The sequence below is a fragment of the Blautia sp. AM42-2 genome, assembly GCF_003480245.1.
GTDB lineage: Bacteria > Bacillota > Clostridia > Lachnospirales > Lachnospiraceae > Fusicatenibacter > Fusicatenibacter saccharivorans.
Genome location: NZ_QUIM01000011.1, coordinates 1 through 111989 on the forward strand (window position 1 = coordinate 1; position 111989 = coordinate 111989).

The 111989-nt window shown below is 46.1% G+C and carries 107 protein-coding genes, 2 tRNA genes, 3 pseudogenes and 1 riboswitch; of the genes and pseudogenes, 51 read left to right on the plus strand and 61 right to left on the minus strand.

From position 1 onward, the window contains the following. Positions 1-197 precede the first annotated feature (197 nt). From DW915_RS11830 to DW915_RS11875, 11 genes are all read right to left on the minus strand, one after another. Positions 198-887 (minus strand): TMEM165/GDT1 family protein, encoded by a 690-nt coding sequence (locus tag DW915_RS11830; RefSeq protein ID WP_118742181.1) that lies wholly within the window; start codon positions 885-887, stop codon positions 198-200. A 12-nt stretch (positions 888-899) separates the two neighbouring features. Then, entirely contained in the window at positions 900-1901 is a 1002-nt protein-coding gene (locus DW915_RS11835) for a calcium/sodium antiporter (RefSeq protein WP_118742182.1), read from the minus strand. 449 nt (positions 1902-2350) lie between these two features. Further along, positions 2351-4315, minus strand: coding sequence for an ABC-F family ATP-binding cassette domain-containing protein (locus tag DW915_RS11840; protein ID WP_118742183.1), 1965 nt, complete (start codon positions 4313-4315; stop codon positions 2351-2353). 513 nt (positions 4316-4828) lie between these two features. Next, entirely contained in the window at positions 4829-5353 is a 525-nt protein-coding gene (locus DW915_RS11845) for a GNAT family N-acetyltransferase (protein WP_055225836.1), read from the minus strand. A gap of 25 nt (positions 5354-5378) precedes the next feature. Further along, a complete protein-coding gene (locus tag DW915_RS11850) occupies positions 5379-5819 on the minus strand; it encodes a GNAT family N-acetyltransferase (RefSeq protein ID WP_118742184.1) in 441 nt (146 codons plus the stop codon). 27 nt (positions 5820-5846) lie between these two features. Next, a complete protein-coding gene (locus DW915_RS11855; RefSeq protein ID WP_118742185.1) occupies positions 5847-6341 on the minus strand; it encodes an AAA family ATPase in 495 nt (164 codons plus the stop codon). Further along, positions 6338-6916 carry a histidine phosphatase family protein gene (locus DW915_RS11860; RefSeq protein ID WP_118742186.1) on the minus strand — a complete coding sequence of 193 codons (579 nt, stop codon included), beginning with the start codon at positions 6914-6916 and terminating at the stop codon, positions 6338-6340. Before DW915_RS11860 ends, DW915_RS11855 begins: the two co-directional genes overlap by 4 nt. Positions 6917-7008: 92 nt before the next feature. Next, complete coding sequence (locus DW915_RS11865; RefSeq protein ID WP_243033832.1) at positions 7009-7251, minus strand: DUF4177 domain-containing protein; 243 nt, start codon at positions 7249-7251, stop codon at positions 7009-7011. Next, a complete protein-coding gene (locus DW915_RS11870; protein ID WP_118742187.1) occupies positions 7244-7849 on the minus strand; it encodes a thymidine kinase in 606 nt (201 codons plus the stop codon). Before DW915_RS11870 ends, DW915_RS11865 begins: the two co-directional genes overlap by 8 nt. 32 nt (positions 7850-7881) lie before the next feature. After that, on the minus strand, positions 7882-8025 hold the full coding sequence (locus DW915_RS15780) for a hypothetical protein (RefSeq protein WP_022462767.1): 144 nt from the start codon (positions 8023-8025) through the stop codon (positions 7882-7884). A gap of 165 nt (positions 8026-8190) precedes the next feature. Further along, a complete protein-coding gene (locus DW915_RS11875) occupies positions 8191-9141 on the minus strand; it encodes a 3'-5' exonuclease (RefSeq protein ID WP_055225843.1) in 951 nt (316 codons plus the stop codon). A 283-nt stretch (positions 9142-9424) separates the two neighbouring features. Between DW915_RS11875 and DW915_RS11880 the strand changes: the two genes are divergently transcribed. Next, positions 9425-11482 (plus strand): ATP-binding protein, encoded by a 2058-nt coding sequence (locus tag DW915_RS11880; protein ID WP_118742188.1) that lies wholly within the window; start codon positions 9425-9427, stop codon positions 11480-11482. Positions 11483-11693: 211 nt separating this feature from the next. Here the strand turns inward: DW915_RS11880 and DW915_RS11885 are convergent, their stop codons facing one another. The 18 genes from DW915_RS11885 to DW915_RS11960 all read right to left on the minus strand — a co-directional run bounded on the left by DW915_RS11885 (position 11694) and on the right by DW915_RS11960 (position 30012). Continuing rightward, positions 11694-12869: a glycoside hydrolase family 130 protein gene (locus tag DW915_RS11885; RefSeq protein ID WP_022461807.1), complete on the minus strand. Its 1176-nt coding sequence runs from the start codon at positions 12867-12869 to the stop codon at positions 11694-11696. A gap of 145 nt (positions 12870-13014) precedes the next feature. Further along, positions 13015-14193: an AGE family epimerase/isomerase gene (locus DW915_RS11890; protein WP_118742189.1), complete on the minus strand. Its 1179-nt coding sequence runs from the start codon at positions 14191-14193 to the stop codon at positions 13015-13017. 18 nt (positions 14194-14211) lie between these two features. Next, a complete protein-coding gene (locus tag DW915_RS11895) occupies positions 14212-15234 on the minus strand; it encodes a glycoside hydrolase family 130 protein (protein WP_022461809.1) in 1023 nt (340 codons plus the stop codon). Positions 15235-15534: 300 nt separating this feature from the next. Further along, positions 15535-16536 carry a substrate-binding domain-containing protein gene (locus DW915_RS11900; protein ID WP_055266843.1) on the minus strand — a complete coding sequence of 334 codons (1002 nt, stop codon included), beginning with the start codon at positions 16534-16536 and terminating at the stop codon, positions 15535-15537. Positions 16537-16548: 12 nt separating this feature from the next. Continuing rightward, on the minus strand, positions 16549-18738 hold the full coding sequence (locus tag DW915_RS11905; protein WP_118742190.1) for an alpha-galactosidase: 2190 nt from the start codon (positions 18736-18738) through the stop codon (positions 16549-16551). Positions 18739-18847: 109 nt separating this feature from the next. After that, positions 18848-20566, minus strand: a complete 1719-nt coding sequence (locus DW915_RS11910; RefSeq protein ID WP_118742191.1) for a phospho-sugar mutase — start codon at positions 20564-20566, stop codon at positions 18848-18850. Positions 20567-20734: 168 nt separating this feature from the next. Next, positions 20735-21085 carry a winged helix-turn-helix domain-containing protein gene (locus DW915_RS11915; RefSeq protein ID WP_055221146.1) on the minus strand — a complete coding sequence of 117 codons (351 nt, stop codon included), beginning with the start codon at positions 21083-21085 and terminating at the stop codon, positions 20735-20737. Continuing rightward, positions 21082-22341, minus strand: a complete 1260-nt coding sequence (locus tag DW915_RS11920; protein WP_055221144.1) for an AfsR/SARP family transcriptional regulator — start codon at positions 22339-22341, stop codon at positions 21082-21084. Before DW915_RS11920 ends, DW915_RS11915 begins: the two co-directional genes overlap by 4 nt. Before the next feature lie 255 nt (positions 22342-22596). Continuing rightward, positions 22597-23235: a metal-dependent hydrolase gene (locus DW915_RS11925; protein WP_158581058.1), complete on the minus strand. Its 639-nt coding sequence runs from the start codon at positions 23233-23235 to the stop codon at positions 22597-22599. A 260-nt stretch (positions 23236-23495) separates the two neighbouring features. After that, positions 23496-25112, minus strand: a complete 1617-nt coding sequence (locus DW915_RS11930) for an amidohydrolase (protein WP_055266833.1) — start codon at positions 25110-25112, stop codon at positions 23496-23498. 117 nt (positions 25113-25229) lie between these two features. Then, positions 25230-26708: an alanine/glycine:cation symporter family protein gene (locus DW915_RS11935; RefSeq protein ID WP_055221222.1), complete on the minus strand. Its 1479-nt coding sequence runs from the start codon at positions 26706-26708 to the stop codon at positions 25230-25232. A gap of 41 nt (positions 26709-26749) precedes the next feature. After that, complete coding sequence (locus DW915_RS15785; protein ID WP_158581059.1) at positions 26750-26893, minus strand: hypothetical protein; 144 nt, start codon at positions 26891-26893, stop codon at positions 26750-26752. Beyond that, positions 26893-27067, minus strand: a riboswitch (Lysine riboswitch). Its footprint overlaps the gene before it by 1 nt. A 104-nt stretch (positions 27068-27171) precedes the next feature. After that, on the minus strand, positions 27172-27318 hold the full coding sequence (locus tag DW915_RS15790) for a hypothetical protein (protein ID WP_022461820.1): 147 nt from the start codon (positions 27316-27318) through the stop codon (positions 27172-27174). 43 nt (positions 27319-27361) lie between these two features. Further along, positions 27362-27772 carry a peptide deformylase gene (locus DW915_RS11940; RefSeq protein ID WP_022461821.1) on the minus strand — a complete coding sequence of 137 codons (411 nt, stop codon included), beginning with the start codon at positions 27770-27772 and terminating at the stop codon, positions 27362-27364. Between the two features lie 41 nt (positions 27773-27813). Beyond that, entirely contained in the window at positions 27814-28230 is a 417-nt protein-coding gene (locus DW915_RS15915) for a hypothetical protein (protein WP_022461822.1), read from the minus strand. 72 nt (positions 28231-28302) lie between these two features. Beyond that, positions 28303-28908, minus strand: a complete 606-nt coding sequence (locus DW915_RS11950; RefSeq protein WP_118742193.1) for a class I SAM-dependent methyltransferase — start codon at positions 28906-28908, stop codon at positions 28303-28305. Further along, complete coding sequence (locus tag DW915_RS11955; protein WP_118742194.1) at positions 28895-29446, minus strand: hypothetical protein; 552 nt, start codon at positions 29444-29446, stop codon at positions 28895-28897. The genes DW915_RS11950 and DW915_RS11955 overlap by 14 nt, the downstream gene beginning before the upstream one ends. Next, positions 29443-30012, minus strand: a complete 570-nt coding sequence (locus DW915_RS11960; RefSeq protein WP_055221134.1) for a GNAT family N-acetyltransferase — start codon at positions 30010-30012, stop codon at positions 29443-29445. Before DW915_RS11960 ends, DW915_RS11955 begins: the two co-directional genes overlap by 4 nt. A gap of 195 nt (positions 30013-30207) precedes the next feature. Here DW915_RS11960 and DW915_RS11965 point away from each other — a divergent pair, with 195 nt between their 5' ends. After that, positions 30208-31044 carry an AIM24 family protein gene (locus DW915_RS11965; protein ID WP_118742195.1) on the plus strand — a complete coding sequence of 279 codons (837 nt, stop codon included), beginning with the start codon at positions 30208-30210 and terminating at the stop codon, positions 31042-31044. 164 nt (positions 31045-31208) lie between these two features. Further along, on the plus strand, positions 31209-32534 hold the full coding sequence (locus tag DW915_RS11970; RefSeq protein ID WP_243033833.1) for an MATE family efflux transporter: 1326 nt from the start codon (positions 31209-31211) through the stop codon (positions 32532-32534). A gap of 64 nt (positions 32535-32598) precedes the next feature. Here DW915_RS11970 and DW915_RS11975 read toward each other — a convergent pair whose 3' ends face one another. From DW915_RS11975 to DW915_RS11990, 4 genes are all read right to left on the minus strand, one after another. Beyond that, positions 32599-33273 carry an FUSC family protein gene (locus DW915_RS11975; protein ID WP_022461591.1) on the minus strand — a complete coding sequence of 225 codons (675 nt, stop codon included), beginning with the start codon at positions 33271-33273 and terminating at the stop codon, positions 32599-32601. Positions 33274-33310: 37 nt separating this feature from the next. Continuing rightward, entirely contained in the window at positions 33311-33943 is a 633-nt protein-coding gene (ttdB, locus tag DW915_RS11980) for a L(+)-tartrate dehydratase subunit beta (protein ID WP_118742197.1), read from the minus strand. Between the two features lie 15 nt (positions 33944-33958). Next, on the minus strand, positions 33959-34864 hold the full coding sequence (gene ttdA / locus DW915_RS11985; protein ID WP_022461434.1) for a L(+)-tartrate dehydratase subunit alpha: 906 nt from the start codon (positions 34862-34864) through the stop codon (positions 33959-33961). 105 nt (positions 34865-34969) lie between these two features. Next, positions 34970-36235 carry an SLC13 family permease gene (locus tag DW915_RS11990; RefSeq protein ID WP_118742225.1) on the minus strand — a complete coding sequence of 422 codons (1266 nt, stop codon included), beginning with the start codon at positions 36233-36235 and terminating at the stop codon, positions 34970-34972. Positions 36236-36518: 283 nt separating this feature from the next. On the opposite strand from DW915_RS11990, the gene DW915_RS11995 reads away from it, so the two are divergent. Next, on the plus strand, positions 36519-37433 hold the full coding sequence (locus tag DW915_RS11995; RefSeq protein WP_117761374.1) for a LysR family transcriptional regulator: 915 nt from the start codon (positions 36519-36521) through the stop codon (positions 37431-37433). Between the two features lie 31 nt (positions 37434-37464). On the opposite strand, the gene DW915_RS12000 is transcribed toward DW915_RS11995, so the two are convergent. The 5 genes from DW915_RS12000 to DW915_RS12020 form a co-directional block, all read right to left on the minus strand. Further along, a complete protein-coding gene (locus DW915_RS12000) occupies positions 37465-38013 on the minus strand; it encodes a histidine phosphatase family protein (protein WP_118742198.1) in 549 nt (182 codons plus the stop codon). 154 nt (positions 38014-38167) lie between these two features. Beyond that, positions 38168-39148 carry a DUF3878 family protein gene (locus tag DW915_RS12005; RefSeq protein WP_117761375.1) on the minus strand — a complete coding sequence of 327 codons (981 nt, stop codon included), beginning with the start codon at positions 39146-39148 and terminating at the stop codon, positions 38168-38170. A 174-nt stretch (positions 39149-39322) separates the two neighbouring features. Further along, the gene (locus DW915_RS12010; RefSeq protein WP_082424717.1) at positions 39323-39631 is read right to left on the minus strand and encodes a response regulator; all 309 of its coding nucleotides are present in this window, start codon (positions 39629-39631) and stop codon (positions 39323-39325) included. Further along, on the minus strand, positions 39607-40029 hold the full coding sequence (locus DW915_RS12015) for a hypothetical protein (RefSeq protein WP_117761376.1): 423 nt from the start codon (positions 40027-40029) through the stop codon (positions 39607-39609). Before DW915_RS12015 ends, DW915_RS12010 begins: the two co-directional genes overlap by 25 nt. Next, on the minus strand, positions 40001-40720 hold the full coding sequence (locus DW915_RS12020; RefSeq protein ID WP_117761377.1) for a transporter substrate-binding domain-containing protein: 720 nt from the start codon (positions 40718-40720) through the stop codon (positions 40001-40003). The genes DW915_RS12015 and DW915_RS12020 overlap by 29 nt, the downstream gene beginning before the upstream one ends. Before the next feature lie 718 nt (positions 40721-41438). Here DW915_RS12020 and DW915_RS12025 point away from each other — a divergent pair. The 14 genes and pseudogenes from DW915_RS12025 (at position 41439) to DW915_RS12100 (ending at position 51671) form a co-directional block, all read left to right on the plus strand. Continuing rightward, a tRNA-Arg gene (locus tag DW915_RS12025) sits at positions 41439-41512 on the plus strand. Between the two features lie 326 nt (positions 41513-41838). Then, positions 41839-42804 (plus strand): ParB/RepB/Spo0J family partition protein, encoded by a 966-nt coding sequence (locus DW915_RS12035; RefSeq protein ID WP_055194962.1) that lies wholly within the window; start codon positions 41839-41841, stop codon positions 42802-42804. A gap of 14 nt (positions 42805-42818) precedes the next feature. Beyond that, positions 42819-43604 (plus strand): ParA family protein, encoded by a 786-nt coding sequence (locus DW915_RS12040; protein ID WP_055160152.1) that lies wholly within the window; start codon positions 42819-42821, stop codon positions 43602-43604. Next, positions 43594-44505, plus strand: a complete 912-nt coding sequence (locus DW915_RS12045; RefSeq protein ID WP_118742199.1) for a ParB/RepB/Spo0J family partition protein — start codon at positions 43594-43596, stop codon at positions 44503-44505. Before DW915_RS12040 ends, DW915_RS12045 begins: the two co-directional genes overlap by 11 nt. A gap of 78 nt (positions 44506-44583) precedes the next feature. Next, positions 44584-45582, plus strand: coding sequence for a DUF6017 domain-containing protein (locus DW915_RS12050; RefSeq protein ID WP_118742200.1), 999 nt, complete (start codon positions 44584-44586; stop codon positions 45580-45582). Between the two features lie 9 nt (positions 45583-45591). Beyond that, a complete protein-coding gene (locus tag DW915_RS12055; RefSeq protein WP_008708038.1) occupies positions 45592-45888 on the plus strand; it encodes a hypothetical protein in 297 nt (98 codons plus the stop codon). Positions 45889-45895: 7 nt separating this feature from the next. Beyond that, positions 45896-46300 (plus strand): hypothetical protein, encoded by a 405-nt coding sequence (locus tag DW915_RS12060; protein WP_118742201.1) that lies wholly within the window; start codon positions 45896-45898, stop codon positions 46298-46300. 69 nt (positions 46301-46369) lie between these two features. Continuing rightward, entirely contained in the window at positions 46370-46705 is a 336-nt protein-coding gene (locus tag DW915_RS12065) for a DUF3784 domain-containing protein (RefSeq protein WP_021982867.1), read from the plus strand. A gap of 150 nt (positions 46706-46855) precedes the next feature. Beyond that, positions 46856-46963: pseudogene (locus DW915_RS12075) on the plus strand (TnpV protein); the annotation flags it as partial. Between the two features lie 176 nt (positions 46964-47139). Beyond that, positions 47140-47814, plus strand: coding sequence for a response regulator transcription factor (locus DW915_RS12080; protein ID WP_118742202.1), 675 nt, complete (start codon positions 47140-47142; stop codon positions 47812-47814). Continuing rightward, positions 47802-48983 carry a HAMP domain-containing sensor histidine kinase gene (locus tag DW915_RS12085; RefSeq protein WP_077325132.1) on the plus strand — a complete coding sequence of 394 codons (1182 nt, stop codon included), beginning with the start codon at positions 47802-47804 and terminating at the stop codon, positions 48981-48983. Before DW915_RS12080 ends, DW915_RS12085 begins: the two co-directional genes overlap by 13 nt. An 83-nt stretch (positions 48984-49066) precedes the next feature. After that, complete coding sequence (locus DW915_RS12090; RefSeq protein WP_022037030.1) at positions 49067-50131, plus strand: ABC transporter permease; 1065 nt, start codon at positions 49067-49069, stop codon at positions 50129-50131. Further along, a complete protein-coding gene (locus DW915_RS12095; RefSeq protein WP_015521696.1) occupies positions 50132-50791 on the plus strand; it encodes a hypothetical protein in 660 nt (219 codons plus the stop codon). It abuts the gene before it with no gap. Positions 50792-50795: 4 nt separating this feature from the next. Beyond that, the gene (locus DW915_RS12100) at positions 50796-51671 is read left to right on the plus strand and encodes an ABC transporter ATP-binding protein (RefSeq protein WP_015521697.1); all 876 of its coding nucleotides are present in this window, start codon (positions 50796-50798) and stop codon (positions 51669-51671) included. 73 nt (positions 51672-51744) lie between these two features. Here the strand turns inward: DW915_RS12100 and DW915_RS16475 are convergent. The 4 genes and pseudogenes from DW915_RS16475 to DW915_RS16580 all read right to left on the minus strand — a co-directional run. After that, positions 51745-51801, minus strand: a pseudogene (locus DW915_RS16475) (hypothetical protein); the annotation flags it as partial. 438 nt (positions 51802-52239) lie between these two features. Continuing rightward, positions 52240-52692: an Hsp20/alpha crystallin family protein gene (locus DW915_RS12110; protein WP_118584015.1), complete on the minus strand. Its 453-nt coding sequence runs from the start codon at positions 52690-52692 to the stop codon at positions 52240-52242. A gap of 136 nt (positions 52693-52828) precedes the next feature. Further along, positions 52829-53284, minus strand: coding sequence for an Hsp20/alpha crystallin family protein (locus DW915_RS12115; RefSeq protein ID WP_118254521.1), 456 nt, complete (start codon positions 53282-53284; stop codon positions 52829-52831). A 291-nt stretch (positions 53285-53575) separates the two neighbouring features. After that, positions 53576-53797 carry a S24 family peptidase gene (locus DW915_RS16580; protein WP_081019717.1) on the minus strand — a complete coding sequence of 74 codons (222 nt, stop codon included), beginning with the start codon at positions 53795-53797 and terminating at the stop codon, positions 53576-53578. A gap of 6 nt (positions 53798-53803) precedes the next feature. On the opposite strand from DW915_RS16580, the pseudogene DW915_RS12125 reads away from it, so the two are divergent. From DW915_RS12125 to DW915_RS12185, 13 genes and pseudogenes are all read left to right on the plus strand, one after another. Further along, a pseudogene (locus DW915_RS12125) lies at positions 53804-54028 on the plus strand (hypothetical protein); the annotation flags it as partial. Between the two features lie 134 nt (positions 54029-54162). Continuing rightward, positions 54163-55140, plus strand: a complete 978-nt coding sequence (gene bsh / locus DW915_RS12130; protein WP_005347230.1) for a choloylglycine hydrolase — start codon at positions 54163-54165, stop codon at positions 55138-55140. A 38-nt stretch (positions 55141-55178) separates the two neighbouring features. Further along, complete coding sequence (locus DW915_RS12135; protein WP_055221206.1) at positions 55179-55859, plus strand: GTP pyrophosphokinase; 681 nt, start codon at positions 55179-55181, stop codon at positions 55857-55859. Positions 55860-55894: 35 nt separating this feature from the next. Then, entirely contained in the window at positions 55895-57454 is a 1560-nt protein-coding gene (gene cls / locus DW915_RS12140) for a cardiolipin synthase (RefSeq protein WP_118742203.1), read from the plus strand. 198 nt (positions 57455-57652) lie between these two features. Further along, positions 57653-59086, plus strand: a complete 1434-nt coding sequence (locus DW915_RS12145; RefSeq protein ID WP_055221208.1) for a phospholipase D family protein — start codon at positions 57653-57655, stop codon at positions 59084-59086. Continuing rightward, entirely contained in the window at positions 59065-59775 is a 711-nt protein-coding gene (locus DW915_RS12150; RefSeq protein ID WP_005421560.1) for a response regulator transcription factor, read from the plus strand. Before DW915_RS12145 ends, DW915_RS12150 begins: the two co-directional genes overlap by 22 nt. Continuing rightward, positions 59775-60818, plus strand: a complete 1044-nt coding sequence (locus DW915_RS12155; RefSeq protein WP_118742204.1) for a HAMP domain-containing sensor histidine kinase — start codon at positions 59775-59777, stop codon at positions 60816-60818. Before DW915_RS12150 ends, DW915_RS12155 begins: the two co-directional genes overlap by 1 nt. Before the next feature lie 33 nt (positions 60819-60851). Beyond that, positions 60852-61907 carry an FUSC family protein gene (locus tag DW915_RS12160; RefSeq protein ID WP_118742205.1) on the plus strand — a complete coding sequence of 352 codons (1056 nt, stop codon included), beginning with the start codon at positions 60852-60854 and terminating at the stop codon, positions 61905-61907. A 355-nt stretch (positions 61908-62262) separates the two neighbouring features. Continuing rightward, entirely contained in the window at positions 62263-62703 is a 441-nt protein-coding gene (locus tag DW915_RS15975; RefSeq protein ID WP_118742206.1) for a hypothetical protein, read from the plus strand. Positions 62704-62933: 230 nt separating this feature from the next. After that, on the plus strand, positions 62934-63113 hold the full coding sequence (locus DW915_RS12170) for a chorismate--pyruvate lyase (protein ID WP_118742207.1): 180 nt from the start codon (positions 62934-62936) through the stop codon (positions 63111-63113). Next, the gene (locus DW915_RS12175; RefSeq protein ID WP_118742208.1) at positions 63097-63780 is read left to right on the plus strand and encodes a Crp/Fnr family transcriptional regulator; all 684 of its coding nucleotides are present in this window, start codon (positions 63097-63099) and stop codon (positions 63778-63780) included. Before DW915_RS12170 ends, DW915_RS12175 begins: the two co-directional genes overlap by 17 nt. A 194-nt stretch (positions 63781-63974) precedes the next feature. Continuing rightward, a complete protein-coding gene (hcp, locus tag DW915_RS12180) occupies positions 63975-65609 on the plus strand; it encodes a hydroxylamine reductase (RefSeq protein WP_118742209.1) in 1635 nt (544 codons plus the stop codon). A gap of 215 nt (positions 65610-65824) precedes the next feature. Further along, positions 65825-66154 (plus strand): cupin domain-containing protein, encoded by a 330-nt coding sequence (locus DW915_RS12185; RefSeq protein WP_022462474.1) that lies wholly within the window; start codon positions 65825-65827, stop codon positions 66152-66154. A 95-nt stretch (positions 66155-66249) separates the two neighbouring features. Here the strand turns inward: DW915_RS12185 and DW915_RS12190 are convergent, their stop codons facing one another. Beyond that, positions 66250-67830 carry an AAA family ATPase gene (locus tag DW915_RS12190; RefSeq protein ID WP_118742210.1) on the minus strand — a complete coding sequence of 527 codons (1581 nt, stop codon included), beginning with the start codon at positions 67828-67830 and terminating at the stop codon, positions 66250-66252. Between the two features lie 461 nt (positions 67831-68291). Here DW915_RS12190 and DW915_RS12195 point away from each other — a divergent pair, with 461 nt between their 5' ends. The 10 genes from DW915_RS12195 (at position 68292) to udk (ending at position 79219) form a co-directional block, all read left to right on the plus strand. Next, on the plus strand, positions 68292-69155 hold the full coding sequence (locus tag DW915_RS12195; RefSeq protein WP_118742211.1) for a hypothetical protein: 864 nt from the start codon (positions 68292-68294) through the stop codon (positions 69153-69155). Between the two features lie 447 nt (positions 69156-69602). Continuing rightward, positions 69603-70256, plus strand: coding sequence for a YczE/YyaS/YitT family protein (locus DW915_RS12200; protein WP_022461580.1), 654 nt, complete (start codon positions 69603-69605; stop codon positions 70254-70256). A gap of 174 nt (positions 70257-70430) precedes the next feature. Further along, positions 70431-71276: a purine-nucleoside phosphorylase gene (locus DW915_RS12205; protein WP_118742212.1), complete on the plus strand. Its 846-nt coding sequence runs from the start codon at positions 70431-70433 to the stop codon at positions 71274-71276. 30 nt (positions 71277-71306) lie between these two features. Beyond that, positions 71307-72617 (plus strand): amidohydrolase family protein, encoded by a 1311-nt coding sequence (locus tag DW915_RS12210; protein WP_118742213.1) that lies wholly within the window; start codon positions 71307-71309, stop codon positions 72615-72617. 105 nt (positions 72618-72722) lie between these two features. Further along, positions 72723-73895, plus strand: a complete 1173-nt coding sequence (locus tag DW915_RS12215) for a BMP family lipoprotein (RefSeq protein ID WP_118742214.1) — start codon at positions 72723-72725, stop codon at positions 73893-73895. A 168-nt stretch (positions 73896-74063) separates the two neighbouring features. After that, the gene (locus DW915_RS12220; RefSeq protein ID WP_442857845.1) at positions 74064-75611 is read left to right on the plus strand and encodes an ABC transporter ATP-binding protein; all 1548 of its coding nucleotides are present in this window, start codon (positions 74064-74066) and stop codon (positions 75609-75611) included. 18 nt (positions 75612-75629) lie between these two features. Then, positions 75630-76751: an ABC transporter permease gene (locus tag DW915_RS12225; protein WP_022461586.1), complete on the plus strand. Its 1122-nt coding sequence runs from the start codon at positions 75630-75632 to the stop codon at positions 76749-76751. After that, entirely contained in the window at positions 76751-77686 is a 936-nt protein-coding gene (locus DW915_RS12230; RefSeq protein WP_022461587.1) for an ABC transporter permease, read from the plus strand. The genes DW915_RS12225 and DW915_RS12230 overlap by 1 nt, the downstream gene beginning before the upstream one ends. A gap of 248 nt (positions 77687-77934) precedes the next feature. Then, positions 77935-78576 (plus strand): deoxyribose-phosphate aldolase, encoded by a 642-nt coding sequence (gene deoC / locus DW915_RS12235; RefSeq protein ID WP_118742216.1) that lies wholly within the window; start codon positions 77935-77937, stop codon positions 78574-78576. Between the two features lie 13 nt (positions 78577-78589). Beyond that, a complete protein-coding gene (gene udk / locus DW915_RS12240) occupies positions 78590-79219 on the plus strand; it encodes a uridine kinase (protein WP_022461751.1) in 630 nt (209 codons plus the stop codon). A gap of 87 nt (positions 79220-79306) precedes the next feature. Here the strand turns inward: udk and DW915_RS12245 are convergent, their stop codons facing one another. The 6 genes from DW915_RS12245 to DW915_RS12270 all read right to left on the minus strand — a co-directional run bounded on the left by DW915_RS12245 (position 79307) and on the right by DW915_RS12270 (position 84069). Continuing rightward, positions 79307-80185, minus strand: a complete 879-nt coding sequence (locus DW915_RS12245) for a DUF3881 family protein (RefSeq protein WP_117510628.1) — start codon at positions 80183-80185, stop codon at positions 79307-79309. 39 nt (positions 80186-80224) lie between these two features. Beyond that, a complete protein-coding gene (gene serS, locus DW915_RS12250) occupies positions 80225-81514 on the minus strand; it encodes a serine--tRNA ligase (protein WP_022461753.1) in 1290 nt (429 codons plus the stop codon). Continuing rightward, complete coding sequence (locus DW915_RS12255; protein WP_147398438.1) at positions 81508-81750, minus strand: hypothetical protein; 243 nt, start codon at positions 81748-81750, stop codon at positions 81508-81510. The genes serS and DW915_RS12255 overlap by 7 nt, the downstream gene beginning before the upstream one ends. Positions 81751-81839: 89 nt before the next feature. Next, positions 81840-82355: a DUF4446 family protein gene (locus DW915_RS12260; protein ID WP_022461754.1), complete on the minus strand. Its 516-nt coding sequence runs from the start codon at positions 82353-82355 to the stop codon at positions 81840-81842. Positions 82356-82366: 11 nt separating this feature from the next. After that, positions 82367-83299: a ParB/RepB/Spo0J family partition protein gene (locus tag DW915_RS12265; protein ID WP_022461755.1), complete on the minus strand. Its 933-nt coding sequence runs from the start codon at positions 83297-83299 to the stop codon at positions 82367-82369. Next, a complete protein-coding gene (locus DW915_RS12270; protein ID WP_022461756.1) occupies positions 83299-84069 on the minus strand; it encodes a ParA family protein in 771 nt (256 codons plus the stop codon). The genes DW915_RS12265 and DW915_RS12270 overlap by 1 nt, the downstream gene beginning before the upstream one ends. A gap of 2006 nt (positions 84070-86075) precedes the next feature. On the opposite strand from DW915_RS12270, the gene DW915_RS12280 reads away from it, so the two are divergent. Then, a complete protein-coding gene (locus tag DW915_RS12280) occupies positions 86076-87038 on the plus strand; it encodes an alpha/beta fold hydrolase (RefSeq protein WP_118595963.1) in 963 nt (320 codons plus the stop codon). A gap of 119 nt (positions 87039-87157) precedes the next feature. Here DW915_RS12280 and DW915_RS12285 read toward each other — a convergent pair whose 3' ends face one another. From DW915_RS12285 to DW915_RS12300, 4 genes are read right to left on the minus strand one after another with little or no spacing between them, the layout of a single operon-like run. Continuing rightward, entirely contained in the window at positions 87158-88732 is a 1575-nt protein-coding gene (locus DW915_RS12285; protein ID WP_118742218.1) for a DUF4340 domain-containing protein, read from the minus strand. Further along, positions 88732-90249 carry a GldG family protein gene (locus DW915_RS12290; RefSeq protein WP_243033834.1) on the minus strand — a complete coding sequence of 506 codons (1518 nt, stop codon included), beginning with the start codon at positions 90247-90249 and terminating at the stop codon, positions 88732-88734. Before DW915_RS12290 ends, DW915_RS12285 begins: the two co-directional genes overlap by 1 nt. A 12-nt stretch (positions 90250-90261) precedes the next feature. Beyond that, entirely contained in the window at positions 90262-91125 is an 864-nt protein-coding gene (locus tag DW915_RS12295; RefSeq protein WP_118742219.1) for an ABC transporter permease subunit, read from the minus strand. Then, on the minus strand, positions 91122-92231 hold the full coding sequence (locus DW915_RS12300; protein ID WP_022462026.1) for an ABC transporter ATP-binding protein: 1110 nt from the start codon (positions 92229-92231) through the stop codon (positions 91122-91124). The genes DW915_RS12295 and DW915_RS12300 overlap by 4 nt, the downstream gene beginning before the upstream one ends. Before the next feature lie 310 nt (positions 92232-92541). Between DW915_RS12300 and DW915_RS12305 the strand changes: the two genes are divergently transcribed. Beyond that, positions 92542-93888 (plus strand): glycosyltransferase family 39 protein, encoded by a 1347-nt coding sequence (locus DW915_RS12305; protein ID WP_158581060.1) that lies wholly within the window; start codon positions 92542-92544, stop codon positions 93886-93888. A gap of 83 nt (positions 93889-93971) precedes the next feature. Here the strand turns inward: DW915_RS12305 and rsmG are convergent, their stop codons facing one another. The 8 genes from rsmG to rpmH all read right to left on the minus strand — a co-directional run bounded on the left by rsmG (position 93972) and on the right by rpmH (position 101133). Then, a complete protein-coding gene (gene rsmG, locus DW915_RS12310; protein WP_118742221.1) occupies positions 93972-94697 on the minus strand; it encodes a 16S rRNA (guanine(527)-N(7))-methyltransferase RsmG in 726 nt (241 codons plus the stop codon). Between the two features lie 15 nt (positions 94698-94712). Next, positions 94713-96584, minus strand: coding sequence for a tRNA uridine-5-carboxymethylaminomethyl(34) synthesis enzyme MnmG (mnmG, locus tag DW915_RS12315; protein ID WP_118595955.1), 1872 nt, complete (start codon positions 96582-96584; stop codon positions 94713-94715). A 44-nt stretch (positions 96585-96628) separates the two neighbouring features. Then, a complete protein-coding gene (gene mnmE, locus DW915_RS12320; protein WP_055225963.1) occupies positions 96629-98017 on the minus strand; it encodes a tRNA uridine-5-carboxymethylaminomethyl(34) synthesis GTPase MnmE in 1389 nt (462 codons plus the stop codon). Between the two features lie 172 nt (positions 98018-98189). After that, positions 98190-99014 carry an RNA-binding cell elongation regulator Jag/EloR gene (gene jag / locus DW915_RS12325; protein ID WP_022462269.1) on the minus strand — a complete coding sequence of 275 codons (825 nt, stop codon included), beginning with the start codon at positions 99012-99014 and terminating at the stop codon, positions 98190-98192. A gap of 13 nt (positions 99015-99027) precedes the next feature. Next, the gene (gene yidC / locus DW915_RS12330; RefSeq protein WP_022462270.1) at positions 99028-100323 is read right to left on the minus strand and encodes a YidC/Oxa1 family membrane protein insertase; all 1296 of its coding nucleotides are present in this window, start codon (positions 100321-100323) and stop codon (positions 99028-99030) included. A 23-nt stretch (positions 100324-100346) separates the two neighbouring features. Next, complete coding sequence (yidD, locus tag DW915_RS12335) at positions 100347-100556, minus strand: membrane protein insertion efficiency factor YidD (protein WP_022462271.1); 210 nt, start codon at positions 100554-100556, stop codon at positions 100347-100349. Continuing rightward, entirely contained in the window at positions 100553-100900 is a 348-nt protein-coding gene (rnpA, locus tag DW915_RS12340) for a ribonuclease P protein component (RefSeq protein ID WP_118742222.1), read from the minus strand. The genes yidD and rnpA overlap by 4 nt, the downstream gene beginning before the upstream one ends. A 98-nt stretch (positions 100901-100998) precedes the next feature. Continuing rightward, positions 100999-101133 (minus strand): 50S ribosomal protein L34, encoded by a 135-nt coding sequence (rpmH, locus tag DW915_RS12345; protein WP_005952426.1) that lies wholly within the window; start codon positions 101131-101133, stop codon positions 100999-101001. 708 nt (positions 101134-101841) lie between these two features. On the opposite strand from rpmH, the gene dnaA reads away from it, so the two are divergent. From dnaA to DW915_RS12385, 8 genes are all read left to right on the plus strand, one after another. Continuing rightward, positions 101842-103182 carry a chromosomal replication initiator protein DnaA gene (gene dnaA / locus DW915_RS12350; protein WP_022462273.1) on the plus strand — a complete coding sequence of 447 codons (1341 nt, stop codon included), beginning with the start codon at positions 101842-101844 and terminating at the stop codon, positions 103180-103182. A 342-nt stretch (positions 103183-103524) separates the two neighbouring features. Then, the gene (gene dnaN / locus DW915_RS12355; RefSeq protein ID WP_022462274.1) at positions 103525-104634 is read left to right on the plus strand and encodes a DNA polymerase III subunit beta; all 1110 of its coding nucleotides are present in this window, start codon (positions 103525-103527) and stop codon (positions 104632-104634) included. Between the two features lie 122 nt (positions 104635-104756). After that, positions 104757-104966: an RNA-binding S4 domain-containing protein gene (locus DW915_RS12360; RefSeq protein ID WP_055225968.1), complete on the plus strand. Its 210-nt coding sequence runs from the start codon at positions 104757-104759 to the stop codon at positions 104964-104966. 40 nt (positions 104967-105006) lie between these two features. Next, positions 105007-106104 (plus strand): DNA replication/repair protein RecF, encoded by a 1098-nt coding sequence (gene recF / locus DW915_RS12365; RefSeq protein WP_022462276.1) that lies wholly within the window; start codon positions 105007-105009, stop codon positions 106102-106104. Further along, positions 106105-108036, plus strand: a complete 1932-nt coding sequence (gyrB, locus tag DW915_RS12370; RefSeq protein ID WP_022462277.1) for a DNA topoisomerase (ATP-hydrolyzing) subunit B — start codon at positions 106105-106107, stop codon at positions 108034-108036. It abuts the gene before it with no gap. Positions 108037-108066: 30 nt separating this feature from the next. After that, positions 108067-110574: a DNA gyrase subunit A gene (gene gyrA, locus DW915_RS12375; RefSeq protein ID WP_118742223.1), complete on the plus strand. Its 2508-nt coding sequence runs from the start codon at positions 108067-108069 to the stop codon at positions 110572-110574. A gap of 74 nt (positions 110575-110648) precedes the next feature. Further along, positions 110649-111353, plus strand: coding sequence for a lysophospholipid acyltransferase family protein (locus DW915_RS12380; protein ID WP_022461024.1), 705 nt, complete (start codon positions 110649-110651; stop codon positions 111351-111353). 202 nt (positions 111354-111555) lie between these two features. Beyond that, positions 111556-111643 (plus strand) — tRNA-Ser (locus DW915_RS12385). Positions 111644-111989 lie beyond the last annotated feature (346 nt).

The following is a 111989-nucleotide window of genomic DNA, read 5'->3' on the forward strand; positions in this document are numbered from 1 at the left end:
CCATAAAAGTATTTTACCATATCCATAATAATATATCAAACATTTGTTCTGTTTTATATAAAAAAATTGCGCGTCTAACTCATCACTAAAGTAACGAGAATGCGACCCGCAGTTTTCAATGATAAACTTTCATTTCGCCGCATAAAAAATACGCGCCGCATTTCTCATCCAAATCATGAGTATGCGGTGCGCAGTTTTTATTTTGCTTTTTTCTTCTCTCTTTTCACAAAAAGACAGACACATACAGCAACAAAAACAGCCGTTGCAGCGATCAGTACCGGCCATACCGGCAGTGGACAGACGCTTGCGCTGATCAGTTTCAGTCCCTGGTAAAGTGTGTATACACCGAAAATTGAAAAGATGACAAACGCCAGTGTATTCAGCAGCCCATCCGGTGTCTTGCTCTTTAAGAGGTAGCCGACCAGCATTCCGAGAATATCCGCTGCGAACAGTCCGAGAGAACATCCGATCCATACAACGAATGCGGATCCCATACCTTCATTTGCACCAAAGGTGATTGCGGTAAGCTGTGTTTTGTCTCCGAGCTCTGCTACGAAGAACGTACAGAAAACGGCGAGCGGTGCGAACCGAATTTTGGATTTGCCGCCTTCTTCCTCTTCCTCGTCATCATCACCGGAAATGGTGGATGCTGCGAAGTAAAGAAATGCGAGTGCTGCAATCGTCTTAATCAACCAGTCCGGAATGAATTCGCTGACGAGGCCGCCTGCGAGAACCGCCATTCCATTCAATACCAGAATCGCGGCTGCGGTTCCCAGGATAATGTCTTTCAGCTTGTACTTCGAAGTAAGCGCAATCAGCATGAGCTGCGTCTTATCACCCATCTCTGCAATAAACTCGGTAAGAAACACCTTTAGAAATAACACCATTTTCTATTCCCCTTATCTTACAATGATATAAATGGCATATACAGCATAAAATGCGACCATACAGAAACCTTCGACTCTTCCGATTTTCTTTTTGGTTCCTGCAAAAATCCATACACATACCGTGAATACGATCAATACACACAAATCAATTATATTTTCCGTAATGATGGCCATCGGGCTGATTGCGGATGCAATGCCAAGTACCATAAGAATGTTGAAGATATTAGAACCGATCGCGTTGCCAAGTGCCATATCAACTTCATTCTTTCTGGCAGCAACGATAGAAGTTACGAGTTCCGGAAGGGAAGTTCCGATGGAAACAATGGTCAATCCGATCAGAGTCTGGCTCATTCCGAGATCGCCTGCGATTCTCGCTGCGGCATCTACGGTCACATCTCCGCCGACTGCAATGGCGACTGCTCCGCCGACGATGAACACGATACTCTTCGGAACGGAAAGCAGTTTGATATCCTCATCGGAACCGCCTTCAATTTCGACTTTTTTTCCTTCCCTGTTTGCCTTTAACGCAATCTGAACCATGTAGACAATATAGCCTGCGAAAAAACCAATTAAGATCACGCCGTCCAGGTGACCGAGCATCATACCGGATTTATCGCCGAGTCCGCTAATCCCCAAAACCATTAAAAGTCCGGCGCAGATCAGGGACAGCGGGATGTCTCTTTTGATGGTTTCCTTTGCAACTTCTACAGTAGTCAGTACGGCACAGACACCGATGACAACCATCAGGTTAAAGATATTGGAACCAATGACATTACTGACGGCAAGCTCGTTGTTGCCGGTAAGTGAAGCTGATACACTGACCGCGGTCTCCGGAAGTGATGTTCCCATGGCAACAATGGTCAGTCCGATGATGATCGACGGAACATGCAGTCTCTTTGCCGCGCTTGAGCTTCCTTCTACGAAAAAGTCCGCACCTTTGATCAGCAGGACAAAACCGATGACGAGACAGACAAGCACAAGAGCAAACGGGGCGTTGTTGATGAAATTTTCCATGTTTTCCTCCTTTGTTTTCCATAATCGTATCATTAGCAGAAGCGGGGGTTCCTACTCATTACCCGCGTAAAAAAAGACCCATGTATATCAATAAACGGCCAGCTTTTTTGCAGGCTGTTCATTGATATACATGAGTCTCATTATTTAAGATTTGCCAGATTATACTCTTTTTTTATAATCAGAATGTTGACAAATCACACATTCGTGCTAACTACTCCCTCATGGAATATTACATTACTTGATAAATACTATCAAATGTCTTCAGGGTTGTCAACAAAATTTGACTTTTTTATCCGAAAGATTTCAGCCCCGCTTACGAATGCATACCAGTCATGGGTGCAGAATACTTTACAAAATATAACAAACCGAATATCCTAAAACGAGAAAAACTTCATTTTCATGATAGTCCATTTTTAAACTGATCTATCTTTTCTATGGTACTCACCTCTCTATTCGTCCTGTGTTTCCATCTCTTCGAGTTCCAGTTCCGTTTCCATCATGCGCTCCAACAGGGATTCCTGTGCCTGATTTTCTTCGTCTATTTTCGTCTGAAGCTCCATCAGCTGTTCGTAATTTGCGGAAAGTTCCGGGTCCATCATTTCCAGTTGAAGTTCTGACATTCTGCTCTCACTCTCCGCAAGCTGCTCCTCGTATTTTTCGAGCTGCCGTTTTAAGCGGGACAGAATTTTTCCCGGGTTATAATATTTCTTTTTGTCAAACACATCATCCAGTGTCGGAACGTCGGCCGGTTTTCGTACAACTCCTCCCGCATTTCCCGTTTCTCTGCCCGGCGTCTGCCGTTTGATTTCTTCGAGATACTGTGCATAATTCATTCCGTAAAATTGTACGTCGCTCTCGCCGAACTCCAGAATGCCGGTTGCCACCTGGTTGATGAAATAACGGTCGTGCGATACGAACAGAACGGTTCCCTCGTAGCTGGTCAGCATTTTTTCCAGCGCTTCTTTTCCCGCCAGATCCATGTGATTCGTCGGCTCGTCCAGGATCAGGAAATTCGGTTTCGTATAGAAAATCCGGCAGAGCTCCAGCCGCACTTTTTCACCGCCGGAGAGCTGCCCCATTTTCTTTTCGACATCCTCACCGGAAAACAGAAAGGCTCCCAGTGCGCTTCGGACATCGTTGCGAAGCAGGTTCGGATAAAGACTCCAGAAATAGTCGAGCACCGTCTGCTCCGGGTCGAATTTCTGGTTGACTGCTTTGTGCTGATCGAAGTAGGCAAAATCCACGCGGTTTCCAAATTGATAACTTCCGCCCAGTGGATTGATTTCGCCCACAACGGTTTTCAGAAGCGTCGATTTTCCTTTTCCGTTTTCTCCGATGATCGCAATCCGTTCTGCTTTTTTGATGACGGCCGAAACCTCGCTCAGAACGGTATCGTATCCTATTTTCAATTTTTTCATCGTGAGCACGTCCGTATAGCTTTCGCGTGCCGGATGGAATAAGGCATGGAACGTCTTCGTGTCAAACCGCCGCGGTTTCTCGATTTTTACCATGTGCTCGATCGCCATTCGTTTCGAACGGGTGGCCGCAACTTTTGTCGGTGTGTTTTTCCATTTCTCAATCCACGCCGTCAGACGCTCAATTTCCTTCTGCTGCGCCTCATAATCTTTTTCCTGCTTGATCTGCGCTTCTTCTTTTAATCTCACAAACGCAGAATAATTTCCCGGATAACGTTTGATGTCGCCGTATTCGATTTCATACGTCACATCAATCACGCGGTCCAGAAACATGCGGTCATGTGATACAATGACAACAGCATTTTCGTAGCTTTTCAGATAATTTTCCAGCCACTCCACTGCAGCGATGTCGAGGTGGTTGGTCGGCTCGTCTAGAAGCAGGATGTCCGGGCGCTGTAAGAGGAGCTGAATCAGGGCAATTTTTGTCTGCTGTCCGCCCGAAAATTCACCGATCGGTTTTTCCAGATCTTCGAGCGCAAAACCAAATTTCTGGAACATCGTTTCCATATCTTTTTTCCAGCTGTACCCGTGCAGACTCTCGATTCTCCGCTCCAGAAAATCGTACTCCGCCAGCAGCTTTTTGTGATCTTCCGTCTCGGCGAGCAGCTTTTCGATTTCCTTTTTTCGTGCCTCGCACGCAAAGACTTCTGAGAAAGCCTTCTCCAGCTCCTCTTTTACCGGCACATCTCCATCGGTAAAATTAATCTGGCGCAGAAAACCGATGTTCTGTTTTCCGCTCATCGTAATTCCGCAGCTCTCGTCACTGTCCAGATTACTCATCTCAATATCCCCGGCAATCAGCCGCAGCAGCGTCGTTTTTCCACAGCCGTTTCTGCCGACAATTGCAATTTTTTCTGTATCGTGAATTTCGAAATTCACACTGTTTAAAATCGTATCCGCGCCAAACTGTACTTTTGCATTTCTGATCTGATATCTCATGTTTTATACCTTTTCTGTTGTTTCAACTCACAGTCGGTATTTTCACGGAGTCTGACATGTCGAAAATAGTTCGACTGTGACTTACCTCATGTCAGTGGAGGATACCGTTTTCTCTCCGCCCGCCACTGCTGTTATGTTTCCTTTAACAATTCATCCCACCGCTTTAGAAGCGGGGGACTTCTTGTCTACTGATGTTAAAATTCTGCTTCCATTATACCGTCTCCGCCCTTCGTTCTCAATGCCAAAAATTTTTCGAATCAAATTTGGTACGCCTGCGGCATAAAAATATCTCTGTTTTACTGATTTGCTCCAGTAAAACAGAGATATTTAACTTCCTATATATTCCGAAAGTCCCTTACGCAAAAATACTACTCATGAGTAGTATATAATATGCTTCTAAAAAGCTGTTACTGTACGGCTGAATAATGAGCCTTTCTGTTTTTAACATAAACTCCATACTTCTTTCTCCCATCGAACTTTCTTTACACTCGTCCCTCATTTATTTTACAATTTCTATTTCAGATTGCAAAACTCATCCGCCGTCAGCTCATAGTCGACAGAAGATTCCATTTCCCCCAGCTGATTTTTCCAGGAATTGTAATGGACTGCGGTTTTGCGGAAGCCGAGTTTTTCGTAGACATGCTGTGCTCTTGTGTTTTTGAGGTTGGTATCAAGAAAAATAACGTTGGCTCCCATGCGGAACAGTTCTTCTATGAGCATGCTCAGTACAACTCTTCCAATGCCTTTTTCCTGGTAATCGGATTCGCAGATTTTGATTCCGATTTCATATCGATGATTTTCGAATACATAGAAACTCATTTCGCCGATTCGCACATCGTTGTATTCTATGATGAGTCTTCGTCTTGTTTCATCGCTGTCGTCGGCAATCTGTTTTTCAATTTCCGCTGCGCTTGTCCCAAGCCCGTTGGGGAAGCCGGCATGGGCCATGACGGTTCCATCGTTCCACCAGACGGCTAATTGTTCACAATCTTTCTTTTCGGCATTTCTAATGCACAGCTGATTGTATTTTATGTTCATTTCTTCTCTCTTTCTCTGCAATCACTTACAGCTTAGACTCATACCATTCCTCCGCCGTTTTCTCAAATCCGACCGACTGGAACATGCGCTGGCTTTGTCCATTAAAAGAATAAATATTGGCTTTTACCTGCTCCATTCCCTTTTCTCTTGCAAGATTCAGCATCTCCAGAACGCACCGTCTTCCGATATGCTGATTCTGGTATTCTTTACAGACAACGACAGCGATTTCACTATTCTCTCTCAGCGAAACATCTCCCACCAGCACGCCCTTATATTCTATATAATAGCAGTCACCGTGCGCGGTAAGATAATCATACATCCGATGCAACAGCTCCACATCATACGGCTCCTCCCGGTTGTCCACCTGCTTACACACGTCCAGATCCTGATACCACGGAAGAGAGGCCTCGTCATTCCTGTAATATGGGATCAGCCGGAGTTCATTGTCTATGATTCGTTTGGTCATTTTGGTTTGGCTCCTTGTTTTTTGATCTTAAAGTGCTGCAATTTCCTCTGCAATTTCACAGACACTCTTATTACTCGTATCAATTTTTACCGTATTAAGTACCTGATACATCTGAATTCGTGCAATGCTTTTGTCCATAATCTCTTCCGTACGAATCTTATTTGCGATGTCGGATAATAACCGCTTCCGCAAATTTGCTTCATCCACGATCAGCGAAATTTTAATCACTCTGCATTCTTCCGTGTCCAGCTTACTGACGATTTCATCAACAATACTCTGCTCATGCATCACCCAGCAGAAAATAACGTTTTCATAAGCGCTGCAGTGCAGAAAGTTATTCAGCAGATAACAGATGTTGTCCATCACCATCGCTTTCGTCTCATCCGTCACCTGAAACGGATCGGCATCCCAGCACCAGTCTCCGTCAAGAAAAACGCTGTTCGTCAGCTCTTTTTTCAGTTGCTGGCTTACTGTCGTTTTGCCAACGCCCATTGTTCCACCGATCAAATATAATGTTTTCATTTTTCTCTCCCCATAACACGAATATCCGAAAAAATATCGTTTTCAAAAAGGATTTCAAATCCATCTGCCGGCTGAAATCTGCCATTCAGGATTTCTTTTCCATGGAAGGATATTTTTCTTACTTTGTTTTCCGCATCTTTCACTTCAATTTCACAGTAAGAAAGCAAATATGCACAGATCGCCGTCGCATGAGAAACCACGAGTGCCGTTTCACCCTCTTCCATCTGGCAGACAATGGAATCTATCGCTGCTTTCATTCGGACCTTCACCTGATTTAATGATTCCCCGCCCAGATTGCGAAAATCGTGATCTTCATACTGTTTCAGCCAGAAATCCTCCCTGGCATCCCCGATCGTTCTTTCATGCAGCTCCTTCACAATGACCAGGTGATCTGCGATGAATTCAGCCGTTTCCATTGCTCTCCGATAAGGTGAAGAAAAGCATCTGTCCACATTTGAAAATATATTTCTTTTTGATACAGCAAGTGCTTTTCCCTTTTCCGATAAAGGAATCCTTTCATTCGGCATATCTCCTTTTTCCGGGATAGAATGCCGCATTAAAAATATCTTTTTCATTTTTATCTCCTTCGACAGAATATTTTATTCGGTTATCATTGACTCGGTTGTAACCGAGTAAAATAATACATCTGCTCGAAAAGTGATTTGATTTATTTCTCTTTCCGAAATGTAATCACAAACGCCCCCTTGATCTGCATGGAGGTCGCCATATAATCGTATGTGACGAGTTCCCATCCTTCTGCGGCTCTTTCGTTGATGCGTTTGTCCAGAATTGCAAGGTCGGCTGCATCGGCTTTGTCTGAGAACCATTTTGTTCCTACGGTTAAAAGTTCCACGAGTTTATCCATCAGCTGCGCTCTCTCATGCACTTCCTGTATTCTGATCTCACTCATCTTCCTTCCACAGCTTTCCTTCCTTATAATGCTTCCTGCAGAGCGCCACATAACTCTCATTCGATCCAAGGAAAATCTGCGCACCTTCCCGCACGATTTTTCCGTTTGCATATCTCGTATTGCACTGTGCACGTTTTCCGCACCAACAGACCGTCGGAACTTCCTCGATGACGTCGGCGATCTCCATCAGCCGCATGGATCCCGGAAACAGACGGGTCCGGAAATCGGCACGCAGGCCGTAGCAGAGCACCGGGATCTCGTAAAAATCTACGATATCCGAAAGCGTATCAACCTCCTCCGGTGAAAGGAACTGCGCTTCGTCGATCAGAACCGCATCCACTTTATTTCCATGATACCGGTATTCCTCGCTGTCTGCGCTCCACGTTTTCGAAATTTCTTCTAAAAATTCATCCACGTACTCCGCCGGTGCTTCCAGCCCGATGCGGGATTTGATCTCATGCTCTCCGTCGCGGTTGTCCGTCCGCGGTTTCAGCAGAACTGCATACTGTCCGCGCTCCTCGTAATTGTAGCGAACCATCAAAATATTAGCAGATTTCGAACTGCCCATCGCGCCATAGCGGAAATATAATTTTGCCATTGTTTTTCGTCCTTTTGTCTTTTCTTATTCTTTCAGTTCTTTCCGTAAAAATGATACTCAATCCGCCCAAGAACCTGATCATTCTCCATAGCAAGAATGGATGTTGTATTCTGATAGAAGGGATCTTTTACTCTTCTTCGCAGCCCTTCCCGATCCACCGCTTCCACATGCATCATCTCAGGCTCTGCCCCCATTTCTTTTCTATAACAGAAAACTACCGACAAACCTGCTTTTATCGATAGTTTCTTCAATTTTTATTATAACCGATCCCACTCTGTTTTCCAATCAAAAAGGCAGAAGAAATGAAACCTTTTATCCCGTTTCCATTTCCTCTGCCTTTCTTACATTTCTTTCCTCTTCTGATTCCTCTTCTTCCGCAGATTCTCTTTCTTCTGCCGGATTTCCCCCGCCTCCTGTTCGCTGCTGATGCGGATGGTTTTCACGACGAAGAGTTTTCCTTCGTCCGAATGTTTCATGCGGGCTTTGCCTTTCAAATATCCGTGCTCCGGGCACCAGGCTACGCAGTAGTAGTTTTTCCCGCCGGCCGAAAACCAACGTAAGCGTTTTCTTGCCGTTTTCCCGCAGATGCAGCAGTGCGTGCTGCAGACCTCGCGGTCGTGCATGGCTTCTTCTTTTGTGTCGAATTCGCGGGAGATGAATTTCGTGTAGCCATTATAGACGGCGTGGATCTCCTCTTTTTTCGATTTCGGGTTCTGATATACATCGATCGAGTCGTACGCCAGCACAACATCCATATCGATGCGTGCAAAAATGTCGGCCGTATATTTTGCATCCGAAAGCGCCTGATGAAAATGCTCGTCCTTCGGGAGATGGAGGAAGTCGGCGGCGTACTCGAGCGCCCGGCGGCTCTTCATCGTTTCGTACTGGATCGCGAACAGTTTCTGTACATCGTAAAAATGAATCGGCCCGCGGATCAGCGACAGGAGGTTATAAAATTTCATGTTCCGCTGGAGCTCCGTCAGGTCTCCCGGTCCCCAGGTGCCGAACATGCACGCACCGCCGGAGAATGCAAAAAATTCCTGCACGGCCTGCGCAAATGGGATTCCGTTCTGCAGATCCTCTTCTGTCAGTCCGACGACCTCGCGCGTCCGGTGATGGAGATGCTGGTAGACCACCGGTTTTACAATCCGGTGAAACGTTCCCACCACATTCCGCTCACCATCCATCTTCACCGCGCCGATCTCAATAATCTCAAACGGCAGCTTCGGGTTCTCTTTTCCTTTTCCATAGGGACACTGGTTCCATTCCAGGTCAAAAATCACATAGTCCATTGTATTGTCAATCCTTCATTCTGTGTCGTCTGTCCCTATTATAAATGATTTTGATATAATGAGCAACTATCTGGCAATTCCATTCTCTGCCCATTCTGGCAATTTTCTTCCTGTGCATTACATTTCCCATTCATTTCATCCTGTTCTCTTTCAAACTTAACGCTTCTTTTATTGAAATCCCAGGGTAAATCCGATATAATATTTTTAACTCCAGCCTTCGTTTTTACTCAAAAAAATCACCTGAAAAAGCCGGAAATATTACAAATTTAGATGAGCATCCGATATGAAAACAAAATTAATGCAAAAACAGATTCGATTTCAGGCGCTTCTGCTGTTTTTTATTACATTTTTTCTTGCCGAGCTCTGCGCCGTTTTTCTATATCAGAATCAGTTAAAGGAAGCAAAGCTGAAAGCTGACTATACCGCACAGACGACCATCGGCCGCGTGAAATCGCAGTTAAACCATTATCTTGCCGAATCCAATCTGATGAAACACATGATTGAAGCCGGTTATACCGTCGATGACGAAGAGTTTTCCGTCCTCTCCTCGCTGATGCAGGACGACCAGAATGTCATCAAAGCACATGAGCTTGCAAAGGACGGCATTGTCACACTGATTTATCCGATGAGCGGAAACGAAGCCGCACTCGGACTTAACATGCTCGAGCATCCTGCCCGGAAACAGGAGGCACGCCTTGCCAAAGAGAGCGGCGAATACACGATTGCAGGACCGTTTGAGCTGCAGCAGGGCGACATCGGAGCACTGCTCTTTGACCCGATTTATACCACCGATGCCAACGGTGACCAGACTTTCTGGGGCTTTTCGATTCTCGTTCTCGACTGGGAATCGTTTCTGAACGAAATTGAACTGGATACACTGGAAGAAGCCGGCTACACCTACGAACTCTGGAAAATTTCTCCGGCCACCGGCGAACACGTTTCCATCGCACACTCCGGCAATTCCCGGCGTTCCGATGCCATGGAAGTTCTCTGCACCGTGCCGAACGACACCTGGCATTTTGAAATTGTACCGAAAAACGGCTGGCTCAGTCCGCTGCAGGTTTTTGTTTCCTTTGCACTCGGGCTCATCCTTTCCCTGCTTACCTCTATTGGTTTTCTGCAGTTCCAGATGCGCCGCTATAAAGACGAGGTTCACGCAGCAGAACTGGAAAAAGCCGTACAGGAAGCGCAGTCTGCCAACGAAGCAAAAACACGTTTTCTGTTCAACATGAGCCACGACATCCGAACCCCGATGAATGCCATCATCGGTTTCTCGGATCTGCTGGAAAAGCACATCGACGAGAAGGACCGCGCGGTCGACTACATTGCAAAAATCAAGTCCTCCAGCAGTTTTCTGCTCTCCCTGATCAACTACGTGCTTGAGATGGCGCGCATTGAGAGCGGTAAGGCCTCGCTGAAAATCGAGCTCGGCAGCTACAGCGAGCTGATCAATTCCCTGAATGCAGTGTTTGAGCCTTCGTTAAAAAGCAAAAATCTTTCCTATCTCTATTACAACACGGTGGAACACGATGCCATCCTCTGCGACCGGACAAAAATACGGGAGATTCTGCTGAATATCATCAGCAACTCCATCAAGTATACGCCGGAGGGCGGAAAAATTTCCGTAAAAATCGAAGAGACACCGGCACCAAGGAAGGGCTTTGCCTCCTACCGCATCACCGTGAAGGACAACGGCATCGGCATGAGCAAAGAGTATCTGCCGCATATTTTTGAAGAATTTACAAGAGAACATTCCTCCACCGAAAGCCACATCACCGGAACCGGCCTCGGCCTTCCGATCGTCAAATCCCTCGTGAATCTGATGGGCGGAACGATCGATGTGGAAAGCGAACTCGGTGTCGGAACAATAACTACGGTCTGCCTCACGTTTGGACTTCCGACCGAAGAACAGCTTGCGGCTCACCAGCATAAAGACGAGATTCTCGAGCAGTCCCTGCAGACGCTTTCCGAAAAACGCGTGCTGCTTGCCGAGGATAATGACCTGAATGCAGAAATTGTACTCACCGTTCTGGAAGAAAACGGCATTCACGCCAAGCACGTAAAAGACGGCGCCCTCTGCTTAAAAGCAGTCCAGAACGCACCAGAAGATTATTACGATGTTATTCTGATGGATATTCAGATGCCGAACATGAACGGCTATCAGGCCGCAGAAGCGATCCGTGCACTCCCGGGAAAACGCGGGGAAATCCCGATTGTCGCCATGACGGCAAACGCGTTTGAAGAGGACCGCCGAAAAGCACTGGAATCCGGCATGAACGCCCATATCGCGAAACCCGTTGACGTTTCGGTTCTTCTCGAAACACTTTCCAGGTTTTCATAACCTTTACAGATCTGGAGTGCATATGAATACAGATAAAATGATGAAAGTAGCGGAGCATTCTTCCGCAGAAAAAACAAACTTCTGGCGCAGGATCTCCCGGACTTGTTAAATTCTGATCGCGCGGTATACCAAAAACAAATAATATACATGAAAAAAGGAGCGTTCCCGTAAAGAGAACAGCTCCTTTTTTCATGCGCCGCAGCGGACGCTTTTATTTCTCGTTTTTCAGCAGCTCCAGGTTTTTGGAGATCAGCTCGCATCTCTGTTTTACGCAGTCCGGGGATCTGTGCGGATCCTGCGGTGTGTTGAACAGATAGTCCTCGAGTTTGTCGATTGTGGTGGTTGCTACATGCATTCTTGTATCGCAGGATGCATAGTAGATGTAAACCTCTCCGTTCTCACGCGCAATCGCGCCGTTTGTAAATACAACGTTGGAAACGTCTCCGACTCTCTCTTTTCCAAGCGGAACCAGGAATACACCGGACGGCTCTGCAATGACTTTGGACGGATCGTTCAGATCGGTACCGAAGACATACAGAACGTAGCGAAGGCCTGCTGCTGTATTTCTTACACCGTGTGCAATGTTGATCCAGCATTTCTTACCGCGGATCGGCACTGCTCCGGCACCGTTTTTGGACTCGGTCAGGGTATGATAAATACGTTTGCTGATGATCTTCTCCTCGTCGATGACAGCGTGTGTGATATCATCGCAGAGTCCGAAGCCGATTCCTCCGCCGCTTCCGGTCTCAATGAAACCATCCATCGGACGGGTGTAGAAGGCATATTTTCCGTCTACGAACTCCGGATGCAGAACAACGTTTCTCTGCTGCGGAGAACGTAAGGTTTTCAAGTTGTCCAGACGCTCCCAGGTCTTCAGGTCTTTCGTTCTTACGATACCAGCCTCAGCAACAGCCGCGGACAGATCCGGATCGTTTTTGTCCTTGCTCTCAGAGCAGAACACTCCGTAAATCCAGCCGTCCTCGTGCTGGGTCAGACGCATGTCATAAACGTTGGTTTCCTCTGCGCAGGTATCCGGCAGCACAACCGGGTAATCCCAGAAATGGAAGCCGTCGATACCAGTATCACTCTCTGCAACAGCAAAGAAAGATTTTCTGTCATTGCCCTCCACGCGGACAACGAGATAATACTTTCCATTCAGATAAATCGCGCCGGAGTTCATCACAGCGTTGATGCCGAGACGCTCCATAAAGTACGGATTCGTCTCCTCATCCAGATCATATCTCCAGTGAACCGGAGCGAACTCTCTTGTCAGCACCGGATACTCATAGCGGTCATAAATACCGTTGTAAAAATCTGCTTTTGTGTTCTTTCTTGCCACAAGGCGGTCTACCTTGGCTTTTTCCACATAATACTGTTTATTCAGCATCTTTTCCTAACCTCCTGATTACGTTCCAGTTCACAGCTTCCCTGTGAACTGAAACATTCGCAGCCCTCATTTAAAGTTTTTGCTTCGCAAAAGGAGGGCTGCTCACACTTGAATCACTTTCTTACGCAGCGAAACAGCAAGTGTTTCACTGCTGTGTTGACAGTCTTCTAATAACTTCCATACACATCCGGCCATTGTGATACGGGCATTTCCACGGTTCTACAATCGGCTCATGGATCGGGCTTCCGTCTGCATTCACGCACCAGAACCACTCAGACCCCTCTCGTTTGTCGATCACATAGTCCTTGATGTAGCCCCAGATGTCTTTTGCCGCATCGAGATACTTTGTTTCCTCTGGTTTTTTCTGCCATGCATTTAAAAATCCAACGACAGCTTCTGCCTGTACCCACCAGACTCTTGTGGTATCATCCACACCGCGCTCGCACTCATTCATCAGCGAATGATTTTTGTATGCCGTATTGTAGATATTTTCCGCAATCTCTCCGGTGATCGGCAGCAGTTTTTCCCGGTAAGCCGGATCGCCGAGCACTTCTGTACCCCGGTCGATCAGCCAGGAAGTCTCGATATCATGGCCATAAGAATACAGATCAATCAGCGTATTCCATGTCCGGTCGAAAAATACTTCCTGACGGCCTTTTTCCTTGTTGTATACTTTATCCGCGAAGAGATCCATCATAAAGCGGAGACGGTCACCGGTAAACGGATCCTTTGTCACGCGGTACAGCTCTGTATATGCTTCGAAAACATGCAGCAGCGTATTCATGGTCTTCTCTGCCATGACGCCGTTCTCCGAGAGCTTTTCATTGCTCTCCGGCTTGAAATCGCGGGTAAATGCCTCGAGATAACCGTACTCGTCGGTGCAGTGTGTCTCGATGATCTGCTGCAGCGATTTTGCCAGCTCCAGCGCCTCGGTGTCGCCTGTCGCATCAAAATACGTAGACAGCGCATAAATTGCAAATGCCTGATTGTACGTATGCTTTGTCGTATCGAGCGGCTTTCCGTCGTAGGTGACAGACCAGAACACGCCACCGTACTCGCGGTCCACACACGCCTGTTTCATAAAGCGGTACGCATGCTCCGCATCGGCGCGCAGCTTCTCGTCCTTTAAGGTCAGGTACGCATTCGAGAAAAACCAGAGAATTCTGCTGTTTAAGATGCAGCCCTTCTCATACGTTTTCTGCACGTTCAGATCAAAGTCCTGATAGCCGTAAAATCCGCCGTATTCCTCATCTCTTAAGCCCTCCCAGAACGGAACGATCCGTCCAGTAAGCTCCTGCTTTACTTCCTTTGCCAAAGACTGCATCTTTTCTTTCCTTCTTTCTTATCTTCTTCCGATTTCGGTGTCAGACTCGCGTACGACACTGTTTTTCTTGATATAATCTACAATCAGATCTACGGTTGTGAATGCCAGTCCTACATACGTATCGGCTGCGCCGTAGTAGATCGCGATCTTTCCGGTCTCTGCATCGTGAATGGTTGCGCACGGGAAGGTTACGTTCGGAACGAAGCCTCTCTCCTCATACCACTCTTCCGGTGTCAGAAGGAAGTTCTGGCAGCGGTATTTTACGATGGACGGATTCTCTTTGTCGAGGATTGCGCCGCCGATGCTGTATACATAGCCATTGCAGGTGCCGCTTACGCCGTGGTAGAACAGCAGCCATCCTTCGTTGGTCTCAATCGGAGCTGCGCCGCCGCCGATCTTTAAGGACTCCCACCACTCCGGGCTCTTGCTCATGACGTGGCGGTGTTTGCCCCAGTACAGCATATCCGGGCTCTCGGACAGGAAGATGTCACCGAACGGTGTGTGGCCGCTGTCGCTTGGACGGGACAGCATCACGAAGTTGCCGTTGATTTTTCTCGGGAAGAGAACGGCATTTCTGTTGAATGGAAGGAATGGATTCTCCACACGTACGAAGGTTTCAAAATCTTTTGTTTTTGCCATTCCGATGGCTGCACCGTAGAAGTCCTGGCACCAGATGATGTAGTAGGTATCTTCTACTTTTACAAGACGCGGGTCATATGCGTAAACCGGCATGAACGGTTTGCCTTCTTCGTCAACGAACTGGATTTTGTTCTCATCGAAATTCCAGTGGATCGCATCTTTGCTTCTTCCAAGGTAGATGTACGGGATTCCGTTTGTCTGCTCACCACGGAATACTCCGATGAACTCGTCGCCGTACGGCATAACGGCGCTGTTGAAGATTCTTGCTACTTCCTTCACCGGATTTCTTCCGATAATCGGATTCTCGCCGTATCTCCATACCGGTGCACCGGAAAACTCAGCCGGGCCTTCCTGCCATGGCATATTTTTGACAGCATCTCCAATAATTTTAACTTCGCTCATTTTTTGAAACCTCCATGAAAAATATTGTTTATGAGTTGTACTTTGTTTTTTAAGTTTCTGTTAGTGGACAGAATCTTGTTTTTTAATTCTTTTTTCTCCGAACCGCCGTGTTTTATCACCCTCACGCCCAGTCCTTTAGCTTAATTTTAACATAGATGGTTAATTTTTCAACTGGAAATTGCTTAAAAAATAAGTTCCGTTAGATACTGTCAATTTTTAAGTGACTTTGTTGTGTAATATGTACAAAAACGGGGCATTTCAAAATGCCCCGTTTCTTAATTTATAATTCAGTTATAAAAATCAAAGCTTTACGCTCTCTTTCGGCACCAGCTGTCCGGAGACAATTTCCATATTTTTGCCGGATGCCGCGCCGCGGATCTGCTTCAGCGCTTTTTCGAGCGCTACTTTTACCATCGCCTTCGTATTGATCTCATACGAAGTGATCTTGAGATCCGGGAAACCCGGATACAGGTAATTGTCGAAGCCGACAACGGAAACGTCCTCCGGCACGGAGATGCCGCGTTTTTCCAGCTCGAGCATCAGAAGGCCGGCGGTCAGGTCGCAGTTGCAGACGAACGCTTCCGGCATCTGTTCCGGGAGATGAATTTCGATCTGGCCCCGCTCATCACGGTCCTCCAGAATCCATTCCGCCGGTGTCACATCGCGGTGTTCCAGAACAGCCTTGGAAAAACCGCAGTACCGATCCATGATACTGCTGGAAAAATGAATCGAACCGACAAAAGCCAGCTTGGTAAGGCCATGCTCATACAGGTATTCCGTCATCAGATACATTCCGTGAAAGTTATCTGCGATCACGGCATCTTTTGCCAGCTCATTGTCGTAGAAATCCAGAAATACGATCGGAAGATCCACGTTTTTCTTCAGATAGTGGATGTAATCGCGGCTCGTGTCTCCCATCAGGATCAGCGCATCGACGGTCTGCTCCTTGGCGATGCACGGCACGATCATCTCATCTTCCATCTCCTGTTTCAGGATCTCCACGGTCACCATACAGCTCTTTTCCGTCGCCGCCAGTGCCATCTCCTGATACATTTTCCAGTAAAATGTCGTATACTCTGCCAGATACCGTTCCGGAATCACCACTCCGATGCAGCGCAGGCTTTTTCCCTGTGTATTTCTCGCTCCGCTTCCCGGCTGGCGGTACCCCATTTCCTTTGCAATTTCCAGAATCCGGGCGCGCATCTCATCGCTGACCCCTTTCTGTCCTGTAATCGCGTTATGCACGGTGACGGCGCTGACGCCCGCCACCTTTGCAATATCTGCCAATCTTACTTTTGCCATATATGTTACTCCTTAGTCCACTGCGATAAAGTGATACAGTCTGCTGACGAAATCGCCCCAGAAATCTTTCATGCGGAATCCGGCATTCATCAGCATCTCGCCGCTGTAAACCTCGTCGGTTCCTTCCAGACGGTATTTTTTCGCCGGATCGAAGCCGCGCAGGCGTACCTTGCGGGACGGCATATTTACCTGTGCCAGCACCTGTACGTAAGTTACAAGCACTTCGTTTTTATCCTCAGAAGCTACTGCCCAGCAGTCGGATCTGTGGTTTTCACGGTAGGAAAGAATACGATAATACTCTCCATCGCGGATCAGTTCATGATATTTGTGATACATCGCGGTCTGCTCCGGAATCAGTTTTCTCTCCTCCTCCGGCAGCTTTGTGATATCGAGCTCATAGCCAAATGTTCCAGCCAGTGCCACATGGCCTCTCGTTGTGAATGGAGTCACACGGCCGACGGTGTGGTTCGGGCATACGCTGACGTGTGCACCCATTGCGCAGAGCGGGTAAATGAGGGCGGTTCCCTCCTGGATTTCCAGACGCTCGATCGCATCGGTGTCATCGGAGCACCAGATCTGCGGGCTGTAGTAGAGCATTCCCGGGTCAAAACGCGCACCGCCGCCGGAGCAGTTCTCCAGAAGCAGATCCGGGAACTCCTGCACCAGACGCTCCTGCATCGCGTACATGCCGAGCACGTAGCGGTGGAACAGCTCCTGCTGGGAATCCTTATCGAGATAGGTGCTGCCGAGATCGCTTAACTGGCGGTTCATATCCCATTTTACGTATTTGATGTTTGCGCTGCGCAGGATTTTTGCCACGCTCTCATATGCGTAATCCTGCACTTCCGGGCGGGAGAGATCCAGCACGTACTGGCAGCGGCTCTCGGTCGCTTCTCTTCCCGGAATCTGGATGGCCCATTCCGGGTGCTCTTTGTAGAGGTTGGAATCCGGTGAGATCATCTCCGGCTCAAACCAGATACCGAACTCCAGACCGATTTCATTGACTTTGTCGACCAGGTTCTTCAGGCCGCCTTTGATCTTCTCTTCGTTGACAACCCAGTCACCGAGGGAAGAATCGTCTTTATTTCGTTTTCCGAACCATCCGTCATCCATAACCAGCATCTCGATGCCGTCTTTTTTCGCTTCTCTTGCGATATCGAGAAGTTTGTCGGTATCGAAATCAAAGTACGTTGCCTCCCAGTTGTTGATCAGAATCGGGCGTTTTTTGTGGTTGTACGGGCTGCGGATCATGTGTCTGCGGTAAAATGCATGATAGGAACGCGTCATTTCGCCAAGTCCCTCTGCGGAGTAAACCATAACGACTTCCGGTGCCTGGAACTCATCGCCGGCTTTTAAGTTCCAGCAGAACTCGTCCTGATTGATACCCATGACCATGCGGACGGTGTCGAACTGGCATCTCTCGACCTGGCCGATGAAGTTACCAGAGTATACGAAATGCATCGCATAAACCTCGCCGCGCTCCTGATCGGTTCCCGGTGTTACCATTGCCACGAACGGGTGCTCCTGATGGCTGGATTCACCTTTTCCGGAGGAAACGAGCTGTTTTCCGTAGCGGAGTGCTCCCTGCTGGATATGGCGTTCTCTTGCCCAGGATCCGTGAAGGGAGATCATCTCGAAGTCTTCGTTGTCCATGTCGAGGCAGGCACTGTAGATTTTCTCTACTTTCAGTGTTTCGCTGCCCTCATTCTTCACACAGACGCTTCTGGTGATAACGTTTTCTTTTTCAAAAACAGAGTAGGAAAGAACAACAACGAGTCCAAGGATCGGATCTTTGCAGGTGATTTCCAGTGTCTCAACTTCCTCTTCGGTTCCGAAAGAAGCCGGAAGACCTTCCATTTTGCGTTTGCCTTTGAAGATCTCATAGGAATCAAAATGGATTTCGCATCCCATGCGTCCCTGTACATTTCTCACGTTCAGGCAGCTCTCCCGGTAATCACCGATTCCGCCGGTCGGATACTCCATCGGGAAACGGTCGAGGAAAGAAGATTTTTCTCTCTTGTTGACGGACGGGGTGAACGGCGGCTCGTCCATACGGAGCGGGTACAGATCCGGCTCTCCGTGCAGAAGCGGTCCGTAGTAAACGTGTCCGACGTAGCCTTCCGGACTCAGACCGATCACATACGTCGTTTTCTCTGTATTTAACTGAAAAAGCTTTTTGTCATCATAATATAAAATCGCCATTTTCTTCTCCTTGTCTGAAGGCAGCCGCCATCCGCCGCGCCGATTTTCTGCCAAAAAAGCCCCCGCCCGCCGGGCTGAGGCCTTTTTTTGTTTCTATATCACACAGCGTTTAAGCAGTTACCATTGCATTTTTTAATTTTTCCAGTTTCTTGGCTGCATCTTCGAGGGATGTGCCTTTTACGCCGAAATAAAATTTGATCTTCGGCTCGGTACCGGATGGGCGTACGCAGCACCATGCGTTATTTTCCAGCTCATAGTAAAGAACGTTGGAGGACGGAAGTCCGGTTGCGCTCTTCTCGCCGCTTACGAGATCCACTCGTACGTCTGCTTTGTAATCGCGTACGACAAGAACTTTGAAGCCGCCCAGCTCTTTCGGCGGGTTCTCGCGGAAGTTGGTCATCATGGTCTGGATCTCTTTTGCACCGTCGATACCTTTTAAGGTCATCGTTGCAAGACCCTCTTTGTAGTAGCCGTACTCTTCGTACATATCCACCATGGCATCCCACAGTGTCTTGCCCTGCTGTTTGTAGTATGCAGCAACCTCGCACAGCATCATAACTGCCACGCAGGCATCTTTGTCTCTTGCATATGTTCCAGCCAGGCAGCCGTAGCTCTCCTCCAGGCCGAAGACATAGTTGTGTGCACCGCTCTGCTCAAAGAACTTGATCTGCTCGCCGATGTATTTGAATCCGGTCAGAACTTCGATCAGTGCCACGTTGTAGGCTTTTGCGATTGCTTTTGCCATATCTGTGGTAACGATCGTCTCAACGAGAGCCGGGTTCTCCGGCATGGTTCCGTTCTTGGTGCGCTCGCGCAGGATGTACTCTGCGATCAGCATACCGGACATATTTCCGGTGAAGCTTACGTACTCGCCGGTCTTGCTGTCTTTTGCATAAACGCCGAGACGATCTGCGTCAGGGTCGGTTGCAAGGATGATGTCAGCGTCTACTTCTTTTGCCAGTTTCAGCGCCAGTGTCCATGCTTTCTCGTCTTCCGGGTTCGGGTAAGCCACCGTCGGGAAGTTTCCATCCGGCACTTTCTGCTCTTTTACAACGTAAACCTGATTAAAGCCAAGCTCGCGCAGAACGCGGCGTACCGGCACATTTCCAGTTCCGTGAAGCGGTGTGTAGACGATCTTCATATCTTTTGCCGCATCTTTGATGATTTCCGGATGAATGCTCTGCTCTTTTAATTTTGCGACGTAACGGTCATCAAAATCGGTTCCGATGACCTGGAACAGGCCTTCTGCTCTTGCATCATCTTCTTCCATCGTTTTAACGGCAGAAAACTCGGTTACTTTTGCTACCTCTGCGAGGATGTTTTTGTCGTGCGGCGGTGTAATCTGTGCGCCGTCCTCCCAGTATACTTTGTATCCATTGTACTCTCTCGGGTTGTGGCTTGCGGTAATGACGATACCGGAAATGCAGCCGAATTCACGGACAGCAAAAGAAAGCTCCGGTGTCGGACGCAGGGACTCGAACAGATACGTTTTGATTCCGTTTGCATTCAGGCAGAGTGCTGCTTCGCGTGCGAATTCCGGAGACATTCTTCTGGAATCGTGTGCGATGGCTACGCCTTTTTCCTGTCCGTTCTGGGAAATGATGTAGTTGGCAAGGCCCTGGGTTGCCTGGCGTACGGTGTAGATGTTCATGCGGTTGGTACCCGCTCCGATGACACCGCGGAGTCCGCCGGTACCGAACTCAAGCTGACGGTAGAAACGGTCTTCGATTTCTGCCTCATTTCCTTCGAGTGCTTTCAGCTCTTCTCTGGATGCCTCATCAAAATATGGATCATTGCACCATTTTTCATATACTTCTCTGTAACTCATGTTTGTTATCCTCCCTGTCTGTTTTACTTTATTTAACTTAAGACAGCAGACTTTTTTCTGGATTTAAGCTCGTTTCATCACAGCTTAAAGCTACCATTTATTTAGTCTGCTGTCAACTTAAAAATTAATTTATTTTTTCTAATTCTCTTGGCTCCTGATAAAGCTCTTTTAGATCACTGAGAACCTGTACTTTTCCTTTGCGCTCTGCGGTGCTCCAGGCTTTTCGTCAGTTCCATGACAGCCTTCATATAGCAGGCATGATCCTCTCTCAACCGGCCATACCTTCCGCAGCGTTCCGCGCAGACGGTACATCATATTTTTCAGTGCTCCGTACGGATTTTCACTCTCCTCATCCGTCCAGAGTGCTTCGGTTAACTGTTCCAGTGTTACGATGTGGTTTTTGTTGCAGATCATATAAACCAGCAGCTTTGTGATCATCGGGGAATGAATCGCTTCCTCGTTGAGGCAGCGTGTTTCATCGTACATGCTGAATCTTCCAAGCAGCTGTACGCGAATCATAAAACATCGTCTCCTTCTAAGAACTCAAGCTCTTTTTCGGTCTGAATTGCCGGCAGTGCACTGTATTTCAGATTCTTTGCCCAGCCTTTTTTCTCCTCGGAGAAGCGCTCGCTGATTCTCTTGTAGACGAGTTCGCATCCTCTCTGGTTGCCGCCCTGCAGCAGAATCACATACTGGGACGGGCTGTATTTTGCAAAGAAATCGGAATGACGCAGGCTGCGTTTCATTACCTCAAGCAGCTTTTCGGACATACGGTCAAGGCGCGGACCGCCTTTTGCCGGGTAACCTTTTCCGTCTGTAATGGTGCACAGCATCAGCCACGGCATCTGTCCGTTCAGCTCGGACATACGGTAAACAAGTCGGTAGCAGTCACGGAATCCGGCGAGGGAACAGAAGAATGCTCCGTCCTTTTCTCCCGGGCTCTCCTGAAGATCTGCCTGTACCTCTTCGATCACGCGGTGTCTGCTGCCCATGCGGCTTCCCAGATAGCGATACTGCTCCACCAGTTTCTCGCTCGGTGTAACGCCAAGCTCTTCAAAGTAATGTTTCGAGGTCTGCTCGTACAGTTTCATGGCCTCTTTGTATCTCTCCAGGCCGATCAGCGCCTGCATCTGGACTGCCTGCCACTCGTCGAACGGATACAGTTCGGAAGCAACAGAAGTCAGCTTCTGCAGCTCATCGAACTCCTCGTTTTTCAGAAGATACTCACTTACTTCTTTCAGTGCATCTGAATATACTTTTTTCAGCTGCGCGCGCTCCGCCTGTACCCACTCTTCCTCGCCGAAATCTGCAAGGAACTCTCCGGTGTACAGCTCCAGCGCTTCGATCATCTGATCCATGCGCGCTTTCTCGTCTGTCTCTTTTCCTGCTTCCAGGATCTTATTTTTGATATCAATCGCATCTACCTCGACCGGCATCGGGCTGGTCCAGTGGTAAACGCCTTTCTGTGTATAAATGTACTCAAACTGCGGAAGTCCTGCCTCGACAAGGCTTCTTTTCAGGCGATGTACGCCGACACGCAGACTGTTTGCCGCGTCCGCCACATCTTCTCTTCCGTATGTGCTCTCCAACAGTCTTCCTCTGGAAATTCCATTGTCCTTGTTATAGAGGAAAATCTGCAGAAGTCTCATCGATTTTGTTGCCATTGTTTTCCGGAAGGAAATCGGCTGGTCGCCGTACTCCAGGAAAAAACTTCCCATCATGTGTACTTTTAAAAGCGGTAACTGTTCTGTTTGGTTTTTCATTTCTTCGTTCATACTAACTCCTGTATTGCCTGTTGTGCTCTAATCTCTGTTGTCGGTTGCGCTGCGCTCCGCAATCGGCTGCGGTAACGGGCCGGCGGTTCCCTGTTCGTTCATTTCAAAAACAATTACGGACGCCGGATTTCTGTTTTCTATTTTACATCATTTTAATCAAAAATCCTACTATAAAATGTATAAAATATTAACTTTAACACCGAAAAATTCCTGCTTGTTCTTCTTTTGTCTTGTTATCTTTTTGTCAATCCCATCTCATCCGTAAATTGCCCGCATGATTTTAGCCATCAGCCGCCCTGCAGGCGCCGAGAGCACCAGTATTACAGCAAGAGATACCATGCCGCACCCGAGCAGCGCGCGGTTCACAAGTCCCCGTGCTGAGCAGAGTCCGAGGCAGAATCCCTTCTTCCAGGGCCAGAACAGCTTTTCCGGTTTCCGGTTGAAAAAATCGAGCACCAGATGGGACAGAAAGCCCACGGCAAAATAAGCGGACACATCCGGGTAGATGATGTCCACGCACGCCGTCAGCAATGCCAGCGCCGCAAATGAATGCATGAAGGAGCGGTGCGGCTGCTGTTTCCCATAGGCGCAGATCAGCAAAAATGCTGCCGTTCCGGCGAGGAGACGCAGCACGCTACTGTCGCTTGTGAGGCGGCGGTAAATTCCAAGATTCAGTTTATACTCCGCAAGAATTGTGAGCACCGCAACTGCAACTGTTGCCGTAATGATCTTATCGGCATCGCGGTGCGCCTGTGAAGTGCCGACATCAATGTCACTGATCAAACCGCCGATCGCGGCAGCCCCGGCACCGGCCACAAGCGCGGGAACCGTCTGCGGCTGTAAAACAGCAAGTGCCGCTGCTGTTCCAATAAAAAAATGTGTTCTTCCAAGCATTTGTCTGTTTTTTCCTTTTGTAAAATTTCCTTTATCATAGCACATTCCCGCCCTTTTATGCAACCATTTGTTCGATTCTTTTACGACCGTATGGTCCTATCAGGATCAAAAAAGAACCTCCTGCGACCATTCATCGCCGCAGGAGGTTCTCCTCTGTTTCTGCCTTTATTCCATACTATTTTCAGGTTATCTTATTTCACGTTTTTCCCTTCATTGTATGAATTTTCATTTGACATTTATCACTCATTTGAGTTATATCCTTATGCTTCATATACCAGTTCACCGGCAAGATACGTCCGGCACACCGGAATGTCTTTGATCGTGCTCTCATCCACCTCAAACGGATTCTGACCCAGTACGACAAAGTCTGCCATCATGCCTTCTGCGATCTGGCCTTTCACGTTCTCCTCGAAACTTGCCTCGGCGCTGCGGATCGTGTAACTGTCGAGTGCTTCCTGTACGGTGAATTTCTGATCCGGCAGGTACGGGCCGACGTGGTCGCGCAGCGTTGTTCTTGTGACAGCGCACTGCATGCAGGCGAGGGCATCCGGCAGCTCTACCGGGCAGTCGGTTCCGTTGCTGACGGAGACGCCGTTGTTCATCAGCGTCTTCCAGCTGTAGCTTGTGCTCGCAAGCTCTTTGCCGACGCGCTCCTCTACGATATGGTTATCGTAATCGAGGAAGATGCTCTGTGCGTAAACGTGAAGATGCATTTTCGCGATTTTTTCAAGCTGATCGGCTCTTGTGATCTGGCAGTGTACGATGCCGTGGCGGTGATCTTCTCTCGGGTTTTCAGCAAGGGCTTTTTCATAGGCACTTAACACGCGGTCGAGGCACGCATCACCGATCGTGTGAACTGCAGCCTGCATGCCGTGTGCATTGGCGTAGCCGATCATCTCATCCATGGTTTCCTGGGTGAATACCGGGATTCCGCAGGTGGACGGGTCGTCTGCGTATGGGCGACTGAGGAATGCTGTTCTCGCACCGAGTGCGCCGTCGCCGAGCATTTTCAGCGGTCCGATTTTAAAGCGGTCTGTGCCGATGCCGGTCACATTTCCAGCCTCAACGAAACCTTTTAAGGATTCCAGATCGGTAAAGTTGCTCTGCTCGTAAACGCGGACGGTCAGCTCGCCGGACTCCTCGAGTTCTTTGTATGCTTCGTTGACGGTCTGCCATGGAACGGCGCGGTAAACGCAGTAATCATCACTCTGGCTGCTGGTGACGCCGTAGCTGTTCAGGGCTTTGCAGGCGCTGCGGATCATATCTTTGATTTCCTCTTTGCTCGGCACCGGAATGCTGTCGTAAACCGGTTCCATTGCATTGTCGAAGAATCTTCCGTCCGGCTCACCGTTTTCCATACCGATCTCTCCGCCCTCCGGCTGCGGGGTATCTGCGGTGACGCCGAGGAGTTCCAGCGCTTTGCTGTTGACTACGAGGCAATGGCCGCACGCTCTCGTCGCGCAGATCGGAACTTCGGTTGATACGCGGTCAAGATCGTAGCGGTTCGGCATGCGGTCCACGTCCGTGAAGTAATCCTGATTCCAGCCGCGGCCCATCAGCCATGCGCCGTCTTTTCGCGGATGCTCTTTCTGGAAGGTGTCGAGGCAGGCGAGCATATCTTCCAGGCTTTCGGTATGTGCGGCAAGCTGCGCTTTCAGCAGGGAGCTTCCGTAATTTAAAAGGTGCATATGGCTGTCGTTAAAACCGCTGCAGACGAATTTTCCGCCGAGGTCTACAACTTTGTCGCCGGCTGCTGCAAGGGCATCTGCCTCTGCGCTGCTTCCGGCGAAAACAAATTTGCCGTCTTCTACTGCAAACGCTTCGACAAGCGGCAGTTTTCCGGTGTAGACAGCTCCGTTTTTGTAAATTGTTTTCATATCATTATCCTCCTACTGTCATCTAAATTTGATTCTATTCTTTTCTGCCCATTTGCGCAATATACAAATTCAGACACGCCATTCTCATGCGTGTCTGGATTCGCTTTTGAATATTTTTTATTTCGTTTTCTCTTCGTAGAACAGGCAGGCGTTCTTGTCTACCGTGCCCTGGCCGAAGTTTCTTGCTTTGTAGTCTTTCAGCAGTTTGAAATACTGGTTCGAGAGAATCAGGATCACTGCTACGTTGACGAAGGTCGGGATCGCAGATGTGATATCAACGACAGTCCAGATAAAGCCCTGGTTGTTGGTCTTTACCAGATAGATCGTCCACAGTACGCCCGGCAGAGCGCGGACTGCGTAGAAGACTTTCATGACGATATCTTTCATCTTGCCTTCTTTTTTATACAGATGCTCCAGAATTGCCAGATAGTAGGTGAACCATCCGCCGGAAGTCGTTACAGTGAAGATGACCATGATGACTGCCAGAAGGATGCTTCCAAATTTGCCGAATCCGCTTGCAAATGCACTTAAAGCAAGTGTTCCGCCGTTCGTTCCGTCGGTCCAGTTTCCGCTTAAGATAACGGAAAGTGCGGTGATCGTACAGATAACCATGGTATCAAAGAATACCTCGAAAGATCCCCACAGACCCTGCTCTACCGGATGCGGTGTTTTTGCGGAAGCATGGATCATTGGAGAAGTACCCCATCCAGCCTCATTGGAGTATACGGAACGCGCCATACCCACACGGATAATCTCGCTGACTGCGCAGCCGGCAAAACCGCCGATCGCTGCTGTTCCGGTAAATGCGTTTGTTACGATGGCTGTAAATACGCCAGGAACGCGGTTGATGTTGATGATGATCATGCCAAGTCCCATCAAGATATAAAGAACGCTCATAAATGGAACGAGCTTGCTGAACAGACTTGCGATTTTCTTCGTACCGCCGCTTGTAACGACATAGGTCAGAATGCAGAGCAGAACACCCATCACGATAACGCCTTCTACTTTGAAGCTTCCAAGATTGATATTCTCAATACCGAACGCACCGGCTACGACCTGAGATGCGGTCAGGTTGGAAGAGGTTACGAAGAAGGTGGAGAAAATACCGATGCCGAAGATGAGCGCCGGGATCAGCCACAGCTTGCCCCAGTGGCGCTCCTCGCCAAGTCCGCACTCCATGTAGTAAGTCGGACCGCCGTAGTACTCACCTTTTTCGTTGGTGTGACGGTAGTAGCAGCCGAGGGTAACCTCAACCTGTTTCAGGATCATGCCGAGCAGGGAAGAAAGCCACATCCACATGATGGCTCCCGGGCCGCCTGCTGCGACTGCGGTTGCAACACCGGCGATGTTTCCGAATCCTACGGTACCGCCGATGGCAGTTGAAATTGCTTCAAATGAGGAAAGCATACCCTTTCCTTCGCTTGCTTCTTTTTCTTTCTGGAACAGTTTTCCGCCGGTTCTCTTCATAATCCAGCCAAAGTGACGGAACTGGAAAAATCCAGAACGAACGGTAAAGTACAGACCGGTCAGAATCATCAGCGCGATCAGCGGCACGCCCCAAAGGACACCGTCCAGCCAGTTAAGAAATGCTATCATGTCAAAATCCTCCCTTTTTTCTTTTCCGGCAACAGTTTTCTTCAGACGTATCCTGTAACACCCGTTTCGTCTTTCGTTCTCCAACCAAACAGATTTCCACCCCTGGAACCTTTTGTCACGGTTCCAACTGCAGTACAATAAAAAGAGCAGCGGTCTTCACCACTGCTCCATAACTCTACGTTCATGAAGCAATAGCTCCTCCACCAGTACGGTGAGAGTGCACAGCCTGTTCGACTGTACCCCAACGCAGACAGTTTTTCGGGAACTGCCCCGTTTCGGCGAATGCTCCTTTCCCTGCCCGTCCCAGACCCCGTTGTCTCAGGACAGCTACTCTTAGCCTTCGCGCCTCTATTGCCGAATATGTATATTGACAGGTATTATCATATGTTTCTTTTCGCCGCTTGTCAATCGTTTTTGCGACATTATTTTACAAAAATTTTATATTTTCGAAATTTGTCCTGATTTATTTGAGATTCTCCCCGTCGATTTTTTCGTCCCGGTAAAAATACTCGCGGTCGTGTTCGCCGATTGTGACGCCTGGAACGATGGTAACTTCTGGCTCTTTGGCCAGATCTTCCACATTCGGGTTGTAAATGATTCCTTTTACCATTCATTCTCTGTCTGTCATACTGTCCTCCTGTCTGCTGTAGGATCTAAATAAGTATCCCTTCCAGATGATCCATCTCATGCTGGCAGATCTGGGCTGGCCAGCCGGTGAATTTTTGGCGTTGTTTTTTCCAGTTCCAGTCGTAGTATTCGATTTCGATGTTCTGGTACCGCTTTGTTTTCCGCACGCCTGGCAGGGAGAGGCAACCTTCTTCTGTTTCGTAGGGGCCGCTTTTGCGGACGATCACCGGGTTGAACATGATGATGTCGCGGAATCCGGCGTTTACGATGATGATGCGTTTTTTCACGCCGATCATATTTGCCGCCATGCCGACGCATGCCTCGCGGTTTGCTGCCAGTGTGTCCTGCAGATCTCTTCCCACCTGCAGATCTTCTTCTGTCGCCGGGATGGATTTCTGTCCGAGGAAGAGAACGTCTCTCATAATTGGTTTTACCATTTGTGTTTCCTTTCTCTTTCGGCCTTAAAGGCCGAAATCGTTTAATTTTCTATTTGAATCCGCATATCGCACGATGTGCATCCGATTACGGTTTTTCTGCCTTTCTGCTCCAATCGTTCTACTGTTCCGCTGCAGAACGGACAGATCCAGTCAATCTGTTTTCCGGCTTTGACGGCCTGCATCATGTTGACGAATTTTGTCGTATCTACATTTTTCGAATTGCAATTCTGCGTCCAATCACCGGAGAGTACTTTTCGCAATTCGCCGTTTTCATTCAGAATAACGGTGTCGCCCTCCTCGATGTTCCAGTCATACAGCATCTGATCCTCCTGGCGGATGCGCGATTCTGTTCCGTTTTCATCTTTCAAAACAACAACTGCCATGACAGGCTCGTCGGCACCGCGCTCCTCACAGCCGAAATCAAGGTCTTCCTCAATTCGCATTACCTGATATTTCATAAAAACGCCCTTTCTTCAAATATAATTCATGCTTTTTTGTATTCCACACGGTTTTTGCTGTTACAAAACTTTTTATTCCTGAATCGTAAAAATCACAACCCGCTCCCGGCTGTCCCCGCCCGGAAACAGATCCATACAGTCGATCTCATCGAGAAATTCCAGTTCCGGCACCGTCATCAGATACGAGATATAAGCATCCGACGGGTAATAGAAAAACAGCTGGATCTCCCGCGGATTTTCGTAGTACGATTCCAGCAGTCTTGCCATCGCTTTTCTTAAGATTTCAAGCGAAAACGGGTTAAAAAAATACACCCGGTCCACTTCCACAGGAACGGGAAAATTCTCGGCGCTCTCCAGCACAAACTCCGTCCGCGCACCAGAGGCCGCCGCCTTTTTGTTTTCCATTACCTTCGCATAAATCCGGTCATCATACTCCACACCGATGGACTGGCACCGGGTCTGCGCCGATAAGAAGAAATCTACGCGGCCCTTTCCGCATCCGTAATCGAGCAGCGTATTTCCCTTTCGGATCATCCCCGTGTTTGCCATCCGCTCCAGCACGCAGTACGGGGTCGGCTCATACGGATACCGGTACAGATCCGACCGGCTGTCATCCCGCCCCATTGTGTGGATCTGCAGCAGCTTGTCCCAGCGGTTTTCGTTTTTATCCTCTCTCATCGCCCGTCTCCCGATACTGTTCGAATAATTCCAGATACTCCTGTTCCACCGCAGCAAACGGCCGCACCGCGTAGTCCAGCGTGATGTGAAGCTTCGGCGCATCCCCCTCCTGCGGTTCCTCCAGCAGATTTGTCAGATCGTACCACAGCAGATCATTGTCGATCTGTTTCATCATCCGCTGCTCCTCCGCCGTCAGATCACTGCCAAGATATTTCTCATAAATCACCGAAAGCAGATGGTCCTCGATCTCGCGGTACCGCGGCATCTCCTGCTTTAATGGCCGCGGCACGTCCGACATGTAGCACTCGCTTGCGTCATGCAGAAGACACGCCAGCACCAGCCGCCGGGAATAGCCGCGCGCGGCCGCCTCTTTCGCACAGCAGATGCAGTGCTCTCCCACTGACCAGAACGTCGTCACATGGCCGTTTCCGCGGCAGATCATCGGCAGCGCATGCGCAAAATCCTCCACACAGAGCAGCCCCGGATCAGGATGTACGGGATCGAAGTGTTTTCTTGTATACGTCGTTATCGTACTCATTCTTTAACCTCGCTGTACGGCTTTACTGCCGGCTGTCCCGCGTGCGGCTCGCCGATGATTTTTTCCATCCAGACCATATCGTACCAGCGGTCGAATTTGTAGCCGCAGTTGTGGAAGGTTCCCACGAGTTCGAATCCGAGATGCGCATGGAACTCGGCGCTGTTTTTCGTCAGATATTCATCCTCGACCTGCGGATAGCCGATGCAGGCGTAGAGGTTCAGAATGCCCATTTTTTTCAGGCGGTCCGCCAGCTCTTCATACAGTCTCCGGCCAAGGCCTCCTTTTCTTGCATTGGGATCGAGATAAATGGTCAGCTCGCTCGACCAGTCGTATGCGGCGCGGCCGACAAAGGCATGTGCGTATGCATAACCTTCGATTTTTCCATCCTGCTCGATGACGAGGTATGGATATTTTTTCATGATATCACGCATGCGGTTCTCAAATTCTTCCAGAGACGGCACGTCCCACTCGAAAGAAATGACGGTGTATTCTACATAGTAAGCATAAATCTCTAGAATGCGTGCGGCATCCTCTATTTTTGCATCTCTGACAGTAATTGTACTCATAATAAACTCCTCCTCTGACCGTACTGCTTGCGTTTTCTGAACTTTATCTTATCACTCCGCTGAAAAATGGACAACATGATTTCCAGATTTCCTTTTTTTCTAAATTTTTCTGTGCTCTTTGCTTTCTTTCCTGTATAATAAAAGAAACAAGACGGATCACTATTTTTCTTCTTAATGAAAGAAAGGAACGTGCCTATGAAAATTTTAAATCTCGAAAACGAAAACCGGAAATTCACCAAATCCATCGAAAATTTCCACGTCATGGAATATCTCCAGGATTCCAGCGTCTCGCCGATGACTGCCATGGAGGAGTATTACATGAGCAAAATGAATGTGCGCCGCCGCCAGGTTGTCATTGAACTGAACAAGGAGCACTCCGCGATTATCCAGTCCGGTGCGATGCAGTGGATGGGCGGCCATGTACAGGCGACCGCCGGAATCAAAGGGATCGGCGACCTGTTCGGAAAGGCCATCAAAGGCGCCATGACAAAGGAATCTGCCGTAAAACCGGAGTACGTCGGCGACGGATATCTCGTGCTGGAACCGACCTACAAATACATCATTCTTGTGGATGTCGAGAAATGGGGCTCCTCCGGAATGACGATTGAGGACGGCATATTCCTCGCCTGCGACGGCAGAGTCAAAAACAAACTGACCGCCCGCAAGAGTATTTCCTCCGCTGTCCTCGGCGGTGAAGGCTTCTTCAATCTGAGTCTCGTCGGCAGAGGCGCCGTTGCCCTCGAAAGCAACGTACCTGAGGACGAGCTGATCGAAGTCGAACTCGAAAACGACGAACTGAAAATCGATGGAAACCTCGCCGTCTGCTGGTCCTCCAACCTTGATTTCACCGTAGAGCGCTCCACCAAAACCCTCGTCGGCTCCGCCGTCAGCGGTGAAGGCCTCGTCAACGTCTACCGCGGAACCGGCCGCGTCCTTATGAGCCCGGTCGCCCCGACAGATTCCCTGCTGACTGCAACCAACACGATCCAGGCGAACCCCGCTGTGAAGAACAACCTTCCGCCGGAAAATTAAATTCGAATCCTCTCCGCCCCTATGCCTAATACGCATAGAAAAAAGTCAAATTAAACCTCGTTTTTGATTGACACTTTCTTCAAAACATGTTAGCGTAAAATACGCATTTATCTTTACATTCTTAAGAAAAACCATACGATAAAATACATGTTCTGGAGAAAATGATGAATAGAATAAACTGGACTGAACTGAAACCGCAGATTCAGCAGGTCGGGCGATTAAGTCTGCCTGCGATTCTTACACAGATTACTACGATTGCGATGCAATACATTGATTCCGCGATGGTCGGCGCGCTTGGGGCGAATGCTTCGGCGGCGATCGGACTGGTTTCGTCGACGACGTGGCTCCTCAGCGGTACGATTTATGCGGTTTCAGCCGGTTTTTCTGTTCAGGTAGCGCATCAGATCGGGGGAAATCATGACAAGAAGGCAAGGGATGTTGTGCGGCATGGCATCGCGTCCGCGCTTGTTGTGTCGGCTGTTTTGTGCCTGATCGGGCTTCTGATCAGTCATCCGCTGCCGGGGTGGCTCGGCGGTGCGCAGGAGATCCGGCGGAATGCCACGCTCTATTTTATGATGTTTGCCATCATGCTTCCGTTTTCCCAGCTCAACTCGCTGATGTCGTCCTTCCTGCAGTGCAGCGGTGATATGGTGACACCCAGTATTTTAAATGCCGTTATGTGCGTGCTCGATGTCATTTTCAATGCTCTTTTGATTCCGGTTTTCGGTGTCATGGGTGCCGGTATGGGAACGATGCTGGCCTGCGCCGTCATCAGCCTCACGGGTGCCTGGTTCTGTTGTGTCCGCAATCCGCAGCTGCGTCTCCGCCGGAAGGAAAAAACGGTTTTCGATGCGAAAATTCTGAAAACTGCATTCAAAATCGGTGTGCCGGTTGCCGTACAGGAAATCGCGATGAACAGCGCCATGGTTGCTGCCACCATGCTGATTGCCCCGCTCGGCTCCATTGCGATTGCGGCCAATTCGTTCGCCGTCACCGCCGAAGGCCTCTGCTACATGCCAGGCTACGGCATCGGTTCCGCCGCGACAACGCTCGTCGGCAGAAGCTACGGCGCCGGAAATTACAAGCTGGCGAAACGCTACGGAAATATCTGCATTGCCATGGGCGCAGTCCTGATGGCCATCACCGGAGGTCTGATGATGATCTTCTGTCCGTTCGTCTTTAGCATTCTGACTCCTGACCCGCAGGTCCGCTCGTTTGCCGCCGAGGTACTCCGCATCGAACTGCTCGCCGAGCCGTTTTTCGGCGCTTCCATCGTTGCCGCCGGAGCCCTCCGCGGAACAGGCGATACGTTTGTGCCGAGCCTTCTGAACCTTGGCAGCATCTGGGTCATCCGCCTCGGTCTCGCGGTGCTTCTCATCACCCCCCTCGGCCTGCGCGGCATGTGGATTGCCATGGCTATCGAGCTCTGCATCCGCGGATTGCTGCTGCTCTACCGCCAGCATACATCGAAATATTATAAAATATCATAAACGCCATACAAAAAAGAGGTGATCTGCCGGCACAGAGCAGATCATCTCTTTTTTTGCATCCTGCTTATTTTTTGTTTTTCATTCCAAAGTTTTTCTGTTCATCCTCGCGGAACAGACGGTTTTTATCCTTATAAGACTGAAACGCATGTTTTGTCGCCTTCCACATGGTCCGGAACGAGAGCCCCTGTTCTTTATCATATTTCGATGGCAGTAAAAGATAGCAGAGAAGGGAAATCAGTACGCCGATGCCGGTATCCAGAATCCGGGCAAGCGTATAGAAAACAACTCGTTCCTCACCAACTGTGTAAAGTACCACAAAGTAGACCACGATTCCCGGCTGGATCGCAGAGTCCGCCTGCAGTGCCAGATTGCACCACAATACCAGGCAGAGCCCCGCCGCCAGCCACAGAAAAGCCGGAATTCCAAACGGCTGTTTCTGATACAGCATGTAGAATGGAATGACCAGGATTCCTCCCACAAACGTTCCGATCAGGCGATTGATTCCATTGTGGAATCCCTCTTCAAACCGGCTCCCAACCCCGTACACTGCGCCGATCAGCGCAAAGCAGGGGTTGCGGCCGCCGGGAATCAGATATTCATAAATCAGGGAAGTCAGCAGAACAACCACCGCTGTCCGCCACATGCGTTCCGTCAGACGGGGTGATTTGAAATCCTTCAGCGGCGTGAGCTGCCACTTATTTTTCACCTCCGCCCGGTCCAGCATTTCCTGTGGTCCCATAGGCTGCTCCTGTCAAAAACTCTTATTATTTGATAAATTATTTGATAAACTTCACTTCCGGATAAATTGCCTGTTTTGCAGCCTCTTTGCGCTCGTTGAAAACAACTTTGTTCTCTTCAAACAGGTTGTGTCCTTCTGCATCAATAGAAACGATCAGCGGACCGAACTCTTTTACTTTATTGCACCATAACGTCTCCGGCATTCCCAGTTCATCCCAGTGATGCTCTGCAATTCTTTCCACCTCAGTCGCGGCGACAACCGCGCAGCCTGCCGGGAAGACACAGTGAATGGCACCGAATTCTTTACATGCACGCTCGGTATTCGGACCCATGCCGCCTTTTCCGACAATGACACGTACGCCGGTCAGTTTTGTAAATTCATACTCGAATTTCTCCATACGCATGGAAGTAGTCGGCCCGACAGAAACCATCTCGTAATCATCTTCTGTTCCCTCAATTTTCCGTACGATCGGGCCGGCATGGAAAATTGCCTTGTCTTTGATATTATATGGAAGCTCTCTTCCGTACTCAACGAGTCTGCGGTGTGCAACGTCACGGCAGGTCATGAGATCGCCGTCCAGCCAAACAATATCTCCGATGTGGATATCTTTCAGGTCTTCTGCGCTTACCGGTGTAATCAGAACTTTTTTATCTCCTCTAATTTCGATCATAATTCGTACCTCCGTTTATGCATTAAATTTCCAGGTGGAATGTGTATCACAAGTTACTGTCAGATCAGGATTTACCACGATATGGCCGCGGCGGTGGGACCAGCATCCCACATTTACGGCAACGCCGATCGTGGATGGATGGCGGGCGGTGTTTTCAATGTTTACACCCATAACGGAATATTTTCCGCCCATTCCCTGCGGTCCAAGGCCGATGGCATTGATGCCGTCTTCCAGCAGACGCTCCATTTTTGCTGCATTTGCATTTTCATTGTGGGAACCGATCGGGCGCATCAGCGCTTTCTTTGAATTTAATGCTGCGGTTTCGATGGATGTTCCAACTCCAACGCCGACAAGAAGCGGAGGACACGCATTTAAGCCGTAGCTTGTCATCTGATCCAGTACGAAATCGGTGATTCCTTCATATCCTGCACCTGGCATCAAAACCATCGCTTTTCCAGGAAGCGTACATCCGCCGCCTGCCATGTAAGCGTAGATTTCGCATTTGTCACTGTTCGGAACGATATCCCACCATACGGTCGGGGTTCCTTTTCCTACGTTTTTCTTGGTATTGTACTCATCAAAAGTCTCTACCGAGTTGTGGCGGAGCGGTGCTGCAAAGGTAGCCTGTACAACAGCCTCTTTCAGCAGGCCTTCCAGTTCATTGATGTACGGAAAATTCGTTCCGCATTTCAGCCAGAACTGAAGCACGCCGGTGTCCTGGCAGCTCGGACGGTTTAATTCCACCGCCAGTTTCTGGTTTTTGGTCATCGTCTCATACAGTGCTTTCGGAAGCGCTGCTGTTTCCTGGGAGCCCAGCTCCTCCAGCTTTGCAACTACATCGTCCGGCAGCTTTTTGCCGATGTGGGCAACAAAATCAGCTACCATGTCTGTTAAAACTTTTACTCCATTTTCGTTTGTCATAATATACCTCCTATGAATGATTTTCATGAGTGAACTTTGTGGTGCGGGGCAGGAATTTTCTGCCCCTTGTAGTGTGTGATACCTGTTTATGCGAAGGAATGCTTATCATGGATAAAAAGGAAACAGGATGGGCAGCAGTATCATGCAGATTGCAAAGGATACGAGGATCAGAGGCAGGCCGGATTTTACATAATCCTTGAATTTATAGCCTCCGAGTCCGACTACCATCGTGTTTGCAGGCATACCAATTGGTGTTGCATACGCGCAGGAACCGGCGATAACAGTTGCAATCACAACGGACCGCGGGTCTGCTCCAAGGCTGTTTGCAAGAGAAACAGCGATCGGAATCATAAGTGCCGTAGTGGCTGTATTTGACATAAAGTTGGTCAGTACACAGGTTACCAGGAAAATTACCAGGAGAAGCAGAATCGGATTTGGATTGGATCCGAGCAGACCGACGATTTTATCGGCGATCATACTTCCTGCCCCTGTGACATCCAGTGCTTTTGCCAGGGAAAGAGAGCCTCCAAAGAGGAGAACTACTTTTAAGTCAATGGAATTCAACGCTTCTTTTTCTGTCAGAACCCCGGTCAGCACCAAAAAGAGTGCGCCAAGACAGGCGGAAAGCTGAATACTGATTCCAATTAATTCTTCGAAAATCATAGCGAAAATTACAACGATCAGAACAACAAGTGAAATGATCTGTTTCCATTTCGGAACATTGCTGAAATCTTTCTGCTCTTCCAGGTTCTGGGCTGCTTCGTTCTGATTCTGCGGAAGAAGTTTATATCCAAAACAGACGAAGTAGAGGATTCCTATCAGCAGCATCGGAATTCCGATTGGCGCGTACATGAAAAAGCTGGTTTTGATTCCCATCTCCTGCAGTGCATTGACGCCCATCAAATTTCCCGGCGCTCCGATGATAGAGAGGTTTCCGCCGAGGGCTGCCGCGAATACAAGCGGCATCAGCAGGTGGCTTCTGGAATAACCGGACTCATCTGCGATTCCACAGACAACCGGGATCAGTACGGCAGCGGTTCCGGTGTTGGATAAGAATCCGGACATCACGCCGGCAATTACCATAATGGCGATGATCAGTGTTTTTTCGGTTTTGGCAAAGCGGGTTACAAGTCCTCCGATTTTGTTTGCCATTCCCGTCTCGAAAAGTGCCTGGCCGACAACAAACATGCCGACGCAGAGGATAACGTTGCTGTTTACGTATTGAGAGAAAGTCGTTGATACATCCAGAATTCCGGTGAGAGTCAATCCAAGCGCACAGATAGAAGCTGTCAGACCCAGCGGAATTTTCTCCAGAATGAAGCTGACAATCGCAAATGCCAGAAACAGCAATGTGATTGTGGTTTGAGACATTCCCAAATCTCCTTTCGTTTTTTCAGTTTTCTTTTTCTTGAAAAGCATCGGCCGAACGCGTTTCTTTTGTTACTTGTATTATACGGCGTGTACTGGTTAAAAAACAAATTGGTGGAATACATGACCCCATAAAAAATTTTTATATTCGCAAAACAGGGGCTCTTTTTTTGTGCATTTTTACCTGGTTTTGCGGGAAACCGAAAAAAAATATAGAAACATTTACGTCTCTATGGTATCTTAATGGTAATATAACGTTGTCTCAACGAACATTTGGAGGGGAAAAATGACTTTAAATCAGCTTCGTTACTTCTGTATGGCAAGCCGGTGCCACAGTATTACAAAAGCGGCCGAGGAATTGTACGTGACGCAGCCGACCGTATCGGTTGCTATCCGTGATCTTGAAATTGAATTCGGCGTCAGTCTCTTTTCCAGAAAGGGAAATCAGTTAATTCTGACGCGTGAAGGGGAGGAATTTTATCAGAAAGCAAATTATATTCTCCAGTACTGCAATGAGCTGCAGGCGGATTATTCCAATCTCTCCCGTGTGCGCCCGCCGATCCGCATTGGTATTCCGCCGATGCTGAGCACCGTCTTTTTTCCCGAGCTTCTTCTCGCTTTTTCAGAAGAGCATCCCGAAATTGCGGTATCTCTTGAGGAGTATGGTTCGGTCCGTGCCTGTAATCTGGTGCAGGATGACACACTGGATCTGGCGCTTGTCAATATGGAACAGTATAATATTGATAAATTTCACCATGCCGTTCTTGCGGATGACCAGGTCGTATTTTGTGTAGCAAAAAACCACCCCCTGGCAGGCAGAGAAGTGGTTTCCATTCAGGATATGGCAAAACAGCCCTTAATTTTCTTTAATGCTGACTCGGTGCAGAATCAGCTCCTGAAGCTGCGGTTCGAACTTGAGGGGTATACACCGAATATCATCATGCGGAGCAGCCAGATTTACACGACACTGCAGTTTTTAAAGACGGGCCGCTATGCCTGTTTTCTGTATTCCAGCATGACTGATAAATTTCCGGAAATCATCGGCATTCCGATGCAGACACCAATTCGAGTGAAAATCGGCATGATATGGAAGAAAAGCAGATACATCAGCAGCGATATGCAGACGCTGATCTCTTTTACAAAAAAGTATTATCAGATGCATTCGTTGATTCCATCGGACAAAAAAACGAACGGGGATTGAGTATATCCCCGCCGTTTTCTGTAATCTTTTTTTATTTCTCTGGAAAATCGTATCGTACAATCTCACAGTTTTTCACACCAAATGCCGCATATTCTTCATTCGTCATATCGTGAAAATACGACTGCACGACACGCGCAATGCCATTGTGTGCGACGAGAATATACGTTTTTTCATCGGATTCTTCCCGAATTTCATCCAGCAGATTATAGATTCTCTGCGCCAGCCGCAGAGTCGATTCGCCGCCCTCGTGGCTCATTGCGAAGCATTCCTTCGCCTTTTTGAAGTCCGCTCCATCGCGTGCTGTGGACTCCCATTTTCCAAAATTCTGCTCCGTCAGCCGCGGCTCCGGCCGCGCCGGGATGCCGGTCATCTCGGAAATATGTTTCGCGGTTTCTGCCGCACGAACCAGCGGGGAATACAGAATCTCATCCGCCTGAATCCCCTCTTTCAGGATTTTCTCCCCGGTCTCAACCGCCTGCTGATGCCCAAATTCCGTCAATGCAATATCCGTCGCCCCACAGATCTTATTCTCCACATTCCAGATCGTCTGCCCGTGACGCACAAAATAAAAATGTCCCATGAAATGATTCCTCCTGCTTATCCTCGTCAAATGTTTCTTTCTTTTCAGAATATCACAAGCCCGCATCTGCCGCAATGAACTGTTTTTAAAAACTCCATTTCCACCAGATGAATCTTATTTTATTCACTTTTTGTACCTTTTCTTTAATTCATTTTCAATTTTTAAACGTCTCAACCTCCACAACCCGGTCTTTCCCTTTCGTTCCCCAGATCATCAGATGGGCCTTATATTCCACCGAATCCCGTGCATAAAAGAATGGCTCCTCGCGCAGCAATGATGCGCGTTTTCCTTCGGCTTCCAGTATCTTTTTCCGTTTCATTGCCTGCTCCTGGATTTTTCGGATCTGGGTTCCTTCTTCGCCAGTGAAGCGTCGTTTCGGGTAATTCTGTGCTTCGCGGGCCAGTTTTTTTTCCAGTAAATCCACGACTTTCGCGTGGCGGCTCGTATGCAGCAGTTTTGCGATCTGTTTTGCGAGGAGTTTTCCCTGCCATTTTTCATAAAGTGCAAGATACCGCAGCAGCACTTTATCGCCTGCCTCCGATGCCAGTTTTTTCATCTCCGTAATTGCCTCTTCCGTCGCTTCCCACCACGGGCATGACGGTACGAGATACTGATCCGGCACGGCCGGGTAGCAGCAGAAATTGAGCGGCGGGAAATTGGCCAGCGATGCCAGACGCATTTCTTCCTCGGTGCAGAACGCCTCGCCGAGGTATTCCAGCTTGTCCCGCAGGATCGCAATACGGAACTCAATCTGCCGCAGATACTCGTATCCGTCCACCCAGAAATGACCCGTTTTTCCGTAATCAAACAGATGCACTTCCAGTGAAAGGCGGCTGAAAAACAGCGTGCACACCGTCTCTCCCTGCCGCACGATCAGAACGTACTGCTCCCCGTCTTTTTCCAGTGCGGCATCTATTTCTCCCTCGTATTCCTTCTGATACGTTCCCGTCAGCTCCGCGTCATGAAAAACGAGAAAGCTCTCTGCCGCATCGTTCATCAGATAGACAAGCCAGATCTCCTTTTCTCCTCCCCCGTACCGCTCACCCGGAAGCAGCAGCTCGAACTGCCCCTGCGAAAGAAGCACATCCAGCCTTTCCAGTTCCTCGGTCCATGTGATATTTTCTGCAATTTCCATTCCGTGATTCTCCCCTGTTTTCTTTTACTTCCTATGATACACTATAAAAAGGCTCCACTGCAATCCAAAGCAGTAGAGCCCCTTCTCCAAATTTTTCTGTTATTAATCCGTCCCGTTATCCGGCGCATGCCGTCCGCACTTTCTCGTCCAGCGTCGTCTGAATCTCTTTTAAGTTCACCGGTTTCGGAATATGCCCGCGTCCGCGCACCGCTTGCGGTCCGTTGCAAAGGTATTTGCTGTCATCGCAAAAATCGGAACATCATTGTCCTCACGCACACTGTTTCGAATTTTTTTCGTCGCCTCGATGCCCTCCATCACCGGCATCTGCATATCCATGAAGATCGCAAAATAGCTTCCCGGATCCGACGCTTCAAACTGATCCACGGCCTCGGAACCATTCTCCGCCCAGTCCACGACAAGGCCGAGGCTTCCGAGCAGCTCCGTCGCAACCTCTGCATTCAGTGCATTATCCTCCGCAAGCAGAACAGCAGCACACCTGCAATCAGTGCCACCAGATACAGCGGGTGGTCAAACAGATACGCCATGATGGTCGGTGTCCCCACATCTTCCACATAGCTCTGCACAATTTCCGCTCTGCTCTTTCGTGATACGTTGTAAAGCGTTTTTTCCCACAGACCGTAGAAACTCCGGTCAACCTCTGAGAGTACGCCCATCCGCAGGGACATCGATGCACCTGGCACAACTTCCACGCGGAGGCGGTTCTGCGTATCATCTCTTGCCAGCTTCTGCGCTGTGTAGGTCATCAGCAGTGCACCGTCCACATTCTCATTGACCAGTCTCTGCACACATTCGTCCGTATCTTTCACCGACACAATTTCTGCATTCGGCCATTCATTGTTCAGGATTTCTTTGACCGTCACACCATCGTCGATTACCGCTATTCTCTGCAGTTTTCCCGACGCACCGCGCCGCCGCAATTCCTTTTGCCTCCCCGTTTTCATACCACGAGTATTGATTTCCGTCCGGATTCATCACGCCGCGGATCACGGCGCCGCTCTCTTTCAGCTGGGAAAGAAGCGCTTTTTCCTCTGCCGTGTAATCGGTATTCACTTCCACGGAACCGTAATATTTATTGTACAGATCAGACCGCCAGTTCGGTGTCTCCACGTTCATGCTCGTAAATGCGGTGATCGCCGGATGGCGGGAAAATGCAAACTCCTCCTCGCGCTCCGGTATCTTTTTGGCAGCCGTATAAATGTCTGCTTCTCCATTTTGCAGCATCTCCTCACATTCCTTCGCCGTCTTATCGTATCCGACGTAGGAAAACGTACACTGCATATATTTGGCAATGCCCTGCATCATCTCATATCCATATCCGCTCCACAGTCCGTTTTCGTCCTGCATGTGATAGCTGTCGAAGGCTGCTGCTGGACCTATGAAAAAGCCTATAAGAGAATTTATCAGGTACTCACAATGGAAAATTCCTGAAGTAAACTGCGGAATCGCAAGTATGTGTTTCGTCTTGAAAAAGCAGCAAAAATATAGTATAATATTTTTGTTGCTGACCCGGCTGAAACATTTATAATTCTTGTTTCTGTAGCTCAGTAGGATATAGCGTCCGCCTCCTAAGAGAAAGCCGAGGCATTCCCCAAATTGGGGAACGTTCTAATGTTACCAAATCAAAAAAAAATCTGTAGATTGACAACTCGAAAAAGAGTTGATAATCTTATATATGGCCGAAGGGAAAAATCCCAGAAACCCAGTAAAATCAAGGGTTTGCGGCATGTGTCGTCATAGCTCAGCTGGATAGAGCACTCGCCTCCTAAGAGAAAGCCGAGGCATTCCCCAAAGGGAAAAAATGAAAAACAACTTTCAGTTCAAATCTATTCTGAAAAATGCCAAAGGTGACAACAAAGCATTCTCCAATTTGGGGAACGTTCTAATGTTACCAAATCGAAAAAATCTGTAGATTGACAACTCGAAAAAGAGTTGATAATCTTATATATGGCCGAAGGGAAAAATCCCAGAAACCCAGTAAAATCAAGGGTTTGCGGCATGTGTCGTCATAGCTCAGCTGGATAGAGCACTCGCCTCCTAAGAGAAAGCCGAGGCATTCCCCAAAGGGAAAAATGAAAAACAACTTTCAGTTCGAATCTATTCTGAAAAATGCTAATGGTGACAACAAAGCATTCCCCAAATTGGGGAACGTTCTAATGTTACCAAATCGAAAAAATCTGTAGATTGACAACTCAAAAAAGAGTTGATAATCTTATATATGGCCGAAGGGAAAATCCCAGAAACCCAGTAAAATCAAGGGTTTGCGGCATGTGTCGTCATAGCTCAGCTGGATAGAGCACTCGCCTCCTAAGCGAGGGGTCGGAGGTTCAAATCCTCTTGGCGACGGGCTTCAAAGCGTTCGAAAATGTTAGCTGGATTAGCTGACAACGAACGCTTTTGTTATTTTCAAATCACGTTCGTGACACAAAATTCCATTTAAAATGATCAATTTCCAGCTAACGCAATCCGATTTTTGTTAGCTGACAGCTAATCAAAATTACCGGTTTGCAAACATGGGTTTTAAGAAGTCCAGCTAACATTTGGGTTCCGCTCCGTTGTCACCCCTTATTCGGGGATGTAAATCAGAGAAAAGGCGGGAAAAGAAACAATCTCTCCCAAACCTGCAAACATGAATTAGCTGAAACAGTATTTAATTCTATTAGCTACAGCTAATGGTCAAACAGCAATGTCTGTTTGGAACTTTACTATCTATAAAAGTTCCAGGCAGGCATTTTTTATTTCCTGAATCCTGGAGGAAAGGAGTCAAGATGACTGAGCCAAACAGACAATCAGGAGAAAACGAAGAAAGAATCATAGAAATTGAGATTGAGCGTCTTCGTCCGTTCAAAGAGCACCCGTTTCAGGTAAAAGATGATAAGGAAATGTTTCTTTTGCAGGAAAGCATTGAGAAGTATGGAATTTTAAATCCGCTAATCGTCAGACCAGTACCGGATGGATACTATGAGATCATATCCGGTCACAGAAGAAAACATGCTGCGGAGAAACTGGGATACCGTAAAGTACCAGTAATCATCCGAGTATTAAGTGAAGATGATTCCATTTTAAGCATGGTAGATTCTAATCTTCACAGAGAACGGATCAGCTACAGTGAAAAAGCTTTTGCTTACAAACTGAAGAATGACGTATTAAAAAGAAAAAGTGGTCGAAAAAAGAGCCAAGTTGACCACAAAACACCAAGAAAGCGGGCGATAGAAATCATCAGTGAAGATTGTGGTGATAGCCCAAAACAAGTGCAGCGTTATATCTCACTGACAAAACTGATACCGGAAATGCTGCAGAAACTGGATGATGAGATCATTTCTTTTTGTCCGGCTGTAGAGATAGCTGCATTAAGTGAAAAAGAGCAAAAGGAACTGCTTGTAGCAATGGAGTATGCACAGGCAATCCCATCACTCTCACAGGCCCAGAGGATCCGGCAAATGAGTAAAGAAAAGCAGTTGTCACTGGAAAAGATGGAAGAAATCATGTGTGAGGTTAAAAAGGGTGAAATCACAAGAGTGGCTTTCACAAACGAACAGCTACATAAGTATTTTCCGAATTCCTATACACCGGCAATGATGAAGCGGGAAATACTGGCACTGTTGAAATTATGGAAAAAAGAATCATGGGAAAGTTAAAGGAGGAAGAAATCATGTGTAAAGTTATATCCGTAGTAAACCAGAAAGGCGGCGTTGGAAAGACCACCACAACCGTAAATGTAGGCATTGGACTGGCAAGAGAAGGTAAGAAAGTGTTGCTGATTGACGCGGATCCACAGGGAAGTTTAACAGCAAGTCTTGGATATGAGGAACCGGATGATCTTCGCATCACACTGGCAACGATCATGATGGATGTCATCAACGAAGAAGAAATCTCTCTGGAAGATGGTATCTTACATCACCAGGAAAATGTAGATCTACTTCCGGCAAATATTGAGCTTTCTGCCCTGGAAGTAACGATGGGAAATGTTATGAGCAGAGAAATGATCATGAAGGAATATATCGATGCGATAAGATGCCGATACGATTATATCCTGATCGACTGTATGCCAAGCCTTGGTATGATGACAATCAATGCACTGGTCTCCTCTGATTCTGTGCTGATACCTGTACAGGCCGCATATCTGCCTGTTAAAGGACTTCAGCAGCTGATCAAGACCATTCTTACAGTAAAGAAAAGACTGAACCGGAAACTGGCGATTGAGGGCATTCTCTTGACTATGGTAGATTTCAGAACCAATTACGCAAGAGACATTGCATCGAGAGTACATACAACCTACGGAAGCCAGATTGAAGTATTTGAAAATGTGATCCCGATGTCTGTAAAAGCAGCTGAGACCAGTGCAGAGGGAAAAAGTATTTACATGCACTGTCCGAAAGGAAAAGTTGCCGAGGCATATATGAAATTGACACAGGAGGTTTTGAGTAATGAAAAATAGAAGTGGCGAAAAGATTAAACTGGCAAGTATTGATGAACTGCTTGGTGTGGTAAATGAAGAGTCAGCAATGGAGATAGAAATTAGTAAGATCCATCCGTTTAAGAATCATCCGTTCAAGGTGCTGGATGATGAAAAGATGCAGGATCTGGTTGAAAGTGTAAAAATCAATGGAGTACTGACTCCGGTACTGCTTCGCATGGATGAAAATGAAGAATATGAAATGGTATCCGGTCACAGAAGAATGCATGCAGCACAGCTTGCAGGACTTACGACTATTCCGGCAATCGTAAGAGAATTATCGGATGATGATGCCATTGTGGCGATGGTGGACGCTAACATTCAGCGAGAGGAACTGTTGCCGAGTGAGAAAGCTTTTGCTTATAAGATGAAATTAGCAGCTATGAAAAGACAAGCAGGAAGACCAAAAAGTAATTCTGGCCAAAATGACCAGAATTTAATAGGAACTGTATCTAGGGATGTATTAGCAGAGCAAGTTGGAGAAAGTTCTAAACAGATTCAGCGTTACATTCGCCTGACAGAATTGATTCCTGAACTTCTTGATCTGGTAGATAACAAAAAGCTTCAATTCACGGTTGCTGTAGATATCTCTTACATCGATAAGGAAGTACAGGGATGGATTTACGAATATATCTGCGACACAGGATTTATCAAACCAAAACAGATTGCAGCACTCAGAATTCAGCTGAATGATGGACCAATCAATCAGATCCAGATGTTATCAATTTTCAATAACTGTGTGATGGCAAAGAAAGTATCCCGGTCTCTTACTTTCTCAGAAAAGAAACTGACAAAGTACTTTCCGGATGATTATACAGCCAAAGATATGGAGCAGGTGATTGAATCATTATTAGAAAAATGGATGCAGGAACAGTCCTGTTAAGGATAGAAAAAGCTAAGAAAACAAAGTCAAAGAAGTTTAAAAAGAGGACTTCTTAGCAGAAAATGAAAGGAGGAAACTATGGAGAAAAAAATGACATTTAATTATTTTTACGGTACCGAAGCTGATCAGTTCAGCTTCTACCGCATACCAAAAGCATTATTTACAGACAGTTATTTTAAAGATTTATCGAGCGATGCTAAAATTTTATATGGACTGATGTTGGATCGAATGTCTCTTTCCATCAAGAATCAGTGGTTTGACGACAAAAACAGAGCATATATCTACTTTTCCATCGAAGATATCATGGAATTACTGAACTGTGGCAGAAATAAAGCCATTAAATCCATGAGAGAACTGGATGACGAAACAGGAATTGGTCTGATTGAGAAACGCAGACAGGGATTTGGAAAGGTGAACGTTATCTACGTGAAAACCTTTATGCCTGAGAAAACAGATGAGAAAAAATTTGGAGAGGAATTAAAGAAGTTTAAAAAACAAACTTCTGTGGAAAATGAGGAATCTACAGAAGTTTACAATTCAAACTTCATGAAGTCCCAAAATCAAACTTCTAGAAGTCCCGAAAACAAACTTCAAGAAGTTTACATTTCAAACCCTAATAATACTAATCTTAGTGATACTGAAATGAATAATAATAAATCTAATCATATCATATCTGTGGATGAGAAAAGATTTGATAGCGATAATCACTCTGAGGATTATCAGGCTTATGAAAACCTTGTCAAAGAGACCATTGATTATGAATCACTGGAAGTAACCCATCATGACGATATGCGACAGGTAGATGAAATCGTGAACCTGATCGTAGAGACTGTGATGTGTAAAAACGACAAGATATTGATTGCCAGCAACTGGTATCCGGCATCACTGGTGAAGAAAAAATTTCTGATGTTGACCTATTCACATATCGAGTATGTCTTACACTGTATGAGTGGTAACACCACAAAGGTGAAGAATATCAAGAAATATTTGTTAGCAGCCCTGTTTAATGCACCGTCAACGATGAACGGGTATTATCAGGCAGAGGTGAACCATGATATGCCAGGACTGGTAAGATAGGAGGTGCACATGTTTATTTTAAAATTTGCTGGGAAGATATTATTACTGCCAGTATGGCTGATCCTTTTTGTGATCGGCCTGGCAGTAAAGATGACAGTACAGACTTATGCGGTTGTCAGAGGGATCCTTGGGTTTATATTCACTTTGTTGATTATAGCAACTGCATACTGTTACCATGACTGGGTACAGGTTGCATTTCTGTTTTCGCTGAGTGTAATTCTGTATCTGATCCTGTTTGCAGGAGTGTTCGTAGATACTGTACTGGACATGACAAGAGAACGTATTATTGATTTTATTATATCGTGAGGAGGATATGAAAATGAGCGAAAACAATGATTATATTCAGTTACCACCACTTAAAAAAGACACACCGTCCGATGTGGTAGCATTTATGTGGGAGTACATGAAAGTACCGGAGGATTCAAGAGAAAAAGTTAAGAATCTGCTTAAAGATGCAAATGAAAATGGCGTAAAATTAAGTCATCAGGCACCAACACTGTATGATGTTGTCCCAAAAGAAGAAATTACTGAATTTGAAGAGCTTATGCGCAAAACCATAGCTGACATTGTATCAGAAGCCAGTGGCATTGCCTGTTGGGTGTATGTGCAGAAATATGTGAAACAGAAAACTCTTGACGAAATGCTGCAAGAATTGCCAGGAGCAGGCCAGTTTATCATTGTCATGGATACCTGGTTCGAAAGACTGATGGCGGAATAATGGATGCTATGATAGAATAAAGAAAACGATTTGAAGTGCAAATCGGAGTTTGAAGCGGAGGTATGTATTATGAATATAGGATTTTGGTCGTGTATAATTTTGGTAATACCATTTCTGATTATAGGTGTGTTATTTGCGATTTTTAAGGAAAAAGCAGCAAAATTTGTTTCAGGATTTAATTCATTTTCTAAAGAAGAACAGGCATTGTATGATAAAGCTCATATCTCTCGTGATATAAGAAATCAGTGCTTTATGTGGGCTATTATAATGTTGGCAGGAGCATTATTATCCTGCTTTTTAACCCCATATATAGCTATACCAACCTATATTATTTGGTTAGTTCTGTTTTTTAGAGAAGTCCACTTTGATAATCATAAAGCGTTTGAAAAATATTTATTAAAGTAAATTCAAGTTTACAGAACTGAATCAAAAGAGCTCGAAGGAGCTCTTTTTCCTTTTTTATAATAGTATCTGGGACTGTTGTTCCGTTGATAAGATTTTCAAGTTGTTGTGCGACTTCGGCTTGTTTGTTTGGATACAGACGACTATAAGTATTTAAGGTTTGAAAGAATTGTAGAGCAGATGAAACAGGCACAGGGGATCACAGAACAGTTAAAGGCAGAAAATCAGATGGAATGGGTAGCGAGAATGAACAATATGTAATCGTGTGCAAGGGAGATTGTGGATACAGAGATGGTTTATCAATAATGGAAATAAAATGAAGGAGAAAAGGCGGCAGTTTAGAAAGGCTGTTGCCTTTTAGGAATTGTTGTTTATTTGTTGTTTTTTATAAGATATACTATAAAGAAAAGATAGCATTATAGCCAGAGGTGGAATTTATGAACTATAAAATTTTAATGGTTGATGATGATAGAGAATTGCTAAAAATGTTGAATCAATACTTTACATTGAAGAATTATACAGTGATTATTGCAGAAAATGGCATAGAAGCAATGGAAAAGATAAGTGTAAATCCCGATATTATTTTATTGGATGTAAATATGCCGGGAATGGACGGAATTGAAGTGTGCAGAAGAATCAGAGATATGGTTTCCTGTCCGATTATTTTTTTGACCGCAAAAGTAGAAGAACAGGATCGAGTAATGGGATTGTTGTCTGGTGGCGATGATTATGTTTTAAAACCATTCAGTTTGAAAGAATTAGATGCCAGAATTATTGCTCATTTGAAACGTGAAGAACGTTTACATAGGAAAAAAGAACAAGGGTTTTATGGAGAATTAGTAATTGACTATGCCAGTAAATGTGCACATATTAAAGGGAATGCTTTAGAGCTTACTAAATTAGAATATGAGATTATAGAATTTTTATCCATGAATCCTGAAATGATTTTTGATAAAGAACGTATTTATGAAAAGATTAGTGGATATGACACAGAAGGAGATAGTCGAGTAGTGACTGAACTAATCCGTAGAATTCGTAATAAAATAAAACGATATACAAAACATGAATATATTGAAACAGTATGGGGGATGGGATATAAATGGAAAAAATAAAAAATCTTTCGTTAAGAAAAACCATTGTCTTATATATGATAGTCAGTTTGATAGTTAGTTTTTATCTTTCGGCATTGATTATGCGAATGGCAGCAACTATACAAGATGACATTTGGTGGAAATACGTAGATCAAGAAAAGTATTTTGAAATGGCTGAAGGTGACGGTAGAAAGTATTTGACAGATGTTCCGAGACCGAATTCTTATGAAATGAAAAAATTTGATTATCATGTATCAGAGATATGTGACTTCCTTCAGACGTTTACAGTACTTATTGTGTCTGTGGTAGGCAATATCATAGCAGTGTTTCTTTTTTATAAGCATAAATTAAAAAATCCCATTGAAGAATTAGAACTGGCATCACAACAGGTTGGTCGAAATAATTTGGATTTTCATATTACCTATGAAAATAAGGATGAAATGGGAAGATTGTGCGAGGAATTTGAACGGATGAAGGAGCAGCTTGCAGAAAATAACCATCAATTATGGAAAATAATTGAGGAAGAAAAGGCTTTGCGAGCAGCGATTGCACATGATATCCGTTCACCGCTATCTGTATTGGCGGGGTATCAGGAAATGCTTTCAGAATATCTTCCTGAAGAAGAGATAGATATGGATCGAGCCTTAGGTATGGTAAATGAGAGTAAAAAACAGATTGAACGCATGGATACATTTGTAGAAACAATGAGGAAGATGAGCAGTTTAGATACAAGGGAGTTAGTGGTAGAAGAAATTACAAGTATGCAGTTAGAAATAGATATACAGGCAGAGTTGAATGTGTTTGAGAAAAAATTTGGAAAAAGATGCGAATTAGAATGTGTGGAAACAGCAGAAAAATTTTCGGGAGATAAGGAAGTGATTTTAGAGGTTATAGAAAACCTTTTGTCAAATGCCTTTCGTTATGCTAAAACAAAAGTGGAAATGGAAGTTCTCCTTACTTGTTCTGAATTACAAATCAGAGTAAAGGATGATGGAGTGGGTTTTACAGTAGACAAGCAAAAGGCAACAGAGCTTTTTTATCAGCAAAATGTGAAAGACAGTTTGAAACATTCAGGAATGGGCATGTATATCAGCAGATTGTATTGTGAAAAGCATGGTGGTCAGTTATTGATAGAAAATGAAAAACAGAGTGGAGCTGTAATAACAGCAGTATTTCATCGGATTGCATGAGCGGTCCGATTTTTTTATGCTGTTGTCTTTTTGTTGTGATTTATATTTTATGATGTCTATAACGAAGGAAAGGAGGAATACGTATGATTGCTATTTTTAAAAGAGAGATTAGGAATTATCTAAAGCGACCGTTATTTTGGGTAGGTGTTCTGCTTGTGATTTATGGTGTGTTTAATGCGACAAGTCCATATTTAACCACACATTATCTTACAACGGGGGAGGAAATCATCAATGATCAGTCCAACACTTCGGTTGAAGGAGAAGTGTATGAGGGCTATATTCCAGCCACGCCTGAAAAGCACAGAGAGGTATGGCATGAAAAGGTAAAAATAAAATTAACGGATGTGTTTGGATTGACGGATTCAGAAGCACAGAATGTCATTGAAAAGCTGGAAAGCATGAATTTAAAAGAGGCCTATGCGTATTTGGAGCAGGAATATGACTGGTACGGGGCAAGGTATTTATACGAGGACAGTACGTATTATAAGGGAACGGCAGAAGAAATCAACGCATATCTAGATAAAAAATTGGAAGATAAGACATTTTCTTTTTATTACGCAAGAAAATTTGCTGATTTTGCGGGTCTGTATATGGTGTTTTTTGCAATTATTATGTTGGCGGTTTTATTTTTACAAGATACAAAAAAGCATACTTATGAATTGTTGCATACAAAGCCTGTGACTGCCGGGAAGTATGTAATGGGAAAAGTGAGTGCAGGATTTACAATTTGTTTGCTTGTGCTAACTATTTTGAATATACTGTTTTGGGTATTGTGCCGCATCTATACAAAGGATAGTGGATTTGAAGTGCGACTATGGGATTTTGTGGCTTCTACGGTACTTTATATATTGCCTAATATGCTGATGATTGTGAGTATATATACATTGATTTCACTCATATTTAAAAATCCACTTCCGGGTGTACCACTTTTGATTCTTTATATGGTGTATTCCAATTTGGGCGGAACTAATGCAGAGGGAGTTTACGGATATTGGGGCAAACCTTTGGCAATCATGGTACGATTTCCGGGGCAGCTTTTTGATACGACACCGCCCCCGATGGCGCTCTTAAATCAAAGTTTTCTTATTATTGTATCGGTAGTAATTATACTGATTTCGATACAGATTTGGAAGCGGAGGCGAATATAAATGAAGAAGGAAATGAAGATTGTTCTGCCATTTTATAAAATTGCTTATGCAGTATCCTTTGTTGTAATTTTAAGTGTGATTCGTGCAGTTGTTTTCACGTATGAAATAGGACTATCCATAGAGCCGCCTTTTGCGATATTGACTGCTGTTTTTTGTGCAGATACTTATGTGCAGGAAATTACAAGCAACCGTTCCGAAGTTCAGAGACTGTATCAGATAAAAAAGAGAATCTATTCTATTATACAGAGACTGATGATACAGGGAACTTTTTTGCTGCTGCTCGCTGTTCTTGGATATGGATTGTTTTTTGCGTTTCAGAAACCAATTACACATCCAGTAACAGAAAGTGAAATACTTCAGTTTATTACCTGTTTTGGGGCGATTGTAGTAACTATTTTCTTTTGGGGAATATTGGCTAATACATTGTCTATGCTTTTTCGCAATATGTGGATGGGAATTGGAAGCAGTCTTTTGATATGGGTAGCAACAAATTCCACAGGTGGAGATAAACTTTTTGGAGCATGGAATCTGTTTTCTTATTCTTTTAGAGATATAGAAAATACTGCCGATATTACATGGCTGTATGGGAAAGGCTTGTGTATTTGTATCGGACTGATTTTGTTACTGGCATTGCCGAAGATCGTAAGAAAGAGAGGGTAAATTTATGAGTATTCATATTGAGGATTTAACGGTAAGATTTAAGAATAGTGTCACAGCAATCGACCATGCAGATTTAGATATACCAAATGGGATATTTGGACTATTGGGAGAAAATGGAGCGGGAAAGACAACTTTGATGAGAGTTTTGACCACTGTGCTTAAACCTACAAACGGAATGGTTACATTAGACGGAATTTTGTATAGCGAAGGAAACTATGAAAAAATCCAAAGAAAGATAGGGTATTTACCACAGGAAATTGAACTGTATCCTAATTTGACGGTTCAGGAGTGTTTGGAGTATATGGGAGATCTGGCAGGTGTTCCGAAAGCAGAATGTAGAAAGCGGATAGATTATTATTTGAAAAAGACCAGTCTTATAGAACATCGTAAGAAGAAAATGAAGCAGTTATCAGGCGGTATGAAGCGACGGGTAGGATTGGTGCAGGCGCTTTTAAATGAACCGGAATTTTTAATTGTGGATGAGCCAACTACCGGTTTAGATCCGGAGGAACGTATTCGCATCCGCAATTTGTTAGTAGATTTTTCTGAAAACAGAACGGTTTTGTTTTCAACTCATGTGGTAGAAGACTTAGCTGCCACCTGCAATCAGCTTGCAATTATGCATAAAGGTCGATTTCTGTATGCGGGTTCTATGAAGAATTTGACAGAAGAAGCACAGGGGAAAATCTGGATTTGCAAAGTACCTGATGAGAGAAAAGCAAGAGAAGTGGAACAGAAGTATCGTATTACATCTAAACAGTATGTTGAGGGGGGATTGCAGTTAAGAGTGATTTCTGAAATACAGCCAGAATTGGAGTGTATGTCAATTCCTGCAACGTTGGAAGATGCTTATATTTATGTGACGAATCAATACGAGTAGATAAAGCACCATCTGATGCTTTACTACCAGTTGCACGTTGTTCGCTTTGAATATTTGTGGAGAAAAAGTATGTATTATTTTGGCTTTCTATAAAACCTATAAACCAGCCATTTATATCCTGCCCGTTCACTCGTCCGGTTCCGGTTTTTCCATAAATTCTCCATTTTCAGAGGCGGTAAGATGGATGGAATTTTTGACGGCATGAATATTAGCAGGAGAACTTTTGTATATGGAATTCAGGCGATATTTATATCGAAGGAAAGCAAATGTAACCGCCCAGAGTATCTTGCTGGCGATCGGGTATAACATAAACAAGCTTCATCATAAGATTCAGGCAGGAAGGACAGGGCGGCATTTATTTCCACTCAAACAAACCGCCTGATTTTGACAGGTCAAAAGTAAATCCTGAAAACGAACCTTTTTCCAGAAAAGGTTTATTAAAGTTCGCCTTCTTGTAGAAACAGAATGAAAGGAGAGAATATTTCGCCTTAAAAACGGCAAAAAGATGCTGCCGCACCTATGATTTCCTAATCATTGATGCGACAGCCCCGACTATAAGGAGATTTCCTTAACCTTCAATGGCAATATAACCATCTTTTTCTATTTTCTCAGGTGCTTTCTTTGGCACGGACAGTTTCAGAATACCATCTTCATATTTTGCATGAATGTCTTCTTCGCTTACTGCATCGCCTACATAAAAGCTTCGGCACATGCTGCCCGCATAGCGTTCACGCCTGATATAATTACCTTCTTTATCTTTTTCATCTTTATCCAGTCCCTTTGCAGCAGAAAGTACCAGATAACCATCTTTCAGCTGTACCTGAATCTCGTCTTTCTTAAATCCCGGAAGATCGACATCCAGTTCATAGCTACCGTCTGTTTCACGGATATCCGTTTTCATCATGTTCTGCGCATGTTTACCATAAAGCGGATTCTTCTTGCCCCAAAACTCATCGTTAAACGGGAAGTTCATCCAATCATCATCAAATAAGTTTTCTCCAAAAATACTAGGCATTAACATAAGTCATCTCTCCTTTTCATGACAAACAAATCTATATTCAAGTCTTTCGACTGTTACTTACAATTATATTTAAAGGGTACTGCCCGAAATCTTCGGGCAACACCACGAGCTTTTTATCAATCAGATGTTATCATTATCATTCAATGGTTATATATTTCGGATCATTGGAAACTGGTTTTGCTTCTTTCTTCGGAACAAACAGTTTCAGGATTCCATGTTTGTATTCACCTTTAATGTCTTCCTGAGTCACTTCTTCGCCTACATAAAAGCTTCGCTCGCAGGCTCCTGCGTAACGTTCACGTCTGATGTAGTGTCCCTTCTTATCTTCATCGTCTTCATCCAGACCTTTTGCTGCACTGACAGTTAAGTAACCATCTTTCAATGCAACTTTGACTTCATCTTTCTTGAAGCCAGGAACATCAACAATCAGTTCATAACCTTCCGGTTTTTCCTTAATATCTGTCTTCAGGAGATTCTGTGCTCTTCTTCCGTACAGCTTCTTTTCCGCTTTCTTCTCATCTTTGTCATCATAATAGAATGGTGTAAAGAAATCATCAAATAAGTTTTCTCCAAAAATACTAGGCATTAACATAAGTCATATCTCCTTTCAAAAGCTCCCTAGATCTTCACGATCCAGTCTGCTGTATTATCATTTCTAGTTCTTCGAACATCTGGAATACCTTTTCTTTTATCTCTCTTCCTTTGTTCTATCTGTAATATAACACGCATTATTAGCACTGTCAAGAGGTGAGTGCTAATTTTTTGTGAAGATTTTGTGAATGTTGTGAAACTTGTGAATGTGTTTTGTGAACGCTATAAGCCATGCAAAATGGTGAAAAAAGACGCCCTGCAAGTTTACTGTTAATGCATCAGCCTTTTAAAATTAGCCAACTACTTTTCCAAAAGTTTTTAAGGTGGAGCCGGAAGTGACTTGGATAGGAGCATATTTTTTATTTAGAGAAATAAGTTGGATACCGGAATCAGATTGATGATATTTCTTTACATAAGCATCACCATCGAGGAAAAAGACACCGATTTCTCCTTCTTCAAGAGTTTCTTGTTTATGAATCCAGATGATCTGTCCATCCAGATAGAGAGGCTCCATACTGTCACCACATATGATGTTGTTCCGAAAGAAGAAATTGCTGAATTTGAAGAGCTTATGCGCAAAACCATAGCTGACATTGTATCAGAAGCCAGTAGCGTTGTCTGTTGGGTGTATGTGCAGAAATATGTGAAGCACAAAACCCTAAACGAAATGCTGCAAGAATTGCCAGACGTAGGTCAATTCATCCTAGCTATGGATACCTGGTTTGAAAAACTGATGGAGAAATAATCTAGGAAAATAGTTTAAAGTTTACATGTTATGATCATGTATGAAGTTGGAACAAAATAAAAGATTGTGCTATACTATGGTTTAAGAAAAAAACTCATTGACATATTTCAATCTATTTAGGAGGATAAACGATCATGTGTACAGCAGCGACTTATAAAACAAAAGATTTTTACTTTGGACGAACCCTCGATTATGAATTCTCTTATGGTGATCAGATAGTAATTACACCACGTAATTATGCGTTTAATTTTCGCCATGTTGGCGATATGAAAAATCATTATGCAATTATTGGAATGGCTCATGTTGCAGAGGATTATCCTTTGTATTATGATGCTATGAATGAAAAAGGAGTGGCAATGGCAGGACTGAATTTTGTCGGAAATGCTGTTTATGCCGCGATTAAGCCAGATGTGGAAAATATTGCACAGTTTGAATTTATTCCGTGGATTTTAAGTCAGTGTTCTTCTTTAGTTGAAGTTCGCGAGCTTCTTGAACGAATTAATATTGTTAATACTCCTTTTAGCGAGCAATTACCATTAGCACAATTACACTGGATCATTTCTGATGAGAATGAGTCAATTACGGTAGAATCTATGTCAGATGGTTTGCATATTTATGACAATCCAGTAGGAGTGCTTACGAATAATCCGCCATTTCCACAGCAGATGTTTCAACTAAATAATTATATGTATTTATCTCCTAAACAGCCCAGAAATACTTTCTGCGAAAATTTGGCTCTTGATGCATATAGTAGAGGTATGGGAGGATTAGGTCTTCCGGGAGATCTCTCATCTTCCTCACGCTTTGTACGTGTAGCTTTTACAAAGGTAAATGCAATTTCAGGTGAATCAGAGGAAGAAAGCGTTAGCCAATTCTTCCACATTCTCGGATCTGTGGATCAGCAACGAGGATGTTGCGAAGTAGCGGATGGAAAATATGAAATCACATTGTATACGTCGTGTTGTAATGTTACAAAAGGTATTTATTATTACAATACTTATGAAAACCATCAGATCAGTGCAGTAGATATGCATGTAGAAAATCTGGATAGTGATAAAATGATTTGTTATCCAGTAATTCAAGGAGAACGAATCAACTATCAAAATAAATAATGTTTTGAAATCAGGGATGAGGTAGAAAGGAAAGTTCCATGACAAAAGATGAAGTAAAAAAACTCAAGATGAACAGTCCGGAATCACTACAGTTTTTAAATAATGCTACAAAATTTTATAATTTAATGATGATGTATCGTTGTGCTATTCGGGAGATACAAACTAAACTTGAGGTTTTGGATGATGAATTTTCAGTTGAGAACAATCGAAATCCTATTTCTTTTATAAAAACAAGAATTAAGAAGCCCAATAGTATTTACGATAAACTGCAGAAGATGGGATATGAATTTACAACAGAAAATATACAGACATATCTCAATGATGTAGCAGGCGTTCGAATAGTTTGTGCGTTTATTGACGATATTTATATGATATCAGATTTGATTACCCAACAGGATGATATTAAAGTTATTGAAATAAAAGATTATATAAAAAATCCAAAATCGAATGGTTATCGAAGCTATCATATGATTGTTGAAATACCAGTATTTTTTGCTAAGGGTAAAACACCTATGCGTGTAGAATTACAGATTCGAACCAATGGTATGGATTTCTGGGCAACATTGGAACATCAACTTCGCTATAAAAAAGGAATTGAAGAAATGCCTGGTTATGATGAGATAAGTGAAGAATTACTTCATTCTGCAAGAGCTATCATTGAAGCGGATAATGAAATGCAGAGAATAAAAGACAAAATTGGTATGTTTCATGAAATTTAGGCAGAAAACTGAGCAAGTAGGAAGGTGGAATATATATGAAGCAAGATACTTTAGAGGGCAAAGCAAAAACAAAAAATGGGGTAAAACGGCTGTGTTTTTCCATAGTCTGCATTCTTCTGGAAGTAATTTTTATTATTACTATCGTAACACGCTTGAATGAATATGCAGAAATTATAAATTTATTTACAAGGATTTTGAGTGGAATCTTGGTTTTGGGATTGTACGCATCAGATAAGACCTCTTCTATGAAAATGCCTTGGGTCATCTTAATTCTAATCTTCCCAATTATGGGTGTAGGCCTGTATTTGTTGATTGGTTTGAATGGTGGCACACATAAAATGCGTGAACGATATACAGAAATTGATAGTAAATTATTACCAATGCTTCCTGACAATCAGGAGTGTTTGAGTAGAATAAAAGAAACGATTCCGAAAGCAGGAAATATCGCAAGTTACATACAAAGAAATTCGCAGTATCCAATCTATCAGAATACAGATATTGTGTATTTTGATGAAGCAGTGACAGGATTAGAGGCACAGCTTAAGGATTTGAAGAAAGCACAGAAATTTATCTTCATGGAATATCATGCGATAGAAGACGCTGAAGCATGGCATAAGATTCAAGATGTTCTGGAAGAGCGAGTAAAAGCAGGTGTGGAAGTTAGAGTATTCTATGATGATATGGGTTCTATAGGCTTTATTAATACAGATTTTGTGAAAAAAATGGAGCGAATAGGAATTCATTGCCGTGTATTCAATCCGTTTATGCCAGGTTTAAATCTGTTTTTGAACAACCGTGATCATAGAAAAATAACAGTTATTGATGGAAAAGTCGGATTTACAGGTGGATATAATCTCGCAAATGAATATTTTAATTACACACACCCGTACGGACAGTGGAAAGATACAGGTATTCGTTTAGAAGGAGATGCTGTTCAGTCGCTTACGGTGACATTTTTGGAGATGTGGAATGCAGTAAGTGATAAGGATTCTAATGATTCTGATTTTAGTAAATACCTTTTCCATTATGATTATGCGGCACAGCAAACTGGGTTTGTTCAACCTTATGCAGACAGTCCTATGGATAATGAGCAGGTAGGAGAAGAAGTTTATATCAGTATGATAAATAAAGCTGAAAAATACTGTTGGTTTATGACTCCATATCTAATCATAACAGATGAAATGACACATGCGTTATGCCTGGCTGCTAAGCGAGGGGTAGATGTAAGAATTATCACACCGGGTATCCCTGATAAGAAGTTCATTTATAATATAACTCGTTCTTTTTATCATGGATTAGTTAAACATGGTGTTCGTGTTTATGAGTGGACTCCTGGTTTCTGTCATGCAAAAATGAGTGTGGCAGATGACTGTATGGCAACTTGTGGAACAATTAATCTGGATTATCGAAGTTTATATCACCATTTTGAAAACGGCTGTTTTATGGCAGATTGTCAGGCAGTTGTGGAAATAAAAAATGATCTGATAAGAACGATGGGAGAATGTCGTGATGTGACAGACCAATATCAAACCGGACGAAGTGCATATTTGAGACTGGGACAATTATTTATGAGATTATTTGCTGGATTGCTATAAGAATCTGATGAAACGACCTTTCAAAAAACAGTTGATTTAGAAGTTAACTGTTTTTGAAAGGCTGTTTTTGTTATATCTAACAGTCTGTTGTACAAAGAAGATTTTGCGTGGGTGAAAAAAACAAACCTTGTTGAGGTTAAATTGAGATTGACTTTGTATTGTATAAGTATGAAATGAAAAGGAATCAGGTGATATACAATGAAAAAGCATAAGATATGTAAAATCCTTCTTGTTATACTGGCAATTTTATTATGTGTGGCTTTTTATGAATTACTCGGAATCTGCATTGCATATAAAAAGCAGCCGGAAGTGTCCAATACAACCAAAAAAGAAACAAAAAATGGTTCGTGGAACGAATGCAGTGAAAATACGGAACGTGCAGTGATCATAGAAAAGAATCCAGAAGCGCTTTTACAAAGAGTGCGTTTGATCAAGAATGCAAAAAAGGAAATTATTCTTTCTACTTTTGCATTTCAATCCGATGAAAGTGGAAAATTGATTTTAGGAGCACTGCATGATGCGGCAGACAGAGGTGTACATATTCGTCTGTTAGTAGATGGAATGGAGAGCTGGATTGATATGGAAGGAAATCCGTATTTCTATGGATTATCTTCCCATGAGAATGTTGAAATTAAACTGTATAATAAGGCCAATCCGTTGAAACCGTGGAAAATGATGGGTAGAATGCATGATAAATATTTGATTGCAGATGGAAAGAGATATATTCTTGGGGGAAGAAATACATACAATTATTTCCTGGGTGATTTTCCGGGACATAAGAACTATGACAGAGACGTGTTAGTGGTTTGCGATGAACCTGAGAAAGAAAATTCAGTTAACCAGTTGTCAGAGTATTTTGAAACCATATGGAATCAGGAAGACAGTAGTTATTTTCATAACAATAAAAAACTGGCAAATAGAAAATCTGTAAAGAACGCAGTTTTAGAGCTGCAGAACAGCTATCAGAAATATTTTGAAGAGAATAAGGAAAGAATCTGCGAGACCGATTATACGGACGAAACTTTTGAGACAGAAAAGATTACATTAGTGTCAAATCCTATTCACACCGGTTCCAAAGAACCAGTAGTGTGGTATCAGTTGGGAGAATTGATGAAAAATGCAAAAAATCGTGTGAAGATCCACACGCCATATATTATCTGTAATGATATGATGTATAATACATGGGAGGAGATTGCAGAGAACGTTTCAGATTTTTCTATCATGACAAATTCAGTTGCGAATAATGGGAATCCATTTGGGTCTGCCGATTATGCGAAAAACAGAAATAGAATCTTAAGTACAGGAATTAATATCTGGGAATATGAAGGCGGTTATTCATACCACGGAAAAAGTATTCTGATTGACGATGATCTGTCTGTAATCGGTTCCTTTAATATGGACATGAGAAGTGCATATCTGGATACGGAACTGATGCTTGTAATACGCAGTAAAGATATTAATAAACAGTTGGAAGAGGGCATGATGGAATATGAAAAAGTGTCCCGCCAGATATTAGAAGACGGAACTTATAATGATCCATATCATGTAGAGCCAATCGAATTAACAAAGAAACGTCAGAGAAAAATATTTTTGGTACAGCATCTGCTTGGATGGGCAAGGTATCTGTTTTAATAAGGAGGAAGGAAAACGTGTTTCAAATATTGATTGTAGAAGATGATAAAGAATTAAGCCAGCTATTCCAAAAAGTGCTTGAGAAGAATGGATATCAAGTCAAAAGTGCATCGGATGGAGCACAGGCATTAGAAGTATTGGATAAGGAATATATTGATCTGATCATTTCTGATATTATGATGCCGGTTATGGATGGCTATGAACTGGTGTCAGAACTTCGTTCAGCAGGATATCAGATACCAGTGCTTATGATCACTGCGAAAGGTTCCTTTGATGATATGCGTCAGGGATTTTTTTCGGGAAGTGATGATTATATGGTAAAACCGGTAAATGTGAATGAAATGGTTTTAAGAGTCGGAGCACTGCTTCGCCGTGCACAGATATTGAATGAACACAAAATTGTGATCGGTTCAACAGAGTTTGATTATGATGCAATGACGGTTACAACTGATAAGGAAAGTCTTGTTTTACCTAAAAAACAATTCCTGCTTTTATATAAGCTTGCAGCTTCGCCAGGCAGAACATTTACAAAACAACAGTTGATGGATGAAGTATGGGGATACGAGACGGAGGCAGACCCACATACAATAGAGGTACATATAGGAAGACTCAGAGAGCGTTTTAAAGATAACCCGGATTTTGAAATCGTAACAATGCGTGGAATTGGATACAAGGTGGTGAAAAAATAATGGAACAAAAGAAAAAAAAAGAATTGCGGATCCGATCCTGTCTGACTGGTGCAATCTGGCTGGCACTTGTATTTTCAACAGTCATATCTGCTTTATTATTTGCTTTTTTGAATCATTTTTTTAATCTGCCGGGCAGCATACCTTTGCTTGGCTGGCTTTTGATTTTCAATACATTGATTGCAGGGCTGATCACTTCCTTTATCAATGCAAAGTTACTGGAACCAATTACCAGACTTAGTAAAGCAATGAAGGAAGTTTCTCAGGGAGATTTTGAACAGCATTTGGAAACGAACAGCCGTATAGCAGAAGTTGGAGAATCTTATCAAAGTTTTAATGTTATGACAAAAGAACTTCGTGCAACAGAGGTGCTGCAGATGGATTTTGTATCTAATGTTTCTCATGAGTTTAAGACCCCGATTAATGCCATTGAAGGATATACAATGCTGCTTCAGGGAGAAGAACTGTCTCCGGATCAAGAGGAATATGTAGAAAAAATCTTATTTAACACCCAAAGACTTTCCGGATTGGTTGGTAATATTTTGCTGTTATCCAAGTTAGAGAATCAGAATATACCAATGAAAAAAACAGAATATCGTCTGGATGAACAGATCCGCCAGGCATTTCTTTCATTGGAAACAAAATGGACAGAAAAAGAAATTGGTTTTCAGGTAGAATTGGAGGAAGTTAAATATACTGGGAATGAAGGACTTTTTATGCATATCTGGATAAATCTTTTGGATAATGCGATTAAGTTCAGCCCTTCAAAGGGGACAATTACGATGTTTCTGAAACAAGAACAGGATTCTGTTAAGTTCATTCTGGAAGATGAAGGACCAGGAATAGAGGATGATGTAAAATCCAGAATATTTGACAAGTTCTATCAGGTAGATGGATCTCATAAAGCAGAAGGAAATGGCCTAGGTCTTGCACTTGTAAAACGGATTGTAGATAGTGCCGGAGGAACAATCAAAGCAGAAAACCGTGAATATGGTGGGTGCAGATTTGTTATAGAGCTGCCAAAGCAGAAAGATGAGATTATATAGTTTTAAGATAAATTAGAAAATGGGAGGATTTATATGACATTTTATCAGGAGTTGCAGTTAAATCAGGCAGGTTCTAAAAACCTGTTGAAAAAGAGTGAAACACTAAAAGAAAAATTATATCATATGTGGGTATATCTGGTGAAGATAGCTGTTACAATGGCATTTTGTTTTTTCTTTGTTAGTATTTTCAGCATCCTATTTGGAAATGAGAACAGCATTGTAGGTGTAGTAGTCTTATTATGCCTCATGGTGTTTAGAAATGCGGATCTGGGGATCCACACCGGACAATCTACGATGCTTTTGGCTTTGTTCTTTGTAATTATGACTGTATGTCCGCATTTAGCAAATCAGTTTTCACCGGTATTGGGAATGCTGTTAAATATTGCGGCACTGGCTGTGTTGATTCTGTTCGGATGCCATAATCCATTCATGTTTAATCAATCTACATTGGTTCTTGGGTATCTGCTGCTATATGGTTATGATGTTACGGGAAAAAGCTATCAGATGCGATTAGTCGGAATGGCTTTAGGTGCAGCACTTACCTGCTTCGTATTTTATCGAAATCATAAAAACAGAACTTATAAAAGAAATCTGAAAGATCTGATACAAGAATTTGATATCACTTCTTCCAGAACAAAATGGCAGATATGTCAGATTTTATGCGTACCGATTGTCCTTTGCATTGCAGAACTTTGTAATATGCCACGTGCAATGTGGGCTGGTATTGCGGCCATGTCCGCGATTTTGCCGTTTATGGAAGATATGCACTACAGAGTCCGTAAAAGGATTGTCGGAAATATTGCAGGTGTTATATGTTTTACAGTATTATATTTTCTGCTTCCTTCGTCAATCTATGCATATATAGGAATTCTTGGTGGAATCGGTGTAGGATTTTCAGCACAATATGGCTGGCAGGCAGTATTTAACACATTTGGTGCTTTAGCCATTGCTACAGAGACTTATGGACTACAAGGAGCGGTTAGTCTTAGAGTGATTCAAAATGTTTTTGGTGTTGTGTTTGCTTTAGCATTTTGTGTTATATTTTATTGGTTTATGTCTAAAAAAAAGATAGTGAATCAGGGATCATAACAGAATAGAATGAGCTGTCTGTAGTAAGCGTTGGATTTGGCAGGAACCATCAAGAACGCACCAGACAGCAAGAGTTTGTCAAGGAGCTGAACCTGACTGGAATCACTAAGAGCCCGGCAAAACATTTACGGATACACTGCAAGATCAGAAGTATTTTCTGGTTTTGGAGATTGTTGAAGTATTTGTTTTGTCGGGCTTTTTTGACGTATTTCGAAAAATTTTTAAATTTTTTGTCGTACCCCACTGTAAAACAGGCTCTCAGCGTTTCGTTATATAGAGGTTGAATTCTTTTCTGCAAAAATAATTGCAGAGAGAGATTTTGATAATATGGCGCAAAGGAGGAAGTAACCTGGTTATGGCAAGTACCTTTGGTCTGCCTCTTGGCGATGGAGCTCTCCTAAGCGGAAGGCCGCTGGTTCGATTCCAGTCAGATGCCCAGATGAATTCCCAGAATGTAGATGCTTTGGAGATCGGTGATACCGACGGCAGTCCTATCGAAGTGAGGATTCCGTTGATTGCTCCAGATGATCCAAACAGTCCTGTAATGATTCCTGCCATAACGACCCATGAAATGAAATGCAAGAAGGTGATAACGGTCTGTACAACACGTTTCACCGCTTTCTTTCGGATTTCATTCAGGAACAGTGCAACCAGGATCGCACACGGCATCTGGAATGATCATCAGGTAAATCATTTTATAATCCTTCCAGATTTTTCTTATTTTGTTTTTGCCCTTTTTCATTTTCTCCCTCCTGTTCTGGTTTCGTATCTCTTGAACTTTATGGCTTTATTATAGAGAAAACAGGGCCTTTCTAAAATGTACCTTTTCTCCCTTTTTCTTAGAAAAAAAGAACCTGCCATTGCATGTTCTTCCCCCAGGATCCTACCTTCCATCCTTTCTTTTCTGTCATACCCTGCTGTAAGTATAGCATAGACTTTTGTTTCCGGCATTAAAAATTCCATCGACATCCGTTTCTGCACACGGTATAATAGGTATCATGTAAAGAAAAAGGAGGTTGTTTTCTTATGTTATCCTGCACCTACAAAGTAGTCGCCATCGATGGTGATTACGCGCATTTACGCCGCAATGACATCGAACCGGAGGACAATGAAACGAAACTGGTTGCCCGCGCGCTGCTGCCGCCGGAAATTATGGAGGGCAGTATTTTGAAATACGAGATGCTGCAGTATGAAATCATTGGCTGATGCTGTTTTTCCGGCCGAGGTGTTTTCTCTCCCGCTCTTTCATGGCATCTCGGAAACCGGGCGGGCGGCTCTTGTTTCGAGCGGGTGGCTGCGGACGTGTTCGTTTGAGAAAAACCAGACCATTTATCACATGGGTGACCGCGTGTCCGAACTGGGGATTGTGCTGTCCGGCAGCGTTTTCGTGGAGAATACGGATCTCTGGGGCAACCGCAGTATCTTAAGCAAGATCACCCCCGGCCAGGTATTTGCCGAGACGTATGCCTTCTGTCGGGAGCCGATGATGGTGAATGTCACAGCAGCCGAAGCCTCGACGGTTCTCTTTTTCAATCTTCGAAACCTCGACCAGACCGCCGATGGTAATGATGCATGGCAGTCCCAGCTTCGCAGTAACATGCTCCGCATCTCCATGCAGAAAAATCTTACCCTCTCCAACCGCATTTTCTGCACTACACCAAAGACGATCCGCGAGCGCGTGCTGGTCTACCTCTCCGCGCAGTCTGCCAAAACCGGCGCCGACACCTTTACGATCCCCTTCGACCGCCAGGGCCTCGCCGACTACCTGAACCTCGACCGGAGCGCCCTCTCCAAAGAACTCGGAAAAATGCAGAAAGAGGGAATCCTCGAATTTCATAAAAACAAATTTACGCTGCGTCATCCGTCTCTCTAGGCGGTACCGCAGCGTAAATTTTATGTGATTTATTTTCCACTTTTCTTTCTTTTTCTCTATTTCCGTGGTTATAACCACATACTTTTCCTGTTATATCCGATATTCTGTACGTGTAAATTATGAAACTCCGCGCAGATCTGTTTTTCCCTCTGCGCTTAACCCCTCGAAAATACCCTACAGGAGGAACTATTTTTATGGAACAGAATATGTTTTGCTACCAGTGTCAGGAAACTGCCGGCTGCTCCGGCTGTACAAAATCCGGTGTCTGTGGAAAGCGCCCGGAGACAGCGGCGCTGCAGGATCTGCTGATCTGGACGACGAAAGGACTTTCCGCCGTGACGACACAGCTCCGCCGCGAAGGAAAAACCGTCGATGCCAGCGTCAATCATCTCATCACCGAAAACCTGTTTACGACCATCACAAACGTGAACTTTGATGATGATACGATCCGCACACGAATTGAGGCAACGCTTGAGACCAAAGCGCTTCTCGCTCAGCTTGCCGACTGCTCCGCTCTGCCGGAGACCGCCCTCTGGAACGGCACAACCGATGAGTTTGCCGCAAAAGCAGTTACCGTCGGCGTACTTTCCACGGAAAATGAGGACATCCGCTCTTTACGCGAGCTCATCACCTACGGTCTGAAAGGACTTGCCGCGTACACCAGCCATGCCAATGTTCTCTTAAAAGGAAACGAGGAAATCGATGCCTTCCTGCAGCGTGCTCTCGCCGCAACGCTCGACGATTCCCTCTCCGCAGAGGAACTGACGGCTCTCGCACTCGAGACCGGCTCCTACGGCGTGCAGGGAATGGCACTGCTCGATGAGGCCAATACTTCCGCTTACGGCAATCCGGAGATCACCACCGTCGATCTCAGTGTCGGCACCCGTCCGGGTATTCTCGTCTCCGGTCATGATCTGCTCGACCTCGAGATGCTGCTCGAGCAGACCGTGAACACCGGCATCGATGTTTACACCCACTCCGAAATGCTGCCTGCACACTACTATCCGGCGTTCAAAAAATATGAACATTTTAAGGGAAATTACGGTAACGCCTGGTGGAAGCAGAAAGAAGAATTTGAAGCCTTCAACGGCCCGATTCTGATGACGACGAACTGTATCGTGCCGCCGAAGGACAGCTACAAAAACCGTATTTACACAACCGGAGCGGTTCGTTATCCGGGATGCCCGCACATCGACGGCGTCATCGGTGAGACAAAAGATTTCTCTCTGCTCATCGAACAGGCAAAGCACTGCGCACCGCCGACGGAACTCGAGCAGGGAACCATTGTCGGAGGCTTCGCCCATGCACAGGTACTCGCCCTGGCAGACCAGATCGTCGATGCCGTGAAATCCGGCGCGATCAAAAAATTCGTTGTCATGGCTGGATGTGACGGCCGTGCAAAGAGCCGCAGCTATTACTCTGACTTTGCACAGGCACTGCCGAAAGACACCGTGATTCTGACCGCCGGCTGTGCAAAATACAAATACAACAAGCTGAACCTCGGCGACATCAACGGCATTCCGCGCGTCCTCGATGCCGGCCAGTGCAATGATTCCTACTCTCTTGCCGTGATTGCACTGAAATTAAAGGAGGTCTTCGGCCTCGACGATATCAACGATCTGCCGATCATCTACAATATTTCCTGGTACGAGCAGAAAGCTGTGATTGTTCTTCTGGCACTGCTGTCGCTCGGTGTCAAGAACATCCACCTCGGCCCGACACTTCCGGCATTTTTAAGCCCGAATGTTGCAGCTCTTCTCGTTGAAAACTTCGGCATCGCCGGAATCGATACCGTTGAAAACGATATGGAATTGTTTTTCGGAAAATAAAGAAAACCCCTTGCTTTCTTTCATTTTTCCACGTATACTGTATATGTTCAGACAAAAATATCTTTGAATTTGGGCATATCAGAAAACGGACCTCAGATTCCCTTTCTATACACGCCCGACACTGATGAGTCATCTCATCTTAATCACACATTTTTAGAACGTGCCTGGGAATTTTTTCAGACACGTTCTCATTCTATCACGGAGATTTATGAACTATGAGCATCATGAAAAATATCAATAAAGCCAAGGTTATGGTCTTAAAAGATCAGGTTTCCTACCAGGAAGGCCAGATCGTCAGCAAAACACTGGTACAGAATGAATCCGTCAGCATCACCTTATTTGCCTTCGACAAAGGCGAAGAAATCAGCACCCACGAGTCCGGCGGCGACGCCTTCGTCACCTGCCTCGACGGAACCGGTGAAATCACCATCGACGGCGTAAAATACGAACTCCACGAAGGCGAATCCATCGTCATGCCGGCAAAACATCCGCATGCAGTGTATGGCAAAGAGCAGTATAAGATGCTTCTGGTAGTGGTATTCTAACGTATCCTTTTTGAACCAATTATTGATATGCCTGGCAAAATAAGGCAGCATGCCTCAGGATTTCCTGTGATATGCTGCCTTGCCTTTTTATTCATTTAAGCCTTTTCTATCAGACATTCATGCTTTTTCGTCTTTTTATCATAATTAATTCCAACCAGCAGAATGTCTCCAATATAAGGTTCCAATGATGCAATGTACTTTTTCTCTTTGATCTGATTCAGTGCCGTATGGGCAGAATGATTCCATTTCAGTTCTACGAGAAGTGCCGGGTAATCCCTGCGAAATTCCGGTTTCGGAAGATAAACAAAATCTGCAAACCCTCGTCCCGTCGGCAGTTCACGGATCGGCTTGAAGTAATATTTCATGGAGCTTAAATAAGCAATTGTCAGAACACTGCTCAGCGAATTTTCATCATGGTAAGTGATGACAGACGTATAGGAAGAGTGAATCTTCTCGATTTCATCAGCAACTGTTTCGGTATCTAAATCAAGCGTCGCATCAAGAAGCTGATCCGAGGCCGCCTGAAAAGCCATCATTTCATCCCATCTTTTCCGCCGGGTTGCGGCAGTCAGTTCCTGACGAAGTTCCTCATTTGGAATAAATGCTGACTGCGTATTCTGATCATAGCCAAGATAACCCAGATGAATCAAATAAGTGAGAACATCATCTTTACTGGAAAAATTGATCATATCATTCTGAAAACAGGAGACATCAACTTCAACAGAAGATCCAGAAAGCATAGTGATAACAGCAGTTTTCAATCCGTCAAAATCCATATTGATGAGCGGGACAATCGAGTCATACGTGCCTGTGCGGGACCAGTAGCTCTGATATTTATTCCAGCGAAGGACTTCGACAACAGCTTTTGGATTATAAACCTGACAGTTCTCCAGCAGATAACCATCATACCACCGTTTGACCTTCTCAAAATCCCGATGATATTGATCACAAAGCGTTTTTACTTCTTCTTCTGTAAAACCAATATATTTCGCAAAACCGCGTGCGTCCAACATCGTAAACTCATTAAAATTATTCAGTGCTGATTGTGTCTGCACTTTTTTTATTGGGAGAATACCAGTCAGATACGCAAGCGCAATATATCTGGTTGGCAGCGTTCCCTTGAATAGACCGCGCAAAAAATTAATATAAGAATCCTGAATTTTTGTGTCCGCTGATGCATCACGAATCAGGACATCCCATTCATCAATAATAATAACAAATCGTTTTTGCGTAGCATCATTAATCAAAGACAGCGCTTCGGGAAGAGATGTGATATTTTCGGGCAATTCAGCTGAATATAAGCTCCTCAGCTCTTGAAGCGTATTCTGTGTAATAAAATCCACAAGATTTTCCGGCCCGCCAGCAGGTTCCATACACCATTGCACATCAAAATGAATGACATCATATTTGTTTAAATGCTTTTCCCAATCCGGTGTCTGACTGATTTTCAAAGATGAAAACATATCTCTGGAGTCACATCCTCTGCTGTAATAAGCCGTCAGCATATCCGCCGTAATCGATTTTCCAAACCTGCGCGGACGACTGTTGCAGATAAATGCATCCGTAGATTCCAGAACGCTGTTCGTATATTCAATTAATCCGGATTTATCAACGTAGATCTGGGCATTCAAAGCACTCTGAAACGCACTCTGATCCGGATTCACAAATAATCCCATATGGCTGCAAACTTCCTTTCTTTCATAATGCAATACGTGTTAGATATATTTTATTATAGCGTGTATAATAACGGATGTCGATGAAATTTTGTGATCATCTTTCACCCGCAACCAACAATTTCTCCCCCCTTTTCCCTCAACTTATTGTATAATAAACATATTAGAGTTTTTTACACCAAACTCACAACGCATGCCAGCTCACTTGCCAATACGCGGACGCTGGAGATGGTGGATGTGCAGCTTGCCTGGCTGATTCTCCGGGCGCTCTACTATTATTATAAAAAACAGTATGAGGAAAATGAGGACAAATCCGTTCTTGAGGAATATATCTTTTGCATTTTCAAGGTCGTCACCGTCGGCTACAACGTGATCCAGGGTTCCGACAAGGGACGCGCGACGAACAAACTGAATGACATCTACCGCAGTGTATCCATTAAAGCTGCAGAAACCGCAAAAACTTTATGCAGAACCCGGAACTCTTTGCCTGTCTTTCTAAAGAACGTAAGGAAAATCTGCTGGGAACACTGCTGTTCCGCCCTTCCATTTACGAGCGTCTTTATTATGAGGAAGAAATGGTCCGCAAGCAGATCGTCTGTTATGAAGAATTTCTGCAGATCGTCCGCAATCCGCAGATCCGTGCCGCAGCGCCGGAGATTGATTTTGAATTTGAAGAGTTTTCCGCAAACTCCTACCTCTCCCTTGTCGATGAATATTTATACTGGAACAAAGTACCCGGGGACATTCTGCTCCGCCTGAAAAAAGCCGCCGAAGACGCCCTCGCCTATGCCAGAGAAAACAAAAATTTCCGCCAGAACGAAGAAACCCTGCTTGGAACACTACACACAATCCAGGGCTATCTCGGCGAAATTTCGATTTCCGAGATGCTGGACACCTACGTCAACTGGCTGAACGGCGCCGATCCGACGCAGTATGACTGGATGAACGTGGAAAACAACCTGCTCCCGATGCTCTACACCTTCTGGCTCTGCGAAGCTCGCCCGGAATGGACCGACACCTGCCGCTTATTTTTGCTCGAAGGCCAGCGCAAATCATTCGAATACATCAAAAATTCCCGCGACAAGGGCGCTTACGAATGCATGCAGCGTTTCACAAGCTACATCATGAACTCCTACATCGAGCTCGACGGCGGCATTCCGTTCCGCCATTATTATGAAAAGTTTGCGCGTTCCCTTTTCAATGAGGAATTTGACCTGATCCGACTGCCTCGATGCGGCAACCGATTCCGTCGGACGCGCCTACAGCTCCAGCAAAAATTTTGCCGATATGCTCGCCGATCTCCGCTGCAACGCAGGCCGTATGTTTAACCCGAATCTCGTACAGCTCTTTGTTTCCAAGATTTCCTGCCGTCTTCTCACCAGCAGAATAATACGCTTATACGAATCACGTGATTGCTGTACCTGTCTGCATGGCCTAATCAGAAACATAGCGCATGGTGCAAACACATTTTAATGTTGGCGTTCACTTTGTTAATCTTCATGTAAACATTGTTTTCGAAAAAATTATTTTTTATTATTTTATGTTCACTATAGTTCATTTTATTATTGAACATTCTGTTGACACAGATAAAAGAAAACTGTTTACATTTTGAAAAAAATATACTAAAATAAGAAACAGGCAAATCTCCGCCGGGCGAAAAAACGGCGGAGATTTTTCTGGGAAAAAGGGCAAAAAAGCAGAAAATAAATTCTGCAGATCAGTCCGGAAAGCATAAAAATACATTTTGTATTATTTTACAGGGAGGAACTCATACTATGAAAGAAATCATCCAGGGCTTCTACCAGAAGAAACATTTCTGGACCCGCCTGATTCTGGTCATCGCTGCCGTCATCCTGATGGGCTTTGCGCTCTCATGGCTGCTTCTCGTCGATCTCGGCACCGATCCGTGTACCTTGTTAAACCAGACCATCTCCACCCGCCTCGGCATCAGCATCGGAAACTGGCAGGCGCTCTTCAATACCGTCCTGCTCATCTTCGTTATCATTTTCGGCGGCAGAAACTTAGGCTTCGGAACCCTCGCAAACATGTTTCTCGTGGGATATTCCATCGACTTTTTCTCCTGGATCTGGGCGAAAGTCCTTCCGGCAGACCTCTTCACCTCGATGGGTGTGCGAATCGCCGTGCTGATCCCGGCGCTGATCCTGTTTATCCTTGCCGCATCCTTCTATATGGATGTTGATATGGGAACTGCACCGTACGATGCAGTATCCTTCATTATCTCCACCCACCTGCCGAACGTTTCGTTCCGTGTGATCCGCATCGTCTACGACTTCGTTGTCACTGCGATCGCCGTTCTGCTCGGCGGAAAACTCGGCATTGTCACCGTGCTGATGGTTATTACCCTCGGTCCGGTCATTGAATGGCTGGGAAATATCATGAAACAGCATCTGAATATTTTTGATGACTGAAATCATTGCTTTTCCGCGTTTTCTATACTACAATAGAACTACCAGATGATCTTTTTTCTAAAAGAAAAGCCTGCCTCCGGGACTCACATCTCTGTGGCAGGCTTTTCTTCCCTAAAAATAGCCGAAAAAAGACTCAAAAATCAGAAAATCATTTATATTAAGGAGGTTTTTCCTATGAGCAACACCCCAAACCCTGTTTACGAAAAACTGATGAAATGCTACGAGAGCTTCCGCTCCCAGATCGATTTCCAACCGGAAGTCGCACTGATTCTCGGTTCCGGCCTCGGTGATTTTGCGAATGATATCCGCGTTACCGCAACCCTCGATTACCACAATATCGAAGGCTTCCCGGTTTCCACTGTTCCGGGCCACGCGGGCCGTTTTATCTTCGGCTACGTCGGTGATGTGCCGGTTGTCTGCATGCAGGGCCGCGTTCATTATTATGAAGGCTATCCGATGACCGACGTCGTTCTCCCGACCCGCCTCATGAAGCTGATGGGCGCAAAAGCACTGTTCTTAACCAACGCCGCCGGCGGCATCAAACAGGGCACAAAGCCAGGCTCTCTGATGCTGTTAAACGGCCAGATCGCCTGCTTCGTTCCATCTCCGCTTATCGGACCGAACATCGACGAGCTCGGCACCCGTTTCCCGGATATGAGCCAGATCTACGACCTTGAATTCCAGAAAATCGCACGGAAAGCCGCAGCCAGCCTTGATATCGACCTGATGGAAGGCGTTTATCTGCAGCTCACCGGCCCGCAGTACGAGTCCCCGCAGGAAATCGCCATGTGCCGCACCCTCGGCGCAGACGCGGTCGGCATGAGCACCGCCTGCGAAGCCATCGCTGCACGCCATATGGGCATGCGCGTCATCGGTATTTCCTGCATTACCAATCTTGCCGCCGGCATCTCCCCGCAGCCTCTGTGCCATGCGGAAGTTCAGGAGGCAGCTGACATGGTTGCACCGCAGTTCAAAAAACTCGTTGCCGCAACGATTCAGGGCATCGCAAAGACACTGTAAACAGCACGTAAAACAAAGGAGAGATCTTTTTTGAATACACGTTTTTACAACGCCAAAATTCTCGTACTCGACGCTGAAAACCATTTTTCCATCGCCGAAGACGAACTTCATGTCACCGGCGACACCATCACCTATATCGGACCTGGTAGAAAAGCAGATCCAGATGCCGCAGAGACCCCTGTCTTCGACCGCGAAATTGACGCCCGCGGCAATCTCCTGATCCCGGGCTTTAAAAACGCACACACGCACACCCCGATGACCTTCCTCCGCTCCTACGCGGACGATCTCCCGCTCCACGAATGGCTCGAGCGCCAGGTCTTCCCGAACGAGGCAAAGCTCGCCGGGGACGACGTTTACTGGCTCAATATCCTCGGCATCATGGAATATCTGACGAGCGGCATCACCTCCAATTTCGACATGTACATCCAGCAGAAAAACAGCATCGCTGCCACGGTCGACACCGGATTCCGCACCGTTCTTACCAGCGGTCTCAACAACTTCGTCGACAGCCCGGAAATTCTCGAAGAGATGTATAACTATGTCAACGAACTCTCCGACCGCACCTCGTATCTGCTCGGTTTCCACGCCGAATATACGACCGGCGGCCCGCTTCTTGAAGCCGTTGCCAAACTCGCCGAAAAATACCATTCCCCTGTCTGGACACACAACGCCGAAACAAAAAGCGAAGTCGAAGGCTGCAAAGAACGCTGGGGCCTCACACCGACGCAGCTGATGGAACGCTTAGGCATGTTCCAGTACGGAGGCGGCGGCTACCACTGCATCTGGATGGAGGACCGCGATTTCGAAATTTTCCGCGACCGGAAACTGACGGCCGTTACCAATCCATCCTCCAACCTGAAGCTCGCGTCCGGCATCTGCCCGCTGAAACGTTTTTACAATAACGGCATCAACCTCGCCATCGGCACCGACGGACCGGCCAGCAACAACTGCCTCGACATGTTCCGCGAAATGTTCCTGACCACCGGTCTTTCCAAAGTCCGTGAGATGGACGCCGCAGGAATCCCGGCTGATGCGATACTCTACATGGCAACCGCAGGCGGCGCACACGCGATGCAGATCGATGACTGTGACCGTCTCGCCGTTGGCAAAAAGGCGGATCTCGTCATGATTGATCTGCACCAGCCTAACATGCAGCCGGAAAATAATCTGATCAAAAACCTCGTTTACAGCGGCAGCAAACAGAACGTAAAGCTTACCATGGTAAACGGTCAAATCCTCTACGAAAACGGCGAATTCCGCATCGGCTTTGATCCGGAAGAAATTTATGCAAGATCCAACGCCATTATCCGAAGAATTTCCGGCTCGCATGCAGATAATTAGTGGATTTCACGCAGTTTTTCCTTTGCTTGACATACTTTTTTCTTTTATATTATAATGTAGCCATACACACAGAAACGCTGTACCTATTGAAAGGAGAATACTATTATGAAAAAGAAAGTAGTTAGCTTACTGCTTGCAGCCGCCATGACAACTGCTGCACTCGCAGGATGCGGTTCCTCCAACGGATCCTCTTCCTCCGACGCATCCACAGGCGCCGATTCCACCAGCGCAACTTCCGCTTCTGCTTCCACAGATGGAGAAAAAAAAGACGCCGCAGGTGAGAAAATTGCCATGATCACAGACTCCGGAGATATCACCGACGAATCCTTCAACCAGATCACCTGGGAAACTGTATGCGCCTACGGCGATGCAAACGGCGTAGAGTACGAGTACTACAAACCGGCAGAGGATACCGATGAAGAGCGTATCAACTCCATCGATCTCGCTGTTTCCGAGGGTGCTACCGTTGTTGTAATGCCAGGTTACCTGTTCGGACCTGCCATCGCTGAAGAGCAGGACACCTATCCGGATGTAACCTTCATCGCAGTCGATGTTACCGAAAGTGATATTGTAAAAAACGGCAAAGCTGTTGATCTCGGAAAGAACGTGTACATCTGCTCCTTCGAAGAAGAGCAGGCCGGCTACCTGGCTGGATACGCTGCAGTAAAAGACGGCTACACAAGCCTTGGTTTCCTTGGCGGTATCGCTGTTCCGGCCGTTATCCGTTTCGGTTACGGTTATGTACAGGGTATCAACGCTGCTGCTGAAGAAGACGGCGTAGATGTAAACGTAAAATATTACTATGGCGGCCAGTTCTACGGCGATGACTCCATTACTGCCCGTATGGAGGGCTGGTATGCAGACGGAACACAGGTTGTATTCGCCTGCGGCGGCGGTATCTGGACATCTGCTCTGGATGCAGCTGAGACACACGACGGAAAAGTTATTGGTGTAGACGTTGACCAGCGTTCCAAAATCGGCGAGCGCTGCCTGACTTCCGCTATGAAAGGTCTTCCAAGCGCCATCAACAACGCTCTGGATTCCTACTTCAGCGGAAACTTCTCTGAACTTGGCGGAACTGCTCAGCAGCTTGGACTGAAAGACGGAGATTACATCGGCCTTCCTACCGATTCCGAATCCTGGGGATTCACAACCTTCACACAGGATCAGTATGAAACTGTACTGGCTGGTATCCGCGATGGTTCCATCGAAATCTCCAGCGATACAGAAAATCAGCCGAAAGTAGGTTCTCACGTAACCGTTGATTACATCAGCTAATGTGCATACTGTTTCTGTAACAATATGCCTTTTGGGGAAGAGAATATTATTTCTCTTCCCCTTTTTTTCTGCCACACAAAATGCTATACTAGACATAATGAAAGCCCGCAGTTCTGCCTTATTTTCCATACCTTCGGCAGTCCTGCAAAACCACGCTTGAAAGGGAATATGTATATGGAAAATGAGTACATTATTGAGATGTTGAACATCACCAAAGAATTCCCGGGTATCAAGGCAAACGACAACATTACGTTACAGCTCAAAAAAGGAGAAATCCATGCTCTGCTTGGAGAAAACGGTGCAGGAAAATCAACCCTGATGAGTATTCTTTTTGGTCTGTATCAGCCTACCTCCGGAATCATCAAGAAGAATGGGCAGGAAGTCCATATCAACACACCGAACGACGCCAACGATCTCAACATCGGTATGGTGCACCAGCACTTTAAGCTGGTCGAATGTTTCTCGGTTCTCGACAACATCATCCTCGGCGTAGAGCCGACCAAAGGCCTTTTCCTCGAGAAAAAGAATGCCCGTGCAAAAGTCATGGAGCTGAGCGAGAAATACGGTCTGATGGTCGATCCGGACGCTCTGATCTCAGATATCACCGTCGGCATGCAGCAGCGTACTGAAATTCTGAAAATGCTCTACCGTGACAACGAAGTCCTGATCTTCGACGAGCCGACCGCGGTTCTGACGCCGCAGGAAATCGACGAGCTGATGAAGATCATGAAGAACCTCGCAAAAGAAGGAAAATCCATCCTCTTCATCACCCATAAACTCAACGAGATCATGGAAGTTGCCGACCGCTGTACGATTCTCCGCAAAGGAAAATACATCGGAACCGTCAACATCAGCGAAACTTCCAAAGAAGAGCTCTCCCGCATGATGGTCGGAAGAAACGTCAGCTTCTCCGTCAACAAAAAGCCGTCAAAACCGGGCGACACCGTTCTGAAAGTAGAGCATATGACCGTACCGAGCAAGGTGCACGGAAACAACGCCGTCAAAGATGTTTCCTTTAATGTAAGAAAAGGCGAGATTGTCTGCATCGCAGGTATCGATGGAAACGGCCAGTCCGAGTTCGTTCAGGGCCTCACGGGACTGGAAAAAATATCCGGCGGTAAAATTCTGTTCAACGGACAGGACATCACGAAAGCTTCCATCCGCGACCGCTCCAAGATGGGCATGAGCCACATCCCGGAGGACCGCCATAAACACGGCCTCGTGCTGGATTACTCCATCGAGCAGAACATGGTGCTGCAGCGTTACTGGCAGCCGGAATTTGAATCCTTCGGCTTTATCAAATCAAAAGCCGTGCGCGAATATGCCGAGCGCCTGATCGAGCAGTACGATGTCCGCAGCGGCCAGGGTCCTGTGACCATCACCCGCAGCATGTCCGGCGGAAACCAGCAGAAAGCGATCATCGCGCGTGAGATCGACAAAGATCCTGATCTTCTCGTTGCGGTACAGCCTACCCGTGGTCTTGATGTCGGAGCCATCGAATACATTCACAGCCAGCTCGTTGCACAGCGCGACAAGGGAAAAGCCGTTCTTCTGGTTTCTCTGGAACTGGATGAGGTTATGGATGTTTCCGACCGTATTCTTGTTATGTACGAAGGAGAGCTGGTCGGCCAGCTGGATCCGAAAACCGTTTCTGTCGAAGAACTCGGTCTCTACATGGCAGGTGCAAAACGGGATCCGGTTCCCGAAGAAGTATAAAAGAGAGGTAAGAAAAGCATGAACGAAAAAACGAAAAACGCTCTTCTGTCCATTGTCGCTTCTCTTGTATGTATTGTGATCGGTCTTCTTGTGGGATTTATCATTTTATACTGCATCAACGCGGAGAACGCAGTGGATGGATTTACACGAATCATCAAAGGCGGCTTTTACTTAAAGCCGAAGGGAATCGGAAGTGAAATCGCTCAGTCCGCTCCCCTGATTATGACCGGACTTTCGGTTGCATTTGCTTTTAAAACAGGTCTGTTCAACATCGGTGCTGCCGGACAGTACACCGTCGGCGTCTTCGGCGCCCTGTATTTTGCCATCATCCTCCACATGCCGTGGTATGTATGCCTTCTGGCTGCTATGGTCTGCGGAGCCATCTGGGGAGCAGTTCCTGGTATCTTCAAAGCATACTTCAACGTAAACGAAGTTATTACTTCCATCATGTTCAACTGGATTGGTCTTTATCTTGTCAATGAGCTGATGTACAACACCATCCCGGGCATGTATGATCAGAAGACCACACGTACTTACAAATTAAGCTCCGCTTCTCCGAAATCCCTGATTCCGGACTGCGGCATGAACTCCATTTTCCGTACCAGTTCCACAACGATTGCCATTTTCATTGCGATTGCCATTGCGGTCATCATCTACATCGTTCTGAACAAAACAACCTTCGGCTATGAGCTGAAAGCCTGCGGGTTCAATAAGGATGCTGCCAAATACGCCGGCATCAACGAGAAGAGAAACGTTGTTCTCTCCATGACCATCGCAGGTGCGCTTGCCGGAATCGGTGCAGGCCTCTACTTCCTCTCCGGTGCATCCGAGTGGAACCCGCAGGTATCGACAGCACTCCCGGCCATCGGATTTAATGGTATCCCGGTTGCGCTTCTTGCACTTAGCAACCCGATCGGCGTTATCTTCGCTGCTCTCTTCGTTGCTCATATTTCTGTCGGCGGTGCTTACCTGCCTACGAAATATTATCAGCCGGAGATCGCGGACCTGATCGTTGCCGTTATCATTTACCTTTGCGCATTCGTTACCCTGTTCAAGGGCATCGTTGCAAACCTGTTCAAGAGCAAAAAAGAGCAGAAAGCAAATGCCAATGCAGACAACGGAAAGGAGGAGAAGAAATAATGTTCCTTTTAATTAAATTTACCTTACTGTACGCCGTTGTTCTGATGCTCGTTGCGATGGGCGGTATGTTCTCCGAGCGAAGCGGTGTCATCAACATCGCGCTGGAAGGAATCATGGCGATCGGCGGCCTTGCCGGTGTCTTCGTCCTGGTTCTGTTCCCGGATCTCCCGGCTCCTGCACTTGTGGCACTTTCCATTCTGGCGAGCGCCGTATCCGGTATGATCTACTCTCTGCTGCTTGGCTTCTCCGCCATCACACTGAAAGCAGACCAGACGATCGGCGGAACCGCGCTGAACATGCTGGCTACTGCCATTGCCATCGTCCTGGTAAAAGCATTCAACAACGGCTCGGATGCCGGAAACGGTGCAGCTTCCGCAAAGCTGAACTACACCAACGCCGCTTTCATTTACAAGATCGGACCATTTACCGTGAACATCTTCCTGTTCATCGGCATCATCCTTCTGATCTGCAGCTACGTGTTCCTCTTCAAAACGAAATGGGGACTGCGCCTGCGTGCCTGCGGTGAGCATCCACAGGCAGCCGACTCTGTTGGTATCAACGTATACCAGTGGAGATACACCGGTGTTATCATCTCCGGTGCACTCGGCGGTATCGGCGGATTTGCATACATCGTTCCGTCCGTTACCACCTGGAACTTCGAAGTCGGCGTAGCCGGTGCCGGATTCCTTGCCCTCGCTGTTATGATCTTCGGTCAGTGGAAACCGTTCCACATTGCCGGAGCAGCCGTATTCTTTGCGGTATTCCGTTCCCTGGCAAACATTGCGGACTCCACTGTCCTCTCCCATCTGGGACTGTCCAAGAACATTTACAGCATGATGCCGTTTATCGCATCCATGATTATTCTCGCCTTCACATCCAAGAATTCCCAGGCTCCGAAAGCCGAAGGTATTCCATACGATAAGGGCGCAAGATAATATGTAACTATTCAGAGCCATGTGAAATGGAAGAAAAAATTGCGAATCATGCTTGCATGAATGAGCGGTTTTTTCTGGAATTTCATATGGCGAGCAGCCACATCGAGATGCAGCGCAGCGGAATCGAGATGTGGCTCTGAATAGTTACAATTTTTAAAGGCAGAGCCGTTAAATCCGAACTGTGTTTTTTCGGCTCTGCCTTTTCTCTATCATTCTGATTTATTTTTCATCAAAGAAAGGAAAAAATTATGCTGAACACCAAATTATTTGACCACACCATCTTAAAAACAGACGCAACCGAAGCACAGGTTGCAAAGATCTGCGACGAGGCACTTGCACATGATTTTGCTTCTGTCTGCGTCAACCAGTACTACACCAAATTCGTTGCTGAAAAACTCAAAGGATCTGACGTCAAAGTCTGCACCGTTGTCGGCTTCCCTCTGGGCATGTCCGATACCCGTGTAAAAGTGTTTGAGACCCGTGCAGCCATCGAAGACGGTGCACAGGAGGTTGATATGGTCATCAATGTCGGAGCCCTCAAAGACGGCAAATACGACTTCGTACGCTCCGATATCCAGACCTTAAAAGAAGTATGCGGCAAGGACATCGTTCTGAAAGTCATCATCGAGACCTGCCTTTTAACCGATGAAGAGAAAGTAAAAGCGTGCGAGCTCGCAAAAGAAGCCGGCGCTGACTTCGTAAAAACCTCCACCGGATTTTCTACCGGCGGTGCAAAAGCGGCTGATGTTGCCCTGATGAGAAAGACCGTAGGCCCAGATATGGGCGTAAAAGCTTCCGGCGGAATCCACAACGCAGACGAGGCACAGGCTATGGTAGATGCCGGCGCAAGCCGTCTCGGAACAAGCGCAACACTGGCTATCATCGGATAAAAAGGAGTTTCTTATGGATACGATACTGATAGGAATTGCCGGAGGAACCGGCAGTGGAAAAACGACACTGGCAGATAAGCTGGTAGAAAGTTTTGGACGCGATGAAGTGAGCATTCTGCGCCATGACAACTATTACAAACGCCATGACGATATTCCTTTTGAGGAGCGTGCCAAATTAAATTACGATCATCCCGATGCCTTTGATACCGACCTGTTATGCCAGCACATTCTCGAGCTGAAAGCCGGAAAATCCATCGAGATGCCGGTTTACGATTATGCCATGCATAACCGCTCGGATAAAACGATTCTGGTCCATCCTGCCCCGGTTATCGTGCTCGAGGGCATTCTCCTCTTCGTTGAGAAGGATCTCTGCGATCTGATGGACATCAAAGTCTTTGTCGATACCGATGCGGACGTGCGGATTCTCCGCCGGATCCTGCGCGATGTAAAAGAGCGCGGCCGTTCCCTGGACAGCGTTGTGACGCAGTACCTGACGACCGTAAAACCGATGCACGAGCAGTTCGTAGAGCCGAGCAAGCGCCGTGCCGACGTGATCATCCCGGAGGGCGGACAGAACACCGTTGCTCTTGAAATGCTGATCGAGCGGGTGCGTAAGCATCTAAATCTGGTGCAGAACCAGTAAACATCCGTTTATCGCTATAAAAATCTGCAAAAAAAGAACGAGGACTGAATTTTCTCTTTTTCCGTCCTCGCTCTTTTTATTTTTCCCTTACAGATGTTCCAGCATTCCCTGCAGCCAGATCTGGCCTTTGAAACGTCTTCCCACTTCCGGTACTCCAAATAAATCCTTTTCGTTGATACAGATGTCTATCGGCACATCGTTGCAGACGAGGCCGAGCTCATACACCCGCTCGCCCGTTACCGCGTTCTTCGTTGTATTCATCTCCGTAATTTCACCCATCACGCTGTACTGGTCACATTCGAGACCGCTCGGCATGAAAAAGCTATCTACAATAGAAAAGACATCTTCCTTCGTCAGACGCTGGGAAATCATGGCATATGTGTCAATATCATCCATGGTGAGACTTTCCATCGCATCCTCATCCCCGTTTCTGGCAGCCGAGATCAGTGAATTCTTCTGCTGCGTGCTGCGGCGCTCCTTCTCGACCTGTTCCGGGTCTTTCTGGATCGGAAGCAGAATTGTTCCTTCCGCTGCAAGACCGGAGACAGAAAGCGGGAGCGGAAGCGGCTGCAGCGCATTTTTCTGTTTCATCTCAAGATATTCCGCTGCATGCGTCAGATAAAAGATCATCGTGATGCCAAGCCGCATATCGTCGCAGGCGCCTGCAAACGATTCCTTATCGACGTGGCGCTCCACCGATACCTCCTCGTAGGAGCTGATCTGCCCGCCCTCGAAATAGGGATAATAATATTCCATCTGGAAACGGTTGTTCTCATCAATTTCCCCACAGACCGTGATACCACAGTCATATGCATATTCTTTCGAAAATTCAGCAAAAAGGTGGTGTTCTTCTGTTTCCACAATCTTTTTACGGTCGTAGTTTTCTACTACATCACGAAGAATCTCCTGGAGTTCCTTCGTCGTCTTGATCTTTGAAAATCCAATGGTTTTCAGGTAAGCGTGCATAAGAACACCTCCTCTCATTCCTTTGTATTTCTTATGCGATTAGTGTTTCGGAACCAGTTTCTCTTTTCCGCCCATGTACATACGAAGAACTTCCGGAATGCTTACGGTTCCGTCTGCATTCAGGTTGTTCTCCAGGAATGCGATCAGCATACGCGGCGGAGCAACTACGGTGTTGTTCAGGGTATGTGCCAGGTATTTCTTTCCGTCCTCGCCGTTGACACGGATTTTCAGACGTCTTGCCTGTGCATCACCAAGGTTGGAGCAGCTTCCTACCTCGAAGTATTTCTTCTGACGCGGAGACCATGCCTCAACATCGACAGATTTTACTTTCAGGTCAGCCAGGTCACCGGAGCAGCACTCCAGAGTACGAACCGGGATATCCATGGAACGGAACAGGTCTACGGTGTTCTTCCACAGTTTGTCATACCACATCATGCTGTCTTCCGGTTTGCAGACAACAACCATCTCCTGTTTCTCGAACTGGTGGATACGATAAACACCACGCTCCTCGATGCCGTGTGCTCCTTTTTCTTTACGGAAGCACGGAGAGTAGCTGGTCAGGGTCAGAGGCAGTTTCTCCTCCGGGATGATGCTGTCGATGAATTTACCGATCATGGAGTGCTCGCTGGTTCCGATCAGGTACAGATCCTCGCCCTCGATTTTGTACATCATGGACTCCATCTCAGCGAAGCTCATAACACCGTTTACGACGTTGCCGTGGATCATGAAAGGCGGTACGCAGTAGGTAAATCCGCGGTCGATCATGAAATCTCTTGCATAAGAAAGGATGGCAGAGTGGAGGCGTGCAATGTCGCCCATCAGATAATAGAATCCGTTTCCTGCAACTTCTCTTGCTGCGTCCAGATCGATTCCGTCGAAAGACTCCATAATGTCGGTGTGATACGGGATTTCAAAATCCGGTACAACCGGCTCGCCGAAGCGCTCTGCTTCTACGTTCTCGCTGTCATCTTTTCCGATCGGTACGGAAGGATCGATGATGTTCGGGATCACCATCATGATCTTCTTGATTTCTTCTTCTACTTCTTTTTCTCTTGCAGAAAGAGCCTCGATGCGGGAACCGTCAACAGCTACCTGTTTCTTTACTTCCTCAGCCTCTTCTCTCTTGCCCTGGCCCATCAGTGCGCCGATCTGTTTGGAGATTTTGTTTCTTTTTGCACGAAGTGCTTCTACTTCCTGTTTGATGTCACGGTTTTCTTTATCCAGCTCGATGACTTTATCAACCAGCTCCAGTTTCTGATCCTGGAATTTATTTCGGATATTCTGTTTTACAACTTCCGGGTTTTCTCTTAAAAACTTAATGTCTAACATAATTTCCTCCTAGTAGATCTTATCCCCTCATTTTGGCGGGATTCTTTTTGTTCTTTCCAGCCCGGAACCACTGCCGTTTTTCCAGCATTTATGCGGGTTTGGCGCGTTCCAGTACCATCATATAACAGTATATGCATTTTTTCAAGCGTTCTTTCATGCTGTTTACAGTTCACCCGCGCCATTCGCAAAACCGCGCTTTCAGCGCTCTCCGCTGCTTCGCAGCTCTTTTTGCTCATACCCTGGCGCTCCCTTCGTGCATTCATAGAGACAGATTTTCATGCAAGCATGAAATCTGCCTCCACGAATGCACGAGTGAACTTTTGCCCTACATCAGATCGATCGAATTCATCGTAATTGCCTGGCGCAGCGCGTCGATTTCCTCGGCGCTCAGCATGATATAGGACTCGCCTTTTACGATCTCTTTCAGATATAAAAAGCAGTTGTCACGGCTGTGGATTGCATTCAGGATAAAACCTGTGTTTTCTTTGTCGAGCATTGCCAGCGCAAAACTCATCTTTCCGCCCACATCGTCAAACGCATCATATTTTACGATTCCGTATTTGTTCAGCGTCATGCCCTGGATCTTTTTCAGATCCGCAAGATTTTTTTTTGTCAGCTCATTCTGCTTGTTCAGTTTGTCAATTTCCTTGAACCGCTGATGAAACAGCTTTTCGAGTGACTGGGCGTCTTTTCCCTTCATAAAGCTTCTGTACTTCTGGTTCAGTCTGCTCAGACGCAGCGACATGCTGACCGTCATAATCATCATCACGATAATCAGTACAATCAGAAGAAGTACAACAACGCCAAGGTCAATTCCTACCTTACTAAATAAATCGCTCATTATTCTACCTCTTACTGTATTGATTCAAACAGATCCATGATTCTCTCGAGCTCTTCCTGGGAATAATACTCGATCTCGATCTTTCCTTTGTGCTTTGCCCCGCGGTGAATGGAAACCTTCGTACCAATGATGCTCTTGATTTTCTCTTCCAGACCTTCGTAGATGGCTTCCTCTTCCAAATTGACTTTCTTTTCTTTCTTCACCTTCGGATTCAGGATCTCTTTGACCAGGCGCTCGGTCTCACGGACACTGAGCTTTTCATCGAAGATTTTCATTGCCGTATTGTACTGGAGCTCTTTATTCTCCAGCGCCAGCAGCGTACGCACATGACCGGTTGTCAGCATTTCATCGACAACCATCTGCTGTACCCTGTCGTCCAGTTTCAGGAGACGCATCGAGTTTGTAACCGCCGTTCTGCTCTTGGAAACGCGCTCTGCGATTTCATCCTGGCGGAGATGGAACTCTTCCATCAGGCGTTTGTATGCGTGTGCCTCCTCAATCGGGTTCAGGGATTCTCTCTGAATATTTTCAATCAGGGAAATCTCGACAACTTCCTGCTCGGTAAAATCTTTGATGATGACCGGTACTTCTTTGATTCCGGCAAGCTTTGCAGCCCTCCATCTCCGTTCCCCTGCGATGATCTCATAATAATCATCTTTTTTCTGCACCAGAATCGGCTGCAGAACTCCGAACTGTTTGATGGATTCCGAAAGTTCGATCAGGCCGTCCTCGTCAAAGGATTTTCGCGGCTGTTCGCGGTTCGGTTCAATTTCGGAGATTTTCAGTTTCATCTCGACTGGTTTTTCGACAACTTTTTCAACAACCTTCTCGACTACTTTGACCTCCGGTTTTGCCGGTTTTTCTTTTGCTTCTGCTTTGGCCGAATGTCCCGGTGAAATCAGGGAATCCAGGCCCTTGCCTAAGCCTCCTCTTCTCGCTGCCATTACTCTTCATCCCCCCTGTGAATCACTTCGTCTGCCAGGAGACGGTAGCTCTCTGCACCGGTGGACCGCTTGTCGTAATAGTTGATCGGCATACCGTAGCTCGGTGCCTCCGCAAGGCGGACATTTCTCGGAATAATGGTTTTGTAGATATTCTGATCCAGGCTGTCTTTTACGTTTTCTACTACCTGCAGAGAAAGATTCGTTCTCGCATCGTACATGGTAAAGACAACGCCTTCCATCTCCAGTTCCGGATTCAGACGCTCCTGCACCAGCTCAATCGTGTGCATAAGCTGGGATAAGCCCTCCAGTGCGTAATATTCACACTGAATCGGCACCAGAACGGTGTCCGCGGTGGTCATCGCGTTGATTGTCAGCATATTTAAGGATGGCGGACAGTCAATAATAATGAAGTCGTACTGATCGCGGACCTGATCAATTGCGTTTTTCAGGATGAATTCTTTGTCTTCCACCCCGATCAGCTCGATCTCCGCTCCGGCCAGATTGACATTGGAAGGGATAAGGGAAAGATTGTCAAAATTCAGAGGAATGATGCAGTCCTCCAGTTTTGACTCTCCAAGAAGCAGCTCATAGATGGTATTTTCCACTTCATTTTTCTCTACTCCCATTCCGCTGGTGGTATTTCCCTGCGGGTCCATATCAATGGTCAGAACTTTTTGTCCCATTTCTCCTAAACAGGAAGAAAGGTTAATTGCGGTGGTAGATTTACCTACGCCGCCTTTCTGGTTTGCAATTGCAATTGTTCTTCCCAAAATATGTATTGCCTCCTTTCATCTTTTTGTTTTCCATTTGCAGTTTTTCCTTTTTACAGGAAATGACCTGCCGGCACTTCTTTCAAAAAAATGATTCATGCGGCAGGTGTTTTGGCATATATATAGGAAAAATCTCCTTTTCTATGCCAGTCTATCTGAGGAATTCTTCAGATTCTATCTCAAAATTGCCCCAATTTGGGACAAAGATATTTTATCATACTACGCCGGATTTTACTACTGGAAATGTTTCACGTGAAACATTTTCTGCATTTTTGCATGATTAGACGGTGTGAAGCATAAGAAAATTGGAGATTTTTGGCGATGTTTCACGTGAAACATTTTGAAAAGCACTGTTTTACAATGATTTTTCTCGGTTTTTACGCTGTTTAAAGGCTTTTTGGAATTTTTCAGCGATGATTTTGCATTTTTTGATGGTTTCCAAGTAATTCTGCGATGTCAGAACATTTTTTTCTGTTTCACACAGTTTTTATAAAATGTTTCACGTGAAACATTTTAATTTTTGACGTTTTTGAGGTACAAATATACTGGAAACGTTATTTTAATCGTGTGATGCTCTTTTTCAAGGAAATCTCAGGTGATTAGGAAGAAAAAATCAACTTATCAGGATATTATTGATACACAGATCAGGAATCAAAACTGTTTATGGTTGTTCAGTGATCGTAAATGTCTCTTTTGTATATAAAATGTATTTTTATTCACCAGGGCTCTGTTTTTTCATCGTTCTTCCTCGCTTTTTCAAATTTTCAGCATTTTTCTCTTTATTTTCATCAGTAAGAGGCATAATCCGTGAGACATCCTTTTTTTTATTTTTTTCTCAATTTTTTTCTTTTTCCGGGCTGTTTTTCTTTGATTTTTTTATTTTACAGACCAGGCTGCACATTTTCTGTTTTTTATCGATTTATTTGATTTCACTATAATTTTTCTGTTTTTATGGTTTTAATATTTTTCTCTCGCTGCCACGTCTTTTATCCTCTTTTCCATCTTTCTGGCTTACCTTTCTCTTTTTTTGTAAACAATCTCACTTTTTCTCTTTTATCAACATTTTTTATTCCTTCTCTCCGTTTTTTATCCCTCATCGCCATTTCACACCATTTTCTCGCCTTTCACTGCCTCTCCCTCCCGTTTTTATTCTTTTCGCCCATGTCTATACTACATTTTCCCCTTTTCAGTAGTTTTTTGCCTTTTCTCAACTCATTTTTATCTTTTTTGCTTTTTCCGCCTCTTCCATCGTTTTACACCCTTTTTTTGCCATTTTTTTAAATCGTCCTTCATTTTTTCGTTTCTACTTATGTCACTTTTCCCGTCTCATTTTTCACGTTTCACGTCTCTCAAAATGTTTCACGTGAAACATCGTTTTTTACGATTTTCGGTCTTCGGCAATCAGTGAGAAGCGATTTGCTTACCGGCTTTCCGAAAATCACTCTCATTTTTCACCTCTCTTATTTTTAAAACAATCATATTTTCTATTCTATTTTAATTTTCTCCATCTTTTCTACATTTTTCCTGTATTTTCGTGTGTTTCACGCAGTTTTTCGTCTCTATTTTCTCTCTTTTATTAAATTATTTAATTATATTTTTATATTTTCGTATTAATTGAACTTTTACATTCGTTTTTTCGGATTTTCCAAACCATTTACTAAACGCATTTTGAGGCCATTTTTTCAGGGATTTTTGCCAATCTGGAAGGATTTTATCCCATAGTGCAGTTTTCATGCTTTTATGTGTATTATTGCATCGTTTTTTTTCTCTGTTTTTGTAGTTATGTAAACCGTTTAAATATACCTTTCGTCATCAGTTGACATAACGTAGTTCATTCGGAATTGTCTGCGCTTTTCGTCAAATTGCGCCTTATTTTCGTCTCTTTTTCTCCTTTTTCCCTTAATTTTTGCATTGTATCTTTCCCTTTTTTCGCTTATAATAAGCTCAACACAACGTTTCGAACCGATTCCTCCCCTCCGGGAGACCCCTGAAAGGAGTTTTATCATATGAAACACAGCAAAAAACTGGTCACCTTGAGTGTCCTCACCACGATGTCCGGCGCAGCGATTTACTTTCTGAATAAAACGCTCGATACCGCCGCCGTACGGAAAAACCTGCTCGCATCGGCTGAAAAAGAGAGCTTTTCCTGGCAGTTCGGCGATATTTTTTACACAAAAAAAGGCACCGGAACCCCGATGCTCTTACTTCATGACTTACATTGTGCCTCCAGCGGCCGCGAATGGCAGTATATTGAGGATGCTCTCGCCCAGGATCACACCGTCTACACACTCGATCTCCTCGGCTGCGGCCGTTCCGACAAGCCGGCGATCACGTACACGAACTTTTTATACGTACAGCTCATCGTCACCTTCATCAAGCAGGTCATCGGATGTCCAACCGACGTAATTGCATCCGGTTTATCCGGCTCTTTCGTTGTAACCGCCTGCAACACAGCCCCGAAATGCTTCGGCCGAATCATGATGATCAACCCGACCGACCTTGCCAAGCTCAACAAAATCCCGGATAAACGCAGCCGATTCCTGAAACGCATGATTGAACTCCCGCTCGTCGGCACGCTGCTGTACCACACGCTCACCGGCCGATCCAACATCGAGCTTTTATTCACCGAGAGCTACTACCACAACCCGTTCCACCGCTCACCGGAGGACGTAGACGCATTCTATGAGTCAGCCCACCTCCAGAGCAGCGCCGGAAAGTACCTTTTTGCAAGCCTTGCGGGCAATTACGTGAACCTCAACATCGGCCACGCCTTAAAACACATTGACAACAGCATCTTCCTCATCGGCGGCGAGGAGGAACCGGGCATCGCAGAAACCTTTGCGCTGTACACAGCGCTCAACACCTCCATCGAAACCCAGATCCTGCCGAAAACAAAGCACATGCCACAGATGGAGGCCCCGCAGGCCCTCTTAGACCAGATCCAGATCTTCTTCGCACCGGTACAGTAATACCCCCTTCTGCTCCCGGCCGCGAGCGAAAAAATGAGACAAAAAAAGCGGAGGATTTACTGATATTTCCATGTCAGTAAATCCTCCGTTTTCAATTTTAACCAGCCTTTAATGACTCTTTACTCCGCCGTATCCGAAGAACTGTCATCCTCCGTCTTTGCCGCAAGCAGTGTCTCGTAATTTTCCAGCATGGTCTTCACGTTATTTTTATTCACGAGTGACGGAACTCCGTCCTCATCTACCGTGTAATAGAAGCTCGAATCATACGGGCTGTAAGCAAATGTCAGGTCGCCGTCTGTCATATGGAAGACTGCGGTAAACTCGGCATCCTTGGCCTGCACGAGGCTTTCATCCTTCGTCTGTGCCTTCAGGCCAATGAGTGAAGAATAGAAGGTGGTAAACGTTGATTTATCAATCGTTTCATCGCCGCAGGTGTAACTGATTTCCTGTGTTGTGGAATCGCTGTCGTCATCCTTTTTCTCCTCCACATGGCGTACATACGTCTTCGTCTCGCCGTTATACGTAATATCAAGGCTCGTCAGATCCGATACATTTTCCATGCCGATATACATGTTCCAGAAATCAGATGCCTTCTTTCCGGTGAAGCTTTCAACGTTCGAAGCCGTCATCAGATGAACTTCATTCGAGCCGTCCAGCTTCACGTAATAAGAACCGCCGTCCTCATTTGCATTGCCGACATACAATACCAAATCTTTCTCCACCGTAACGGTTGTCGTTTCGGAAGAAGAGCTCGTTGCAGTGCTGTCGCTTGATGCAGAATCTGTTGTGGAATCCGAAGAAGTATCTGCCGTTGTTGTATCGTCAGCCTCAACCTCCTGCTCTTCCGTGTAATGCACGCGGATCGTCGTCTTTGGCTGATCAAGTCCATACTGGGAAAGATCCGATGCGTTGTACGTAACAAGATCTCCAAAGCTAAGAGATGCCACTGCACTTGTCATGGTGCCGATCGAATCCGCATCACCGCCATGTGCCGCTCCATCTGCGTCCACAACCTGCCATTCATCCGTCTGGAGTGCCGAATCAGCAGCGCTTACTTCTTTTGTCAGCGTATATCCGTTCTCACCCTCCACCTGCAGCTTTGTAATGTTTTCCGCCGTCACAGATGGCATGGATTCCGTTGTCGCCCACTCCATCATATCGGACGGGAACATCGTTCCAAGCGATGTGCTTACCAGATAAACCTTACTCGTATCATCGTTCAGATAAATATAGTATCTGCTCGAGCTGTTCTTATCTCCGACATGAATCGTCGTTTTCTCGTCTCCCGCAGTCACTACAACCTTCTGAGACGGCGTCTCGAGCCCAAAATCGGCCATAGAATCGATTTCATCGCCTTCAATGACTCTTTCTGCTGTCATGCTGCTAAGAGAGCTTAAAACGCTCGTTATCTTGCTGGCATCCAAGGGGAATCCATCCTCCTGGTCGTATGTCCAGATATCAGTATCATCGTCTCCTGCTGTTTTCGTAAAGGACACCGTCTCTCCGTTGATCTGGAACGAAAGCGCTGTTACATCATCTTTTGAAAAATCAACCACTTTTTCGGCGTCTGCACCAGAATCCGAACTGCTGCTGTCCGCATCGGCGGTGCCGTTTTTCTTCGTCAGCACCACCAGTACGGCAAGAAGCAGTACCAAAAGGATCAGGCAGGCCGCCATCTTTCCTTTTTTCTTCATCACTGTTTTCTCCTCTTCATCCAGATCATCACGCCAATCACAACAAGTACCAGCGGAATTCCCGCAATGGCAATAATAGACCAGGTGTTAACTGCTCCCTGTGTAAATACCAGGTTTGTATAGCTTGTGCTCTTGCTTGGAATAACAACGGTCTGCTCCACATCACACATGGAGGTCAGTGCAGTCGCTGCCAGCTTCGAGTTCGCACCGCTGATTGCCTGGTCGATCTGGCTGCTCAGCATCGATGCACTCGAGAAATAAATGATCTGTGTCTCTTTATCATCTACGGTCTCTGTGATGGAAACACCAAGGTCAAATGCGCCCGTCTCACTGTCTGCGCTCTTCGACCAGGTGCTGTTCTCCGGATCATTTTCAATATAAGCGTCCTCGGTGGTCGTCAGAAGGCTCTTGATCGTAATGGTATCACGATAAGAATCGAGCTTCTGAATTGCCTGTGCAACCGGCATCAGAATGTAATTACTCTTTACTTCGGTTGTAATGTCATCACTCTGAATGTTCGGCAGCAGATAATACGGCATCTGCGGATAATAATGCTGGGAATCGGTCTCTACAACAATTCCACTGGAGCGTTTCACGCCGTAGTTCTCCAGTATGGAATCCAGATTTGGCATATCCGTTCCGGTATAGCTGGTGAACATCAGAAGCTTTCCGCCGTTTTCCAGGTAGGTAATGACTTTATTTGCCTCATCCTCGGAGAAATCGGTGGTCGGGGACATGATCACAAGCTCCTCGGCATCCTCCGGGATATCGTCTGTCATCAGGGCAAGATCACTGATTTCCACATTGTTTTTATTAACGGCATCACTGAAGTTTGTAGAGAGATCGCTCTCAGAAGCCTCGCCGTGGCCGGTTACCCAGTAAACCTTCGGGTTGTTTTCACTCGTCACATACGTGATGGCGCTGGTAATCTGACCCTCGCCGTCAAAGCCGGTTGTCTGTGTCTGATAGGTCTGATAGTTTGTGGAAGTCTCCCACATATCACTGTTGCTGACCACCTTGCTCTTATCGCCGCATACGACAATTACACTGTTTGCAGCTACCGTCTGATCGGTATACTGACTCGTAAATTTCGGATACAGATCCGGGTCTTTTGTCTCTACTTTGATATGGTCAGAAAGCTCATCGTAGTGCTCCAGCAGCTTCTCGATGGTGTCATCCTCACTACCCTTCTGCACAATATAATACAGGGTAACATCTTGATCGAGATCCTTTAATGCCGTTTTCGTCTCATCTGTAACGGAATACATTTTCTGCGTACTCAGGTCAATCTGTGTTTTGCTGGTCGGAATCTGCGCCACAATCAGGTTAATAACCACAATCACAGCCAGAACAATCACCGTCATAATCGAAGAATAGGAGCCCTGTTTCAGGTGCTTTTTCTGCTCCTCGCCGGTAAACACTTCCTTCAGATGTTCTTTGGAGAACGTCTTTTTCAGCTTTTCTTTGATGTTAAAATTCATTTTATGCTGTTTCTTTTCTTTCTTTTCGCTGCTCATCGTCTCCACCTCCTAATTCCAGCGTTTCTTCTGCAGGGACTGCATTGCAAGGAAAGTGCAGATTGCAATGACGGACAGGTAGTAAACAACACTGCCAATGTCCAGAATACCGTTCACAAAGTTATCCATATGGCCTGCCATGTTGAATACACCGAGCAGATCCTGGATTTTGCCCTCGAGAAGGGTGGATTTTGTGAAGTAAACTGCCGTCAGCGCACCCTCGCCGATCACGGCAATCACACCGGTAATGATCGGGTTTTTAATCATACTGCCGATCCAGAGGCATACCAGTGCAATGATGATAAAGAAAGCAAAGAAAGAGCTTCCGGCTCCTTCCGGGAAGAAGTTTGCGATACCGCTCTCCACGTAGCACAAGAACAGGATCACAAAGCCGACAACGGCTGCGATGACCTGGCTCTCGGTGATGGATGAAACGAACACACCGACCGAAATATAGGCTGCTCCCAGCAGGAAATAGCCAAGGATCGAAGTGTAGGATACAGCGTAGGAAACTGTTCCGTGGGTTCCAAGAAGCAGCGGATACAGGCACATAATCAGCACTGGAATCACATAAATGGTGAGAAGTGCCAGATATTTTCCAAGGATAATATCGGAAATTTTTACCGGTGCGGTAAGGAGCAGCTGATCCGTCTTATTTTTCTGCTCCTCCGACAGGACACGCATTGTCAGAACCGGTACTGCGATCAGCAGAATAAATGCGGAATTCTGCAGCGCGTATCCGATCTCCGGGTAACCCTGCTGCAGGTTGATGGCCGTAAAATACAGGCCGAACAGCGCCAGAGTAAACGCCATAAACAGATATCCGATCATGCTTGTCAGATAGCTTTTTAACTCTTTTTTATAAATCGCCGTCATTGTGCGTCTCCCTCCTCCTGTTTTGTTTCAGCGGCTGATTCCGCTGCATCTGTGCTTTTTTCTTCAGACGTTTCCCCGACAGCCGTTTTGTCTGCTTCCGGTTCACATTCTTTTTCACATTCTTTTTGTTTCAGCTGTTCTTTCTCTGCTTTTTTCAGCTTTCTTGCAGCCTTTCCGGAATCATCGGTCAGCTCCAGGAAGACGTCTTCCAGAGACATCGAGGAGGAAGTCAGCTCGAGGATCGGGCAGTTGGCCTTTGCCAGTGCATAGAACAGCTCCTCGCGGATATCCTTATCCTTTTCAGTGGTAATTTTTACCTTAATCTGCTCCTCATTCGGCGTATTTTCATATTGGATCTCTTTTGCATCGAGCGCATTAAGCGCCGGAACCAGCTGCTTTCTCGTTCCGTGAACGGTACATGTAACCGTGTTTGATCCAAGCATCAGTTTACTTAAGTTTTCCGGGGTATCACTCGCAACGAGCTGTCCCTTTGCGATAATCATGACGTAATCGCAGACGGCGCTGACCTCGGAGAGGATATGGGAACTTAAGATAACGGTATGTTTTTTGCCCAGTGATTTAATCAGATCGCGGATCTCAATGATCTGCTTCGGGTCCAGACCTACGGTCGGCTCGTCGAGAATGATGATCGGCGGATAACCGAGCACCGCCTGTGCCAGTCCGACTCTCTGACGGTATCCTTTCGACAGGTTCTTGATCAGACGGTTCTGCATATCGGTGATCTTCACCAGATTCATGACCTCAAGAATCTGTTTCTTTCTCTGATCCTTTGGAATTTTCTTTAATTCCGCCACGAATTTCAGATATTCCAGAACGGTCATATCCGTGTAGACCGGCGGCAGCTCCGGCAGATAGCCGATGCATTTCTTTGCCTCCTCCGGCTCCTCCAGGATATTGTGGCCGTTGATCAGCACTTCGCCCTCCGTAGATGCCAGATAACCGGTGATGATGTTCATGGTCGTTGATTTTCCGGCTCCATTCGGGCCAAGAAATCCATAGATCTGGCCTTCTTCTACGGTAAAACTCAGGTTATTGACAGCTACGTGGTCGCCATAGCGTTTCACCAGGTTTTTAACCTCTATCAATGTTCCTTCCTCCTTGTTTCTTAAAGCAGTCCCAGCCCGCCCTTGGGGGTGAAAGAGCCGGAGATGCTCTCATTTTCTAAAGACACTTTATCTTATTCTGAAAATGTGATAATTTGCTGGAAAATTTGTGAAAAAACGGTGAAGCCATGGAGCAGTTTGTTTGTTTTTCGACGAAAAATCAATTTCTTTTACCATAAGAATCATGTATACTATAACGTATCCGCGGACGGACGCTTTTCCATTTTTGTTCCGCCGCGAAACATTACGCCGGACTTTTTCCCGTCCGGGACTAGAGATTTTAGGAGACTCTATGAATAAAAAAGACTACTACTGGGCCAAGTATATGCTGATTTTCGGCTTTTTCTGCATCTCTTTTGGCACCTCGATTTTCCTGAAAACCGAACACGCCCCCGATGAGGCGATGCGGATGCTGATTCCGGAATACATCGTCTCACACCACGCATTGCCGAACGGCATGGAGGAAGCCGTGCGCCATCCGCTGTGGGGATTCTCCTATGCGCTGTATCCGTATCTGACCGCGATCATCAGCTCCGTGTTTATGGCCATTACATCGCTGTTTACGAAAAATGCAGCGGCTCTTTTAACTGCCGCCCGCCTCACCAGCGTCCTTTCCGGCACCGGCACACTGATCGTTGTGTTTCTGATCGGCGAAGAACTCTTTGAACGGCGCGAATCGGCACTGCTCGGCGGTATTTTCGTCGGATTTCTGCCGCAGTTCGTGTTCCTCTCCTGCTATGTAAACAACGATTCGTTCGCCGTTTTCACGGTCGCACTGATCATCTACTTCTGGATTCGCGGCATGAAAAGCGCATTCTGCAAAAAAGACTGTATCGGCCTGGGAGCAGGCTGCGGACTCTGCGCGCTGTCGTACTATAACGCCTACGCGTACCTGCTGTGCAGCATTCTGCTGTTCTTCGCACTGATGATGCATTTTAAGAAACCGGCAAAGGAGATCTTCGCCAAAGCGCTTCTGATCTTCGCTATCGCCTTCCTGATCGGCGGCTGGTTCTTCATCCGCAATGCCGTCATCCACGACGGCGACCTGCTCGGCATGCGCACCACAAAGGAATCCGCATCGCTGTATGCCACTGAGGAGTACAAACCGGAAAACCGGCAGACACCGGCATCCGAAGGCTGGAGCTTTAAGCAGACGTATTTACAGACCCCGGAGGGCCGTACCTCCAACTGGCTGTTTTCAACCGTCAGCAGCTTCATCGGCTCGTTCTCCTACATGACCGTCCATCTCCCGATGGTGCTTTACCTGCTGTACGGTGCGCTGATGGCATTCGGATTCCTAGTGTTTTTGTTCCTCGGCATGGTTCCGCACTGGTTCCGCAAAAAGCCGCAGCTTCTCCTCTTTGTGATGCTGTTCCTCGCCTGCCTGATCACGCTGTTCATGGACATGTACAACACGTATTTCAGCGACTACCAGTCGCAGGGCCGCTACCTGATGCCGGCGCTCGTCCCTCTGATGATCTGGATCAATGACGGCTACTCTTCTCTCACCGCGAAACTTCCCGCCGAGTGGAAGCGCGCCTCCTGCCATCTGACACTCCTGCCTGGAACGATCTGGCTGGTACTGTTCCTCATCAGCTACATCGGATTTCTGATTCCGGGCTGCTGTATGGCATCCTAAACGTTTTCAGAACGTCAAAAAGCGCTGCAAAGAACTTTTTTCTTCTGTTCTTTGCAGCGCTTCTTTTATTTTCTTTGAATTTTTTACTGAATCGGCTCCTTCGCCGGTGTTCCCGCTTTTCTCGGGTACTTTTTCGGCGTTGCCTTCCCCTTCTCGATACAGACAAACGATCTCTCATCCTCTGTTCCCGTAAGCTGGAAGTAAACCGGCTCTTTTGCCTCGCCGCCGAGTACATGGATCGCTTTTTGGGCCGCAGTAAGCTCCTCATTCAATTTGCCCGATTTATACGAGACAAACCGTCCTCCCACCTTCACATATGGCAGACAATATTCCGAAAGGGAGCTTAAATTCGCCACTGCCCGCGATACCACGAGATCAAACTGCTCCCGGTAATCCTTCTGGCGTGCGAAATCCTCGGCTCTTCCGTGAACCGCCGTGATTTTCGAAAGGCCAAGCTGTCCGATCACCTCATTCAGGAATTTCACCCTCTTATTCAGTGAATCCAGCAATACAACTTCCACCTCCGGAAACGCGATTTTCAGCGGGATTCCCGGAAAACCGGCTCCCGTTCCCACGTCGAGAATGCGTCCTGCCTGTGCCACATCACAGACCTTCACCAGCGACAGGCTGTCGAGGAAATGCTTCGTAATCACCTGATCGAACTCCGTAATCGCCGTCAGATTCATAAACGAATTCCACTCCACCAGCAGCTCGTAATACTGCAGAAACTGCGTTTTCTGCTCCTCGGAGAGCGCGATGCCAAGCTCCGCAAGGCCGCGCTCAAATCCTTCAAGATTATATTCTTTCATACTTTTCTCCGTCTTTTATTTATGTCCCAGATACACCAGCAGAACCGAAATATCCGCCGGGGAAACGCCCGAAATACGGGATGCCTGGCCGATGTTGATCGGGCGGTACAGGTTCAGCTTCTGTTTCGCCTCGATGCGCAGGCTCTGGATCTCGTCGTAATTGATGTTCTCCGGGATTTTCTTCTCTTCCATCTTCTTGAACTGCTCCACCTGCTTCATCTGGCGCTTGATGTAGCCGTCATACTTGATGTTGATGTTGACCTGCTCCTGCACATCCTCCGGCAGCTTTGGTCGTTTCGGATCTACTTCTGCCAGCATTTTATAGTTCAGCTCCGGCCGGCGGATCAGCTCTGCAAGTGAGCTTCCGCCGGAAAGCAGCGTCGAGCCATATTCTGCCAGCAGTTCATTGACATTCGAGCTCGTTCCCACATACGTGTTCTCCACACGCTCAATCTCTTCCTGGATCTGCTGTTCTTTCCGTTTCAGTGCCGCATACTGCTCCTCGCTGATCAGTCCCACGCGGTAGCCGTATTTGCGCAGACGCAGGTCCGCATTGTCCTGGCGGAGCAGCAGACGATATTCCGCGCGGCTCGTCATCATTCGGTACGGCTCGTGGTTCTCTTTCGTTACGAGGTCATCGATCAGAACACCGATGTACGACTCGGAACGGTCGAGCACCAGCTCCTCTTTTCCCTGCACGCGGAGCGCCGCATTGATGCCCGCGATCAGGCCCTGTGCCGCAGCTTCCTCGTATCCTGAACTGCCGTTAAACTGGCCGCCGGAAAACAGATTTTTGATCGCCTTGAACTCCAGGGACGGCAGAAGCTGTCTCGGATTGATACAGTCATACTCGATCGCATACGCATTCCGCACAATTTTTGCATGCTCCAGACCCGGCACGGTGTGATACATCGCAATCTGCACATCCTCCGGCAGTGAACTCGACATGCCGCCGACGTACATCTCGTTTGTATATCTTCCCTCTGGCTCCAGGAACACCTGGTGGCGGTTTTTATCGGCAAATTTTACGACTTTATCCTCAATCGAAGGACAGTACCGCGGACCAGTTCCCTCGATCATGCCGGAATAGAGCGGCGACCGGCTGAGATTTTCGCGGATGATTTTGTGCGTCTCCTCGTTCGTATACGTCAGCCAGCAGGATTCCTGATCAATCTGTACACTCTCCGGATCGGTCGAGAACGAGAACGGCACAACCCGCTCATCGCCGAACTGCTCTTCCATCTTGGAGAAGTCGATGCTCCGCTTGTCGATACGCGCCGGTGTTCCGGTCTTAAAGCGCACCATCTCCACGCCGTTTGCTTTCAGGGAATCCGTCAGATGCGTTGCCGCCTGCAGACCGTTCGGTCCCGTATACGTGCTCACATCACCGTAAATGCACCGCGCATTCAGGTAAACACCGGTACAGAGCACTGCAGCCTTGCAGTGGTAAATTGCACCGGAAACGGCTTTTACGCCCGTCAGAACGCCGTCTTCCACGATCAGCTCCGCAATCTCCATCTGGCGGATCGTCAGATGATCGGTGTTTTCGAGAACCTCGCGCATCGACTGGCTGTACGCCCGCTTGTCTGCCTGCGCACGCAGTGAATGCACCGCCGGTCCCTTTGATTTATTCAGCATTTTCGACTGAATAAACGTCTTATCAATATTTTTACCCATCTCACCGCCGAGCGCGTCGATCTCTTTTACGAGGTGTCCCTTCGAGGTTCCTCCGATGTTCGGATTGCACGGCATCATCGCGATGCTGTCGACACTTACCGTAAATACAACCGTTTCCAGCCCCATCCGCGCTGCCGCAAGTGCTGCCTCGCATCCCGCATGGCCCGCACCGATGACGGCAATATCAATTGTTTCTTCTAAAACTGCCATTTTTCCTGTCCTTTTCTATCTAAACTCTACGAACTGTTTCGTGACTATTTGCCTGTACAGAACTTGCTGAAAATCTCATTCACAAGGTCCTCTCCCACCGCTTCACCGATGATCGAGCCAAGTTCCTCATACGCATTCATTAGGTCAATCGAGAAGAAGTCCTCCGGCATACCCATTTCGATGCTGCCTGCCGTCAGCTCCAGACTCTTTTTTGCTTCCAGAAGCGCCTGTTTATGGCGCGCATTCGTGATGTAAACCTCATCGTTGAACGAAATTTCACCTTGGAAGAACATCTTTTTCATCTGCTCCTCCAGCTCTTCCATGCCCGTCTCTTCCCGCGCCGAAATGCTGATGACCGGAGCACCTGTCTTCTGCTCCATCTCCTCTTTTTCGATCACCGCGGTCAGATCTGATTTATTCAGCAGCACAATCGCCTTGCGCCCTTTCAGGATCTCCATAATTTTCGCATCATTCTCATCGAGCGGCACCGACGCATCCACCACGTAGAGGATCAGATCCGCATCTTTTGCGTGTTCGAGCGCACGGTCCACGCCGATTTTCTCGACCGTGTCCGCCGTCTTGCGGATACCCGCCGTATCGAGAATCCGAAGGGAAATACCCTTCAGCACCAGATTTTCCTCGAGCACATCGCGCGTCGTTCCGGCGATATCCGTTACAATCGCCTTTTCCTCTCCGGCCAGCAGATTCAAAAGCGACGATTTTCCGGCATTCGGCTTTCCAAGAATAACCGTCTTGATGCCCTCCTGGATCATCTTACCCTCATCCGCAGATGCCAGGAGCTTTTCAACCTGCTTTTTCTGCTCCGCAACAACCACGGCCAGCCGCTCCGGGTATCCGTCCAGACTGATGTGCTCCGGGTCATCAAGCGCCGACTCGATAAACGCGATCTCATAAATCAGCTTCTCGCGAATTGCCCGGATCGCCTTTTTCACCGTTCCGCGCAGCTGGCTCTCGGAGCTTTTTAAGGCATACGCACTCTTTGCCGAGATGACATCCATAACCGCCTCGGCCTGCGTCAGATCCATTCTTCCATTCAGAAACGCCCGTTTCGTAAACTCACCCGGATCTGCCGCCCGCGCACCGGCATTTAAGACTGCCTCGAGCACTTTTTTCACCGCCAGCACCCCGCCGTGACAGTCGATCTCGACGGTATTCTCGCCCGTATATGTTTTCGGCCCTTTCATCACCATGACAAGGACCTCATCAATCACTTCCTCCCCTTCGGTAATCCATCCATAATGAATCGTATGGGATTTGACCGCGGAAAGCTTTTTTCCTTCTTTTTTTGCACGGAATACGCGGTCCGCCACTTCGAACGCATCGTTTCCGCTGATTCTTACAATACCAATTCCCGCCGGCGCCATCGCTGTGGACACTGCGGCAATTGTATCATCCAAATGAAATCCTGCCATTGTTTCCAGTCCTTTCTAAAACCTCTCTTTTTGGGGATCCCAGTATTCAGATCCACATTTTTTCTTTCCTTTCGCATGGCTCTGAATAGTTCCATTTTAGCAGAAAACCAGAAAAGACGGTACCCCGTATTTTACACAGGTACCGTCTTTTTGCATGTTTTTTACGCTTTTCTTATCGTTTCGGCGCTACAACTACGTGGCGGTATGGCTCGCTGCCCTCGCTGTAGGTCTCCACGAATTTATTTCCCTGCAGTGCAGAGTGGATGATTCTTCTCTCGTAAGGATTCATCGGCTCCAGAGAAACCGGTCTTCTGGTCTTTTTCACTTTGTAAGCGATGTTTCTTGCCAGATTTTCCAGTGTTTCTTTTCTGCGTTTGCGGTAGTTCTCCGTATCAAGTTTGACACGAACGTAATCCTTCTGCTCTTTGTTGACCACAAGGCTGGTCAGATACTGAAGGGAATCCAGTGTCTGTCCTCTTTTTCCGATCAGGATACCCATATCCTCACCGGCAAAATCAACTTCCAGAGAACCGTTCTCGGCATTATACTCCATCTGGATCTCAACCGGGAGCTCCATGGCTTTGAATACACCGCTTAAGAACTCAAGTGCCGTTGCCTTGATCTGGGCGATTTCCTCGTCTGTTCTCTGAACTACTTCACGCTCTTCTCTTGGCTCGGAGCGTCTTGCAGTTTCTGCCTGACGCGGAGCAGATTTTCTTTCCGTTTCTTTCTTTACAGCTTCTTTTTTCGGCGCTTCCTTTACCGGTGCAGGAGCTGCCTCTTTTTTCTCTGGTTTCTGGGGTGCTTCCGGTTCTTTTTCCGGTGCGGCTTTTACAGCGGCACGAATCACAGCCGGTTTACTTCCGATTCCAAAGAATCCGGAACTGCCTTCGCTGATGACCTGGATCTCCAGTTTATCGCTGGCAGCCTGAAGCTCAATGCAGGCTTTTGTAATAGCGTCGTCCACTGTTTTTGCGGATACTTCGATAAACTCCATAAAGATTTACCCCCTATTTTTTCTTTTTGCTGTTCTTTTCATCAAACTGTTTTACCATGTTTGCTTTCGCAGCGATGCTTCCGGCGCGGTATTCCTGATTACTGTTGTAATACTCAGTCGAAGCCTTTCTTGCTGCCTCTTTTTCCTCAGCAGACGGCTCTTCGTTCTCCTGTACCTGAATATTACGCACACTCTGCGTTGCAGCCTGTGTGATTTTCTGCGGCGGAAGGCCGGCTTTTTCTCTCTTCTTGGCCGCTTTTTCCTGATTTTTGCGGATCACCTCATCCATGTCAATCGAGGACATATGACGGTTGATCACAACCTGCTGTACGCTTCGAACAAGCGCACCTGCAATCCAGTAAATACCAATACCGATGGAGAACGATAAACACATAAATGCGGAGAAAACAGGCATTACCGTGTTCATGGTCTTCATGGAATTTTCCATGGAATTTGCTGTCTTATTTCCGTTGTTGGAAGATGGTGCCTGCGGCATCAGCTTGTAGTTCAGCCACTGGGTAAACCATGCCAGAACCGGCACCAGAATTGCTCCTACAATCAGAAGAGCAGATCCGTTTGCCATACCCTCGCGGATGACATCCATCGGAGACTGTGTGATATTAAATCCAAGGAACATGTTAATATGCTTGGACTCCGCGGCGGTTTTTGTAATGGTATCCGCAATACCGGAGAACTCGCTGATATCGGCCAGCTTCGTCCACTGGGACGGTTTCAGCACATAAAACATGTCCAGAAGGTTATTTTCGGTTAATGTTTCACTTACTTTACTGTACATGGTAACACGGTTATCTGTGATAAACTGTGTCAGGATGTCAGAATATCCTGATACACCCATCATCTGTGTTGTCAGTCCCTGGAATACATTGCGGACACTTCCGATATATCCCGGAATATGATAGATAACCTGGTACAGTGCAAGCAGAATCGGCATCTGAACCAGCAGTGTACTGCAGCTTCCTGTCGGGGAGACACCGTATTTCTGATAAACTGCCATGGTTTCTTCAGATTTTTTCATCTGAGAAGCCTGGTCTTTTTTGTTCTGATATTTCTTTTCAATTCTCTGCAGATCCGGCTGCATTACGCTCATCATCTTCGACATCTTCTGCTGCTTGATCTGAAGCGGCGTCAGAACGAGATAAATGATAATCGTATACAGAATAATCGCAATACCGATGTTCGGAATTCCAATTTTTTCCAGGCAAAAATAAATTCCATTGATCAGCCAGCCGAGGATCTGGCATACCCACCCGATAATCGGCCACGTTGACTTACTCAGTACGATATCCAAAACGTCTTTTCCTCCTTATTTATCTACGGCACAGGGTCGTAACCTCCGTGTGAAAACGGGTTACATCTCAGTATTCTCCATAATGCCAGCAGACTTCCTTTGAAAGCACCATATTTCTGAATCGCTTCCAGCCCGTACTGCGAGCAGGTCGGCGTATAAGGGCAGTGCACCCTCTTCAGAGGAGACAGGTACTTCTGATAAAACCGGATACCTTTTATCAATACCGTCTTCATTTTTCTGTTTCCTTTAATATATGATGTAGTTTTCCCAGATGCAAAATTGCTCCCTCTATCTCGAAATACGTACAGTTTTTTGCATTAACTCTTGCGATCACAACTACATCCATTCCACACTGAAATTCCTCTTCATGCAGACGATAACTCTCCCGGATCAGTCTCGCCAGATGGTGGCGCACAACGCTGTTTCCCACCTTTTTACTTACTGAAATTCCAATCCGGTTCCGTCCCAGCTGATTTTTCTTCACATACATGACCAGAAATCGGTTTGCAAACGATGTTCCCTGCTTATAAACCAGCTGAAAATCTCTGTTTTTTTTCAGGCTTTCCGAATATTTCATGAATCCATTCTTTCCTTCATGATTTGTCTAAATTTTCTTTTCATTGAATAGCTTTAGATAGAAGAAAAGACCACATAAATTTTATGCGGCCTTTGGTTTTATGCTGATAATTTTTTTCTTCCTTTTAATCTTCTTGCAGCTAAAACTTTTCTTCCACCTTTTGTGCTCATTCTTGCTCTGAATCCGTGAACTTTAGCTCTGGATCTTTTTTTCGGCTGAAATGTCATTTTCATAAGATAAGGCACCTCCTTTAAATTCTAATCAATAACTGCCTGCAAGGCAGTATTTCACTACATGTATGACAGAAAACATCATTTCAATTATATTCATAAACCCCCATTTCGTCAACCCTAAAATCAATAATTTTCGCAGTTTTTTTCGGAAAAAATGCCGCTCTGACGCGGTTTTCCGGTCTGCCGCTGCCCGTGCCTTCCGTGTGCTGATTTTCGGTTTATCCACAACTTATCCACACTGTCCGCCGCACGCGTACAAATACCAGTTCGATTTTTGTGCTTTCCACACGATATCTTGTAACCGTAATCAACATTATCCACAATCTGTGGATAACCTTGTGGATAACTTTCGGTTTTGCTGTGTACAACCTGTGGGCATTTCCAATTTTTCCAGTATTTACGCCATGTATAATGTGTATATAAGTTTTCCAGACTTTACACATTTCGGTTTTTCCAGCCCTCTATCCACAATTTTATCAACATAAGATTCCCTGTTATCCACAAACTATCCTCCATTTCATCAACAGGAAAATTTTTTACACATTCTGTGGATAAAAAAATAATTATCCACATTTTTGGGTTGAATAAAACGGCATTTTATTATATCATATAGAAGTAAAAATGCGACTATTCGGGGAAAATTTCGTTTTCCAGACAGAAGTTATCCCCAAAAAGCAATGATTATAGAAGCGGAGCGACAGAAAAAGCATGGAAATCGTACAAGATAAATGGAAAGAAATACTGCAGAGAGTGCGGGACGAGCACGAATTATCTGAGATCTCCTTTACTACATGGATTGAACCACTTACGATCCATTCGGTTGAGGACAATCTGATCACAATCCTGGTTCCATCCGAAAAAATGGGTCTCGATTACGTGAGCAAAAAATATACTCTTCCTATTAAAGTGGCAATCGCGGAAATCACAGGTGTCAACTATGAGATCCGCTTTATTCTTCCGGAAGAAGTGAAACAGGAAAAAGCGCCTGCTCCCGTCCAGAAAAATCTCTATGTGCCGAACCTGAATCCAAAGTATACCTTTGATACCTTCGTGGTCGGCAGCAATAACAAATTTGCCCATGCAGCTTCTCTCGCCGTGGCCGAATCCCCGGGAGAAATCTACAATCCGCTGTTTTTATACGGTGGTGTTGGACTGGGCAAAACCCATCTGATGCACTCGATCGCACATTTTATTCTTCAGAAGAACCCGTCTTCGCGGATTCTCTACGTAACGAGTGAAGAATTTACCAATGAAGTCATCGAGGCTATCCGAAACAGCAACAACACCGCAATGACCAAATTCCGTGAGAAATACCGCAATATCGACGTACTTCTCATCGATGATGTGCAGTTTATTATAGGAAAGGAATCCACGCAGGAAGAGTTTTTCCATACCTTCAATACGCTGCACGGCGCCAACAAACAGATCATCCTTTCTTCGGATCGTCCCCCGAAAGACATGGATATCCTGGAAGACCGCATCCGTTCCCGTTTCGAATGGGGACTCCTTGCCGATATCCAGAGCCCGGATTATGAGACGCGAATCGCCATTCTCCGAAAGAAACAGGAATTAGACGGCTATTCCGTCAGCGACGATGTGATCGAATACATCGCTTCCAATATTAAATCGAACATCCGTGAGTTGGAAGGCGCTCTCAACAAAATCATTGCATACGCAAACCTTGAAAAACGTGAAATCAACATTGATCTTGCAGAGCAGGTGCTGCGCGACATCATCTCCCCGAACGAGAAGAAGGTGATCACGCCGGAATTTATCATCGACACCGTTGCAGATCACTTCGATATTACGCCGTCCGACATTGTCGGCAGCAAGCGGAGCAGCAAAATCGTATTCCCGCGCCAGATCGCAATGTATCTGTGCCGCGAAATGCTCGATGCCCCGCTGACCGGAATCGGAAAAATGATGGGCGACCGCGATCATACCACTGTCATGCACGGCATTGAGAAGATCGAAAAGGAAATGAGTGCTAAAGACAGTGTCCGCAACACGGTAGACATCTTAAAGAAGAAGATCAACCCGTCGAAATAGGCGGAGCCTTTGTAACTCTGTCAAAACGGTTAAAACTGATTTACATTTATATAAGAAGAAACTCATCGGTTGACAGGCCCTTATTTATACACAAACCGATGTGGAAAGCCTGTGGATGAATTGTGGACAAATTTGGGGCCTGAAGTTATCAACATTTCATACACAGGTTCACGTTCGATTATTCACAGAGTTATACAGATCGATTTTTCCAGTATTTCCGCATTCTTGACGGGGTTTTCCACATATCCACAGCCCCTACGACTAAGACTACGGATTTTTACTATATTTTTTCTTTATAAGCAGACTCACCAAACAGTGAGGAAAGGAGAGTTATCCACAATTATGAAATTAGTGTTTGACAAAGCAGACCTTGTAAAAAGCGTTGGTATCGCTATGAAAGCTGTCTCCGGTAAAACAACCATGCCGATTCTGGAATGCATTCTGATTGATGCATCTTCCAACGTGATCAAATTTACCTCCAACGATATGGAACTCGGAATCGAAACCATCGTCACAGGTATGATTCTGGAACGCGGTATTGTTGCTCTGGATGCAAAGATTTTTTCTGAGATCGTAAGAAAACTTCCGGATAATCAGGTTACAATAGAAACAGATGAAAATCTGGTAACCACGATTACGTGTGAAAAAGCAAAATTCAACATTCCGGGACAGTCAGGAGAAGATTTTTCCTATCTGCCGATTCTCGAAACTTCCGATTGTGTTTCCATTTCCCAGTTCACCTTAAAAGAACTGATCCGTCAGACCATTTTCTCCATTGCAGCCAATGAGAACAACAAACTGATGACCGGTGAGCTTTTTGAAATCAAAGATAACACACTTCGCGTCGTATCTCTGGACGGACACCGTATTGCGATCCGCAGAATTGAGCTGAAAGATTCGTATCCGGACCGAAAAGTCGTTGTTCCGGGAAAAACCCTGAACGAAATCAGCAAAATTCTGTCCGGCGAGATGGATGATCAGATTGATATTTACTTCTCGGAAAACCATATTATGTTCAAGTTCGATGATACAACGGTCGTTTCCAGACTGATCGACGGTGAATATTTCCGCATCGACCAGATGCTTTCGAGTGATTACGAGACAAAAGTGACGATCAACAAAAAAGAATTCTTAAGCTGTATCGACCGTGCGACGCTTCTTGTCAAAGAAGGCGACAAAAAACCGATCATCATCGACATCCAGGATGGAGCGATGGAACTGCAGATCAACTCCGCGATGGGTTCCATGAAAGAAGAGATCGATATCAACAAAGAAGGCAAGGATATTATGATCGGTTTTAACCCGAAATTCCTGATCGATGCACTTCGTGTTATTGACGACGAGGAAATTTCGATTTATCTGGTCAACCCGAAGGCTCCATGTTTTATCCGGAACGAAGAAGAGAGCTATATCTATCTGATTCTGCCGGTAAACTTCAATTCCGTGAGATAAGTCACATAAGTTTGAAATCTGCCGGAACCTTTTCTGAAAGAACTTTCAGCGGTTTTACAGCCACACAGGTTGAAAACTGCGAACTTACGTGAGGAAAAGGCACGGCAGTGCAGGAGGAAAAAATGGAAATTATTACGCTGCGTGAAGATTACATCAAACTGGGCCAGGCATTAAAAGCTGCGGCTCTGGTAGAAGACGGCGTGGAAGCAAAGCTCGTCATCAAGGACGGCTGCGTGACCGTAAACGGTGAAGTAGATACCCGCCGCGGCCGCAAGCTCTATGACGGAGATGTTGTCTGCTACAATGGAAATGAGATACAAATTAAAAAATAAGGCTTAAAAACTTAAGCTGATTTTTCACGGACGAGTGCTCATGTATATCAAATCTTTAGAACTGAAGAACTATCGGAATTATGAGAGTTTATGCATAAATATCAGCCCCGGAACGAATATTCTCTACGGCGACAATGCCCAGGGAAAGACGAATATTCTCGAGGCTTTATATCTCGCGGGTACGACAAAATCGCACCGCGGCAGCAAGGACCGCGAAATCATCCAGTTTGACCGGGAGGAAGCCCATATCCGGATGATGGTGGAGCGGAACGGCAGCACGCATAAAATCGATATGCATCTGAAAAAAAATAAATCCAAGGGAATCGCCATCGATGGAGTTCCGATCCGCAAAGCGTCGGAACTTTTTGGCATTGTAAATATTGTGTTTTTCTCTCCGGAGGACCTGAATATCATCAAAAACGGTCCTGCGGAGCGCCGGCGTTTCCTGGATAGCGAAATTTGTCAATTGTCAAGACTATACATGATCGAGCTTGCCAATTATAATAAAGTGGTGGCGCAGAGAAACAAGCTGCTTAAAGAGATTTCGTTTTCCGGCAGAATGGCGGATACGCTCGAGATCTGGGATGAGCAGATGGTCCGCTATGGAACAAGCATTATTTCCGAGCGGAAAAAGTTTATCAGCCGCCTGAATGATATTTTATCCGAGATCCATCAGAATCTGACCGGAGGAAAGGAGCAGATTCTGATTACTTATGAACCGAATGTGTCCGAGGAAGCGTTTTCCGAAGAGTTAAAAGCCGGAAGAGAGCGTGATCTGCGTTTCGGACAGTCCTACACCGGGCCGCACCGGGACGATTTCTGTGTGCGGGTCAACGACATTGATATCCGTAAATACGGTTCCCAGGGGCAGCAGAGGACGGCGGCGCTTTCGCTGAAACTGGCGGAGATCCGTCTGGTCGAGGAGGAAATTCACGATACACCGGTTTTACTGCTGGATGATGTTTTGTCGGAACTGGACGGCAGTCGGCAGAATTATCTTCTGCAGAGCATTCACAGCATACAGACACTGATTACCTGTACCGGACTGGACGAGTTTGTCGAAAATCATTTTGAGGCAAACAGCGTATTCCAGGTGGTCGAGGGATCTGTGTTTCACAAAGAAACAGGAGGAATCTAAATGAGTACAGAGAACATGGAAAAGACAGAGTATGGTGCAGACCAGATTCAGATTCTGGAGGGTCTGGAAGCCGTACGGAAGCGCCCAGGTATGTATATCGGCAGTACCTCCGCACGGGGACTTCACCATCTGGTCTATGAGATTGTCGACAACTCGGTAGACGAGGCACTGGCAGGATACTGCAAAAATATTGACGTTACGATTAACCCGGACAACTCCATCACCGTCATCGACGACGGCCGTGGTATTCCGGTCGGCATCAATCATAAGTCGGGCCTTCCGGCCGTTGAGGTTGTCTTTACGGTGCTGCACGCAGGCGGAAAGTTCGGCGGCGGAGGGTACAAGGTATCCGGCGGTCTGCACGGCGTTGGTGCATCCGTTGTAAATGCGCTGTCCAACTGGCTTGAGGTGCGCGTTTATCACGATGGAAAGGTTTACTTCCAGCGGTATGAGCGCGGAAAAACCATGAATAAGCTGGAGGTCATCGATACCTGTCCGATCGAAAAAACAGGTACCGAGGTCCGTTTCCTGCCGGATGACACGATGTTCGAGGAGACGGTTTATGATTACGACGTTTTAAAAACAAGACTCCGCGAGACCGCATTTCTGACCAAGGGACTGCGCATTGTTCTGCGCGATCTGCGCACGGATCCGGTAGTGGAAAAAGCATTCCACTACGAGGGCGGTATCAAAGAGTTTGTCAGCTACCTGAACAAGAGCAAAACGGCGCTCTACCCGGACATCATCTACTGCGAGGGAGAAAGAGACGGCGTTCTCGTTGAGGTTGCGATGCAGCACAACGATTCCTATCAGGAAAATACGTACGGTTTCGTCAACAACATTACGACGCCGGAGGGCGGTACCCATATCGTGGGCTTCCGGAATGCGCTGACGAAAACCTTTAATGAATATGCAAGAGCAAATAAACTGCTAAAAGACAGCGAACCGAACCTGACCGGAGAGGATATCCGCGAGGGTATGACGGCGATTGTCAGCATCAAAATCGAGGAGCCGCAGTTCGAGGGCCAGACAAAGCAGAAACTTGGAAACAGCGAGGCGAGAGGAGCAGTCGACAATATCGTGAGCACCCAGCTCGAGCTGTTCCTGGAGCAGAACCCGGCTGTCGCAAAAACGATCGTTGAAAAGTCCCTGCTTTCCCAGCGTGCGAGAGAGGCTGCAAGAAAAGCGCGTGACCTGACGAGAAGAAAATCCGCACTGGACGGTATGTCCCTGCCTGGAAAACTGGCAGACTGTACCGACAAGGATCCGAAAAACTGTGAGATCTTCCTGGTCGAGGGAGATTCCGCGGGCGGTTCCGCAAAATCCGCGAGAAGCCGTGCAACGCAGGCGATCCTGCCTCTGCGTGGAAAAATCCTGAATGTAGAGAAAGCACGTCTCGATAAAATTTATGCCAATGCCGAGATCAAAGCGATGATTACGGCATTCGGAACCGGAATCCACGATGATTTCGATATCACCAAACTGCGCTACGACAAGATCATCATCATGACCGATGCCGATGTCGACGGCGCGCACATCGACACGCTGATGCTGACGTTCCTGTACCGCTTCATGCCGGAGCTGATCAAACAGGGCCACGTTTACCTGGCACAGCCGCCGCTGTTCAAGATTGAGAAAAACAAAAAAGTATGGTACGCATACGACGACGATCAGATGAATCAGATCCTCAATGAGATCGGACGCGGAGATAATAAGATCCAGCGTTACAAAGGACTGGGAGAGATGGATGCGGAGCAGCTCTGGGAGACCACCATGGACCCGGAACGCCGTGTTCTGCGCCGCGTTGTGTTCGATGAAGAGTATTCTTCTGAAATTGATCTTACCTTCAATACGCTCATGGGCGACAAGGTAGAACCGCGCCGTGACTTTATCGAAGAGAGAGCAAAATACGCAAACAACCTGGATATCTAAAAAGTCCTGTGAACTGAAGTGGAGGAAAAGATGGAAGATAATGTTTTTGATAAAATTCACGAGGTCGATCTGAAAGACACGATGGAGGAATCCTACATCAACTACGCGATGAGCGTAATTGCATCCCGTGCACTTCCAGACGTCCGCGATGGCTTAAAGCCGGTACAGAGACGTATTCTGTACTCCATGAGTGAACTGAACAATACGCCGGATAAGCCGCACCGTAAGTGCGCGCGTATCGTCGGTGATACGATGGGTAAATATCACCCGCACGGCGACAGCTCTATCTACGGAGCACTCGTCAACATGGCACAGGACTGGGCAACCCGTTATCCGATGGTGGACGGCCATGGAAACTTTGGTTCCGTCGACGGCGACGGCGCTGCGGCTATGCGATACACAGAGGCACGTTTAAGCAAAATCTCGATGGAGATGCTGGCGGATATCAACAAAGACACCGTAGACTTCGCCCCGAACTTTGATGAAACCGAAAAAGAGCCTGTTGTTATGCCGGCCCGCTACCCGAACCTTCTGGTAAACGGTACTTCCGGTATCGCAGTCGGTATGGCAACGAACATCCCGCCGCACAATCTGCGCGAGGTGGTAAGTGCCATTGTAAAAATTATTGATAATATCATCGAGGAGGACCGTACGACAGATCTCGAGGAGATTCTCGGCATTGTAAAAGGCCCTGACTTCCCGACCGGAGCAGAAATCCTCGGCACCCGCGGCATCGACGAGGCCTACCGTACCGGCCGCGGTAAAATCCGTGTTCGTGCGGTATCAAACATCGAGACACTGCCGAATGGAAAGAGCGAGATCATCGTAACCGAGATCCCGTACATGGTAAACAAGGCGCGCCTGATCGAGAACATCGCCGCGCTGGTAAGAGATAAAAAGATCGATGGCATCACCGGCATTGCGGACCACTCCAACCGTGAGGGTATGCGCATCTGTATCGAACTGCGCCGCGACGCCAATGCAAACGTCATCTTAAACCAGCTGTACAAACATACCCAGATGCAGGATACCTTTGGTGTGATCATGCTTGCACTGGTAAACAATCAGCCGAAAGTCATGAACCTTCTGGAGATGCTGACGTATTATCTGCAGCACCAGGAAGAGGTTGTGACGAGAAGAACGAAATACGACCTGAACAAAGCGCAGGAGAGAAGCCATATTCTGGAAGGACTCTTAAAAGCGCTTGACCATATTGACGAAGTGATCCATATCATCCGTGCATCCGCGAATGCGGCAGAGGCAAAGAAGAACCTGATGGAACGCTTCGATCTGAGTGATGCCCAGGCCCAGGCAATCGTAGACATGCGTCTGCGCGCTCTGACCGGTCTGGAACGGGAGAAGCTCGAGAACGAGTACAAAGAGCTGATGGCGCGCATCGAGCAGTTAAAAGCCATCCTCGCAGACCGCAAGGTGCTTCTTGGCGTTATCCGCAGGGAGATTCTGACCGTATCCGAAAAATACGGCGATGACAGAAGAACTTCCATCGGCTTTGATGAGTACGATCTCTCCATGGAGGATCTGATTCCGCGCGAGAATACCGTCATCACCATGACGAAACTGGGCTATATCAAACGTATGACCGTTGACAACTTCCGCAGCCAGAACCGCGGCGGCAAGGGAATCAAGGGCATGCAGACCATCGAGGACGACTACATCGAGGAGCTTCTGATGACGACGACCCATCATTACCTGATGTTCTTTACGAATACGGGAAGAGTCTACCGTCTGAAAGCATACGAGATTCCGGAGGCGTCCAGAACCGCAAGAGGAACGGCGATTGTCAACCTTCTCCAGCTGCAGCCGGGAGAGAAGATTACCGCTGTTATTCCAATGCGCAAATATGAGAAGGGCCATTATCTGTTTATGGCAACGAAAAAGGGACTGGTGAAGAAGACGCCGCTCGAAGAGTACGAGAACGTCAGAAAAACGGGTCTTGCTGCCATTGCGCTCCGCGATGATGATGAACTGATTGAAGTTAAGACAACTGATAACGAGAAAGAGATTATTCTGGTAACGAAATTCGGCCAGTGTATCCGCTTTAAGGAAAACGATGTGCGTACGACAGGCCGTGTTTCCATGGGTGTACGCGGCATCAACCTTCTGGACGGCGATGAAGTAGTCGGCATGCAGATCTGCACGCAGGGAGACTATCTCCTTGTCGTATCCGAAAACGGCATGGGCAAACGGACGCCGATGGCAGAGTTTACCGTACAGCTCCGCGGCGGCAAGGGTGTCAAATGCTATAAGATTACCGAAAAGACCGGAAACCTGATCGGTTCCAAGGCGGTCAACGAGGATAATGAGATCATGATGATCACCACAGAGGGAATCATCATCCGTACGCCATGCTCCGGCATTTCTGTGATGGGACGGATCACATCCGGCGTTAAGCTGATGGATGTGGACGGCGAAATCAAGGTTGCCAGCATTGCAAAAGTAAGAGACAAAGAGGCGTCCGAGGAGACTCCGGTTTCGGAGAAAGAGAACGAAACGGATTCTGAGAAAACGCAGGAATAATACAGCGTCGCAAAACGTGCCTGAGAGAAAAAAGCTCAGGCACGTTTTGCTCGTTTGGGGAAGGGGAGAAAAACATGAAACGAATTTTACTGATGGTGCTGCGGAATCTGCTTCTGGTTCCGTGGATGTGGTGCCGGCTCTGTTACCATGCAGCGCATCCGGACAAGTACAGTCTGGAAGAGCACTTTAAAATGCTGCGCTTTGTTGTACAGCGGGCGAACAAAGGCGGAAACGTCATTGTGGAATCCTATGGAGCAGAAAATCTTCCGGAGCAGGACGGTTTTGTGATGTATCCGAATCATCAGGGACTGTACGATGTGCTGGCGATCGCAGGAGCGTGCTCGCGTACCTTTACAGTTGTTGCCAAAAAAGAGGTAGAGCATATTCCGTTTTTAAAACAGGTCTTTGCGTGCATCCACGCGCTGTTTATGGACCGGGAGAATCTGCGGCAGTCAATGCAGGTTATCAATGAGGCGGCCGATGTCGTAAAAGAAGGCAAAAACGTCATTCTGTTTCCGGAAGGAACGAGGAGCAGAAAGGGAAACCAGCTGCTGGAGTTTAAAAGCGGCAGCTTCAAGATCGCAGTAAAAGCAAAATGCCCGATCGTGCCGGTTGCGTTAAAAAACTGTTTTGTTCCGTTTGACTCCAATACCGTCCGTCCCGTAACGGTAGAAGTCCATTTTCTCGACCCGATCCCATACGAGGAATACCAGGGAATGAAGACAACAGAGATTGCCGAGATGGTAAAGAAGAGAATTGAAGCCGTCGTAACCGCGTAGCGGTTTCAGAAAAGAGCGTGATATGCGCTCTTTTCTGCTATTCTGGGGGGCTGATTTGGGTTCTGTAAGGCATATTTTCTATAATAGTAAGAAAAAAACAAAAAATTCGAAAAAACGGGTTGACAAGAACGTAAGGTTTTTGTATAATAAACCATGCGTCACGAATGAGTGACCGCACATATCATTTTATATTTAGGCATTTGGAGAAGTACTCAAGTGGCTGAAGAGGCGCCCCTGCTAAGGGTGTAGGTCGGGTAACCGGCGCGAGGGTTCAAATCCCTCCTTCTCCGTTTAAAAGCCAAAAACAAAATGATATTTTTTGTGGAAAAAGTTCTTGACAAACAGCTTCACATCTGATAAGATAGCAGAGTTAGTGATGGGTTTGAAAAAACTAATCTCAAAAAATAAATCAAAAAAGTTCTTGACAAAAGCGAATGAGTTTGATAAAATAAACGAGTTGCTGATCGAAAGAACGGCGAAGAAGTTAAAAAAACTTCAAAAAAATAAATCAAAAAAATTCTTGACAAACGAAAAGCTCTGTGGTAATATAAACGAGCTGATCCGAGTCGGAACGGCAAAGATCCTTGATAATTAAACAATGAAACACATCCTCGAAAGTTCTGAATAAGTAATTCA

Bases quoted from the DNA above. Each gene is read 5' to 3' on its own strand.
- DW915_RS11830 (WP_118742181.1), bottom strand. From the start codon at position 887: ATGGTGTTATTTCTAAAGGTGTTTCTTACCGAGTTTATTGCAGAGATG.
- DW915_RS11835 (WP_118742182.1), bottom strand. From the start codon at position 1,901: ATGGAAAATTTCATCAACAACGCCCCGTTTGCTCTTGTGCTTGTCTGT.
- DW915_RS11840 (WP_118742183.1), bottom strand. From the start codon at position 4,315: ATGAGATATCAGATCAGAAATGCAAAAGTACAGTTTGGCGCGGATACG.
- DW915_RS11845 (WP_055225836.1), bottom strand. From the start codon at position 5,353: ATGAACATAAAATACAATCAGCTGTGCATTAGAAATGCCGAAAAGAAA.
- DW915_RS11850 (WP_118742184.1), bottom strand. From the start codon at position 5,819: ATGACCAAACGAATCATAGACAATGAACTCCGGCTGATCCCATATTAC.
- DW915_RS11855 (WP_118742185.1), bottom strand. From the start codon at position 6,341: ATGAAAACATTATATTTGATCGGTGGAACAATGGGCGTTGGCAAAACG.
- DW915_RS11860 (WP_118742186.1), bottom strand. From the start codon at position 6,916: ATGAAAAAGATATTTTTAATGCGGCATTCTATCCCGGAAAAAGGAGAT.
- DW915_RS11865 (WP_243033832.1), bottom strand. From the start codon at position 7,251: ATGAGTGAGATCAGAATACAGGAAGTGCATGAGAGAGCGCAGCTGATG.
- DW915_RS11870 (WP_118742187.1), bottom strand. From the start codon at position 7,849: ATGGCAAAATTATATTTCCGCTATGGCGCGATGGGCAGTTCGAAATCT.
- DW915_RS15780 (WP_022462767.1), bottom strand. From the start codon at position 8,025: ATGATGCATGTGGAAGCGGTGGATCGGGAAGGGCTGCGAAGAAGAGTA.
- DW915_RS11875 (WP_055225843.1), bottom strand. From the start codon at position 9,141: ATGGACTATGTGATTTTTGACCTGGAATGGAACCAGTGTCCCTATGGA.
- DW915_RS11880 (WP_118742188.1), top strand. From the start codon at position 9,425: ATGAAAACAAAATTAATGCAAAAACAGATTCGATTTCAGGCGCTTCTG.
- DW915_RS11885 (WP_022461807.1), bottom strand. From the start codon at position 12,869: ATGCTGAATAAACAGTATTATGTGGAAAAAGCCAAGGTAGACCGCCTT.
- DW915_RS11890 (WP_118742189.1), bottom strand. From the start codon at position 14,193: ATGCAGTCTTTGGCAAAGGAAGTAAAGCAGGAGCTTACTGGACGGATC.
- DW915_RS11895 (WP_022461809.1), bottom strand. From the start codon at position 15,234: ATGAGCGAAGTTAAAATTATTGGAGATGCTGTCAAAAATATGCCATGG.
- DW915_RS11900 (WP_055266843.1), bottom strand. From the start codon at position 16,536: ATGGCAAAAGTAAGATTGGCAGATATTGCAAAGGTGGCGGGCGTCAGC.
- DW915_RS11905 (WP_118742190.1), bottom strand. From the start codon at position 18,738: ATGGCGATTTTATATTATGATGACAAAAAGCTTTTTCAGTTAAATACA.
- DW915_RS11910 (WP_118742191.1), bottom strand. From the start codon at position 20,566: ATGAGTTACAGAGAAGTATATGAAAAATGGTGCAATGATCCATATTTT.
- DW915_RS11915 (WP_055221146.1), bottom strand. From the start codon at position 21,085: ATGATTCGCGTACAGCTGCTTGGAAGATTCAGCATGTACGATGAAACA.
- DW915_RS11920 (WP_055221144.1), bottom strand. From the start codon at position 22,341: ATGAACGAAGAAATGAAAAACCAAACAGAACAGTTACCGCTTTTAAAA.
- DW915_RS11925 (WP_158581058.1), bottom strand. From the start codon at position 23,235: ATGCTTGGAAGAACACATTTTTTTATTGGAACAGCAGCGGCACTTGCT.
- DW915_RS11930 (WP_055266833.1), bottom strand. From the start codon at position 25,112: ATGAAAACAATTTACAAAAACGGAGCTGTCTACACCGGAAAACTGCCG.
- DW915_RS11935 (WP_055221222.1), bottom strand. From the start codon at position 26,708: ATGATAGCATTTCTTAACTGGCTGGACGGTGTCCTTTGGGGCGTGCCG.
- DW915_RS15785 (WP_158581059.1), bottom strand. From the start codon at position 26,893: ATGAACGTAGAGTTATGGAGCAGTGGTGAAGACCGCTGCTCTTTTTAT.
- DW915_RS15790 (WP_022461820.1), bottom strand. From the start codon at position 27,318: ATGGTAAAAGGAATCATTTACAACCCGAATGTGGAAGATCTGGCCAAA.
- DW915_RS11940 (WP_022461821.1), bottom strand. From the start codon at position 27,772: ATGGTAAAACCAATTATGAGAGACGTTCTCTTCCTCGGACAGAAATCC.
- DW915_RS15915 (WP_022461822.1), bottom strand. From the start codon at position 28,230: ATGAAATATCAGGTAATGCGAATTGAGGAAGACCTTGATTTCGGCTGT.
- DW915_RS11950 (WP_118742193.1), bottom strand. From the start codon at position 28,908: ATGAGAGAGGATAAAAACGAAAACCGCTGGGACAAGCTGCTGCAGATC.
- DW915_RS11955 (WP_118742194.1), bottom strand. From the start codon at position 29,446: ATGAGTACGATAACGACGTATACAAGAAAACACTTCGATCCCGTACAT.
- DW915_RS11960 (WP_055221134.1), bottom strand. From the start codon at position 30,012: ATGAGTACAATTACTGTCAGAGATGCAAAAATAGAGGATGCCGCACGC.
- DW915_RS11965 (WP_118742195.1), top strand. From the start codon at position 30,208: ATGAAAATTTTAAATCTCGAAAACGAAAACCGGAAATTCACCAAATCC.
- DW915_RS11970 (WP_243033833.1), top strand. From the start codon at position 31,209: ATGAATAGAATAAACTGGACTGAACTGAAACCGCAGATTCAGCAGGTC.
- DW915_RS11975 (WP_022461591.1), bottom strand. From the start codon at position 33,273: ATGGGACCACAGGAAATGCTGGACCGGGCGGAGGTGAAAAATAAGTGG.
- ttdB (WP_118742197.1), bottom strand. From the start codon at position 33,943: ATGATCGAAATTAGAGGAGATAAAAAAGTTCTGATTACACCGGTAAGC.
- ttdA (WP_022461434.1), bottom strand. From the start codon at position 34,864: ATGACAAACGAAAATGGAGTAAAAGTTTTAACAGACATGGTAGCTGAT.
- DW915_RS11990 (WP_118742225.1), bottom strand. From the start codon at position 36,235: ATGTCTCAAACCACAATCACATTGCTGTTTCTGGCATTTGCGATTGTC.
- DW915_RS11995 (WP_117761374.1), top strand. From the start codon at position 36,519: ATGACTTTAAATCAGCTTCGTTACTTCTGTATGGCAAGCCGGTGCCAC.
- DW915_RS12000 (WP_118742198.1), bottom strand. From the start codon at position 38,013: ATGGGACATTTTTATTTTGTGCGTCACGGGCAGACGATCTGGAATGTG.
- DW915_RS12005 (WP_117761375.1), bottom strand. From the start codon at position 39,148: ATGGAAATTGCAGAAAATATCACATGGACCGAGGAACTGGAAAGGCTG.
- DW915_RS12035 (WP_055194962.1), top strand. From the start codon at position 41,839: ATGGTCAAACAGCAATGTCTGTTTGGAACTTTACTATCTATAAAAGTT.
- DW915_RS12040 (WP_055160152.1), top strand. From the start codon at position 42,819: ATGTGTAAAGTTATATCCGTAGTAAACCAGAAAGGCGGCGTTGGAAAG.
- DW915_RS12045 (WP_118742199.1), top strand. From the start codon at position 43,594: ATGAAAAATAGAAGTGGCGAAAAGATTAAACTGGCAAGTATTGATGAA.
- DW915_RS12050 (WP_118742200.1), top strand. From the start codon at position 44,584: ATGGAGAAAAAAATGACATTTAATTATTTTTACGGTACCGAAGCTGAT.
- DW915_RS12055 (WP_008708038.1), top strand. From the start codon at position 45,592: ATGTTTATTTTAAAATTTGCTGGGAAGATATTATTACTGCCAGTATGG.
- DW915_RS12060 (WP_118742201.1), top strand. From the start codon at position 45,896: ATGAAAATGAGCGAAAACAATGATTATATTCAGTTACCACCACTTAAA.
- DW915_RS12065 (WP_021982867.1), top strand. From the start codon at position 46,370: ATGAATATAGGATTTTGGTCGTGTATAATTTTGGTAATACCATTTCTG.
- DW915_RS12080 (WP_118742202.1), top strand. From the start codon at position 47,140: ATGAACTATAAAATTTTAATGGTTGATGATGATAGAGAATTGCTAAAA.
- DW915_RS12085 (WP_077325132.1), top strand. From the start codon at position 47,802: ATGGAAAAAATAAAAAATCTTTCGTTAAGAAAAACCATTGTCTTATAT.
- DW915_RS12090 (WP_022037030.1), top strand. From the start codon at position 49,067: ATGATTGCTATTTTTAAAAGAGAGATTAGGAATTATCTAAAGCGACCG.
- DW915_RS12095 (WP_015521696.1), top strand. From the start codon at position 50,132: ATGAAGAAGGAAATGAAGATTGTTCTGCCATTTTATAAAATTGCTTAT.
- DW915_RS12100 (WP_015521697.1), top strand. From the start codon at position 50,796: ATGAGTATTCATATTGAGGATTTAACGGTAAGATTTAAGAATAGTGTC.
- DW915_RS12110 (WP_118584015.1), bottom strand. From the start codon at position 52,692: ATGTTAATGCCTAGTATTTTTGGAGAAAACTTATTTGATGATGATTGG.
- DW915_RS12115 (WP_118254521.1), bottom strand. From the start codon at position 53,284: ATGTTAATGCCTAGTATTTTTGGAGAAAACTTATTTGATGATTTCTTT.
- DW915_RS16580 (WP_081019717.1), bottom strand. From the start codon at position 53,797: ATGGAGCCTCTCTATCTGGATGGACAGATCATCTGGATTCATAAACAA.
- bsh (WP_005347230.1), top strand. From the start codon at position 54,163: ATGTGTACAGCAGCGACTTATAAAACAAAAGATTTTTACTTTGGACGA.
- DW915_RS12135 (WP_055221206.1), top strand. From the start codon at position 55,179: ATGACAAAAGATGAAGTAAAAAAACTCAAGATGAACAGTCCGGAATCA.
- cls (WP_118742203.1), top strand. From the start codon at position 55,895: ATGAAGCAAGATACTTTAGAGGGCAAAGCAAAAACAAAAAATGGGGTA.
- DW915_RS12145 (WP_055221208.1), top strand. From the start codon at position 57,653: ATGAAAAAGCATAAGATATGTAAAATCCTTCTTGTTATACTGGCAATT.
- DW915_RS12150 (WP_005421560.1), top strand. From the start codon at position 59,065: ATGGGCAAGGTATCTGTTTTAATAAGGAGGAAGGAAAACGTGTTTCAA.
- DW915_RS12155 (WP_118742204.1), top strand. From the start codon at position 59,775: ATGGAACAAAAGAAAAAAAAAGAATTGCGGATCCGATCCTGTCTGACT.
- DW915_RS12160 (WP_118742205.1), top strand. From the start codon at position 60,852: ATGACATTTTATCAGGAGTTGCAGTTAAATCAGGCAGGTTCTAAAAAC.
- DW915_RS15975 (WP_118742206.1), top strand. From the start codon at position 62,263: ATGGCAAGTACCTTTGGTCTGCCTCTTGGCGATGGAGCTCTCCTAAGC.
- DW915_RS12170 (WP_118742207.1), top strand. From the start codon at position 62,934: ATGTTATCCTGCACCTACAAAGTAGTCGCCATCGATGGTGATTACGCG.
- DW915_RS12175 (WP_118742208.1), top strand. From the start codon at position 63,097: ATGAAATCATTGGCTGATGCTGTTTTTCCGGCCGAGGTGTTTTCTCTC.
- hcp (WP_118742209.1), top strand. From the start codon at position 63,975: ATGGAACAGAATATGTTTTGCTACCAGTGTCAGGAAACTGCCGGCTGC.
- DW915_RS12185 (WP_022462474.1), top strand. From the start codon at position 65,825: ATGAGCATCATGAAAAATATCAATAAAGCCAAGGTTATGGTCTTAAAA.
- DW915_RS12190 (WP_118742210.1), bottom strand. From the start codon at position 67,830: ATGGGATTATTTGTGAATCCGGATCAGAGTGCGTTTCAGAGTGCTTTG.
- DW915_RS12195 (WP_118742211.1), top strand. From the start codon at position 68,292: ATGCAGAACCCGGAACTCTTTGCCTGTCTTTCTAAAGAACGTAAGGAA.
- DW915_RS12200 (WP_022461580.1), top strand. From the start codon at position 69,603: ATGAAAGAAATCATCCAGGGCTTCTACCAGAAGAAACATTTCTGGACC.
- DW915_RS12205 (WP_118742212.1), top strand. From the start codon at position 70,431: ATGAGCAACACCCCAAACCCTGTTTACGAAAAACTGATGAAATGCTAC.
- DW915_RS12215 (WP_118742214.1), top strand. From the start codon at position 72,723: ATGAAAAAGAAAGTAGTTAGCTTACTGCTTGCAGCCGCCATGACAACT.
- DW915_RS12220 (WP_442857845.1), top strand. From the start codon at position 74,064: ATGTATATGGAAAATGAGTACATTATTGAGATGTTGAACATCACCAAA.
- DW915_RS12225 (WP_022461586.1), top strand. From the start codon at position 75,630: ATGAACGAAAAAACGAAAAACGCTCTTCTGTCCATTGTCGCTTCTCTT.
- DW915_RS12230 (WP_022461587.1), top strand. From the start codon at position 76,751: ATGTTCCTTTTAATTAAATTTACCTTACTGTACGCCGTTGTTCTGATG.
- deoC (WP_118742216.1), top strand. From the start codon at position 77,935: ATGCTGAACACCAAATTATTTGACCACACCATCTTAAAAACAGACGCA.
- udk (WP_022461751.1), top strand. From the start codon at position 78,590: ATGGATACGATACTGATAGGAATTGCCGGAGGAACCGGCAGTGGAAAA.
- DW915_RS12245 (WP_117510628.1), bottom strand. From the start codon at position 80,185: ATGCACGCTTACCTGAAAACCATTGGATTTTCAAAGATCAAGACGACG.
- serS (WP_022461753.1), bottom strand. From the start codon at position 81,514: ATGTTAGACATTAAGTTTTTAAGAGAAAACCCGGAAGTTGTAAAACAG.
- DW915_RS12255 (WP_147398438.1), bottom strand. From the start codon at position 81,750: ATGAGCAAAAAGAGCTGCGAAGCAGCGGAGAGCGCTGAAAGCGCGGTT.
- DW915_RS12260 (WP_022461754.1), bottom strand. From the start codon at position 82,355: ATGAGCGATTTATTTAGTAAGGTAGGAATTGACCTTGGCGTTGTTGTA.
- DW915_RS12265 (WP_022461755.1), bottom strand. From the start codon at position 83,299: ATGGCAGCGAGAAGAGGAGGCTTAGGCAAGGGCCTGGATTCCCTGATT.
- DW915_RS12280 (WP_118595963.1), top strand. From the start codon at position 86,076: ATGAAACACAGCAAAAAACTGGTCACCTTGAGTGTCCTCACCACGATG.
- DW915_RS12285 (WP_118742218.1), bottom strand. From the start codon at position 88,732: ATGAAGAAAAAAGGAAAGATGGCGGCCTGCCTGATCCTTTTGGTACTG.
- DW915_RS12290 (WP_243033834.1), bottom strand. From the start codon at position 90,249: ATGAGCAGCGAAAAGAAAGAAAAGAAACAGCATAAAATGAATTTTAAC.
- DW915_RS12295 (WP_118742219.1), bottom strand. From the start codon at position 91,125: ATGACGGCGATTTATAAAAAAGAGTTAAAAAGCTATCTGACAAGCATG.
- DW915_RS12305 (WP_158581060.1), top strand. From the start codon at position 92,542: ATGAATAAAAAAGACTACTACTGGGCCAAGTATATGCTGATTTTCGGC.
- rsmG (WP_118742221.1), bottom strand. From the start codon at position 94,697: ATGAAAGAATATAATCTTGAAGGATTTGAGCGCGGCCTTGCGGAGCTT.
- mnmG (WP_118595955.1), bottom strand. From the start codon at position 96,584: ATGGCAGTTTTAGAAGAAACAATTGATATTGCCGTCATCGGTGCGGGC.
- mnmE (WP_055225963.1), bottom strand. From the start codon at position 98,017: ATGGCAGGATTTCATTTGGATGATACAATTGCCGCAGTGTCCACAGCG.
- jag (WP_022462269.1), bottom strand. From the start codon at position 99,014: ATGGAGTTTATCGAAGTATCCGCAAAAACAGTGGACGACGCTATTACA.
- yidD (WP_022462271.1), bottom strand. From the start codon at position 100,556: ATGAAGACGGTATTGATAAAAGGTATCCGGTTTTATCAGAAGTACCTG.
- rnpA (WP_118742222.1), bottom strand. From the start codon at position 100,900: ATGAAATATTCGGAAAGCCTGAAAAAAAACAGAGATTTTCAGCTGGTT.
- rpmH (WP_005952426.1), bottom strand. From the start codon at position 101,133: ATGAAAATGACATTTCAGCCGAAAAAAAGATCCAGAGCTAAAGTTCAC.
- dnaA (WP_022462273.1), top strand. From the start codon at position 101,842: ATGGAAATCGTACAAGATAAATGGAAAGAAATACTGCAGAGAGTGCGG.
- dnaN (WP_022462274.1), top strand. From the start codon at position 103,525: ATGAAATTAGTGTTTGACAAAGCAGACCTTGTAAAAAGCGTTGGTATC.
- DW915_RS12360 (WP_055225968.1), top strand. From the start codon at position 104,757: ATGGAAATTATTACGCTGCGTGAAGATTACATCAAACTGGGCCAGGCA.
- recF (WP_022462276.1), top strand. From the start codon at position 105,007: ATGTATATCAAATCTTTAGAACTGAAGAACTATCGGAATTATGAGAGT.
- gyrB (WP_022462277.1), top strand. From the start codon at position 106,105: ATGAGTACAGAGAACATGGAAAAGACAGAGTATGGTGCAGACCAGATT.
- gyrA (WP_118742223.1), top strand. From the start codon at position 108,067: ATGGAAGATAATGTTTTTGATAAAATTCACGAGGTCGATCTGAAAGAC.
- DW915_RS12380 (WP_022461024.1), top strand. From the start codon at position 110,649: ATGAAACGAATTTTACTGATGGTGCTGCGGAATCTGCTTCTGGTTCCG.